Source organism: Fusicatenibacter saccharivorans, from assembly GCF_027667425.1.
In the GTDB taxonomy this organism is placed as follows: Bacteria; Bacillota; Clostridia; order Lachnospirales; family Lachnospiraceae; genus Fusicatenibacter; species Fusicatenibacter saccharivorans.
In genome coordinates this window covers 1-88,938 of record NZ_JAQEGR010000017.1, presented here as the reverse complement: position 1 = coordinate 88,938, position 88,938 = coordinate 1, and the positions used below count along the sequence as shown (strand labels likewise).

85 protein-coding genes, 4 tRNA genes, 1 pseudogene and 2 other annotated features are annotated in these 88,938 nt (G+C 48.4%); of the genes and pseudogenes, 21 read left to right on the top strand and 69 right to left on the bottom strand.

Annotated features, from left to right (window positions below; translation table 11 throughout):
• Positions 1-53 precede the first annotated feature (53 nt).
• From PGS38_RS14870 to PGS38_RS14825, 10 genes and pseudogenes are all read right to left on the bottom strand, one after another.
• A complete protein-coding gene (locus PGS38_RS14870; RefSeq protein ID WP_119188577.1) occupies positions 54-575 on the bottom strand; it encodes a hypothetical protein in 522 nt (173 codons plus the stop codon).
• Positions 576-726: 151 nt separating this feature from the next.
• Positions 727-1,056, bottom strand: coding sequence for a DUF6664 family protein (locus PGS38_RS14865; RefSeq protein WP_270476394.1), 330 nt, complete (start codon positions 1,054-1,056; stop codon positions 727-729).
• Positions 1,057-1,083: 27 nt separating this feature from the next.
• A pseudogene (locus PGS38_RS14860) lies at positions 1,084-1,575 on the bottom strand (ParA family protein); the annotation flags it as partial.
• Between the two features lie 15 nt (positions 1,576-1,590).
• A complete protein-coding gene (locus tag PGS38_RS14855) occupies positions 1,591-1,755 on the bottom strand; it encodes a hypothetical protein (RefSeq protein ID WP_004612805.1) in 165 nt (54 codons plus the stop codon).
• Positions 1,742-2,209: a DUF6075 family protein gene (locus tag PGS38_RS14850; RefSeq protein WP_119188578.1), complete on the bottom strand. Its 468-nt coding sequence runs from the start codon at positions 2,207-2,209 to the stop codon at positions 1,742-1,744. The genes PGS38_RS14855 and PGS38_RS14850 overlap by 14 nt, the downstream gene beginning before the upstream one ends.
• A gap of 286 nt (positions 2,210-2,495) precedes the next feature.
• The gene (locus PGS38_RS14845; protein WP_119188579.1) at positions 2,496-4,175 is read right to left on the bottom strand and encodes a recombinase family protein; all 1,680 of its coding nucleotides are present in this window, start codon (positions 4,173-4,175) and stop codon (positions 2,496-2,498) included.
• Between the two features lie 113 nt (positions 4,176-4,288).
• The gene (locus PGS38_RS14840) at positions 4,289-4,483 is read right to left on the bottom strand and encodes a hypothetical protein (protein ID WP_003525812.1); all 195 of its coding nucleotides are present in this window, start codon (positions 4,481-4,483) and stop codon (positions 4,289-4,291) included.
• Positions 4,477-5,985: a MobQ family relaxase gene (gene mobQ / locus PGS38_RS14835; RefSeq protein ID WP_270476393.1), complete on the bottom strand. Its 1,509-nt coding sequence runs from the start codon at positions 5,983-5,985 to the stop codon at positions 4,477-4,479. Before mobQ ends, PGS38_RS14840 begins: the two co-directional genes overlap by 7 nt.
• 1 nt (position 5,986) lies before the next feature.
• Positions 5,987-6,301, bottom strand: a complete 315-nt coding sequence (locus tag PGS38_RS14830) for a DUF3847 domain-containing protein (protein ID WP_119188580.1) — start codon at positions 6,299-6,301, stop codon at positions 5,987-5,989.
• 347 nt (positions 6,302-6,648) lie between these two features.
• On the bottom strand, positions 6,649-7,953 hold the full coding sequence (locus tag PGS38_RS14825; RefSeq protein ID WP_442859838.1) for a DNA primase family protein: 1,305 nt from the start codon (positions 7,951-7,953) through the stop codon (positions 6,649-6,651).
• Between the two features lie 236 nt (positions 7,954-8,189).
• Between PGS38_RS14825 and PGS38_RS17585 the strand changes: the two genes are divergently transcribed.
• From PGS38_RS17585 to PGS38_RS14805, 6 genes are all read left to right on the top strand, one after another.
• A complete protein-coding gene (locus PGS38_RS17585; RefSeq protein ID WP_330426908.1) occupies positions 8,190-8,687 on the top strand; it encodes a hypothetical protein in 498 nt (165 codons plus the stop codon).
• A gap of 102 nt (positions 8,688-8,789) precedes the next feature.
• On the top strand, positions 8,790-9,305 hold the full coding sequence (locus PGS38_RS17580) for a DUF6076 domain-containing protein (RefSeq protein WP_330426909.1): 516 nt from the start codon (positions 8,790-8,792) through the stop codon (positions 9,303-9,305).
• Between the two features lie 27 nt (positions 9,306-9,332).
• A complete protein-coding gene (locus tag PGS38_RS17575) occupies positions 9,333-9,623 on the top strand; it encodes a hypothetical protein (protein ID WP_330426910.1) in 291 nt (96 codons plus the stop codon).
• An 8-nt stretch (positions 9,624-9,631) separates the two neighbouring features.
• Entirely contained in the window at positions 9,632-10,357 is a 726-nt protein-coding gene (locus PGS38_RS17570; protein ID WP_330426911.1) for a hypothetical protein, read from the top strand.
• Between the two features lie 166 nt (positions 10,358-10,523).
• A complete protein-coding gene (locus PGS38_RS14810) occupies positions 10,524-12,494 on the top strand; it encodes an AAA family ATPase (protein WP_270476392.1) in 1,971 nt (656 codons plus the stop codon).
• A 13-nt stretch (positions 12,495-12,507) separates the two neighbouring features.
• Positions 12,508-14,265, top strand: coding sequence for a UvrD-helicase domain-containing protein (locus PGS38_RS14805; RefSeq protein ID WP_270476391.1), 1,758 nt, complete (start codon positions 12,508-12,510; stop codon positions 14,263-14,265).
• A 55-nt stretch (positions 14,266-14,320) separates the two neighbouring features.
• Here PGS38_RS14805 and PGS38_RS14800 read toward each other — a convergent pair whose 3' ends face one another.
• From PGS38_RS14800 to PGS38_RS14680, 25 genes are all read right to left on the bottom strand, one after another.
• The gene (locus PGS38_RS14800) at positions 14,321-15,376 is read right to left on the bottom strand and encodes a restriction endonuclease subunit S (protein ID WP_119188582.1); all 1,056 of its coding nucleotides are present in this window, start codon (positions 15,374-15,376) and stop codon (positions 14,321-14,323) included.
• Positions 15,363-17,165, bottom strand: coding sequence for an HsdM family class I SAM-dependent methyltransferase (locus PGS38_RS14795; protein ID WP_119188583.1), 1,803 nt, complete (start codon positions 17,163-17,165; stop codon positions 15,363-15,365). The genes PGS38_RS14800 and PGS38_RS14795 overlap by 14 nt, the downstream gene beginning before the upstream one ends.
• Before the next feature lie 15 nt (positions 17,166-17,180).
• On the bottom strand, positions 17,181-18,848 hold the full coding sequence (gene rlmD, locus PGS38_RS14790) for a 23S rRNA (uracil(1939)-C(5))-methyltransferase RlmD (protein WP_119188584.1): 1,668 nt from the start codon (positions 18,846-18,848) through the stop codon (positions 17,181-17,183).
• An 84-nt stretch (positions 18,849-18,932) separates the two neighbouring features.
• Entirely contained in the window at positions 18,933-19,163 is a 231-nt protein-coding gene (locus PGS38_RS14785; protein ID WP_055227097.1) for a hypothetical protein, read from the bottom strand.
• A 280-nt stretch (positions 19,164-19,443) separates the two neighbouring features.
• On the bottom strand, positions 19,444-20,052 hold the full coding sequence (locus tag PGS38_RS14780; RefSeq protein ID WP_118595604.1) for a YdcF family protein: 609 nt from the start codon (positions 20,050-20,052) through the stop codon (positions 19,444-19,446).
• 6 nt (positions 20,053-20,058) lie between these two features.
• Positions 20,059-21,192, bottom strand: a complete 1,134-nt coding sequence (gene rffA / locus PGS38_RS14775; RefSeq protein WP_117760542.1) for a dTDP-4-amino-4,6-dideoxygalactose transaminase — start codon at positions 21,190-21,192, stop codon at positions 20,059-20,061.
• A 189-nt stretch (positions 21,193-21,381) separates the two neighbouring features.
• Positions 21,382-21,455 (bottom strand) — tRNA-Met (locus tag PGS38_RS14770).
• 33 nt (positions 21,456-21,488) lie between these two features.
• Positions 21,489-21,561 (bottom strand) — tRNA-Val (locus PGS38_RS14765).
• Between the two features lie 84 nt (positions 21,562-21,645).
• Positions 21,646-21,813, bottom strand: coding sequence for a hypothetical protein (locus tag PGS38_RS14760; RefSeq protein ID WP_158554991.1), 168 nt, complete (start codon positions 21,811-21,813; stop codon positions 21,646-21,648).
• 179 nt (positions 21,814-21,992) lie between these two features.
• The gene (purD, locus tag PGS38_RS14755) at positions 21,993-23,264 is read right to left on the bottom strand and encodes a phosphoribosylamine--glycine ligase (protein WP_118666978.1); all 1,272 of its coding nucleotides are present in this window, start codon (positions 23,262-23,264) and stop codon (positions 21,993-21,995) included.
• Positions 23,265-23,269: 5 nt separating this feature from the next.
• Positions 23,270-23,896, bottom strand: a complete 627-nt coding sequence (gene purN / locus PGS38_RS14750) for a phosphoribosylglycinamide formyltransferase (protein WP_022462015.1) — start codon at positions 23,894-23,896, stop codon at positions 23,270-23,272.
• Complete coding sequence (purM, locus tag PGS38_RS14745) at positions 23,890-24,915, bottom strand: phosphoribosylformylglycinamidine cyclo-ligase (RefSeq protein ID WP_055221253.1); 1,026 nt, start codon at positions 24,913-24,915, stop codon at positions 23,890-23,892. The genes purN and purM overlap by 7 nt, the downstream gene beginning before the upstream one ends.
• A 25-nt stretch (positions 24,916-24,940) precedes the next feature.
• Entirely contained in the window at positions 24,941-25,447 is a 507-nt protein-coding gene (gene purE, locus PGS38_RS14740; RefSeq protein WP_022462013.1) for a 5-(carboxyamino)imidazole ribonucleotide mutase, read from the bottom strand.
• Between the two features lie 122 nt (positions 25,448-25,569).
• Positions 25,570-27,591 (bottom strand): aminopeptidase, encoded by a 2,022-nt coding sequence (locus PGS38_RS14735; RefSeq protein WP_270476390.1) that lies wholly within the window; start codon positions 27,589-27,591, stop codon positions 25,570-25,572.
• Between the two features lie 67 nt (positions 27,592-27,658).
• Positions 27,659-28,270, bottom strand: coding sequence for an HD domain-containing protein (locus PGS38_RS14730; RefSeq protein ID WP_117760545.1), 612 nt, complete (start codon positions 28,268-28,270; stop codon positions 27,659-27,661).
• A gap of 66 nt (positions 28,271-28,336) precedes the next feature.
• The gene (locus PGS38_RS14725; RefSeq protein ID WP_173841566.1) at positions 28,337-28,654 is read right to left on the bottom strand and encodes a hypothetical protein; all 318 of its coding nucleotides are present in this window, start codon (positions 28,652-28,654) and stop codon (positions 28,337-28,339) included.
• Positions 28,635-29,111 (bottom strand): VanZ family protein, encoded by a 477-nt coding sequence (locus PGS38_RS14720; RefSeq protein ID WP_055221318.1) that lies wholly within the window; start codon positions 29,109-29,111, stop codon positions 28,635-28,637. The genes PGS38_RS14725 and PGS38_RS14720 overlap by 20 nt, the downstream gene beginning before the upstream one ends.
• A gap of 114 nt (positions 29,112-29,225) precedes the next feature.
• Positions 29,226-29,378, bottom strand: a complete 153-nt coding sequence (locus PGS38_RS14715; RefSeq protein WP_055221261.1) for a hypothetical protein — start codon at positions 29,376-29,378, stop codon at positions 29,226-29,228.
• Positions 29,379-29,411: 33 nt separating this feature from the next.
• Positions 29,412-30,089 (bottom strand): orotate phosphoribosyltransferase, encoded by a 678-nt coding sequence (gene pyrE, locus PGS38_RS14710; protein ID WP_117802627.1) that lies wholly within the window; start codon positions 30,087-30,089, stop codon positions 29,412-29,414.
• Between the two features lie 217 nt (positions 30,090-30,306).
• Positions 30,307-31,524, bottom strand: a complete 1,218-nt coding sequence (locus tag PGS38_RS14705; RefSeq protein WP_055227104.1) for an iron-containing alcohol dehydrogenase — start codon at positions 31,522-31,524, stop codon at positions 30,307-30,309.
• Positions 31,525-31,752: 228 nt separating this feature from the next.
• Positions 31,753-32,694, bottom strand: a complete 942-nt coding sequence (locus tag PGS38_RS14700; protein ID WP_118595601.1) for a C40 family peptidase — start codon at positions 32,692-32,694, stop codon at positions 31,753-31,755.
• Between the two features lie 247 nt (positions 32,695-32,941).
• Positions 32,942-33,844, bottom strand: coding sequence for a dihydroorotate dehydrogenase (locus tag PGS38_RS14695; protein WP_022462000.1), 903 nt, complete (start codon positions 33,842-33,844; stop codon positions 32,942-32,944).
• A 24-nt stretch (positions 33,845-33,868) separates the two neighbouring features.
• Entirely contained in the window at positions 33,869-34,639 is a 771-nt protein-coding gene (locus PGS38_RS14690; RefSeq protein WP_022461999.1) for a dihydroorotate dehydrogenase electron transfer subunit, read from the bottom strand.
• A gap of 107 nt (positions 34,640-34,746) precedes the next feature.
• Positions 34,747-35,676, bottom strand: a complete 930-nt coding sequence (pyrF, locus tag PGS38_RS14685) for an orotidine-5'-phosphate decarboxylase (protein WP_022461998.1) — start codon at positions 35,674-35,676, stop codon at positions 34,747-34,749.
• 37 nt (positions 35,677-35,713) lie between these two features.
• Positions 35,714-36,994: a dihydroorotase gene (locus tag PGS38_RS14680; RefSeq protein WP_117760549.1), complete on the bottom strand. Its 1,281-nt coding sequence runs from the start codon at positions 36,992-36,994 to the stop codon at positions 35,714-35,716.
• A 314-nt stretch (positions 36,995-37,308) separates the two neighbouring features.
• Here PGS38_RS14680 and PGS38_RS14675 point away from each other — a divergent pair, with 314 nt between their 5' ends.
• Positions 37,309-37,509, top strand: coding sequence for a cold-shock protein (locus tag PGS38_RS14675; protein ID WP_022461996.1), 201 nt, complete (start codon positions 37,309-37,311; stop codon positions 37,507-37,509).
• Positions 37,510-37,897: 388 nt separating this feature from the next.
• Here PGS38_RS14675 and PGS38_RS14670 read toward each other — a convergent pair whose 3' ends face one another.
• Positions 37,898-38,269, bottom strand: coding sequence for a hypothetical protein (locus PGS38_RS14670; protein WP_117509733.1), 372 nt, complete (start codon positions 38,267-38,269; stop codon positions 37,898-37,900).
• Positions 38,270-38,366: 97 nt separating this feature from the next.
• Positions 38,367-39,206 (bottom strand): DegV family protein, encoded by an 840-nt coding sequence (locus tag PGS38_RS14665; protein ID WP_119188597.1) that lies wholly within the window; start codon positions 39,204-39,206, stop codon positions 38,367-38,369.
• Between the two features lie 326 nt (positions 39,207-39,532).
• On the opposite strand from PGS38_RS14665, the gene PGS38_RS14660 reads away from it, so the two are divergent.
• The 3 genes from PGS38_RS14660 to PGS38_RS14650 are packed head-to-tail and all read left to right on the top strand — an operon-like array spanning position 39,533 to position 42,029.
• Positions 39,533-40,414 (top strand): magnesium transporter CorA family protein, encoded by an 882-nt coding sequence (locus PGS38_RS14660; protein WP_022461993.1) that lies wholly within the window; start codon positions 39,533-39,535, stop codon positions 40,412-40,414.
• Between the two features lie 6 nt (positions 40,415-40,420).
• On the top strand, positions 40,421-40,927 hold the full coding sequence (locus tag PGS38_RS14655; RefSeq protein WP_055221274.1) for a DUF5721 family protein: 507 nt from the start codon (positions 40,421-40,423) through the stop codon (positions 40,925-40,927).
• 34 nt (positions 40,928-40,961) lie between these two features.
• Positions 40,962-42,029 (top strand): ethanolamine utilization protein EutH, encoded by a 1,068-nt coding sequence (locus PGS38_RS14650; protein ID WP_119188587.1) that lies wholly within the window; start codon positions 40,962-40,964, stop codon positions 42,027-42,029.
• A gap of 88 nt (positions 42,030-42,117) precedes the next feature.
• On the opposite strand, the gene PGS38_RS14645 is transcribed toward PGS38_RS14650, so the two are convergent.
• Positions 42,118-44,097, bottom strand: coding sequence for an oleate hydratase (locus PGS38_RS14645; RefSeq protein ID WP_117509736.1), 1,980 nt, complete (start codon positions 44,095-44,097; stop codon positions 42,118-42,120).
• A 219-nt stretch (positions 44,098-44,316) separates the two neighbouring features.
• Positions 44,317-44,883 carry a TetR-like C-terminal domain-containing protein gene (locus tag PGS38_RS14640; RefSeq protein WP_022461989.1) on the bottom strand — a complete coding sequence of 189 codons (567 nt, stop codon included), beginning with the start codon at positions 44,881-44,883 and terminating at the stop codon, positions 44,317-44,319.
• 343 nt (positions 44,884-45,226) lie between these two features.
• Between PGS38_RS14640 and htpG the strand changes: the two genes are divergently transcribed.
• From htpG to PGS38_RS14620, 4 genes are all read left to right on the top strand, one after another.
• Positions 45,227-47,302, top strand: a complete 2,076-nt coding sequence (gene htpG, locus PGS38_RS14635; RefSeq protein ID WP_119188588.1) for a molecular chaperone HtpG — start codon at positions 45,227-45,229, stop codon at positions 47,300-47,302.
• 184 nt (positions 47,303-47,486) lie between these two features.
• A complete protein-coding gene (locus PGS38_RS14630; RefSeq protein ID WP_173816124.1) occupies positions 47,487-48,812 on the top strand; it encodes a Na+/H+ antiporter NhaC family protein in 1,326 nt (441 codons plus the stop codon).
• Positions 48,813-49,035: 223 nt separating this feature from the next.
• Positions 49,036-49,407 carry a CidA/LrgA family protein gene (locus PGS38_RS14625; RefSeq protein ID WP_117804340.1) on the top strand — a complete coding sequence of 124 codons (372 nt, stop codon included), beginning with the start codon at positions 49,036-49,038 and terminating at the stop codon, positions 49,405-49,407.
• Positions 49,404-50,096, top strand: coding sequence for an LrgB family protein (locus tag PGS38_RS14620; protein WP_119188589.1), 693 nt, complete (start codon positions 49,404-49,406; stop codon positions 50,094-50,096). The genes PGS38_RS14625 and PGS38_RS14620 overlap by 4 nt, the downstream gene beginning before the upstream one ends.
• A 125-nt stretch (positions 50,097-50,221) precedes the next feature.
• Here the strand turns inward: PGS38_RS14620 and PGS38_RS14615 are convergent, their stop codons facing one another.
• From PGS38_RS14615 to ilvB, 3 genes are read right to left on the bottom strand one after another with little or no spacing between them, the layout of a single operon-like run.
• Positions 50,222-50,428 carry a hypothetical protein gene (locus PGS38_RS14615; RefSeq protein WP_117804319.1) on the bottom strand — a complete coding sequence of 69 codons (207 nt, stop codon included), beginning with the start codon at positions 50,426-50,428 and terminating at the stop codon, positions 50,222-50,224.
• Between the two features lie 14 nt (positions 50,429-50,442).
• Positions 50,443-50,952, bottom strand: coding sequence for an acetolactate synthase small subunit (ilvN, locus tag PGS38_RS14610; protein ID WP_117509738.1), 510 nt, complete (start codon positions 50,950-50,952; stop codon positions 50,443-50,445).
• 12 nt (positions 50,953-50,964) lie between these two features.
• Entirely contained in the window at positions 50,965-52,683 is a 1,719-nt protein-coding gene (gene ilvB / locus PGS38_RS14605; RefSeq protein WP_117509739.1) for a biosynthetic-type acetolactate synthase large subunit, read from the bottom strand.
• A 71-nt stretch (positions 52,684-52,754) separates the two neighbouring features.
• Positions 52,755-53,030: a binding site (T-box leader), on the bottom strand.
• Positions 53,031-53,174: 144 nt separating this feature from the next.
• On the opposite strand from ilvB, the gene PGS38_RS14600 reads away from it, so the two are divergent.
• A complete protein-coding gene (locus PGS38_RS14600) occupies positions 53,175-54,296 on the top strand; it encodes a phosphotransferase enzyme family protein (protein WP_119188590.1) in 1,122 nt (373 codons plus the stop codon).
• A gap of 104 nt (positions 54,297-54,400) precedes the next feature.
• On the opposite strand, the gene PGS38_RS14595 is transcribed toward PGS38_RS14600, so the two are convergent.
• Positions 54,401-56,416 carry a beta-galactosidase gene (locus PGS38_RS14595; RefSeq protein ID WP_119188591.1) on the bottom strand — a complete coding sequence of 672 codons (2,016 nt, stop codon included), beginning with the start codon at positions 56,414-56,416 and terminating at the stop codon, positions 54,401-54,403.
• 161 nt (positions 56,417-56,577) lie between these two features.
• Between PGS38_RS14595 and PGS38_RS14590 the strand changes: the two genes are divergently transcribed.
• Entirely contained in the window at positions 56,578-57,399 is an 822-nt protein-coding gene (locus tag PGS38_RS14590) for an AraC family transcriptional regulator (RefSeq protein ID WP_055267489.1), read from the top strand.
• 79 nt (positions 57,400-57,478) lie between these two features.
• Here the strand turns inward: PGS38_RS14590 and PGS38_RS14585 are convergent, their stop codons facing one another.
• Genes PGS38_RS14585 through PGS38_RS14575 form a run of 3 tightly spaced genes read right to left on the bottom strand, consistent with a single transcriptional unit; the run spans position 57,479 to position 59,853 of the window.
• Positions 57,479-58,873, bottom strand: coding sequence for an NAD(P)/FAD-dependent oxidoreductase (locus tag PGS38_RS14585; protein WP_022463087.1), 1,395 nt, complete (start codon positions 58,871-58,873; stop codon positions 57,479-57,481).
• 24 nt (positions 58,874-58,897) lie between these two features.
• Positions 58,898-59,161, bottom strand: a complete 264-nt coding sequence (locus PGS38_RS14580; RefSeq protein ID WP_055221292.1) for a hypothetical protein — start codon at positions 59,159-59,161, stop codon at positions 58,898-58,900.
• 23 nt (positions 59,162-59,184) lie between these two features.
• The gene (locus PGS38_RS14575) at positions 59,185-59,853 is read right to left on the bottom strand and encodes an HAD family hydrolase (RefSeq protein WP_055221324.1); all 669 of its coding nucleotides are present in this window, start codon (positions 59,851-59,853) and stop codon (positions 59,185-59,187) included.
• 174 nt (positions 59,854-60,027) lie between these two features.
• Between PGS38_RS14575 and PGS38_RS14570 the strand changes: the two genes are divergently transcribed.
• The 3 genes from PGS38_RS14570 (at position 60,028) to pepF (ending at position 63,234) form a co-directional block, all read left to right on the top strand.
• Positions 60,028-60,849, top strand: a complete 822-nt coding sequence (locus PGS38_RS14570; RefSeq protein ID WP_055267485.1) for a Cof-type HAD-IIB family hydrolase — start codon at positions 60,028-60,030, stop codon at positions 60,847-60,849.
• A 143-nt stretch (positions 60,850-60,992) separates the two neighbouring features.
• Complete coding sequence (locus PGS38_RS14565; protein ID WP_118601413.1) at positions 60,993-61,349, top strand: hypothetical protein; 357 nt, start codon at positions 60,993-60,995, stop codon at positions 61,347-61,349.
• Between the two features lie 82 nt (positions 61,350-61,431).
• Positions 61,432-63,234, top strand: coding sequence for an oligoendopeptidase F (gene pepF / locus PGS38_RS14560; protein WP_173841574.1), 1,803 nt, complete (start codon positions 61,432-61,434; stop codon positions 63,232-63,234).
• Between the two features lie 97 nt (positions 63,235-63,331).
• Here the strand turns inward: pepF and pdxR are convergent, their stop codons facing one another.
• The 3 genes from pdxR to PGS38_RS14545 all read right to left on the bottom strand — a co-directional run bounded on the left by pdxR (position 63,332) and on the right by PGS38_RS14545 (position 67,138).
• Positions 63,332-64,738, bottom strand: coding sequence for a MocR-like pyridoxine biosynthesis transcription factor PdxR (pdxR, locus tag PGS38_RS14555; RefSeq protein ID WP_055267548.1), 1,407 nt, complete (start codon positions 64,736-64,738; stop codon positions 63,332-63,334).
• An 86-nt stretch (positions 64,739-64,824) separates the two neighbouring features.
• The gene (locus PGS38_RS14550) at positions 64,825-66,498 is read right to left on the bottom strand and encodes a glutamine--tRNA ligase/YqeY domain fusion protein (RefSeq protein ID WP_022463080.1); all 1,674 of its coding nucleotides are present in this window, start codon (positions 66,496-66,498) and stop codon (positions 64,825-64,827) included.
• Between the two features lie 151 nt (positions 66,499-66,649).
• On the bottom strand, positions 66,650-67,138 hold the full coding sequence (locus tag PGS38_RS14545) for an Lrp/AsnC family transcriptional regulator (protein WP_022463079.1): 489 nt from the start codon (positions 67,136-67,138) through the stop codon (positions 66,650-66,652).
• Between the two features lie 289 nt (positions 67,139-67,427).
• On the opposite strand from PGS38_RS14545, the gene PGS38_RS14540 reads away from it, so the two are divergent.
• Positions 67,428-68,840, top strand: coding sequence for an aspartate ammonia-lyase (locus PGS38_RS14540; RefSeq protein WP_118659415.1), 1,413 nt, complete (start codon positions 67,428-67,430; stop codon positions 68,838-68,840).
• Between the two features lie 113 nt (positions 68,841-68,953).
• Here PGS38_RS14540 and PGS38_RS14535 read toward each other — a convergent pair whose 3' ends face one another.
• The 15 genes from PGS38_RS14535 to mutY form a co-directional block, all read right to left on the bottom strand.
• Positions 68,954-70,126: an NAD(P)-dependent malic enzyme gene (locus PGS38_RS14535; RefSeq protein ID WP_055267479.1), complete on the bottom strand. Its 1,173-nt coding sequence runs from the start codon at positions 70,124-70,126 to the stop codon at positions 68,954-68,956.
• A gap of 347 nt (positions 70,127-70,473) precedes the next feature.
• Positions 70,474-71,862 (bottom strand): MATE family efflux transporter, encoded by a 1,389-nt coding sequence (locus PGS38_RS14530; protein ID WP_022463076.1) that lies wholly within the window; start codon positions 71,860-71,862, stop codon positions 70,474-70,476.
• A gap of 126 nt (positions 71,863-71,988) precedes the next feature.
• On the bottom strand, positions 71,989-72,192 hold the full coding sequence (locus PGS38_RS14525) for a hypothetical protein (RefSeq protein ID WP_055221304.1): 204 nt from the start codon (positions 72,190-72,192) through the stop codon (positions 71,989-71,991).
• Positions 72,193-72,209: 17 nt separating this feature from the next.
• Entirely contained in the window at positions 72,210-72,503 is a 294-nt protein-coding gene (locus PGS38_RS14520) for an AAA family ATPase (protein ID WP_022463075.1), read from the bottom strand.
• Positions 72,482-73,078 carry a chromate transporter gene (locus PGS38_RS14515; protein ID WP_022463074.1) on the bottom strand — a complete coding sequence of 199 codons (597 nt, stop codon included), beginning with the start codon at positions 73,076-73,078 and terminating at the stop codon, positions 72,482-72,484. The genes PGS38_RS14520 and PGS38_RS14515 overlap by 22 nt, the downstream gene beginning before the upstream one ends.
• Entirely contained in the window at positions 73,075-73,641 is a 567-nt protein-coding gene (locus tag PGS38_RS14510; RefSeq protein ID WP_117804329.1) for a chromate transporter, read from the bottom strand. The genes PGS38_RS14515 and PGS38_RS14510 overlap by 4 nt, the downstream gene beginning before the upstream one ends.
• Positions 73,642-73,725: 84 nt before the next feature.
• Positions 73,726-73,798 (bottom strand) — tRNA-Thr (locus PGS38_RS14505).
• Between the two features lie 170 nt (positions 73,799-73,968).
• A complete protein-coding gene (sigH, locus tag PGS38_RS14500) occupies positions 73,969-74,574 on the bottom strand; it encodes an RNA polymerase sporulation sigma factor SigH (protein WP_226906387.1) in 606 nt (201 codons plus the stop codon).
• 39 nt (positions 74,575-74,613) lie between these two features.
• The gene (gene rlmB / locus PGS38_RS14495) at positions 74,614-75,336 is read right to left on the bottom strand and encodes a 23S rRNA (guanosine(2251)-2'-O)-methyltransferase RlmB (RefSeq protein ID WP_055221331.1); all 723 of its coding nucleotides are present in this window, start codon (positions 75,334-75,336) and stop codon (positions 74,614-74,616) included.
• Between the two features lie 243 nt (positions 75,337-75,579).
• On the bottom strand, positions 75,580-75,939 hold the full coding sequence (locus PGS38_RS14490) for a Mini-ribonuclease 3 (RefSeq protein WP_055221333.1): 360 nt from the start codon (positions 75,937-75,939) through the stop codon (positions 75,580-75,582).
• A 107-nt stretch (positions 75,940-76,046) separates the two neighbouring features.
• Positions 76,047-76,730, bottom strand: coding sequence for a serine O-acetyltransferase EpsC (gene epsC, locus PGS38_RS14485; RefSeq protein WP_055227154.1), 684 nt, complete (start codon positions 76,728-76,730; stop codon positions 76,047-76,049).
• 102 nt (positions 76,731-76,832) lie between these two features.
• Positions 76,833-77,067 (bottom strand) — a binding site (T-box leader).
• A gap of 42 nt (positions 77,068-77,109) precedes the next feature.
• Entirely contained in the window at positions 77,110-79,737 is a 2,628-nt protein-coding gene (locus tag PGS38_RS14480) for a cation-translocating P-type ATPase (protein ID WP_118659440.1), read from the bottom strand.
• Positions 79,738-79,999: 262 nt separating this feature from the next.
• The gene (gene ispF / locus PGS38_RS14475; RefSeq protein WP_022463066.1) at positions 80,000-80,548 is read right to left on the bottom strand and encodes a 2-C-methyl-D-erythritol 2,4-cyclodiphosphate synthase; all 549 of its coding nucleotides are present in this window, start codon (positions 80,546-80,548) and stop codon (positions 80,000-80,002) included.
• A 26-nt stretch (positions 80,549-80,574) separates the two neighbouring features.
• A complete protein-coding gene (locus PGS38_RS14470; protein ID WP_055227139.1) occupies positions 80,575-81,591 on the bottom strand; it encodes a glycosyltransferase family 2 protein in 1,017 nt (338 codons plus the stop codon).
• 37 nt (positions 81,592-81,628) lie between these two features.
• On the bottom strand, positions 81,629-82,696 hold the full coding sequence (gene mutY, locus PGS38_RS14465; RefSeq protein ID WP_055267466.1) for an A/G-specific adenine glycosylase: 1,068 nt from the start codon (positions 82,694-82,696) through the stop codon (positions 81,629-81,631).
• A gap of 148 nt (positions 82,697-82,844) precedes the next feature.
• On the opposite strand from mutY, the gene PGS38_RS14460 reads away from it, so the two are divergent.
• Complete coding sequence (locus PGS38_RS14460) at positions 82,845-83,477, top strand: HAD family hydrolase (protein ID WP_226906388.1); 633 nt, start codon at positions 82,845-82,847, stop codon at positions 83,475-83,477.
• Positions 83,478-83,563: 86 nt separating this feature from the next.
• Here PGS38_RS14460 and PGS38_RS14455 read toward each other — a convergent pair whose 3' ends face one another.
• The 5 genes from PGS38_RS14455 to PGS38_RS14435 form a co-directional block, all read right to left on the bottom strand.
• Positions 83,564-85,987 carry a L,D-transpeptidase family protein gene (locus tag PGS38_RS14455; RefSeq protein WP_118595585.1) on the bottom strand — a complete coding sequence of 808 codons (2,424 nt, stop codon included), beginning with the start codon at positions 85,985-85,987 and terminating at the stop codon, positions 83,564-83,566.
• Positions 85,988-86,345: 358 nt separating this feature from the next.
• Entirely contained in the window at positions 86,346-86,792 is a 447-nt protein-coding gene (locus tag PGS38_RS14450; protein ID WP_022463061.1) for a threonine/serine exporter family protein, read from the bottom strand.
• A 41-nt stretch (positions 86,793-86,833) separates the two neighbouring features.
• Positions 86,834-87,595, bottom strand: coding sequence for a threonine/serine exporter family protein (locus tag PGS38_RS14445; RefSeq protein WP_055221312.1), 762 nt, complete (start codon positions 87,593-87,595; stop codon positions 86,834-86,836).
• Positions 87,596-87,985: 390 nt separating this feature from the next.
• Positions 87,986-88,585 carry a DUF4230 domain-containing protein gene (locus tag PGS38_RS14440; protein ID WP_055221314.1) on the bottom strand — a complete coding sequence of 200 codons (600 nt, stop codon included), beginning with the start codon at positions 88,583-88,585 and terminating at the stop codon, positions 87,986-87,988.
• Between the two features lie 203 nt (positions 88,586-88,788).
• A tRNA-Trp gene (locus tag PGS38_RS14435) sits at positions 88,789-88,859 on the bottom strand.
• Between the last annotated feature and the right edge of the window lie 79 nt (positions 88,860-88,938).

Here is an 88,938-nt window from a genome sequence, read left to right as displayed (position 1 = left end):
GGAGATGTCAGGAAGTTGACGGGTTATTCACCATTTACGCTCTGCTAATTCAATCAAAATGCACACTTAATATCTACCGTCATTCCACTATTACTTAAAGAATAGAGATACATTTGATGCACAACATCTAATTCATCAAGCAAATTTTCCCATTTACAATACAAATCCGCTGTAATGATAGAGTCAAATCCAAGCATTTTCTCTATACTGTAGTTACAAAAATCAGCAGACATGAAATAAGATAAACGCCCCTTCATAAAATGTTCTTCACATGAATGTAAAATCTTTTCATCAACAGTATCAGACTTAGATAATTGAATTTCTGATAAAGAAATAAAAGCCCCCTCAAACAGCATTAACAATCTTTCAATGCGTGAAAATAATGCATATAAATCAAATACAGAAACATCCACATCTGAAGTTATTGAAATTTTTCTGATTCCGCATTGTTCTACATCAATATGAAAAGCCTTGTCTTTTTCTATATCAAAGCCAACCGCATGTGGACCATCTAACATTTTTTTATCATCTCTGAAAATAGCTTCTAAAGATTTACATTTTGCAACTTGCTCCATAATATTTCTCCCTCGTACTTTGATTTACTATTCTGATTATACCATTCCATTATTAAAAAAGCTATTATGGCAAACAATATCATGCCCCTATACCTTTATTTATTTTATGTAAAAGACGGCATCAGCTCAACGCCAATGCCCCCATTCTCGGTTATAAAATTCCTGCCTTTTTGAGATACCCAACGCTGTCATAGCACCCTCTGAAATAGATTGCTTCCTGCTGCATATCGCTGAGCCTGTTCCGAAGCTTCAAAACTTCTATCAAAGCCTTACACTCCTGCTCGGATAAATCACTCGGCTTTTCCGTATCCAAAACTGCCATCACTTTGGGATACTCCTTGTAGAGTTCCTCTATCCTTTCCTCTGTGGAACGGTATTCTGGATTTTCTTTTAGCAGCTTTGCGATAACGGAGCTTAGATATTCAGCAAAGATGTTGCTATGCACATCAACAAAGGTTTCAAATCTGAAATTATCAAGCACACCTTTCACCTCCGACATTTACTAATCTAATTCCATAAGTCCATCTGCCGCATAATATTGTGGCTGTACCGGAATCAGAACGCTGTCCGCTGCACTCAACGCATTGATTGTCAGCATTCCCAATGATGGCATACAGTCAATCAAAATATAATCATATTCATCTTTCAACAGTTCCAGATACTCTTTCAGTACTTTTTCCCTATCTTCAACAGTAAATAAGGACATGTCCATTCCGGCAAGCAATTTATTGGACGGAATCAGATCCATCCCTTCTTCATGGTGCAAGACTGCTTCCTTTGGGTCAAACTCCAGTCCCATGATGATATTTTCCATCATACTCTTTAAAGTCACTTTGAGATTTTTGGGAAATCCCAGTCCCATTGTCAGATGTCCCTGTGGATCTGCATCTACCAGCACTACTTTTTTCCCATTCTTTGTCAGTCCGGCTCCCAGATTGATGGTTGTCGTTGTTTTGGCTACTCCGCCCTTCTGATTTGCAATAGCAATTACTTTACACATATACTTTCCTCCGATTTACTGTTTTTCTTCTACTTCTACATAAACACGAAAATATTTACTTGTTCCTTTATTTGCGTAAGCATCAGATACTTCCAGGACATCCAATTCCTTATGCTTTTCCAAAATACGGCGAAACCATTGAATGTCCTTTAAAGTACCCTGTAATCTAATTTTCAGCATATATATCCTCCCAGTCTTTGTAAAAGCAATACTCTGGATAACGGATTTTAATGGCTTCCCAGAAATACCGGGCATATCCACAGCAAAACAGATCTTCTACGGTATAACACTGACATTCTTTCAACTGATCTTCTTCTGCTTCGTAATCTCCGACGCTTGGTGTTCCATTACAATACAGGTTAAATGCCATACGGACAATTCGTAAACTTCCACTGGTCTGCCACCCTTCCTGCAGGCATTCCGTTTTTACACATCCAGTTTTAAAATTATAGATTTTATTCACATTATTTCTTGTGTCTCTGCCGATACCCAGGCAATAAACCAAAGCCCGATGGTAGACATCCTGATATCTGTATTTTTTCAGATATTCCTCATAAAATTTTTCGTGTTCCCTGCTCTTGAAAGTAATTGTGCGAGAATTGCTATTCTCTGCTCTTAACGCTGTGTTTGTCATTTTCATTTTCCTCCTGAATTTTTAATATTTTGGTATAAAAAAGACACTCCATTTCTGAAATGCCCTATAAAAAATAGGGACACCCGCTTTTAACAAGTATCCCTATAATCTATCAATGATCTGATAGCTCTCTATTCATTTTCATATTCAAGATTCTTTGTGTTCCCCGTCCCGAGGTCTAACGCAACAACAACGGTTACTTTCTTCACAAGGCTCTTTTCTTTGTGATTTTCACCTATTTTTCTGAAACTAAAAAACTCTACAAAGTGCGTAAATTCAAGGATTTCTACATATTCTTCCTTTGTAGCAACACCACAGTCTCAACTGTACTTTCTTTGTCCCAACTCATTTCATCGATCTCCTGACCGTTGTAGAACACTGGGAACTTGAATTTGATATGCCTCAAAAATCGTCCATCCGGCAGTTCATCCTCATAAATATCCACACGTTCCACGAAGCTGCTCAGAAACTCTTTCTTTTCAGCATCTGTAAATTTATCATACAGTTTATCAAAGTATAGCAGATATTGATACACATTGTCACTACCCAGCTTTTGCTGGCGAATGTTTTGAATCCGCACTTCCACCTGAGCGATAGAATCTTCAATCTCGTCAATCTGGTCATAAAAATGATACAGACGATCCTGCATATCCTGATACTTCCGGTCATAGTAGCGGTCTGTCACATCCAGACTATCCATCTGCTGTGCCAGTTTGTTTTTGGCCCCTAATACCTGGCGAAGCTGCTTGCGGAGATTTTCAATTTCCTGTTCCAACTCTCCGGTATCAATACGAGTGTTGATTTTCTTCCGAATAGCCGCTTCAAATTTCGGATTTTGTACCAGCTTTTTAATGACTTCTGCCACCGCTGCATTGACCTTATCTTCGCCCCATTGCTTTTTATATGTGCAGACATGCCCATCAACAGAGCGGCGATGCTTGCAAGTGTAGTAGAAATAGTCTTTGTATCGGGAGCCATCCTTTTTCTTCTTACGGTTGACATTGCCATACATACCGGCACCACAAATGGGGCAGCAGAGAATACCAGAAAGAAGATGTTCGTGCTCCAGGCTGTAGGTCTTTTCTCTCTTTACCCCAGTTCTTAATCGCCTGTCGTGTGCAGTGTTCCAGATTTCTTCTGACACAATCGCTTCATGAATACCATCATACAGCATATAGGAATCCTGCTTGACGATATGGTAAGCATTGCGTTTGCCGGGGATTTTCTCATTTTTCCGTCTGCCATAAGCAAGTTTTCCGCAATAAACCGGATTATCCAAAACGCCCTTGATGAATGACGCTGCAAACCCATTTAGCGTATTGTTCTGACGTTTTTTCTTTTGGTATCCCTGCTGGTTCAGCCATGCAGCAATTCCGTTGACACCCATCGTCGTGTTGATGTATTTGTCGAAAATCAAGCGGATAATCTCTGCTTCATCCTCAGCGATTTCCAGTTCTCCGTCTACCAGTTTATAGCCGTAAGGAGCAAATCCGCCGTTCCATTTTCCTTCACGGGCTTTTTGACGGCGGCCTTCCATGGTCTGCACCAGAATATTCTCTCGTTCAATCTCGGCAACAGCAGAAAGCACCGAAATCATCAGCTTTCCGCTGTCTTTGGAGCTGTCGATTCCATCTTCCACGCAGATCAAGTTCACACCGAAATCCTGCATCTTTTGCAGTGAGGTCAATACATCAGCGGCATTACGGCCAAAACGGGATAACTTGAATACCAGCACGAAAGAAACATGATCTTTTCCTTCTTCGATGTCCCGCAGCATTTGCAAAAATTCAGGACGTCCCTCTACACTTTTTCCGGATTTTCCTTCATCAGAGTATTCACCGACAATTACCATGTCCTGAAAGTCTGCATACTTGCGAAGTTTGTCTTTCTGGGCATCCAGACTGTATCCATCTACCTGCATGGAAGTAGAATCTCTCGTATAGATATAACACTCCTTTTTCTTCATTTTACGTTGCCTCCATCCTGCATCGTTATGTAAATTGTGCCACTGTCAGCGACACAATATTTTGGTTTTATGAATTACTAAAACATGTTATTTGTTATCCCAACTTCATTTTATCATGCTGTCTTGTCCGCAGTCAATGAACTTGTTGGAAACTTTTTGGGATTCATACCTGATGACCCCTGTGTACCTTGTTTTGTTGTATCATTCATATCATTTTCTTCTGTTTTGGGAAGATCCAACTCTCCGCCATATTTTTCAATCATTCTGGCCAAAAAGTCGGTGCATCTCTCAAAATCAGCATTTACCATAGGCGCTCCTCCTGTTTGTCCTGATGACGATCCGAATGCTGCTGTTCTCGTTCACGCTGCCCTTGTTTGCGCAACACTTCATCTACCAGGACCTGCAATTCCCGTAGTTTCTTGCTCTCTTTCCAAAGCAGGCTGGCCTGTGCTGATTGCTGGCGGTATTCCTGTTCCAATTGGCTCAGTTCATTCTTCCAAACATCTACTGGTGGTTCGCCGTCAGGCACAGCTTCTTTGAGCTTGCGTTTGGCCAAATAAAAACGTCGGAAGTCACTTTCATGCTCTTGCTTGAACTGCTCCCGACGTTTTTTGAATTTGAAAATATTTAGTTTTTCCTGGAGGGATTTTAGCTCCTCGTATGCTTCTGCATGGCGCAGCAATTCTTTTAGAGCTTTAATCCGCTCCTGTTTTTCTCTGGTGCCCTCTTGCAAAATGTGGCGAGCATCCTCCATTTTCTCCATCTCCTTGCGAAGATCTTCCACGGTAAACAATTTGTGTTCGGATAAATAATTCACGGTTTCATTCAACTGTTTCAAATTCCCGACACGAGCCTTTTGTCTGGCGTAAGCGGGAAGATGCAGGGTGCCTCGGTTGCGTTCGCCATAATAGTCCTGAATCAACCGAACCAAATCCTGACTGGTTTGCTGTTTTCCCAATTCCTCCCGAAGGACCTCAATCCACAGCTTTAAGTCAGCAATCCGCTGTTTGAGATTTTTCAAAATACGATTGGTTGCCTTGATCCAGCGGTTCAATTCACCTTTTTCGGTACGGATACCTTTTTGTTCCATCTGGCGTACCACAGGTCCTTCATGAACAGTAGGCAGAATATCCAGTGCTTGATCTTCATAAGAACGGTGGTCGATACGGCAAGACAAGCCCTTCTGCTCAAATTTTGCGTTTACCATATTGGCCCATTGTTCCCGCCACAATTCCAAAGTTTCCGGTTTTTCCCAATCGGTGGTGGCAATAGCATCAAACACATAGTTTCCATGTTCGTCTCTAATGCGCTCTCCATTCTCGTCCAGATGATAAACTCTGTGCTGTTTGGCTCCCCAGGTTCCATCAGGATTCAGAGGCCGGATTGGCACCATGACATGAAAATGTGGATTTTGTATTCCATCACGTTCCGGGTCATGAACACAAAAATCCACGGTCATCCCGTCTCCCACAAAATACTGGAGAAGAAACGCTCTGGCAACCTCCAGATTTTCCTCAAATGTCAATTCATTTTGCAGGGCAATATCGAAGGAATAAGCCAACTGTGCATCGTGACGGCGCTCTACTTCTTCCACTGCATTCCAGAGCGTCTGCCGGTCTGCATAAGCCATCGGAGCATGGGGCGGCAGCATAATCTCTGAATACATCACACCGCCCTTGCGGGTATAATCACTGGTTTCCCCATAATATTCGCTGTACAGTTTTTCGCCAGAACGATAGGCAGCACAGGCAACAGCTGATCGCCCTGCACTGCGTCCAATCTGGTCAACATGAAAATGAAAAAGCGCCATTTTATTTCCCTCCATTCTGCTGGGCACGATACCGATCAATGGCTTCCTGCACTACGTTATTTACATCCGCTTGTTGGGCCAATTTTTCAAAAATCTGATACTGTTCCACTTTGGTCAAATACTGCACCTCCGGCCAAAAGCTGAGGACAGCACCACCAATATTGCAAAGAATATGGGGTCGCTTTTTGGCCTCGCCCTTGACCAGATATTTTTCACGATTGACCGCTCGCTGAAGCTGATGGGTGTACTGCTCCAATTTTTTCTCTGCGCTGACTTTCTCGGCCAGCAGATCGTCTTTGGTTTTCTTGTTTGGCATAATTACTCGTTCCTTTCTTCAAACAGGCATAAAAAATACCGCTTGCTGGTGCAAACGGTTTACAGGGAAGATAGCCGCATCAAGCGGCGCAAGAGGGAACCCCTCTTGTACGGAATGAAATTCCGCAAAACTTCCGGGCTTAGTAGTACGGAAGTTAACCTCGCAGAGCGCACAATACCGCCATTGAGGAGCGGTATAGAAGTGCGCCCTTAGTTCCCCTAAGGGATTTGGCTGTGTTCTAACCAGCCCCTTTCGTTTTTAACCATAGAGCCTCGAAGTGCTGTACGTACCGTACGCCGTACACCGTACAGTACGTACAGCATCCCCATGTTCAAAGTGCAAATTTTTCAGAATGATGGTCTTACCAGCACCTCGATTCCAACAAATCCACGCACCCGTTTACCTCCGGCAAGATAAATATTGTTGGTTGCCTCCACATTGTACTTTTTCTCGTTTTGAGCTAATTCGGAGCTAAAACGATTTGCGGCAAGTGCGTGCAGAGCATTGTCCTCGCACCACATTTTGTATGCTTCATAGATTGCTTTGGAGCTGGATTCTGCATCAGCCTTAAAGCGGATGTACCCCTCAGATTGCAGGAAGTCCAAAATGTTATTATTGCTTCTGCGAATCAGCTCTACATTTTCTGCGCTTCGATTGCTTACTGTGAAACTGTAACCATTGGCAATCAGTCGGTGCAGCCCTTCCAGACACCAGAGGAAAATCCCCTCCAGCTCATCCAGCATTTTTTCAACCAGAAACGGATCGTCCTTCCGGCCAGCAGGGCGCTCTTTTGTGGTAAGAATCAGCTGCCGACGATAAAAACCATCCGAATGATCATACAGAGAAGTAAGTGAACCATTTCCAAAGCAGAGAAATCGCACATACAGCTGGCCTTGGTAACTTTGGATTCCCTTGCGCTCCAAATCCATTTTTGCCTCGGCAGTAACAATAGATTTGATATAGTTGGTTTTAGGCAAAGCGCTCATATCCATGTCGTCATCCACCATCAGAAGGCGATGTTCCAGATCGGCACGAGCAAACCGGTTTGTCTCTACTTTCTGAATATTTCCCACATTCATGGCGCTGTGAAACATGGCGTTGAGAATCAAACCAATACGGGATTTTCCCTCGCCGCCTCTGCCGATCAGCATAAGCATCTTCTGACCTTTGGTGGATGGAATCAGGCAGTAACCCAGATACTCCTGTAAAGTGAGGATATCGTCCTCCTCCAGCAGTTCTGAAAGAAATTGCAGCCAACGCAGAGGCTTTGGAGCAGCTGGATTGTAGCTAACCGACAACCGATTGTTACAGAAAACCTTTTTCGGTTCAAAATGGCCATCCAGAAAATAAATACCGTTGGCACAGTGGATGCGATCCAACTCCACTGGCAACGGCTCAGAATAGGCTTGAATTTTCAAGCTCTCCAGCAAAGAAGAAGCCCATTTAGAAAGATTAGTGGTTACGCAGCTTTGCACCATATCGATGATTTGACGTTTGACCAGCTCCTCACTTTCCACCGGGCCATCTACCGTAAATAAAGTTCCTCCAATACACCTCATGGGATGGGTTTTCAAAAATTCCTGGCAAAATAAAATTTCATTAATGTGCTTGCCGTCGAACCAGTCCAGCTTGTCCTGACAGCCATTGTCGATTTTTTTCATGACATCCGTCCTCCTTTTTGTGTTCATTTCCGTCTGTGTTTTTTGTGTTCCTGCGGTAGTGGCATATCCTCCTATACCTGCAATTTAGAGAGGGATTTTCTTTACCCTCTGCCATGGTTATGTTGGAATTTCAAAAAAACAGGCTAATGGAAGGACAGACCGATTTCAAAAAACAGGACAACGTGTTATAATAGACTTTAGAACAACAAAGTGAGGAGGGTATAAGGATGGACGTGGTACAACATCAGATACTGTCGCTGGATTTCTGGCAGGACACTGTGAGCTATGAGGGGAAAAACTTTCCGTCCGGTACCATCGGATGTGATGCTCTCAATATTCCCGCTGCTCTGATTAAACAGATTACGGAATTATGTGGGAGTTTGAATCTTTTTATGGGGGCTATGCAGCTTGGTATGGCCAATGCAGAATTGTTTATATCGGCCAGAGAAAGTGCTTTGCAAATTGTCCATAAACTAAAAGATATTCCTCCCTTTTCCTATCTGGATGAAAAGCGGATAACAGCACATATCCAGAAAGTGTTTTCGAATGAATATCTGGAAAATGCCATGGCGTATGCCAAATCTCTTGCTTCCGGAAATTTGATGAATGTTCTGGACCCTCAATATCAAAAGGCACTGACACTTCTGCGGGTTGTCCCTGTGCTGGCACATTTGGGCTATTCTCTGGAACAGTTCCAGGATACTATGCTCCAGTTTGCGGAGTAGCTCAATACCGCAGGACAGGAACGGTCGCCAAGCGGATATGCTGTTTCTTTTGGGGACTTTTTCTCCATTAATCCCAGCTTGTCGGAAGAGGATGGAAGTTGGATGTCCCTAACTAATGCTTCTGTGCAGTATGTACCTGCGATACAACCCGGCAGCGATACGCCGCAACTGGTCAAACGAATGCACTATGTGTCCTTTGTGGGGATGTTCCGATCTGATTTTTTTGAAGGGCTCTGTGTAGGCCATGCGCCGAAGAAATGCCCCATCTGCGGACGTTGGTTTTTGACCACCAATGCCCGGCATACCAAATACTGCGGTAATCTTGCCCCGGGAGATAAGCTCCATCGAACTTGCCGCCAGATTGGAAATCTGCAAGGGAGGTCACAGCGGGAACTTGCTGATGACCATCCTATCAAGCAGATTTATGAACGCCGCTGTAACACCATTAACCGGTATGTCAAGCGTGGGACTCTCGATGCTGACATTGCCAAACGTATGAAAAAACTGACCAAAGATAAAATGCTGCGGACATTGAGCAACGTGTCTTATGCCAAAGGGTGTTATGAATCGGAAATGGAACAGGAATCCCTGCGTCTGGAAGCGGAAATAAAGCTTTAACCAGACAGATTGAAAGGAGGTGCGCCGATGCCGGAATACAAATGGGACATGAAGGGATATGCCTCTAAATATGGATTTTATACCGGTGAAAACTTGTCTCGCATGGAAGCAGAGCGCACCTTACAGTTAGAACCGGAACCGCCTAAAGAATCTGATTTGAACAACTATATCATCCAGGCACAACAGCAGAAGGATTTACGTTATTTGTCCTTCTTTCTGCATCACTATGAAAGGATGCTTAATGGACGAATTTATAGCTTTTGGCGCAGCGACGCAATGAGCGATATGATCCAGAGCGCTTCCTTGACTATAAAATGACCTGTGTTGTGGCTGTGATTGAACGTTTTTCAGATTATGATCCCCGCACAGGAGCTGACTTTACAACCTATTTGTATCCTTTTATCACAGATGCTCTTCTTTATTGTCGCATGCTGGAAGAAAGCTGGTTTGTGGATTCTCTGGACCAATACAAAAAAATCCGAGGAATTGCATGGAAATACCGCACATCGGGAGAAAACGCAAAGAAAACCATCTCCGAATATGCGGCTGAAAAGAACTGCAAGCAGGAAACGGCTGCTGAATATCTGAATGCTGCAAAAGGGATTCGCAGCCGCCAGTCATTCTATGTTTCCCGACAAGATGAAGACAGCGAGGAAACCGGCGAAGATGTCAGTCGAGACGATTACTGGGACTATGCCGAAATCCTCTGGAATGGTATCAAAGCCGAAGCCATTCAAAAAGCCTTCGATGCTCTTGACTATCGAGAACAAACGTTACTGGAAAAACGCAACGCTATCTGTATGCGCTGCGGCAGAGTAAGTCCCATGAGCAGCCGTTCTTCCTTTGAGGAGCTTGCTACTCTGTTTGAAGGAAGCGGAACGTGCATATCGCAAGGCGCTGGACAAACTCACCACTATTTTGGTAGAAGAGGGTATTCTGCACGCTGTGCGTCTAAAATGCAAAAACATTACCAGAAAGAAAAAAGAAATCGCCACCGCAATCTATCTGTATCAGGTAGATTGCGATGGCGAATGGGGCGAAATATATTTTGACTTTGTGAACCGGACAACGGAAATCCAAAAACTTGCAGAATGGGATCGAATGATAAGTCAAGTATTCGCTAAAAAAGCAATCATATACCTAACACGTCATGTGGACCCTATGAACGTAAAACAAGCATACATTGTCTTTTAGCTATACAGTGCAAGGAGGTTTATCATGCTTTTATCAAAAATTACAATAAATAATTTCCGATTAATTGTTAATGCCGAACTGGATGTTCATCGAAATATCACCTTAATTGTTGGCCGCAACAATACGGCAAAAACATCATGTATGAGCATTTTAGAGAAGGTGGTTAAAAATAGGGTTTTATCATACGACGATTATCCTTTGCAGAGGCGAAAATATGCATTTATACTGTTGGCTCAATTTATGAGAAAAAAGATAACGTATGAACAGCTATGCAAAAGATTACCGTTAACATCAATAGAGTTCCTCATCGATTACTCTTTAGATGATGCGGAAGATAATTTGGGAGCACTTTCCCCATTTATTATTGATGTAGATGTTGATACAACAACTGCATTAGTTAAAGCTGAATACTCATTGAAAATGGATGAAGAATCGTTGCGCAACTGTTTCCATACCTGTTTTTATAAAGATGGGGCATTTGCCTTAGATCCTCAAGAAACAAAAGAGGTGTGTTCTGCAAATTTCTCAAAAATGTTTGAATTGGTTATATATGCTATTAATCCCAAGAACAAAGCAGATGTACAAATAAAAACACAAAAAGAATTGGCAGATCTTTTTCCATTCTATCCAATACCAGCAGAGCGTGTATTAGGGGAAGCCACAGAGCAAAATTATAATTCTTTAGGAACGCTGATTAGTAGCTATTTTAGTGTCGATATAAAAAATTTAGACCCCAAAATAGCAGCAGATGTATTAAAGTTACGTGAAACTGTTGAGGAAGCAAACAAATCCATTCAAAGGGAAAGCAGTAATCTTCTCAGCTCGATTGTTGGAAAAGCTATTGGCTTTGGTTATCCGAACGGAGAGGAATTGCAGCTTGGAGTCAACACTAAACTACAAATTGATAATCAGATAAAAGACCAAACAGAATTAACCTATACGGCTCCACTTGCCGGCGAAGCTCTTCCAAGCTCACATAATGGCCTTGGCTACAAAAATCTTATAAAGATGGAATTTTTACTTGCTGATTTTTCAGAAAAAATTAAGCAAGATCACACAGCATGTATTCCATTACTATTTATCGAAGAGCCGGAATCACACATGCATCCCCAAATGCAGCACACGTTCGCAGGATATTTACAAACATTCTTATCAAAAATATCGGATGTACATATTCAAACCTTTCTGACTTCGCATTCGGCACATATTGCTAATACTATGGATTTTTCCAACATCCGGTATGCACAAAAGACAAAAAGAGGCGTTGTTTATAAGGATTTAGGCGCTTTTGGTGCAGAAGATTCCGAAAATATGGATTTTATCAAGAAGTATCTAACGTTGAGCCGTTGCGACCTGTTTTTTGCTGATAAGGTTATTTTTGTGGAAGGCGCATCGGAACGTTTGCTTGTCCCGGACATGATAGAAAAATGTGATAAATTAGGACTATTTGCGCCCATAACATATAAGCTTCCAGCTCAATATTATGCATTAATTGAAATCGGCGGGGCATATGCATATAAATTTATACCATTTGTTCGCTTTTTGGGGATTCCCTGCTTGATTATTACTGATATTGATGCAATGAAAGATGGGAGAACTAAATCTGTTGTGAGCAAAGGGAAAACCACATCAAATTCAACAATTAAATGGTGGGTTAGACAAGTAAAGGGGTTACCAAGTGCTGACAAAAGCAAGATAAAATTAGAAGATATTATAAATCTAACAGCTGACGAGAAAACGATAGATAAATGCCATATAGAATTTCAGGTTGCTGAAAATGGACTATGCGGAAGATCCTTAGAAGAAGCCATCAAAAACGTGAATAGAGCTTTTTATGGGTTAGCTGATCCTGTTACAGAGAAAAAATTGGAATTTACAGAAAAAAGTAAAACAGATTTTGCGCTCAGATTGATTTGTGATTACCCTGATTATTCTATTCCCAAGTATCTTAAAGATGGTTTGGTATGGCTCAATAAGCAAAAAGTCCTTGTGTAAGGGGGGGAAACGTATGTCAAAGGAAGCTCAAAAATCAAACTTTGAGTTAGCACAAGAGGAAGCTAATAAAATAGACCTACAGATTATCGATACCCTTCAAAAGGGATATAATTTTCGTGTTGAAGCTGGGGCCGGGTCAGGCAAAACCTATTCACTTAATAAGGTTATTGAGTGGATACAAGTAAATAAATGGAAGCAGTACCGCAAAAAGAACCAGCATGTAGTATGTATTACTTATACAAATGCCGCAGTGGATGTTATCTCCGGACGACTGACAAATGATTCTTTTATTATTCCGTCAACAATTCACTCTTTTGCATGGAATGCAATTAAGCAATACCAGAGTACCCTCATCAAAATTATAAGTGAAGATGAGACATTGCGGTCAACCGAAGGAGATTTTTTTGCAATTAGAAAAGTAGAATACACATTAGGACATCGATATAATGAAAATGGTATCATGTATCTTTACCATGATGATGTCATTCGATTGTTTGCTGCTCTTTTAGATAATGCAAAATTTCGCCGCGTTTTTAGTGATAAATATCCATTAATTCTAATAGACGAATATCAAGATTCATTAAAACCAATTATTGACCGATTTTTGGAATACTTTATATCACTCAATTCTGGTCCTCAATTTGGATTTTTTGGAGATTCATGGCAAACCATTTATCAATCAAATAAGGCATGCGGCTTAATACAGCACGAAAATATTGTTGAAATAAAAAAGGGGGCGAATTTCCGTTCTGCACCTAAAATTGTAGATCTATTAAACTTTATTAGGCCGGAGCTTCCTCAGCGCTCTGCCATTGACAACTTTGCTGGAGAAGTCACAGTTATTACATGTGATGATTATATAGGAGAGCGAAGAACGGACCGAAATTTCAAGGGTGATTTGCCTTCGCCTGAATTAAAAGAAAGACTTAATGGTCTAATGGAGCATATTAAACACAGCTGCATTCCTGCCAGTGAAAATGTAAAGACATTAATGATTACACATCGAGTTCTCGCTGCCCAACAGGGATATAATAAACTTTTAGATATCTTAAAGGATGGTCTTAGAGATAAGGAAGATCCATTTCTGCTATTTTTTATGGAACAGCTTGAACCAATATATCAAGCTTTAGAGACCAATGATATGCAGTTACTGTTTGACACGCTGAAACTAAAGCGTTATCCTATCACCAAAAAAGCTGAAAAAGTTAAATGGAAAAATCTACAAGAAGCTTTGAAAATAGCACGCAAAAAAAACAGTGTAGATGTTCTCCGAACAGTATTTGAATCAAAGTTGATTCCGATTCCGGCAAAAATTGACGGGTATTATGATCTATATCTAAATGCACCAGAAACAATGTATTCGGGAGCCGATGTGACAATTAAGGATTTTTTGGACATAGAATACGAACAGTTTTTGGCAGCAATCAATTATTTTCATCCGGAAGCAGACTTTTCTACGGAGCATGGCGTTAAAGGCGAGGAATACGATAATGTGATTTTTGTTATAAGTAAAGGATGGAATCAGTATCAGTTTGAAACTTACGCCCCTATGATTAAAAACGGATATCCACAGGATAAAGAGGCAGCATACATAAGGAATCGCAATTTGTTCTATGTATGTTGTTCCAGGCCTAAAAAACGGCTTTATTTTTTCATTTCTGTCCCTGTTGATCGAGTTTTTAGAAAATTCCTTGCAGAAATGGTTGGAGAAGATAATATCCTTACGTATTCAGAATTTCTAAATTCTCAGAATCACAGCAAAACTGAATAGCGTTTGATATAAGGCCCGCCGCCCAATAGGACGACGGGCCTTATATCACTGTTGCTCAGAATATTGTCTGCATAGCAGTCAAATCAATCTCTGCATCCTTCATGACAGAACGCATGTGTTCTTCCATATATGCCCAATCAGGTATATATGTTCCATCCATCTGTTTCACTGCTGGCAACTTAACTTTTAATTTGAGCATTTCAGCCCGTGTCATTTTTCTAATAAAATCATACCTGCCATTTAATATCGACTTGATAACCGAGTTCAAAAACAATCCCTCGTTTCTTGTCCATTCGTGTGTTTTGGCGTACATCCCCTGCACGTGTGGATAACCGATAAAATCTTTCTCCTGATAGAAAAAGGAATCCGTGCTTTTCGCTGCGGTGTCAGTAAATGTAATAGTCCCAGCCTTTTCTGTACAATCTAAATTGGAATATCCACCAACGCCATTATTAAATCCTGTGTTTACAACAACTGGGTTCGTACCATCGTCTTCAAAAAGTTCAATATTGATTTTCTTGTAAGCCTTGGTTGGATGAATATCAAATAAATCTCCAATAGTAAATTCCTTCCATTCAGAAGTATTCACCTCATGTTTTTCGTTATCGGCTTTCATTAAACTTGCAAGGTTTACCTCAGATTCTTTCACGATCTCTGACATGTATTCATCCATGTATGCCCAGTCCGGTTCACCGTTTATGTCAACAGGAAGCATAATTTCATCCGCAACCATAACATCTTGCTTCCACTTATCAACATAGTTGTAGCGTGCACTGATGGCTTTAATCAGAGGTGCTATAAACAATGCAATATTACGATTCATATTAAATTTCGGATATAGCACGTTGACATCGTCCGAAGCAAGAAACGGCTCATCTTGATAAAACGTTTCTCCAACACTACCATTATAGCAAACGGTAATCGTATTTGCCGGGTGCATATTCTCTGTATTACCCACCAATGAAGTGCAACCATTGTTCATGGACGATGATCCGATAAAACGGATATCTCCCGATTTCATATGGGCTTTAGTAAGACGTGTGCCTTTGATAACATCAAAGATATTGCCTATAGCAAAAGGCTTCCACTCACTTATATCAATTTTCGTCATCACCGTCACCACCTTTCTGCATAGAAACGGTCACGGTCTCATCATCAATACTTACTTGGCTCGAATACAGCGCTGTGGTCATCAGTTTCTCGCCAAATGTTTTCACATCGATCCTCTTTTGGAACATCAGATAGTCCATTGCTGTCTTGCGGAAGTCTTCCTCGAAAATCTCGAACGGCTTCTGTGGTACCTGATATGATAAATGCTCGGCAGGATTAACCCATTGACACGTATCATCACCGGACTGCTTTTCCATGACTTCAACCCAATGTGCCTCGATAGCTGCCCACTTTCCGTAAATATCATGCCGCCCTTTGTTTTTAACTGTTGCAAGTCCATCAGACTCCATATAGCAAGCAAAGAATTCCTTTCCTTCTTGCCCAACGCCAGCTTCAAATACAAAAATGCTTGTAGTGATACCAACGCCAAAGAACAAGTCTTCAGGCAATTTAATGACTTTTCGCAGACGATGATTCTTCAGAATACGCTTCATCTGGGCCTTGCTTGCCTTTTCTAACTTCTTATCAGGCAAGATAAATGCACATTGCGTGTGAGCAGGAACATTATCCAGCACATTTTCAACAATTTTCATGCACCCATATTTGTTCTCGTACGGCGGGTTCATCAAAACTTTCGTGATAGGCTTCGATTTCATCCACTTGCAGGCAGGATCAGTACGGGCATCCATCTGCTCAAGGTTGGTTTTGCCGTCTTTATGAATCAGCATGTTTGCGCACGCCAATGCATAAATTTCGCGGTCAAACTCAATTCCATAAAGATGGTTTGACTTAATTTCGGCAGCTGCATCTGCCTGCATACCTCCGGCCTCTCGGATCATATTTGCCATAGCCTTTACAAGGAAGCCACCTGAACCGCAAGTCGCGTCCAATATATAGTCATCTTTATTCACATCAAGAATCTTATACATAAAGTCGGTGATATGCTCAGGCGTAAATACCTGACCAGCCTCAGACTTCTTCTTGTAACGATTGAATTCGTTAAAGAAGATGCCCATTACGTCTTCACCACGCCATTCATTTGAGTTGACACACTCGGAGATCTCAACAACCCAGTCGATAAAATCATTGATTGCCTGCTGATTGTCCGTTGTATTCATTTTAATGTCGGAATATTCTTCCAACAGAATATCAATTTTAGCATTTTGCTTTCGGCTATCTTCGAGCGATTTGGACAGCGTCGAATGAATTGCTGTATGGAATGTCGCATACCCCATATCTTTTAGACGCTGCAATCCAGCACCATAACGTTCAGCTACTAAAGCGCATGCAGTAAATATCATACGATGATACAGGTTTTTAATACCAAATTCAAAATGTAGCCCATTATTGATCTTTGCGGTTAATTCATAGATTCGCTCTTTATCAATACTATCCACGGTATACAGAGACAGATAATAGCTAACACTCTGCAACTTGGTGGGTGTCTTTACTTCCTCTTCACCTTTGAAAACACGAATATCTTCTCCGTTATATAGAATTCCTACAACCTTCTTATATTGTGTTTGCATAATGCGCACGTTTTTCAGAACTTCATCAACTTGCGCTTGTCCAAGAGTAATACGAGTTGCTTTCGTTTCCAGAACAACTGCAACCTCATTTTTATTATTCGGCAGATACCAACCATCTGGTTTATCAGCTACTCCTGGGAACCCAAGCTGATTGAATGTGGTAAGCTGCCCCACACCAGCACGCGCAATTTCACTATCAACCAAACCAAGAGCTTCACGAGCTAAGTCGCGAACAGCATCTTCTGTCATACTCTTTGCCATATTCATCAACCTCCCTCAAATCGTTTGAAAATGTTTCAGTGCATCCATAATAGCCGCTTCCTTTTCTGGCGGACACTTTGGCACTTTCGGATTTTCAGATTTGGACAGGTTATAATTCTGGCCAACCTCTAATCCGCACTTGCGTTTAATCTGTGAGATATACAGGCTGGATACTTTCAAATGGTGCGTATCCCAGATATATGCCTTAATTTCCTCATAGGTAGCTTTGGTCTCGGCAGCAGTAGCGTCCAGCTCATCCAGGTCCAGGTCGATCTCTATGGTGTCATCTGGCTTTTGTTGGGACAAAAGAACAACCGTCTCCACATGCACCGTTCCCGGAAACATATCAACACAGCAGACTTTTTCTACACGGTATCCATATTTTGCAAACTCTACCAGATCCCGCGCAAGAGAAGTCGGCTTGCAGGAGATGTAAAGCATTTTTTCACACCTATATAAATCAACTATCTTCGGCAGAGCCTTCGGATGGATTCCTTCGCGCGGTGGATCAAGAACGATGAAGTCCGGTTTTTCTTCGATTTCATCGATCACCTTCAGCACGTCTCCGGCGAGGAAACTGCAGTTGGTAAGGCCGTTTGCCTCTGCGTTCTCTTTTGCAGCTGTAACAGCTTCTTCCACGATTTCCACGCCGATCACTTCTTTTGCGACCGGTGCAAGGATCTGGGCGATGGTTCCGGTTCCGCTGTAGAGGTCGAAGATCGTGCGGTCTTTCGTCTCGCCGACGAACTCGCGGGCGGTGCTGTAGAGAACTTCCGCGCCACGGGAATTGGTCTGGAAGAAGGAGAACGGGGTGATCTTGAATTTCAGTCCGAGGAGTTCTTCATAGAAGTAGTCCTGTCCGTAGAGCACTTTTGTCTCATCGCTCTTTACAACATCTGCCAGGGAATCATTTATGATATGGAGTAATCCGACAACCTTTCCTTCCAGCGGCAGACCAAGCACTTCCTGCACGAGCGGCATCAGATCCCACTCTTCCTGGCTTGTGGTGACGAGATTTACCAGGATTTCTCCGGTATTCTCGGCTCTTCGCACCAGCAGGTGGCGCAGGTAACCCTCGTGGCTTATCTTGTGGTAGTAACTTGCGTTCCGCTCTTTAAAGTACGCCAGCACGCAGGTCAGAATCTTTGTGAAATCCTCATGTACGATTTTGCAGTCGCACGCGGTCAGGACATCGTAGGTGCTTCCCTTTTTATGAAGTCCGAGAGACAACGGGCCGTCCTTGTATTCATCGCCGAAGGAAAACTCCATTTTATTCCGGTATGCAAACTCCTTCGGACTTCCCTTGATTCCAAGGAACGGATAATCGGCCTCCCCCGCCTCATTGACCTGGCCGGCCTCCACGAGGGCATCGTCGAGCAGTTTTTTCACCTGACCGGCCTTCATTGCAAGCTGATCCTCATAACTCATCGTCTGGTACATGCATCCGCCGCAGGACGGGAAAATACTGCAGACCGGATCGCGCTTTTCCATCGGGGATTTTTCTGTTACTTCGAGCAGGCGGCCCTCCATGCGGTTCTTTCTTTTTTTGTTGATCTGAAAGCGGATCTTCTGTCCCGGAATTGCATTTTTCACGGTAACCGTCTCGCCCTCCACATGTACACGTCCTTTATTCGGGAAATCGATTCTTTCCACGACTCCCTCGTAAATTTCTCCTTTTTTCATTCTCTTCTCCTTCTACGTCAAACTGATTTCCGGACAGAAAAACTCCGGTACCACGTTCCGGCACCGGAGTTTCTTTTTTCCATCCTACTTATCTTCGTCTTCATCCTCGAAGTAATCGTCGAAATCGTCATCGAAATCATCTTCGAAGTCTTCCAGATAATCCGGAGTTACAAACCGGTATACTGCGTATGCGATTCCTGCAACTGCCGCTACCGCTCCGACAATGGCAAGGACCCATAAAATCACGTTTTTCGGTTTTTCGCTCTCACGTTCTCTCTGTTTTAAAAGCTCTAATACTTCATCAATCTTATTCATACTGTCCACCAACCTTTGCTTTAGATTAGAAACTTAACTTAACGATAGTATACCATACGAGCCGCAATTTTACCACAATTTCCGCTCTTTTTTATAAATCTTTTCGTTTCAACTTACAGTCGGTATTTTCACGGAGTCTGACATGTCGAGAATAGTTCGACTGTGACTTTCCTCATGTCAGTGGAGGATACCGATTTCTCTCCGCCTACCACTGCCGTTATGTTTCTTTTAACAATTCATCTCACCGCTTTAAAAGCGGGGGACTTCTTGTCTACTGGTGTTAAAATTCAGAATCCGCCGGCAGTTCCCGCAGAATCTTGTGGAACTGACCGCCGCAGCGCTCCATTTCTCCTAACACCTGGTCGATCCATTCACCCTTTGTATGCCAGTTTTCTCTGGTGAACTCAATATCCGAAGGACAGACAAAAAACTCTGTCTCCGGGTAGACAAGCTGGTAATACAGAATACACCGTCTCGCATGGAGATTCCGGCAGCAGAGGATCGCTTTTTTTACCTCGATGCCCGCCGCATCTGTCACTTCCCGTGACCGCAGTGCATTTTCATACGTATACGTCGCCTGGTCTTCGCGCAGAATCGCTTTCTCCGGCACGCCGTTTTTCTGCAGTACCGTCCGCAGAAACTCCCACTCGGTTTCATAGTTCCCGCCGTACTGCTCCGCAAGATCCTGTACACCGGCGAAATGCCCGAGCACAGTACTGTATCTTCCCGACGGAAGCACATACGGCGCAAATCCTTCTTTCCAGAGTTCTGCCGCGTGCGCCGCCATCTGCGGATATCCGTTTCCCGGCACAAAAATCACATCGGCTTTCTGCGGCTCATCCTTCACGAAAATATAGTCCGTAAAGTAGTTTAAAAACTTCTCATACATGAAATGTTACCACTCTTTAAAGTCCATGAGGCACTCTACGACATATGCCATATCCTGTTCAGACAGGCTGTAGAACATCGGCAGACGCATCAGGCGCTCGCTCTCTTTTGTTGTGTATTTGTCCTCTCCGTGGAAAACACCGAACTTCTGTCCGGCCGGGGAGGTATGGAGCGGAACGTAATGGAAGACACACATCACACCGCGCTCTTTCATATAGTTGATCAGTTTTGTACGCACTTCCAGATTTCTTGCCTTGATGAAGTACATATGTGCATTATGTACACAGCCTTCCGGCACAACCGGCTGCTCGATCTTTCCGGCCTCAGCCAGCGGACGGAGCTGCTCATGGTAATAGTTGTAGATGGCCATCCGCTTTCTGTCGATTTTCTCATGTTCCTCGAGTTCTGCAAGCAGGTAAGCCGCATTCATATCACTCGGCAGATAGGAGGAGCCGTAGTCGATCCAAGTATATTTGTCGATCTGTCCGCGGAAAAACTTGCTGCGGTTCGTTCCCTTTTCACGAAGGATCTCTGCTTTTTCCAGATAATTCTCATCCTGGAACAGCAGCGCGCCGCCCTCTCCCATCGTATAGTTTTTCGTCTCATGGAAGCTGTAGCAGCCAAAATCGCCGATCGTTCCAAGGGCTTTTCCCTTGTAGTACGCGCTCACACCCTGTGCCGCATCCTCTACAACCTTCAGGTTATGGCGTTTTGCAATATCCATGATGGTATCCATTTCACAGGCAACGCCCGCATAGTGAACCGGAACAATCGCTTTTGTTTTTTCGGTGATGGCATCCTCAATCTTGGTCTCGTCGATGTTCATCGTATCCGGACGGATATCCACGTAGACGATTTTTGCTCCGCGCAGAACAAAGGCATCTGCAGTGGAAACAAACGTGTAGGACGGCATGATCACTTCGTCGCCCGGCCGAATCTCAGACAGGTAAGCTGCCATTTCCAGTGCATGGGTGCAGGATGTCGTAAGCATCGCATGTTTTACGTTGAAATTGTCCTGCATCCAGGCAGAACATTTCTTCGTAAAAGGACCGTCGCCGCACAGCTTGTTGTTTTCCTCTGCCGCCTGGCGGATGTATTCCAGTTCTGTTCCAATAAAAGGTGGTTTATTAAACTCTATCATTGTTTTTTCCTTATCTTTCTTCTATCCATTACTGTTTTATTTACTTTCAGAGCCCAAAACAAGCTCTTAGGTAGTCTTATTTTCTCACAAATCCCTGTGGATTTCAAGACACGATTTTGACATGACAGCCATATCATCATACTGTCCATAAAGCCAAAAGAACCCTTGATTTCTCAAGGGTTCCATAAGTAGCGAGAGGGGGATTCGAACCCTCGACACCGCGGGTATGAACCGCGTGCTCTAGCCAACTGAGCTATCTCGCCATATTCATTTTCAACACCGTTTTTCATAAAATATGGGGCCTATAGGGCTCGAACCTATGACCCTCTGCTTGTAAGGCAGATGCTCTCCCAGCTGAGCTAAGACCCCACATCAGTGTTTTGTCTGTCGGCTTTTTATCTGTATCACCAACCGACTTCGTTAGTATAGCATTCCACCCGCCAAATGTCAACACTAATTTTCAAATTTTTTCGATTTTTTCAACTTTTTCTCCCGCCACTCTTTCAGGTACTGCTCCTGTTCCAGATCTTCCCGTTCTTTCTCCCATCCTGCCGCCCGGCAGAGCGTCCATGCAAGCAGAAGAAATACGGCAAAAATCCCCGCCAGACAAACGATTCCCATCTTTTCCGACCGCCTTTCCTGTTCTGATTCTGCTAAAAAGCAAAGGATCTCCTTACTATTGTATCCGGAACGGCGGCGCTTTATTCCCTTTTCTGAATAAAAAGACAAAGCCGCCAGATTTCCCTTTCACCGGGATTCTGGCGGCTCCATTTTACTCAAAATTAAAATTCACATTCACGTTACGCTTCGTCAATCGCTTTTCCAATATCATGGCGGTAATATTTATTGTCAAAGTCAACCCATTCAACAGCCTTATATGCATTCGCACGTGCCTCTTTCAGGGTATCGCCAAGTGCTGTCACGCCGAGTACACGGCCTCCGTTCGTCACGATCTCGCCGTCCTTGAACTTCGTTCCGGCGTGGAAGCAGTAGTAGCCCTCATGCTCTTTGAATGTCGCAAGCCCACGGATCGGGAATCCCTTCTCGTAGGAAACCGGGTAACCGTTCGAAGCCAGTACAACGCAGACACACGCATTGTCTGCAAACTGCAGATCAATCTGGTCAAGCGTTCCATCGATGCAGGCTTCAAATACATCGATGATATCTGTTTTCATACGAGGAAGCACAACCTGTGCCTCCGGATCGCCAAAGCGGGCATTGTACTCCAGCACCTTCGGTCCATCCGGTGTCAGCATCAGTCCGAAGAAGATCACGCCTTTAAACGGTCTTCCCTCTGCTGCCATCGCATCTACTGTCGGCTGATAAATATATTTCTTACAGAAATCATCCACCTCTTTTGTGTAGAACGGGCTCGGAGAGAAGTTTCCCATGCCGCCGGTGTTAAGACCGGTATCGCCGTCTCCTGCTCTCTTGTGATCCTGCGCAGAACTCATCGTCTTGATCGTCTTTCCATCGACAAAAGAGAGCACGGAAACTTCGCGTCCCGTCATAAATTCCTCGATGACCATCTCATTTCCGGCACTGCCGAATTTCTTGTCGAGCATGATCGTCTTAACGCCCTCTTTTGCTTCCTCTAAGGTGTTGCAGATCAGAACGCCTTTTCCAAGCGCCAGACCGTCGGCTTTCAGCACGATCGGGAATTTTGCAGTCTCGAGATATTTCTCTGCCGCTTCTGGATCGGAGAATGTCTCGTATGCCGCCGTCGGGATATGGTATTTTTTCATCAGGTCTTTGGAGAACGCTTTCGATCCTTCCAGGATTGCCGCATTCTTTCTTGGTCCGAATACGCGCAGTCCCTCTGCCTCAAACGCATCGACAACACCGCCGACCAGCGGATCATCCATGCCGATGACGGTCAGGTCAATCTCTTTTTCTTTCGCAAAAGCAACGAGCTTGTCAAACTCCATCGCTGCAATATCGACACACTCTGCGTACTCCGCAATTCCTGCGTTTCCAGGAGCGCAGTAAATCTTGTCTACCTTCGGGCTCTGCGCCACCTTCCAGGCAATCGCATGCTCTCTTCCGCCGCTTCCTACAATCAGTACTTTCATCGCTCTTACTCCTTTATCTTTACGTGTCCGTCTTCTACCGTTACTTTTCCGTTTGCAATCAGATCAATCGCACGCGGCATGATGACCCACTCGGCCTCTTCCATGACGCGCTGCTGCAGTGCCTTCGGTGTATCGCCCTCGTGCACTTCGACTGCCTTCTGCAGAATAATCGGGCCGGTGTCTGTTCCGCCGTCCACAAAATGAACCGTCGCTCCCGTCACTTTGACGCCGCGGGATAATACGCCCTCGTGCACTTTCAGTCCGTAATAGCCCGTTCCGCAGAACGACGGAATGAGGGACGGATGAATGTTGATGATCTTATTCGGATAAGCATCCACAATGCTCTGCGGGATCACAACCAGGCATCCTGCGAGCACAACGAGATCGACGTTGTACGACTGCAGTTTCGCCAGCAGTGCCTCGTTGAATGCTTCTCTCGATGCAAAGGTCTTCGGGGAAAGGCATACCGCATCAATCTCCTTCTTTTTCGCACGCTCCAGCGCATACGCTCCTGCATTGTTGCTGATGACAACAGAAACCTCCGCGTTTGTGATGGTTCCCTCGTCAATCGCATCCAGAATCGCCTGCAGGTTCGTGCCGCCGCCGGAGACGAGAACTGCTAATCTTAGCATAACTGTACTCCTTTTTCTCCGTTTTCAATATGTCCGATCACATACGGAGTATCGCCGGTGGAACGGATGGCTTTCATGGCTGCATCTACATCCTCCGGATCAACGGCCAGTACCATTCCGATACCCATGTTGAAGGTGTTGTACATCATCTGCTCGTCAATATTGCCCTTCTTTGCCATCAGATCGAAGATCGGCGGTACGGTGTAGCTGTCTTTCTGTACAACGGCTACGGTGTTGTCTTTGAGCATACGCGGAATGTTCTCGTAGAAGCCGCCTCCGGTGATGTGGCTGCACGCTTTTACGGTTACGCCGGCATCTTTGATCGCACGGAGTGCTTTTACATAGATCCGGGTCGGTGCAAGCAGGGTCTCGCCGAGGGTTGCGCCGAGCTCATCATAGTATGTATTCAAAGAATCTTTTGTCATATCAAAGACCTTGCGGACAAGAGAAAATCCATTGCTGTGAACGCCTGTGGAAGCCATTCCGATCAGCACGTCTCCGGCTGCCAGATTTTCGCCGGTAATCATATCTTTCTTGTCGCAGACACCGACAGCAAAGCCTGCCAGATCGTACTCATCCTCCGGCATCAGGCCCGGATGCTCTGCGGTCTCGCCGCCGATCAGTGCCGCGTCGGACTGCAGACAGCCTTCTGCAACGCCTTTTACGATCGAAGCGATTTTCTCCGGATAGTTCTTTCCGCATGCGATGTAGTCCAGGAAGAACAGCGGTTCTCCGCCGGCACATGCGATATCATTCACACACATGGCAACAGCATCGATGCCGATGGTGTCGTGTTTATCAAGAATCATGGCGAGCTTCACCTTGGTTCCGCATCCGTCTGTACCGGAAAGCAGCACCGGCTCTTCCATTTCTTTGATTTTTGCCAGGGAAAAAGCGCCGGAAAAACCGCCAAGGCCGCCTAATACCTCCGGGCGCATGGTTTTCTTTACATGCTCTTTCATTAATTCTACTGATTTGTATCCAGCTTCAATATCTACTCCTGCGTTCTTGTAATCCATGGTGAACCTCCCTTGTCCTTTGTTTTTATTTACTGTAGTTACGGTATCCTGTTTCCTGCAGTTTTGCGTCTTTTGCCTCAACCTGCTCTTTCATTTCCTGTGTATATGCTTTCAGTTTTGCAAGCAGTTCCGGATCGGAAGTTGCAAGAATCTTTGCTGCCAGGATTCCGGCATTGGCACCGCCATTGATGGCAACGGTTGCTACCGGAATGCCGCTCGGCATCTGTACGATGGAGTACAGGGAATCACGACCTCCAAGCGATGTGGTATGCATCGGAATTCCGATGACCGGCATTGGGAAAATAGCTGCGCACATACCCGGCAGATGAGCTGCCATACCTGCGCCTGCAATGATAACCTTGAAGCCTTTCTCCTCTGCGGTTTTTGCATATTCGAAAAATACATCCGGCTCGCGGTGTGCGGAGATGATTTTCATCTCGTACTCAATTCCAAATTTTTCCAGCATGTCGGCTGCTTTGCTCATTACCGGCATATCAGAGTCGCTGCCCATCACAATTCCTACTTTAGCCATGTTGTTCTCCTTTTCTGATTAACTGTTCTAAGCGTTATTCATTAGTTATGCTTATATTTATGTTTTAATCATTCAGTTCTGCTTATAATATACTAAGCAGGCGCAGAAATGTCAACCCATAATCAGCCAAAAGGTTCATTTAATTCTTCCGTTCCCGGCAGGACGAAGCGTCCGTCCTCAATGAGAGGGATCGTCGTTCCGTCTGCTTTTTCGACCGCAACCGACTGCAGTTCGCGGTACGGAATCGTGATGTCCGTGTGGCATCCGAAGTATGCTTTCGACGGATCTTCTTTCCGTTTTGCCGAAACCTCGTTCTCGCGCGCGATTACTTCTTTTCCGTCCGGGTTGTACATCGGGCTGTCCTCCGCCCAGGCGTAGCAGGTGTCGCCTATCGCAAAATGCGGGCCCATCTTCTCTGCGATCAGGATCGGCAGTTTTCCGGCGATGCCGTACTGCTCTGCCATCACGTACGCCATCGTGTTCGTTCCGATGGCAAACTCACCGATCGGCAGCGTCCTGTGGTGATACAGCAGGTTTTCTTCTATATAAGTACGATTGTCCTCTTCTTTTTCGAAGTTTGCGCAGTCATACGCGGTGATCATGCCGTCGGTCAGCGTCAGGCAGAGATCGCGGTAATACAGCTCGTTCAGGTAGACTCCCGTCACATGGAGCACGCCTGTCGTGCCGGTAAGGCTCGGGGAAGTAAAGACCTCTCCGACCGGAATATTGCAGTCGGCAACACAGTTCTCGAAATTCGTCTCTTTCGCAGGATCGTTCAGATGATGCAGCATCACGCGCAGATCCGTTCTGTTCTCTCCTTTTCCAAGCACATGCACGGAAACACCCTCGTCGAGCGCATCGATCAGGTACTGCTGGATGCGCTGGTATTTTTCGTAATCGAGCGTGTTGATCTTTACGATCTCACAAAAAATTTTTTCGTAGCGCGGATCGATCTCCGGCATCGGGTAGGCGATGATCGTGTAGCCGTACTCGTCATCCTTGATATAGCGGTTTACAATCTGGCCCGCCTCGTTCTGGAAACCGACACGGAGCTTTTGCTGGCGCTCATTTAAGTGCAGTGCCTGTTTTTTATTTACTGGCTCAAACGGAACTTCGCCGAAGGTTTCCACCACGGCAGGGCCGGCATAGCCGTCCGCCAGTTCTTTGTACTCGTCGTATTTCACCTGCATCGCGCGGAGCCGTCTCTTCACGAGATCCTCGTTGAGATACAGCGCCTCATCGTTCCGGTGATCGTAGTCATACTGCTTATTCGCAGACGCACCGGCAACCCACGTTCTCCGCGCGCCGCTGGAAATCACCGGCTCGAGTCCCATCTCGCGGAACTGTAATATTGCCGCACGGATCATGCGCTCAAAACCGATGTGGAAGCGGATGCTGACTGTCTTCTTTTTCGACAGATCTTTTCGCGCCACGAGAAAGCACTTGCGGAAGCCTTCTGTGTAGGTGCGTGCCATCGCGTCGATTTCTTCCTGGCTGAACGTATTTAAAAAGCGGGCTGTACCCTTCTCATTTTCGGTGATATATTCGCCGTACTGGTACAGATACCGCAGATCCGTCAGATCAGATTCCATCACAATATCCTTCACAAAGTGCAGCGACGGGTCGACGATTTCGCGCACCTGGTATTCCTGGCGCTCCTCGGCGTAATCGCTCACATACCAGTAAATGCTCTCTTTTACATACTGCGCGGACGGCAGCGTCTTCTCCTCGAACATCGCATACAACTCGAGATACAGCTCCATCGCCGCAGTCAGCTCCAGCAGGCGGTCCTCATAGACCCAGACAACAGCATTTCCCAGCTCCCGGTACAGGCAGCAGAGGCTCCTTCCATGCGTTTCACCAAGTGCCCGCACGGCAAACGCCGGGTTTCCGTAGGAGGTCTCATACCACTCCCCGATCACATCTTCATACGGCTCGCGGTTAAAAACAGCCAGCTCTTCCTCGGATGCTGTTTTTAGATATCCTTCTGCGATTCTGCTCCGGATCTGGTCCATTTTGCAGAGGTACTGTGCCATCTGTGCAAAAAAATCGCGGTACGGCTGCGGAACGCTTTTTTCCGCCGGAATCTGGCGGATCCGCTCAATTGCAAGCGCATACCGCTCGTTTAATAATTCATCCGTCATAAAAAAATCCCTTTCTGTTTCTCTTTAACTGTTACGAGGGGCAGATCTGCCCCTCATTCTTCTTAACTTATTCCTGTTTTTCTTCCCGGTCGTCAATAATTTTTCCATCCCGGATACTCTGTTCGAGAATCTCTTCCATATAACTCCAGATCTCCTCGGAGCCGGTCGCCGTCTTCTCGTTTCGTTTTAACGGCTGGGAAATCCGCACATTGTGGCTGGTCCAGTCTTTTCCATCGTTCTCATGATTTAAAAGCAGCGGCTGGAAATTGTCCATCACATGGGCAAAGCGCGCTTCCGGTGTCTCATACGCTTCGAACTCGAGCCAGAGATCCATCAGCATTTTTCCCTGATCCTCCGGCAGCAGGCCGTAGATGCGCTCGGCCGCTTTGTGTTCTCTCTCGTCTTTTGTTTTGTTTGCCTCCGCGTCGTACGCATACGTGTCGCCTGCATCAATCTCCACGAGGTCGTGGATCAGCAGCATGAGCATCGTTCTGCCGATGTCGATTTTCTCATTCGAATATTCCTGCAGCAGAAATGCCATCACCGCCATGTGCCATGCGTGCTCCGCGTCGTCCTCCTGGCGCGAATAGCCGCGGATGTGCGTCTGGCGCAGGATCTGTTTTTCTTTATCAATCTCCAGAATAAAATTCAGCTGTTTTTCAAAACGTTCGCGATCCATCTTTTTCCCCTTTTCTTTTATATGTACTCCCGGAGTCTTTCTGTGCTTGATTTTACGAGAGTACATTTATCTCACACCGATCAGAAACAGTGCCAGCCATGCGACCAGCATGCCGCCACTCGTAATCGAGCCGAGAACCGACATTCTGTGGCTGACCTGTTCTTCTTTAAAGCTCTTCATTCCCACATAGAAGCCGTATCCCGACAGAAGGAATGAGAACAGTCCCGCTGCTCCGAGAAAAATGCCTCCGTTTCCGCGGAATGCAAACGATACGCCCGAAGCCAGCAGAAACAGAAAGACCGAAGCACCTGCCATATAGAGAGCTTCCTTTCCGCCTTCCGACGGCTTCCGGACAAAATTGTAATTATACTTCTTCCTCGCCATATTTCCATCTCCTGAATTTATTGCAGATCAGGAATGCGCCGCAGCCGATCATGGCTCCAAGCGTATTCAGCATCAGATCATCTACATCAAAGCAGCCCACCTTCGTGATGAGCTGAATCGTCTCCACGCAGAGGCTGAACATAAAACCAAGAAGCGATACTTTCCAGAAACTCTCCATTTTTTTGTGCATCACCGGAACGATAAAGCCGAACGGCAGAAAACCGATCACATTGCCCGCCAGATTTAAAAATGCGGCAAGGAATCCCACCTTTTCGCGGTAAATCCAGAACCGTCTGATTTCCTGAAACGGCACCAGATTGTAACGGTAATCCAGTTCAAAAAAGTTTCTTCTCCCGTATTCTTCTGCAAAAAACAGAAAATAAACGAGCGCAAGAAGATACACCAGAAATAAAATCCGTCCCACAACGCGGATTCTGGCTTTCGTCTCCTGCTTCATCTTCGTTTCCCCTTTCTGCGTTGTTCTCCCCTCTGCTATCAGAAACGCCGGCATACCTCATCGGCGCACGCGCTTCCGAAATATCCCGGCATTTTTTCTTTTTAAAAGGCGCTTTTAGAACATGATTTCCCCGCGTCGTTTCAGCAGGCCTGCCCCGCTTACGATCATCAGAACACCGGTTGCCACGCCAACAACAACCAGTACGGCGCCCATAGCGATATTTCCGCCGCCGACACGTCCCATGGTTTTATAAATCTTTTCATTCATAGCGCAAAACTCCCTTTCCCGGTGTACCGCATCTTATTTCACGCCGTACTCCTCATAATATGCATCAATGGCAGCCTTCATCTTGTCATCGATCTGAATTTTGCCCTGGCATGGACGGTTGTACAGATACGTGATAACGTCCTCCATGGTTACAATGGCATTTGCCGGGAAGCCATAGGTTTCCTGGATTTCCTCGAGTGCGCTCTTATCGCCTTTTCCGCGCTCCATGCGGTTTAAGGATACCATCAGTCCTTTGATCTCCACATTGCCCTGTGCCTGGATGATCGGGAAGGTCTCCTCGATGGATTTTCCGGAAGTGGTTACATCCTCAATAATGACAACGCGGTCACCGTCTTTGATCTTGCTTCCAAGCAGCAGTCCTGCATCTCCACCGTGGTCTTTGGCTTCCTTCCGGTTGGAGCAGTAGCGTACTTCTACACCGTAGAGATCATGAATCGCAATTGCTGTTACAACACTGAGCGGAATTCCTTTGTATGCCGGTCCGAACAGAACGTCAAAATCCAGCCCGTAGTTGTCATGGATTGCTTTTGCGTAATACTCGCCGAGACGTTTTAACTGACTGCCGGTTACGTAAGCGCCTGCATTCATAAAGAACGGGGATTTTCTTCCGCTTTTCAGGGTGAACTCTCCAAATTTTAATACCTGGCTCTCGACCATGAATTCAATGAACTCTTTCTTATACTGTTCCATCTTATTTTCCTCCATATTTTCAGGGGAAGGCATCGGTTCTCGCATGCCGCCCGTTTTTACTTCTATTCTGTTCTATACTACCATAAATGCCTCTGTTTTTCCAGTCCAGACACAGGATTTCGCATAAAAAACATAAAATCCACACAAATAAATTTCATTCTCTGACGCAAAAAATCCCTCCGCCCAGAGAACGGAGGGATTTTGATATGTTTTCTTTTTAGAAATCTACTTCTGTATCATAGTAGCAGCATTTCAGCAGTTTTTCCATCTCTTCAACAGATGGCTGTCTCGGGTTGGATCCGGTGCAGGCATCGGCGATGGCATTTACAGCGATGTCGTGCAGTCTCTCCAGGAATACGTCTTCCGGAACGAAGCCCTGCTCGGTTGGATAGCTGTCTTTTCCGTAGTTCTTGATGCAGTGCGGAATGTTCAGTTTGTCGTTCATGCCGCGCAGATAGTCAATGAGGAGTTTTACTTTCTCTTCCGTTGTCTCGCCGCCAAGTTTCATCTCGTCAGCGATCACTGCATAACGTTTTGCTGCAGTCTCGTCTTTTGCGTTGAACGCGATAACCTTCGGCAGGTACATAGCGTTTGCTGCGCCGTGGATCAGGTGAGCGCCGTAATCAGCGAATGCTGCGCCTGTTTTATGTGCCATGGAGTGAACAATGCCAAGAAGTGCATTGGAGAATGCCATACCAGCGAGGCACTGTGCGTTGTGCATGCTGTCACGTTTTGCCATATCTCCGTTGTAGGAATCTACCAGGTCTGCCTGAATCATCTTGATTGCATACAGTGCCAGCGGATCGGTGAAGTCACAGTTCGCGGTGGAAACGTATGCCTCGATTGCATGGGTCATAGCGTCCATACCGGTGTGAGCAACTAACTTTTGCGGCATCGTCTCTGCCAGATCCGGATCTACGATTGCAACGTCCGGCGTGATTTCGAAGTCTGCCAGCGGGTATTTGATACCTTTTTCATAGTCTGTGATAACTGCGAACGCGGTTACCTCGGTTGCTGTTCCGGATGTAGAAGAAATTGCACAGAAATGAGCTTTTCTGCGGAGTTTCGGCATTCCGAATACCTTGCACATTTCTTCGAAGGTGATGTCTGGATACTCGTATTTGATCCACATTGCTTTTGCTGCGTCGATCGGAGATCCGCCGCCCATTGCTACGATCCAGTCCGGCTGGAACTCTTCCATCGCTTTTGCTCCGCGCATAACAGTCTCGACTGACGGGTCAGACTCGATTCCCTCAAAAAGCTGTACTTCCATGCCGGCTTCTTTCAGGTAGTCTACTGCGCGATCCAGGAAACCGAAACGTTTCATGGAGCCGCCGCCTACACAGACGATTGCACGTTTTCCTTCGAATGTTTTCAGTGCCTCTAAAGCACCCTTTCCGTGGTATAAATCTCTTGGTAATGTAAATCTTGCCATTGTTCAGAACCCCTTTCTTGTTTTGCTTCTGATGGACAGCTCCGGCAGATCAGATCAGCAGAATTTCTGTTTTTCCTACTCTCTGTTTGAGCCGCCTTTTGTCTTTTGTTTTCGACTTTGTTATTATTATAACAAACTTTTTCAGGGATTTCCAATACAAAAATGATATTTCCTGATGTCAATTATATATGTCTTATTTACTCCCGTGCCGCCCGCAATGCCTGTTTTTCACGGTACATCGCTCTTTTCCTCCAGCTTTCCGCTTCCAGATATTTCACGAAAAACACTCCCAACCACTTTCAACGCCTCCGCCAGATCCTCCCGAAAATCCTCATCCCCTCTCCGCAGACTATTCACCCTGCACCCAAACACCCTCTCATGCCCCGTACAGTGCAGATACCTGCCGTCCCCCAGATACATCCCCACATGCCCCCTCCAGAACAGCAGATCCCCGGCCTTCGCCCGTTCCTCCACCAGACACATCTCCTCCCCTTCTCTCCAGATCGCTTTCATCGGATACCCTTCCCTGATATCCGCATCCCGCCAAATCAAAACCCCATTCATCAAATACACCATAAACACCACACCCGAACAGTCAATCCCATCCGCCGCCTTCCCGCCCCACCGGTACTGGCATCCAAGATACCCCTTCGCACACTCCACAACCTTCCTCCGAAACTTCTCTTCCGACCACCCCTCCGGAATCCCCTGCTCCACAAAAAACCTCTCTTCCGATTTTCCCCACAAAAACCGATCCGAATCCAGTCTTTTTCTTAATGCCACCTCCGGCACAAACCCACTGATCCCATTCGCCAGTTTCACCCTGCAATACCCATTCTCCGTCTCCTCCATTTTCTCCACAAAACACCCCCGTCCCAGCGTCTCCAACATCCGCGACTGCACCCGCGCTCCCCTCATCACATCCGCAAACCCGCGTGTCACCACATACGTATTCCCTGCCTTTTCCCTCTCCTCCATCCACTCCCGGCTTTTCTCTTCAATCAAATTCCTCTCCATCCACCCCCGATACCCATAATGCGTCCAAACCTCAATCCACTCCCCCTCATCTTCCCACATCACGCTCCATCCAAAAAACACCTCATCCACCACATCCACCCCATTCTCCTCATACAAAAACGCCCGCTTCACTTTAATGATCCCATACTTCATCTCACATACCACCTTCCATTTTCTATATACTATGCACCCACCACAACACTCTCACGCCGATCCGCCCCCGGCGGATCCAGACCTACTTCGTTTCAGCTCCACACAACCAGATCTCACTGGAATTTGCGCCTGCGGTGTGGCGGGCATAGAAAAAGAGGGCGGAACTGTGCCCATTCTGAGCCACAGTTCCGCCCTCTTTTTCTCGCCCGCCGCACCGCAGATGCGAAGCCGCTCGAGGCCGTCCGTCTTATCTCACCGCCCCGATCAGCGAATTAATATCGTCAACCTTATGCCTTCTCATATACTCTTCGATACCGCGAACCGTTTCAACAGTCGCATACGGATTAAAGAAATTCGCCGTCCCAATCGAAACCGCCGTAGCCCCCGCCAGAATAAACTCCAGCGCATCCTCCGCCGACGCAATACCGCCCATACCAATAATCGGCACTTTCACTGCCTGCGCCACCTGATACACCATCCGCACCGCAATCGGCTTCACCGCCGGCCCCGACATACCGCCAGTCTTATTCGCAATCGCAAACTTCTGCCGTTCAATATCAATCTTCATCCCAGTAAGCGTATTGATCAGCGACAGCACATCCGCCCCGCCGGCTTCCGCAGCCCGCGCCATCTCCGTAATATCCGTCACATTCGGGCTCAATTTCATAATAATCGGCTGCTTCGCATATTTTTTAACTTCTCTGGTGATCGCCTCCACCGCCTTCGGATCCTGTCCAAACGCAATACCGCCCTCCTTCACATTCGGGCACGAAATATTAATCTCCAGCAGATCCACCGGCTCCGAAGTCAATCGCTCCACAACCTCACAGTAATCCTCCGTCGTCCGTCCACACACATTCACCACAATCTTCGTGTCAAACTGTTTCAAAAACGGAATATCCCTCTCACAGAACACATCAATACCAGGATTCTGCAGTCCGATCGCATTCAGCATTCCGCCGTAAACCTCCGCAATACGCGGCGTCGGATTCCCCGGCCACGGCACATTCGCAACACCCTTCGTCACAACCGCGCCAAGCTCCTTCAAATCCACAAACTCACTGTACTCCGCGCCGGAGCCAAACGTACCAGATGCCGTCATAACCGGATTCTTCAGTTCCACACCCGCCAGATTCACACTTGTCTTCATCGCTTTTTCTCCTCCTCGCGTCACTTACAGCTCAATTTCCGTACTTAAAAAGACCGGTCCGTCCTTGCAGATCCGCTTGTTGTGCACATGTGAATGACCATCCACCTCAGTCGACTGGCAGACACACGCAAGACATGCGCCAACGCCGCACGCCATCTTCTCTTCCATCGAAATCCAGCATGGAATTCCCTTTTCCAGACCGTACGCCTTAATCGCACGCAGCATCGGAGCCGGACCGCAGGCAAAAATTACATCTGCTTCCAGATGATCCTCGCGCACCGCATCCATCACATTGCCCTTCACACCGGCACTTCCGTCCTCCGTTGCAATATGAAGATCGCCTGCCGCAGCAAACTCCTCATTTAAGAACAACTCATCGCGGTAACCACAGCAGATGATCGTGTCCGTTCCAAGATCCTTCGCCGTCTGCAGCATCGGCGGAACACCGATACCGCCGCCCATCAGCATCACACGTTTTCCCTTACCTTCCTCGATCGGGAATCCATTTCCAAGCGGTCCTAAAATATCAACCTCATCCCCCGCTTTCAGATGCGAAAACTCCTCCGTTCCTGCACCTGCCACACGGTAGACAATCCGAAGTCTTCCTCCCTCTCGGTCGATCTCACAAAGAGAAATCGGACGCGGCAGAAGACGGCTGCCGTCCTTCGAAAACAGAGAAATAAACTGGCCGGCCTTCGCCTCTTTCGCAATCACTTTCGTGGAAATCCACATGCTGTAAATTCCTTTTGCAATGCACTCCTGACTTTCCACAGTACAGCATTCCTTGATTTTCATAAGCTGAACACTCCTTTTATTTTCTTGAATCGGCGAAAAGCCCAAAATATCCTCCGGCGGACATAACGTCTACCCGGCAGACCTTCTGAGCTTTTCACCCTGTATTCTTATTTTGCAGCAGCAAGCGCCCCGCTGATATCCTCAACCATATCCTTTACAGCTGCTCTCGAAGCATCCGCAAAGTTCTCAGTGCCAAACTCGGCATATTTTTCCTGTTTGTAAGCAGCGATAATACCTCTCGAAGAGTTTACGATTGCACCCAGTCCGTCCTCATTGAAGAAGTGAACGAGGTCTTTTCCTTTTCCGCCCTGTGCACCGTAGCCCGGTACCAGGATGTAGGATTTCGGCATTACCTTACGCAGCACCTTGCCCATCTCCGGGTACGTAGCGCCGACAACAGCTCCCACATAGCTGTAATCATCGCCCATGTGCTCCTCGCCCCACGCGGCAACCTGCTCGCCGACCCACTCATACAGCGGACGTCCGTCGATGATGCGGTCCTGGAACTCGCCGCTGGACGGGTTCGAGGTTTTTACCAGAACAAAGATACCTTTTTTCTCCTCTTTGCAGACCTTGATGAACGGTTTTACGCCGTCAGATCCAAGATACGGATTGACAGTTGCAAAATCCTCATGGAATCCGGCGTAGGATTTGCTTCCCACTTGCACGTGGCCGAGGTGGCCGACTGCATACGCCTCAGAAGTAGAACCGATATCGCCTCGTTTGATATCGCCGATGACAACGAGACCCTTTTCCTGGCAGTAGGAAACGGTCTTCTCATACGCTGCCATTCCCGGAACGCCGAACTGCTCATACATGGCAACCTGCGGTTTTACAGCCGGAATCAGATCGTATGTTGCGTCGACAATCGCTTTATTGAACTGCCAAACGGCCTCTGCAGCTCCTTCAAGTGTCTCGCCGTACTCGGCAAATGCCTTTTTCTGTACGTGCTCCGGCACATAGTTCAGCATCGGGTCCAGACCTACGACGATCGGTGCATTTGTTTTTTTAATGTTTGCAATCAGTTTGTTAATCATCTGCTTACTCTCCCTCTTCTTTCTTTTCTTATAGAAATTACTCAGCTTCGTATACAATCTTGCCGCCGCATACGGTAGCCATAACTTTTCCTTTGACTTTCTTGCCGCCGAACGGAGTGTTTTTGCCCTTGGAAACAAACTCCTTCGGATCGATCACATACTCTGCTTCCGGATCGATGACAACCACATCGGCGTCCATGCCAGGTGCAAGAGAACCTTTCTTGTCCAGGTGCAGGATTTTTGCCGGATTGTAGCTCATCTTCTCCGCCATCTGCATTGGGGTGATGACCTCGGTATCCACAAGTTCGGTGATGGTAAGAGCCACGCTCGTCTCCAGTCCGACGATGCCGAACGGAGCTTTCTTGAAGGACTCCTGTTTCTCGGTCAGCGCATGCGGTGCATGATCGGTGCTGATGACATCGAAGACATCGTCTTTCAGACCCTGGCGCAGTGCCTCGAGATCCTCTTTCGTACGGAGCGGCGGATTCATCTTGTAGTTGGTGTCGCCCTTTACGATGTCGTCGCTGCAGAGGGTAAAGTGATGCGGGCAGACCTCGGCGGAAATCGAAACGCCGGCCTTTCTCGCCTCACGCACCATATCCACGCTCTCTTTGGTCGAGCAGTGGCACAGATGCAGGTGTGCACCTGTCTCTGCGGCAAGTACGATATCTCTTGCAACAATCGTGTTCTCTACGGAGTTTGTGATGCCCGGCAGATGCCACTCTCTCGAGTTTGCATCCTCATTCATGCAGCCGCCGTTTACGAGGTTCTTGTCCTCGCAGTGAGCCAGCACCGGAATGTTTTTCTCTGCGGCAATCTCCATGGCCTCTTTGTAGAGCAGCGCGTTCATAACGGATTTTCCGTCCTCGCTGATCGCCGGGATGCCGGCTTTTACCATGCCTTCGATATCGGCGAGCTCTTCACCCTTCTGTCCTACTGTGATGGCGCCTGCCTGCAGTACATTAATCGGAGAAAAACGGTCTGCTTTGATCGTTACATAGTTGACTCGGTCCGGGCTGTCGATGACCGGTTTTGTATTCGGCATCGCTACCAGCGTTGTCACGCCTCCTTTTGCTGCTGCTTTCGAACCGCTTTCAATATCTTCTTTATATGTCTGCCCCGGGTCGCGGAGATGTACATGCATATCGATGATGCCAGGCATTACATAGCAGCCTTTTGCATCTATTACCTGCGCATCTTTTACGCGGATTCCTTTTTCAACCCGTGTAATAACACCGTTTTCGATCAGAACATCACTGATTTCGTCTTTTTGGGTGGCCGGGTCGATGACCTGTCCATTTTTGATTAAGATACTCATCTTACGTTCTCTGATCCTTTCTTTTCTTCTGGCCGTCGTCCGACCATTTATTCCTTTTTATAATACACGAAATCTTTCCTGAAATAAAGAGTTTTTTCTTGACTTTTTTGATTTGCAAGATTATAATAGTCTCAATCGAGAAGATGTTGAGATGTAATACGTGGTCACTAGCTATTAGAGATTATATTAGCATTCACCTTCAATATAATCTGTAATAGCTAGTGAATTTTTTTACCAAAAGTTCACTCGCTTATGGGGGAACATATGCATTCCCACATCATGCTTATTTTTTAATTTTATGGAGGTAACTCACAATGAACAAGGGAACAGTGAAATGGTTTAACGCAGAGAAGGGCTATGGCTTCATCACAGGCGAAGACGGAAACGATGTATTCGTACATTTCTCCGCTATCCAGGGTGAAGGATTCAAAACTCTTGACGAAGGTCAGGCGGTTACTTACGATCTTACCGAGGGTGCTCGCGGAATGCAGGCTTCCAACGTTGTTAAATGCTAATTAACCATAAGCGAAAGGCCGGAGGATGTATGTCCTCCGGTTTTTTAATTTACGCGGACAACGAGCCAAAGTCCGTGCCTGCACGAGACCTTGGCGACTGCCGCGATAACTTGAGAAACTCGCGGAGCGTGTTTCTCATAGTTTTTTCTATAGCAAGACCCGAAAATAATGCAAAAAAGGCAGTGCTGCAGAGCGCGAATTGCAAGGAACAGATTTGAAGGCGTACCGGGGTACGACGAAAATCTGTGACGCAGTAATTCACGCTCTGCGGTGCTGAATTTTTTGCATTATTTTCGGGGATTGCTATAAATCTCTATAACAAAAGCGCTTATCACTCCGGGATTTTCCCGTCTGTGGTAAGCGCTTTTACTTTCTTTAACAATTCTGCTTATTCCGCTGTACTTTCGCTGATGGAATCTGCTGTGCTGTCACTTGCCGTATCTGCTGTGCTGTCCGAAGATGTATCGGAAGCATCAGAGCTGTCGCTGGTGTCATCTGCACTGCTGTCGCTGGATGTGTTGGTCTCGCTCAGATAATTCTGAATATCCGTCACGTTCATCGTTGTGGTTTCTGTCGTGCGGTTCGCCTTTTTCTCTGCTACCGAGTTCTGGTAAACAGCAACGGAGAACCAGCCGATCAGGGTAGCCAGAACAACGACGAAAGCGGTAACTTCCAGTCTCGTGATCCATCTTTCACGTCTCATGATTTTCTCACGGTTCGCTTTTTCCTTTTTATAGCGGTCAACTTTTTCCTGACTCATGGTTCTACTTCTCCTTTGATTTCTAAAAAGTGCTCGGCGGCACTTTCAAACATGTTGAAAATTATACTACATTTTCAACAAAAAGGGAAGAGAAAAGTTATAATGCAATGATAATTCCGCCGTCATTTGCATACATACTGCTGACGCCCTGGGTATCGAGTACGAAGACATCCTGTACCGCAAGGCGCTCCAGAAGGGCTTCTTTTACCATCTCGGCGCGCTCCGGGCAGTTGCAATGAGAGATGGCAAGCGTTTTGTTTTCTACATGCTGTGCGTCATTTACAATGGCATCGACCATTTTCATCAGTGCTTTGTTGATGCCGCGCGCCTGATCGAGCTGTACGATATCGCCCTCCGGTGTGGCTCCCATAACCGGTTTGATCTTAAGCGCGGATGCAACAAGTGCTTTTGTTTTGGAAAGGCGGCCGTTTTTCCGCAGAGTTTCGAGATTTTCCAGCACGAAATAGGTGTTCTGTGTGCTGATATAGAGTTCTACTGTCTCTACGACGCGCTCAAAGCTCATGCCGGCTTCCTCGCACTCCACGATTTTTTTCACAATCAGGGTCTCTCCTATCGATGCGCTTCTGGAATTGAATACGTGAATCTTCAGATCCTCGTTCTCCTCCTGCGCCAGGTTTGCACCGAGCACTGCGCTGTTATAGGAACCGCTGAGCTGTGCGGAAAGTGTGACCGCGTAGCACCGTTCTGCTCCGTTCAGAAAAGATTTCCGGAAATAATCCGGCGACGGGCAGGCGGATTTCGGGCACTCCGGACATTCCGCTACTCTCTTTAAAAAATATTTCTGGTCGAATGTCTCGTCATCCAGAATGGATTCTCCGCCGACTTCCAGGGTCAGCGGTGCAATTTCAATATTTCCTCTTTTTTTCATATCTGCTGTCAGTTCACAGCAGCTGTCTGCAACAATGTGAAAACTCATATATTTTGTCCCTCCAAACTTGATTCCGCTTTTTCTCACTGCGGACGTTTCGTATTTCCAATCACCGCTCTTTTTCAAACCTTCCTGAACTAGGGACGAATTCGACACAGTGAATTTTTTGATATTTTGTCATGTAGTTTTGATAACTACATTTTATCATAACACACTTAGTGCTCCATTGCAAAAAGTTTTTTCCCAATAAAAGTTTTTCCGTTAAAAGTTTTTTCCTTTTCTTGTCGCACTCCCCTTTTTGCGGTATACTACGGTCATACGGCTTTTTTGTTTATGGATATTTTTCCATTGCTTATTTTCAGGAGGTGGTACGTATGGAATGGACTTTTTCGGATTCGGTCCGGCTTTCCCTGCTTTCGTTTTCGGAAGCTTCCAAAGCCTGCGCGGCGCTGCCCGGATTTTCTCTTTTCCGGCGCAGTCTGCAGCCGGAGCGCATCGAATACTGCCGCGCAGAGCTGCTGCCTGACTGCCTGGTCGGATCGCTTGCCGTCCCGGACAAGACGCATCCGCTTCACCTTGCATTCTCGCTTGCGTTTTATCTCGACCGGGGGCAGCTTATTCTGGCAGCCGACGAACAGACACTTCCGGCTTTGCAGAGCCTCCTCTTCCCGGAAGAACCGCTCGATACTTCCGATGTCTTCCACCTGTTTTTCTCGTTTCTGGAATCGCTGATCCAGGAGGATATGCTCTATCTGCAGAATTTTGAGAAGCGCCTCGCGACAATCGAGGAGTCTCTTCTCGACACTCTGCCAAAAGAGCTGCAGCGGACCCTGATCACGATCCGTCGGGAGCTGCTCGTGTTCCATGCCTATTACCAGCAGCTTCTCGACATGTGCGAAATACTCTCCGAGGACGAAAATCACTTTCTTCCCCCGGAATGCGCCCGTCAGTTTTCGCGCCTTGGAAACCGCGTGGACCGTTTGTACGACCACACCCAGATGCTGCGGGAGTACGCCCTGCAGATCCGCGAGATGCAGCAGGCGCAGATCGACCTGCGTCAGAACGATACGATGCGGATTCTGACGGTCGTCTCGACGATCTTTTTCCCGCTTTCCCTGATCGCCGGCTGGTACGGCATGAATTTTACGCATATGCCTGAGCTTTCTGCCCCGTATGCGTACTTCATCCTGATCGGCGTCTGTATTCTCATTGTTGCTGTTGAAATTTGGTATTTTAAAAAGAAAGGCTGGTTTTAACTACGGATGATTATCCTGCAGATTACACAGTTAAAGAATTTTATGAACACCCTGCTCCGTCTCGAGACATTTGACCGCTTTCCCGTCTCTGAGGCGTCGATCACAACGTTTACGACGTTCTCCATCGACGGCAGTCTTCACACGGACTTTTTCGATCCCGACGACGCGCAGCTCTTAAAAGAAAAAGGGCGGACACGGCTTCTCTGGAAAGATGTGAAATCGTTCTGCTATTCCGTCATCAAAGGAAAACGGACACCCCTGCAGTTCAAATTTGTGTTTCAGCTTCCGCAGGCGGCGTGCGAAAAAATGATCGCGGACCATGCGCTGCCGCTGGAAATAGAGAACGTGTTTGGATGCTTTCTGAATTTTCAGTATAAGGACGGAAAACTCTTACTTACCACCGGAACTTCCCTCAAAATCTTTACGATGGACAAGTCGCTCGACCGCGTCTTCGATGAGGAAGTCCGTCAGTTTCTGCTGAAAAATGAAATTGCATTTGAAGAACAGATATAAAGACAAAATACTTATTTAGAAAGGTTCTCTTTTTATGAATCAGATTATTATGTGGATCATGGCAGTCGGCGCGGTACTCGGCGGTGTCGACCGGATCGCTGGCAATCGCTTCGGATTTGGAAAACGGTTTGAGGAGGGCTTTACGCTGCTTGGACCGACGGCACTTTCCATGTCGGGCATCATCTGCCTCACCCCGCTGCTCTCCCGCTTTCTCCGTTTCGCCCTCGTTCCCATCTGGAACTTTTTTGGGCTGGATGCGGGACTTCTCGCCGGCATTCTCGCCATTGACATGGGCGGCTACCAGCTCGCCGGAGAGCTTTCGGCATCGCAGGAGATGGTGCGCTACGCAGGACTTGTGATTGCGGCGACGCTTGGCTGTACCATCACCTTTACGATTCCGGTCGGCATGGGAATGCTGAAAAGCGGCGACCGCCTCTTTTTCTCCCGCGGCATGCTGATCGGCACGGGCACGCTTCCCGTCACGATGATCGTCGGCGGACTGCTCTCAGGGCTCTCTTTTCTGCAGATCGTACTTCAGTCGCTCCCGGTGCTCCTCTTCTGCTTTCTGCTGATGTTCGGCATCTGGCGTTTTCCGGAGCAGACCGTGCGCGCGTTCACGGTATTTGCAGATGTGATCCGGCTTCTGACGACGATCGGCCTCATCGCGGGCGCGTTCTGCTATATGACCGGCTTTTCGCTGCTCCCGGACCTTGCGCCGCTGGAGGACGCGATGACGGTCGTCTCGTCCATCGGCATTGTACTGCTTGGCAGCCTTCCGACGGCGGAGCTTTTACAGCGGGTGCTCAAAAAGCCGCTCTCTTTTATTGGAAGAAAAACCGGCATGAACGACAGCAGTGCCGCCGGGCTTCTGATGGGCATTGTCAGCCCTGTTCCGGCGATCACAATGATGGAAAAAATGGACGAGCGCGGAAAGATTGTAAACGCAGCTTTCCTCGTCTCCGCCGCATCGACCATCGCCGCACATATGGGATTTACGTTCGGCACCGATCCTGATTTTGTCGTGCCGCTTCTCGTTGCAAAGCTCGCTGGAGGCATCGCCGCCGTCTGTGCCGCACTGTTTTTCACGAAGAAATCTGCTTAATTGTTTGAGAGCATACATAGCAACGCAATAAGACCTGCGCCGTTTGAAAGCGCAGGTCTTATTGCATTTCTTACTTATTTTCTATTTCTTATTTCACCATATCCTCTTTAATAATTCCATGCTCTTTTAAGAGATCTCCAACTACATTTCCATCTACCAGTTTCAGCAGAGGTTTTTTCAGCAGGTTGAGCGGTCCAGGAAGCTCGATTTCCAGCGGGGATTTTCCATCCATCAGTTTCACGGAGCTGTCCAGCAGGTCGCGGATATCGTAAACGCTGCCCCATACTTCCGGCACGCCGCGGTCTACGCCGAGGAGTCCGTAAACAGCTTCCATTGCGGTACGAACGGAATACTCTGTCGTGAAGATGGTATCTCTTGGTGTCTCAGCGAACTGTCCGAGGAATGCGAAGTTGACGCAGCCATCCGGGATGACATCCGGGCGGTCGCCCTTTCTTCTTGGCATAAAGAATGCGGTGATGTACGGCATCATGGTCGGTACGCAGACAGCGCTGTTCTCTGCCAGCTCCGGAATCTGGTCAACCGGCACGCCGAGGTGGTACAGCCACTCTTCGGTGATCTCTTTACCAGTGCACTCTTTCATCGGTTTCTTCACATAGTCGCCAGGTACATCGGTGAACAGGCTGTAAACCCATACGCATACCTTATCTTTATCCTGCTCTTTGAACTGTCCCTGACGGTTAATGGTCCAGCTTAAAAGCCACTTGGAATCCTGGCAGCTTACGATACCGCCGGTAACAACCTTTCCGGTTCTCGGATCACGTTTGCAGATATTGGTGATATACGGAATGATCTTATTGTCGAGAGTGGTAATTGTTGCGGATTCCCAGTTTGTCTTTGCAATATCGGAACAGAATTTCTCCGGATGTCCAAAGGACGGATCCTGTTTTGCAATGTTTTTCCACAGGCTCCAGCAGCCGCTCGTGCGGACCTCTGCATCACCGTTCGGTGCATGGTTCTGATCGCCGTAGATCGTGCCTTCGGTGCAGCTTCCGTTGGTAACGAAGACGAGGTCATTCTCCGTGAGAACGATGCCTTTCTCGACGCCGTTTACTTTGCACTCGATGGCTTTTGCTACTTTCTTTCCATCGTTGATTTCAAAGATAACGTTGGTTACTTCGGTATTGAACTGGAAGTCTACACCGGCATCCTCGAGGTATTTCTTCATCGGAAGAATCAGGGATTCATACTGGTTGTACTTCGTGAATTTCAGTGCGGAGAAGTCCGGCAGTCCGCCGATGTGGTGAATGAACCGCTGGAAGTACAGCTTCATCTCCAGTGCACTATGCCAGTTTTCGAATGCGAACATCGTTCTCCAGTACAGCCAGAAGGTGGAATTGAAGACTTCATCATCGAAAACATCCTCGATCGTCTTGTCGTACAGATCCTCGTCTCTTGTCATAAAGAGTTTCATGATCTCCATGCAGCCTTTCTGGCTCAGGTTGAACTTGCCGTCGGTATGGGCATCCTCGCCGCGGTTCTTCGTTGCACGGCACAGGGAGTAGTTCGGGTCTTTTTTGTTCAGCCAGTAATACTCATCAAGAACGGATACACCAGGTGTCTCAATTGACGGGATGCTGTGGAACAGATCCCACAGGCACTCGAAGTGGTTTTCCATCTCACGGCCGCCTCTCATGATGTAGCCGCGGGTCGGATCGTAGATACCGTCGCAGGCACCGCCGGCGATGTCCATGGCTTCCAGAATGTGGATGTGATCGCCTTTCATCTGGCCGTCTCTTACGAGGAAACACGCTGCTGCGAGGGCTGCGAGGCCGCTTCCTACGAGGTATGCGCTCTTCTCATCGACGCCTTCCGGTTTTTCCGGTCTTGCGAAGGCTTCGTAGTTTCCGTTGGTGTAATAAATGCCTTTGCTGTTTTTCTTATCTTTTCCGCGCTCGGTGTTGCGGTAATCATTCTTTGGTTCTGATGTTACAGTGGTTGTCTCCGCTGCTTTTTTTGCTTCACTCTTGTTTTTTGCCTGCAGCACTGCTGCTCCAGCTCCGATGACTGCTGCTGATGCGATTCCGAATTTTAATCCTTTTTTTGACATAGACGTTCATCCTTTCTTTTCTAAATACGACTGCCGGAATGTTTTTTCGAATTTCCGGTTCGTATAGGTTATGCTGCTTTCTTTGTTTTACAAGTTTCCATTTGTGTTGCCATTGTCTGTTGACAATTTGAATCTTACTTCATTTTTCCCCGCTTTTCCATTTACAAAACAGGGCGGATGATTAAATTTTTATCATCCGCCCTGTTTTGTAAAGTGTAACTATATTTTATTTCTTTTTTCAAAATTTCGGATGGAATTGACGACATTTCCTTCCATCGTGCGGTGCATTTTTTCCGCAATCATATGGTAATCCACTTTCATTCCGTCTTTGATCCAGTCGAGCATGACACCGGTAAAGCTATACTTATAGAAATCTGCGATAAAACTCTGATCCGCCTCGGAGATGCCGGTTCCCTTTGCTTTTTCCTGCACGACACCGTACAGCAGATCGTGCGTCAGATGAAAGAGATATGTTTCGATCTGCTCCCGGCTTACAGAGTGATAGACATTCATAATAAATGGTTTATTCTCGAGCACTGCCTCAAAAATCTGCTGCAGGCCTTCCTGCCATGTCTCATACGTTTTCTTCCCCTGCAGCGCCTGCGTCGCATCCTCCAGGCACGACCATTCGACAAGATCGTAGATATCCTTAAAATGATAATAAAACGCCATCCGGCTGATGCCGCAGTCTGTCGTCAGATCGTTGATCGTAATTTTGTCCAGCGGCTTTTTCAAAAGCAGCTTTTTTAACGACGCTTCCAGCGCCGCCTTTGTCGCATTTGTCATGTATTTCCTCCATTTTTCTTTTATGTACCCTCGGAATCTTTCTGTTCGAAACGCTTCTATGCTTTTTCATTGTAGCATATCCATTCTCCAGAAACAACTGCGCAGCCCTTCTGATCAGACTTTACAAAAAGTTTAGAAAGTACCGTAATACCAGTAAATTCAATACTTTCCGTCGTTCTGTTAGCACTCTTTTTTCTCGAGTGCTAATTTCCCCTTGACTTTTCCCTGTGCCAGTATTACTATAACTATCAGAGCAGTAAAAAAGCTGCAGACATCTAAAAAAGCATGATATTCCCGCTTTGCTGGATCAAAATATTTTTATAAGAAAAGGAGTGTGTTTCTCATGAGTGCGAAACATGGAAATCTTTCAATCAACAGCGACAATATTTTCCCGATTATCAAAAAATGGATGTATTCCGACCACGATATCTTCGTCCGCGAGCTCGTTTCCAACGGCTGCGATGCCATCACCAAACTGAAAAAACTGGACGGCATGGGTGAATATGCACTTCCGGATGACTACAAAGCAGCCATTCAGGTGATTGTAAACCCGGATGAGAAAACCTTAAAATTCATCGATAACGGTATCGGTATGACCACAGACGAAGTCGAAGAATATATTACCCAGATCGCCTTCTCCGGCGCTACCGAATTTCTGGAGAAATACAAAGACAAAACGAATTCAGATCAGATGATCGGCCACTTCGGTCTTGGTTTCTACTCTGCTTTCATGGTAGCAGATGAAGTTCACATCGATTCTCTTTCCTATAAAGAAGGATCCACCCCGGTACACTGGACCTGTGACGGAAGCACCGAGTACGATATGTCCGAGGGCAGCAAGACAACTGTTGGTACCGAAATCACTCTGTTCCTGAACGAGGACTGCCTGGAATTCGCAAACGAATACCGTGTCCGCGAAGTTCTGGAAAAATACTGCTCCTTCATGCCGGTTGAAATTTTCCTGTCCAAAGCAAATGCGCCGCAGGAATACGAGACCATCGATGAAAGCGAATTAAAAGACGACGACGTTGTCGTAGAGCACATCCACGAGGACGCAAAATACGAAGAGAAAGAAAAAGAAGACGGAACGAAAGAGCAGGTTGAAGTTTCCCCGGCCAAAGAGAAAGTAAAAATCAACAAACGCCCGGTTTCCATCAGTGATATCCACCCGCTGTGGACCAAACATCCAAACGAGTGCAGCGATGAGGATTATAAAGAATTCTACCGCAAAGTCTTCAACGACTACCGCGAGCCGCTGTTCTGGATCCACCTGAACATGGACTATCCGTTCAACCTCAAAGGTATCCTCTACTTCCCGCGTATCAACACCGAGTACGATTCCATCGAGGGAACCATCAAGCTGTACAACAACCAGGTATTTATTGCCGACAACATCAAAGAAGTCATTCCGGAATACCTGATGCTCTTAAAAGGCGTCATCGACTGCCCGGATCTGCCGCTGAACGTATCCCGAAGCGCACTGCAGAACGACGGATTTGTCAAGAAGATCTCCGAGTACATCTCCAAGAAATTCGCTGACAAGCTCTCCGGCATGTGCAAAACCGACCGTGAGAATTACGAGAAATACTGGGATGATATCAACCCATTCATCAAATACGGATGCATCAAGGACGAGAAATTCTCCAAGAAGATGATGGACTATATTCTGTTCAAGAACATCGACGGAAAATATCTGACTCTTGAGGACTGCATCAACGAGAATAAGAAAGAAGAAGCTCCTGCAGAGAACACCGAAGAGAAGGCTGAAACTACGGAGAATACCGAAAATACGGAAAACGCTGACGAGAAGAAAGAGCCGGAAAAAACGACTGTTTACTACGTCACCGACGAAGTTCAGCAGAGCCAGTACATCAACATGTTCCGCAGCCAGGGCATGGATGCTGTCATCCTGAAACACAACATCGACTCCGCTTTCATCACCCATGCAGAGCGTTACAACGAGCATGTAACCTTCCAGCGCATCGATGCAGATCTGACCAACGATATGAAAGACGAGTCCGGTGAGGATCTGACCGACGCTACAAATGCTCTGACCGATCTCTTCCGCAAAGTCCTCGACAAGAAAGACCTGACCGTCAAAGTTGAGAACCTGAAAGACGAAAATGTATCCTCCATGGTAACGCTTTCCGAGGAGAGCCGCCGGATGCAGGATATGATGAAGATGTATGGCATGACCGGCATGGATCCGTCCATGTTCGGCGGACAGGAAACCCTGATCCTGAATGCAAAACATCCGCTCGTTCAGTACATTCTGAAGAATGGCGAGAACGACAACACATCCCTGTTCTGCGAGCAGCTGTATGATCTGGCAATGATCAGCCACAAACCGCTCTCTCCGGACGAGATGACAAAATTCGTAAGCAGAAGCAATCAGATTATGATGCTCCTTGCAAAATGATAAAGCACAGGCACAGCAAAACGCACCTCTTATAAAACACGCCGGATTTCTGGAATTTACCAGATGTCCGGCGTGTTTTTTCCTGCTTTTTTACTTTACGATTTCTGATCCAGATGATAGAATAATTCTATTCGCCCTATTGAAAAATAAGGAAAATCACACGAAAGGTCTGGTATTTATTTCTATGAAAAAAGGAAAGCCATCCGCCCTGCTCCCGATCGCCGTTTTTCTGGTGTTTTATCTGGGGCTCGGCATTTATTCCGAGTATATTTTAAAAATTCCGATGGGCTTCTACAACATCCCCATCGTCGTCGCGTTTCTGGCAGCGATCCTCGTCGCCTGTCTGCAGAACCGCAGTGTCCCGTTTGAAGAAAAGCTCGCCCTCATGGGACAGGGCATCGGGGACAAAAACATCATCACAATGCTGCTGATCTTCCTCGCCGCAGGCACGTTTGTCGGCGTTGTCGGAAGGAGCAGTGCAGAGAGCATTGCCTATTTCATGCTCTCCTGGATTCCGGCAAAGTATGCCGTCGCTGTGCTCTTTGTCGTTGCCTGCTTCGTCTCCACGGCCATGGGAACCTCCGTCGGAACGATCACGCTTCTCGTGCCGATCGCCGCTGCTGTTGCCGAGACCTCCGGCTTTTCGCTGGCGCTCTGCGTCGCCTCCGTCATGGGCGGATCCATGTTCGGCGACAACCTCTCCTTCATCTCCGACACGACAATCGCCGCCTGCAACGGACAGGGCTGCGAGATGAAAGACAAGTTCCGTGAAAACTTCTGGATCGCTCTCCCGGCTGCTCTTGCCGCGCTGGCGCTGATCCTTGTAATCTCCTTCCGACAGGCGCCGGGCACACCGGTCGTCCACGAATACCATCTGCTGCAGATGGTTCCGTACCTGCTCGTGCTGATCGGCGGCATCGCGGGCATTCAGGTGTTTGTCGTACTCCTTATCGGTATTGCTTCCGGTGCCGTTATCATGCTCGGTACGGGACAGACGACGCTCTTGGATATGCTCTCCAGCATGGGAAGCGGCACTTCGGGTATGTTTGAGACATGTATGGTTGCGATTCTTGTCGCTGCGATGTGCGCGCTGATCCGGGAAAACGGCGGCTTTACTGTCCTGCTTCGTGCCATTCACAAAATCTTCCGCGGAAAAAAGGGCGGCCAGCTCGGTGTCGGCATTCTCGTCGCGCTGCTCGACATTGCGACCGCAAACAACACCGTCGCGATCGTCATGGCAAACCCGATCGCAAAGCAGATGTCCGAGGACTACGGCATCACCCCACGGAAAACGGCATCGCTCCTCGATACCTTCTCCTGCATCTCACAGGGCATCCTGCCGTACGGCGCGCAGATGCTCGTGGCGATTTCCGCGGTGCATGAACTGGGATATGAGCTCTCCGCCTTTGAAATCATGGCAAACCTCTTCTATCCGGGCATGCTGCTTGTCAGTTCGCTGATCTTTATCTTCGTTCTGCCGGATCGGAAAAATGCCGAAAGCAATGCTTAAAAAGTTCCGTATCGGATCAACTCAAAAAATTATGTTAAAATGCCCACCGATTTCACTTTTTCGTTTGATTGGCGGGCATTTTTTTGCCTTTTTTGGCAAAAATAGCCAAAATTGCAGTAACATTTACGGTTGAAATTCTTTTACGCGGGTAGTATAATCGGGGTCGTGACATTGAGAAGAAGTGATGTTATGTGGGTTATGGGGAGAAAGGACAACAGAAAAAGTGAAATTATTAAGACAGTTCCTTGTAATTATGGCGGTTTCGTTCGTCGGAGAAATCCTGCACGCCGTGCTGCCGCTTCCGATTCCGGCAAGTATCTACGGCCTTGTGCTGATGCTGGCGCTTCTGATGACGGGGGCATTAAAACTTGATGCCGTCGAGGACGCAGGCAAGTTTATGATTGAGATCATGCCGGTCATGTTCATTCCGGCGGGCGTCGGCCTGATGGAATCCTGGGGTGAATTAAAAGCCGTTCTCGTTCCGGTTCTCGTGATTACGCTCGTCAGCACCATCGTCGTTATGATTGTGTCCGGACGCGTGACACAGGCGGTCATCCGGCTGGAAAAGAAACACAAAGGAGGGGACGCAAAATGACAAATATGCTCTGTGAATCTGCATTTTTCGGCGTTGTCATCAGCCTTCTGGCGTATGAGCTCGGCATACTGTTAAAGAAAAAATTTGGGCTTCCGATTTTCAATCCGCTGCTGATTTCCATTGCAGTCGTCATTGTATTCCTTGCTGTTTTCGATATCGATTATCAGAATTATAATGACGGTGCAAAATACTTGAGCTATCTGCTGACTCCTGCAACGGTCTGCCTTGCGATTCCGCTGTATGAGCAGATGGAGGCATTGAAAAAGAATATCAAAGCCATCCTCGCCGGTATTCTCTCCGGCGTGCTGACGAGCCTTACCGTGGTTCTCGCGCTGGCGCTGATCTTCAATCTGAATCATAAAATGTATGTAACACTGCTGCCGAAATCCATCACAACGGCCATCGGCATGGGTGTTTCGGAAGAACTCGGCGGTGCGGTGACGATCACGGTTGCCGTTATCATCATCACGGGTGTGCTGGGAAATATGCTGGCGGAGACGCTCTGCAAGCTGTTTCACATTGAGGAGCCGATTGCAAAGGGCATCAGTATCGGATCGGCCTCCCATGCGATCGGTACGGCGAAGGCCATGGAGATGGGCGATGTCGAGGGCGCGATGAGCAGCCTTTCGATTGCAGTTGCAGGTATTCTGACTGTGGTCGGAGCGTCGATTTATGCGATGTTTATCTAAAAACGAACACTGATAAAAAACAGAAAAAATCCGGGAATGGAAAGCAATGTAAAACTTTCCGTTCCCGGATTTTCTATCCCTGAAATTCTATAACTAAAAATTAAAATTCCGACTGCAGAAACTCTTCAATAAAAAGAAGCGCAGTAGCACTCCGGCCCTTCCGGGTCGATGCAGATATGCTCGAGCGTTCCGCTGTGCATCGAAAGCTCCATCGTCAGATCCTGCACAATCTGCTGCTTCGCCATCTGGCGGTGCTCATAGATGTACTGATACACACTTTTCTTATTAATCTTTTTAACGTAATTGTGGTAATACTCTTTTCGTTCACGCAAAAACGTCCTCTCTTTTACCGCTCCATCACATTGATCGACTCGATACCGACGCTTCCGCCGCGCACGACTTCGATCTTGCTGAATTCCTCTTTCATCAGCTTCACAACTGCATCGTTTTTCGTCGCCGTCTGGACAAACTCGAGCAGCAGGCTGTCTTTTCCGTAGTCGATGACCTTCGCCTTGAACGTCTCAGCGATCTGGAACAGCTCGACTTTGTCAGCTGCGCTGCAGTTGAATACCTTGATATACAGAATCTCTTTCATGCGCACAAACACGTCGGTGAAGTCGATGACTTTGATGACCTCGACCATGCGGTTCAGCTGTTTTTTGATCTGCTCAAACGTCTCATCGTCACTGACCGTGGCGATCGTCATACGCGATACGGTCGGGTCCTCGGTCGTTCCGACGGTCAGGCTGTCCAAGTTATAGCTTTTTGCGGAAAAAAGCCCGGAAATCTTGGAAAGGACACCAACCTGGTTTTCTACGTACAGTGAAATCCATCTTTTTTTCATTCCCTTATTCATCGCGCTCTCCTCCTAACAGTCCATAATCATATCTTCGAGCGTTCCGCCCGGCTTGATCATCGGGTAAACCATCTCCTCCGGATCGATGATAAATTCGATGATTGTCGGAGTCTTGGTGTTTTTCTTCGCCTCTTCAAACGCAGCCGCGATATCCTCTTTCTTCATGACACGGATTCCTTTTGCGCCGTAACTCTCAGCCAATTTGATAAAATTCGGCGTGTATTCCGGGTACTCTTCTCCGTCTGTTCTGCGGGAAAGTGCACCGGCGCGCAGGTTTGTCATGCTGTACCGTTTGCCGTAAAACAGCTTCTGCCACTGGCGTACCATGCCGAGGTATTCATTATTGAAGATACACAGGATGACCGGCAGCTCCTCGAGAACGGCAGTCGCCAGCTCCTGAATATTCATCTGCATACCGCCGTCACCGGAAATCGCGATGACCGGTTTGTCCGGGTTGCCGATTTTTGCTCCGATCGCGCCCGGAAGGCCGTATCCCATCGTTCCAAGGCCGCCGGACATGATGATCTGGCGGTTTTCGGTAATGTCGACGTACTGACTTGTCAGCATCTGGTGCTGTCCGACGTCGGTGACGATAATCGCATCGTCAAACTGCTCGTTGATCGCGTTGAAAATATCGAGCGGTCCCATCACGCCGTTCGGGCGCATCGTCAGCGGATGCTCGTTCTTCCAGGCATCAATCTGGGCAAGCCATTTCGATGTGGAGCATGGCTCTACGTACTCTGCTATCTTCGTGATCGCCTCTTTTGCATCGGCTACGATCGGAATATCGACGTGGATGTTTCGGGAGATCGAAGCTGTGTCGATGTCGATGTGGACAATCTGCGCGTGCGGGGCAAATTCATGCAGCTTTCCGGTGATACGGTCATTGAAACGTGTTCCGATCGAGAACAGCAGATCGCACTCGCTGACTGCCATATTCGCCGCATACGCGCCGTGCATGCCAAGGTTTCCGATGAACAGCGGGTGTTTCGTGGAGATCGCGCCGCGTCCCATAACGGTTGTGACAACCGGCACCTGTGTTTTCTCGACCACTTCGCGGAACACTTCCTGCGCATGTGCGATGTTGACGCCGCCTCCGGCAAGAAACAGCGGGCGTTTTGCTTTTGCGAGCATTTTCAGCGCACGTTTTAACTGGCCGATGTGTACGCTGGTGTTCGGTTTGTAGCCGCGGATGTTGACGTTCTTCGGATACTCTGCGCTGCCGAGCTCTGCCATGACATCTTTTGGAAGATCAATGAGCACCGGGCCCGGTTTTCCGGTGCGGGCGATGTAAAAGGCTTCTTTGATGATGCGTCCGAGATCTTCACGGTTTCTTACCGTCACGCCGTATTTCGTGATGCTGCGGGTGATGCCGACAATATCAACCTCCTGGAATGCATCGTTTCCGATGAGGTGGCGGGCTACCTGTCCGGTGAAGCAGACAAGCGGAACGCTGTCGTAGTTTGCCGTTGCAAGACCGGTGACCAGGTTGGTTGCACCAGGGCCGCTGGTAACGAGGCATACGCCGACTTTTCCTGTCGTTCTCGCATAGGCATCCGCCTCATGCACCAGCGCCTGCTCGTGGCGCGGCAGAACGATTTTGATTTCATCCTGTTTGTAAAGCTCATCGCTGATGTCAATGGTGCAGGCTCCCGGATAACCGAAGAGATACTCAACACCCTCCTCCTTCAGAGCCTTTACCAGAAGTTTGTTTCCTGTAATCTGTTTCATATGAAAACCTCCTGTTCTAAATTTGCTGCATAAAAAATCCCCGAACATAAAACACCTTTTCTGTGCCTTACGTTCAGGGAGAATGTTTCCATCCACGGTACCACCTGAATTCCAGAAGAATACACTTCTGCTCATTCCGTACAGGATTTAACTTTTTTCATCCGATACGGCATCCCGGTAACGTGGGAACTACGTTGGAGCCTACTTGGAAAACATTGCTGTCCGCTTTTTCTGTTCAGTCCACTGCTCGAGGGCTACTTCCGCAGGCACGCTCACGGAGATTCTCACCAGCCATCTCCTCTCTTTGCTTTGCGCCGCCAGGTACTCCTCCCTGTCACTGCATTTTAGGTTTTGTTTTTTCTTAAATTACTGTCTATTATAGTCAGAAATGCCGCTCGTTGTCAATCGTTTCGCGCCCTTTTCTTGACTTTTCGCCCTGCGTGTGCTTTACTTAATCAGGTTTGTCTAATTAAAATAAGGAGTTTATACCCATGATGATTACATACACACAGGAAGAACTCTCTTCCATTGTCCACGCATTTGCTTTCCCGGGAACGATTACAGACTGGACGCCGCACGGGAACGGCCATATCAACGATACGTTTCTGGTGCGCTCCACCGAAAACGGCGTCCTCCGCAAATCGATTCTGCAGCGCATGAACCGCACCGTTTTCCACAATCCAACGGAGCTGATGCAGAATATTGCACAGGTAACATCATTTCTGCGGAAAAAAATCACAGCCGCAGGAGGAGATCCATTCCACGAGACGCTGAACCTGATTCCGACGACAGACGATGCCTGGTTTTTCGTCGATGAGCGCGGAGAATTCTGGCGCGCATTTCTCTTTATTTCCGATGCGTCCTGCTATGATGCCGTGACAGATCCAAAGCTGTTTTACGAGACCGGTAATGCTTTCGGCCGCTTCCAGCAGATGCTCTCCGATTTTCCGTCCGCCTCTCTTTTCGAGACGATCCCGGATTTCCACAACACACCGCTCCGCTACCAGGCGCTTTTACAGGCGGCGCAGGCGGATCCGAAAGGACGGCTGAAAAACGTTTCGGATGAGATGGCGTTTTTCCTCGACCACGCAGACGATTACGGCGTAGCCGAGCGCATGAAGGCCTCGGGCGAGCTGCCGCTCCGCGTAACGCACAACGATACGAAGCTGAACAACATTATGATTGATGACAAAACCGGCGAGGGCATCTGCGTCATCGACCTAGACACAATCATGCCGGGACTGTCGATCTTTGACTTCGGCGATTCGATCCGCTTCGGCGCGAATACGGCCGCTGAGGACGAACAGGATGTCTCGAAGGTGTCTCTTTCCCTTCCTCTCTTTGAGAGCTATACAAAGGGCTTTCTCGCCGGCTGCGCAGGCTCTTTGACCCGCGCGGAAGTCGAAATGCTGCCGATGGGTGCAAAATTAATGACCCTCGAATGCGGCATCCGTTTTCTCGCCGATTACCTGATGGGCGATACCTACTTCAAAACCGCTTACCCGGAGCACAACCTCGTACGGGCGCGGACACAGATCGCGCTTGTAGCGGATATGGAGGAGAAATGGGGCGAGATGGAGAACATCGTCGCACGGGCTTCGTTTTCCCACTAAGCACCCGCATAAATTCACAGCATCAAAAAGACACAGCTGGAAGTATCTTTCTGCCTCCTGCTGTGTCTTTTTTGTTATCTTTCTACTATACAATATGTTTTATATTATGCTCTCGGAACGCTGACAATCCGCAGATCGTATTTCTTCAGCATCTCACCGCCCTGTACTTTCTCGCCGGTCAGGATATCTTCTTTTCCGTCGAAGACTGCCGGAAGCGGAATCTCCTCATCTTTGAAGTTGATGATAAAGTACAGATCCTCGCCGTCTGCCTGGCGTTTTGTGATCTCGAGTGCTGTTGCTTCTCCAATCACCGGCTGGATGGCTGCGCTGTCTGCTGCCATAGCAAGAACTTTTGCAAGGCCGCTCTCAGAAAGGTCGGTTCCGACATAATATACGGTTCCTTTTCCGAACTGATTTTTTGCAACAGCAGTCATGCCTGCATAGAAATCGCTCTCATACTGTGCGATTTCTTCAGCTCCTTCGAGGTGCATCAGGTCACATACGAGACGGCACTCTTCCTCGGTTCCGTCTGCGAAACGGATCTTGTTTCTCTGCTCCGGTGCAAGAGCGTCGATCTCTTCTACCCATACGCCTGCCATTTTTCTGAGCGGTCCCGGGTATCCGCCGAGATGAACGTTGTCCGACTGTCCGACGATACCGCTCATGTAGGTGGTGATGAGGGTTCCGCCTGCCTGTACATAAGCCTCCAGGCTCTCTGCCACACCGTCTTTTACCATGTAGAGAACCGGTGCTGCAACGAGGTCATATTTGGAGAAGTCCGCGTCGATCGGGATCATATCGACAGCGATGTTCTTGTTATAGAAGTAATTGTACATCTGCTCGATCTGGTCTACGTAACGTAAATCGCGGTTCGGTCCGCTGGTGTACTCCAGTGCCCAGTAGTTTTCCCAGTCGAAGATGATGCCGACTTTTGCGTGGTTCTCGGAGCCCATCACACGGCTTCCGATTTTCTCCAGTTCTTTTCCGAGCTGGGTTACCTCACGGAAGACACGGGTATCTGCGGTTCCTGCGTGTGCGATAACAGCACCATGGAATTTCTCGCATCCGCCGACGCTTCTTCTCAGCTGGAAGAACTGAATCGTGTCTGCGCCGTGTGCAACGGTCTGATAGCTCTGTGCGCGCATCTGGCCCGGTTTCTTTAAGGAGTTGTACGGCTGCCAGTTCTGCTGGCTCGGAGTCTGCTCCATCAGCATGAACGGTGCGTCTTTGAGGCCGCGCATCAGGTCGTGGGTCATAGCTACGTGGCTCCATGGTGTATTGTAGCTCGGGTAGTTGTCCCAGGATACGATATCCATTTCTTTTGCCCACTTGAAGTAGTCGAGACCTTTGTACGTTCCCATCAGGTTTGTGGTGATCGGTGTTTCTTTGTCGTATTTGCGAATCGCGTCACGCTCCATTTTGTAGTTGTTCAGCATGCCGTCGGAGTTGAAACGCATGTAGTCGAGGGACATTCCTGCAAATGCAGTGCCGCTTCCCCATGGCATTCCGTCTCCCAGATCGTTCGGCGGTACAATCTCGTCCCAGTCGTAGATGGTGTGGCCCCAGAACTCCATGTTCCATGCCTTGTTGACTTCATCGAGTGTTTTGTATTTGTCTTTCAGCCATACGCGGAACGCTTTTGCACAGTTCTCGCAGTAGCACTCGCCGCCGTACTCATTGCTGATGTGCCAGCAGACGATGTTTTTGTTGTCGCCGTAACGCTCTGCCAGTTTTTCTGCCAGGCGTTTTGCATATTTCTGGAAAACCGGGCTGTTCGGGCAGGCATTGTGGCGATGACCGAATTTGTGATGGCGTCCTTCGAAATCGGTTCTTGCCACTTCCGGATAACGGTGTACCATCCATGCCGGGAGTGCGCCGGTGGATGTTGCCATGACGATCTGGACGTCCTCTTTTGTCAGGGTGTCTACGATCTCGTCGAGCTCTGTAAAGTCGTACTCATTCTCGGACGGCTGGATTTTTGCCCAGGAAAATACGTTGATCGTGGTGCTGTTGATGCCGGCCTGATGGAAAAGTTTCATATCCTCATCCCAGATCTCTTTTGGCCACTGGTTTGGGTTGTAGTCTCCTCCGTATAACATTTTTTTGAATTTTGGCTGCATTTTTTTGATTCCTCCTGTGTTTGGATATCTCGTTTTGATGGCTCTATTATATACTGGTCTTTGTGAGAAAAATATGATATGCTTGTCTAAAAAGTATGAATTTTCGAAACTCATTCTGGAATCTTATTTTAGACTTTTCTTTCAGAAAGGAACTGACTGTTATGCCTATTTTCTTTAAACCATCCGCCTCCGATTTTTCCCTCTCCGCTGACAGCATCGGCAACCGCTGGCTGCAGGAGCCCGTTGTGCGCCCGAACGGATTCCCCTTATATCACTGGATCCAGACGGAACGCGGCGAAGGGCTGCTGACCCTCGAAGGCCAGAAACTTTTGCTGAAACCAGGTGACGGTGTTCTGATTGCTCCGCATGTGCCGCATGAATACCGCGAAAACGACGGCAGCGGGATGTGGTTTACATCCTTTCTGACCTTTGACGGAAAGCTCTCCGATGATCTCTATAAAATCTGTGCCGTCTCGCCGTATCTTTTCGTTCCGGCCTCAGAGGGCGCGTGGTTTCAGGAATGGATTGACCGCATAATCGACTCACATTTTCTGAAAAATGACATCGACGATGCTGCGCTCTCCGTCGGATGCTTTGAGTTCCTGACACGCCTTTCCCAGCTCCGCACCGGCCTTTCCCGGACGGAGCATCCGCTGTATCTCCAGTATGTCCGCCCGGCAATGCAGGAAATCGAAAGTCATCTTTCCGACCCGCTCAATGTGGATGATCTCGCGGAACAGCTCCATATCACGCCGCAGTATCTGACACGCCTGTTCCAGCGTTTTGTCGGCAGCTCTGTCCGCTCGTACATCAGCGTTCTGCGCATCAGCCGCGCCAAGGAGCTTCTCATCAGCCGTCCCTACACTACGCTCGACGGCATCGCCGCCCTCTGCGGCTACCGCGATGTCAGCTACTTTATCTCGGTTTTCCGCCAGCAGACCGGGACAACGCCGAAGCAGTTCCGGAAGCTGTACGGCATATAATCTGAAACACCCCTCTTTCCGGCACAAAAAAAGATCCTCCGTCTCATTTCACAGACGAAGGATCTTTTTTCGTTCTCTCTTATTTCATGCTTTTCAGAATGCTTCTCGCAACCGACAGTCCGTTTGCGCTTGCCTGCTGGAGGCCGCGGGTTACGGATGCGCCGTCGCCGATGGCGCGGAGACCTTTGACGCTGGTGCAGAAGTCTTTGTCTACGACAACTTTGTTGGAATAGAATTTGACTTCTACGCCGTACAGCAGTGTCTCATCGCTGGCGATACCCGGTGTTACTTTGTCGAGGGCTTCGATCATCTCGGCAATGTCGACCATGATACGGTGCGGGAATACCAGGGAAAGGTCGCCCGGAACGGCATCTTTTAAGGTCGGGATCAGGTTATTGCGGCAGAGACGCTCTTCTGTCGTTCTTCTTCCGCGTTTGAAATCGCCGTACGTCTGAACGAGGATCTTGCCGTCGCAGAGCATGTTGGAAAGCTGTGCGATCTGTTTGCCGTACTCGATCGGGGTTTTAAATGGTTTCGTAAAGTTCTTGGATACCAGGAGGGCAAAGTTCGTGTTGTTTGTCTTGAACTCCTGGGATTTGTAGGCGTGACCGTTTACAACTGCCAGACCGTTTTCATAATACTCAGTTGCCACCTCACCGGACGGGTTCGTACAGAAGGTACGCACTTTGTCGTCAAAAGTCGGGGTATAGTAAACGAGTTTTGCCTCGTACAGGTTCTTGTTCAGGAACTCCATGACCTCGTCGCGGACTTCCACGCGGACACCGATATCGACGGTTCCGACCTCGGTCTCGATGCCGTGGCCGTTGCAGATATGTGAGAACCAGTCGGCTCCCTCGCGGCCTACTGCGGAGACAATCTCATCTGCCTCGTAAACCGTTCCGTCCTCAAGTGTTACAGCTGTCGCACGGCCGTCCTCGATCGTAATATCATTGACCATCGTGTTGAATTTCATTTCCACGCCGATCTCTTTTAAGTGATCCTCGAGGCGGCTGTAAATCTTGTAGCCCTCCTCAGTTCCGAGATGGCGGATTGGACATTCGATCAGCTTCAGGTTGGCGTTGATCGCTCTGCGGCGGATCTCACGGATCTCTTTTTCTTTATCGACACCGTAAACATTCTTGTCTGCGCCGAAATCCAGATAGATCTGGTCGGACTCATGGATCAGCTCAACCGTCTTTTCATATCCTAAAATCTCCGGCAGATTTCCACCGACATCCGGGGAAAGAGAAAGCTTTCCGTCGGAGAATGCGCCTGCTCCGGCAAATCCCGTTGTAATCGAGCACGGTTTGCAGTTCACGCATTTTTTCGTTTTTCTCTTTGGACACTGACGGCTCTCGATCGAACGTCCTTTTTCGATCATCAGCACCTTCAGATCCGGTTTTTCTTTCAGCAGTTCATAGGCACAGAAAATACCTGACGGGCCTGCGCCGATAATAATGACATCATATTTCATTCTTTTTTAATTTCCTCTCGTTTTTTATCCCATCACGATCAGATACTGGCCGTCCGGCAGGGCAAAGACTTCGCTCTGCTCTTCTAATTCTGCATCCGACATTTCTTCCACGTCCATGCCCTCTTCTTCCATGTAGGCGCGCACGTCGTCCAGATTGTCGGCAACGACTGCAAGGCAGTCCTCCAGAAAGGCCTCTGCCTCATCGTAATTTTCAGCCACCGGCTCGTCGAATAACTGGCCCTGATTCATTAAAAATGTGTTGATGCATTCTTCAGTATATTCTCCCATTCTGGTTTTCTCCTCTGTTCGTTTTATTTTTCCTGATTCTTTCTGTGAAAAAGCGTTAAGATTTCCTCCGGCCGGTCGAGCAGCTCCATCGCATGGTTGTCGATCAGCTCCTGGCGCGGGCGGAATCCCCACGTCACACCAACGGTAAACATGCCTGCGGCGTTTCCGGTCTGCATATCCGTATTGGTATCGCCAAAGTACAGGCACTCTTCCGGTCTGGCGCCGAGTGCGTCTGCAATCGCGAGCGCACCGATCGGAGACGGCTTTCTCGGGATTTCTGCGGTCTGCCCCTGAATCCGGTTGAAAAAGCCCGGTCCGTACACGCTCTCCACGACGTGGATGGCCGCCTCGTGCGGCTTGTTGGAACATACGGCAATCGGAACTTCTTCCCGCAGCGCGGTCAGGGTTTCCCGCATATTAGGATACGGTTTTACGTGATACAGCGGGTCCTCGTTGAACCACGCGCGGCCAAGGCGGATGCCCTCCTGCAGATAGTTGAGCTCTGCATCTCCGGCGTCTTTTAAAGCGCGCTCCACTGCCAGATCGAAACCGTCTCCGGCGTAAAAGTTGAAGGCTTCTACCGGGCGCGGCACAAGTCCAAAATGTTCCAGAACGCGGTTGACTGCGTGCGCAATCGACTCTACAGTGTCTGCGATGGTACCGTCCAGGTCAAAGATACAAGCTTTTATCATATTCTGACTTCCCTTCTTTGTCTCTTTTGTTCTTCGATTTTCTTTCTTCTCTCTCTTCTTGTCCGCAATCATTATATCCTGTATTTTTTCCCTGCGCAACCATATTTTCTTTTCCGGCACTTTATGCTAAAATGAAACTGTTTTTCAGATTCTTGGAAAGGAAAAAAAGAGAATATGAATCAGACTGTGAAAATATTTTTTACCGATATGGATGATACCCTGCTGAATTCCGAAAAGCAGGTGACAAAAGAAAACATGGATGCCATTTCAGAGGCACTTGCTGCCGGCCACAAAATTGTGTTCAACACCGGCCGCCCGCTCTCCGGCTTTCTGCCGATCTTAAAAGAGCTCGGACTAGACCGCGAAGGCTGCTATGCCATCGCATTCAACGGCGGACTGATTTACGACTGCGCGGCAAAGAAAACGCTGTACCGCCGCACGATTCCGCTCGAATATGCACGCGTGATCTTTGAAAAAACGCAGGAGGCAGGCCTCTACTGCCACACCTACTCCGACACCTCCCTTCTCTGCCGCCATGCAGGCGAGGAAACGCGCGTTTACACACAGGCAATCCACATTCCCGTCGTGGAAGATCCGCTTCTGCCGGAGCACCTCGCCGAGGAACCATGCAAGATGATCGTGATTGATCTCCACGACCGTGCAAAAATGGACGCTTACCGCGCTGCCATGGAGCCGTGGGCAAAAGGAAAAATTTCGATGTTCTACTCCAGCCCGCATTACCTCGAGCATGTCCCGGAACACGTTTCCAAGGGCCATGCCGTGAAAAAACTCTGCGAGCTTCTTCAGATTCCGCTTGCCAACACCGTGGCTGCCGGAGATCAGGAAAATGATATTTCGATGATCGAGGCCGCTGCCGTCGGTGCCGCCATGAAAAATGCGACCGATGCCGTAAAGGCGAGTGCCGATTATATCACGGAAAACGACTGCAATCACAGCGGCGTGGCGGAGATTCTTCGTAAGTTTATCCTTGCCTGATTCTGTTTCTGTGTCAGGAAACCTTCTTTTTCTTGTTTTCTTTGGCACTTTTTCCGAATTCTGTAAGATTTTACTTTCTTTTTTGTTGAAACTGTATTACAATAGTTTCAAAGGACGGCATTTGAAAGGAGACTTGAATCGAGATGTCACGGAAATCAAAACGTATTCTGCTTACTCTGGCTTCTGCCGCTGTCGGCGCAGCCTGCGGTGCGGCAGTCTATTTTATCCGGAAAGGAAAAGCAGATCTTGAAACAGATTTTGACGATTTTAAAGACGAATTTGAAGAGGAAGAGCCTGCTCCTGCTGAACGTACTTATACGACCCTTCCGAAAACGAAAGGTGCGGAGGATGCTGCACCGGATCTGGAATCTGGCGATGATGAAGCGGATTCTTGCGAGGAAGAAACAACAGAAGAAACTGCAGGCGCCGCAGAAGAAACACCGTCTGCTGCGGATCGTGAAGTTTCTCCGCAGGAAGAAAGCGAAGTAACCGCAGAATAAAACCCAAAAACAGAATATAGAAACATAAGGAAGTAATTCCTGGGGAGGGAAACCTCCCCTTTTTTATGGAAAGGAGATTGTTATGGAACTTGCAAAACGCGATGACGTTCCTGTAGAACTTACCTGGGACCTGTCTTTAATTTATCCAACCGAGGAGGCCATGCTGGCTGATGCGCAGAAAATGAAAGAATTAAGTCTTTCTATGGAAGCATCCTACAAAGGAAACCTCACCGATGCAGCCACGATCAACCACTGCCTCGACGATTACCAGGAGGTCTACCGTCTGATCACACTGACCGCCAACTACTGCGATCTCGCCGTTTCTGTCGACTATTACAACAGTGCAAACCAGACGCGCAACGACCGCATCAACAGCCTGATCTCTGAGATTTTCAGCCGTCTCACCTTTATCGAGAGCGAGCTTTCCGAACAGTCCGAGGATGTTTTGAACGAGGCCATGCAGCAGTCAGATACGAACCGCTGCTATCTCGCCGAGATTCTCCGCAACAAGGCACACCGCCTGAGCCCGGAAACCGAGCGTGCCATTTCCGCTCTGTCCCAGACCTTCTCGGCTCCGTACCAGATCTACAACATGGCAAAGCTTGCCGATATGAAATTTGATTCTTTCACCGTAAACGGAAAAGAATATCCGCTCGGCTACTCCCTGTTTGAGGATAATTACGAGTACGAAAAAGACACCGATATCCGCCGCAGTGCATTCTCCGCCTTTTCTGCAAAAATCAGACAGTACGAAAATGTAACGGCAGCTGCTTACAATGCCCAGCTGCAGACAGAAAAGACCATGGCCACGCTGCGCGGCTTCGATTCCGTCATCGATTCTCTGCTGTTCCCGCAGCAGGTCAGCCGTGAGCTGTACAACCGCCAGATCGATCTCATCACCACCCGCCTGGCTCCGCATATGCGCAAATATGCCCGCCTGCTGAAAAAGGTCCACAACCTTGACCGCATGACCTTCGCCGATCTGAAAATCGCCGTCGACCCGGAGTACGATCCGTCTGTCACGATCGAGGAATCAAAACAGTACATCGAAAAAGGTCTTGCCATTCTCGGTGATGATTACGTTTCCATGATTCAGGAGGCCTACAAAAAACGCTGGGTTGACTTTGCACAGAACCAGGGAAAATCCACCGGCGGCTTCTGTGCCAGCCCGTACGGAAAAGGTTCCTTTATTCTCTTAAGCTGGAATAACCGCATGGCAGATGTTTTCACGCTGGCGCATGAACTCGGCCACGCCGGCCATTTCCGTCTCTGCAACGGCGCACAGGCGATTCTCGATACCGAGGTTTCCTCTTATTTTGTCGAGGCGCCGTCTACCATGAACGAGCTTCTTATGGCTCATTATCTGCTGAAAACGACCCCGGACAAACGGTTCCGCCGCTGGGTTTTAAGCTGTATGATCAGCAACACATATTATCATAACTTCGTCACCCATCTGATGGAGGCTGCTTACCAGCGCGAGGTTTACAAGCTCATCGATGCCGGCGACAGCGTACAGGCTGAGACGTTAAGCAGCATTATGAAAGAGACCCTGCAGAAGTTCTGGGGCGATGATGTGGAAATTTCCGATGACGCAGCGCTCACCTGGATGCGCCAGCCGCATTACTATATGGGACTTTACTCCTACACCTACAGCGCCGGACTGACCGTTGCCACACAGGTCTGCAAGCGCATCGAAATCGAAGGCCAGACCGCTGTCGATGACTGGAAAAAGGTACTGACCGCCGGAAGCACGAAGACACCGGAAGAGCTGGCAAAAATGGCCGGCGTTGATATCTCGACGGATGCACCGCTTCTCGATACGATCGAGACGATTGGATCGATCATCGATGAGATCTGCGAGCTGACCGAAGAGCTGGGCTGCTGATCCTGTCCGCATTGTAACTCTCTATCAAACAGTAAAAACGGATTGTTCCGTCAGTTTTTGTTACTGGCGAAGCAATCCGTTTTTTTCATATCTTTTTTCACGCATTCCAGCACTTTTTCAGAATCGCAGCTGCCTCTGCAATCTCCTCCTCAGAAAGCCCGGCGTACCCAAGCAGCACTGTGCCGCCCTGTGCGGGATCTGCGGCAGCGCCGATGCAGTACCGTTCCAGCCCGTACACGCGCACACCATCCTCTTTTGCCCGCTGCACCGCCTCCGCTTCGGAGAGTCCTCTCGGCAGGTGGACCAGCACATGGACGCCCGCATTCTCGCCGGACACCGTGTACTCCCGCCCAAACTCCTTCAGAAGCCGGATCAGCAGGTCGTGTTTCCCTTTATACTGTGCACGCATCCGGTTCAGATGGCGCTCGAACGCGCCGCTCCGCATAAACTCTTCCAGAATCTTCTGGTCCGTCTTCGAAACTGTCGCGGAAAAGCATCTTCCGTTCTCCTCGTAGGCAGGCAGCAGCGTCTCCGGCAGCACCATGTAGCTGATGCGGATGGACGGCGCAATCGCCCGCGAAAACGTTCCAAGATAGATCACTTTTCCCTCTGTGTCATTGCCCTGCAGTGCCGGGATCGGGCGGCCCTTGTAGCGGAATTCACTGTCGTAATCATCCTCAATCAGATACCGCCCATTTTCCCTCGATGCCCACGCAAGGAGCTGCATCCGCCGCTTCATCGGCATGACCATGCCCATCGGGAACTGGTGCGACGGCATGATGTACGCCAGATCCGCCCCGCTTTTTTCCAGCTCCGCCGGCCGCATGCCCGCTTCGTCCATCGAAATCGTACACATCGCATAGCCAAGCTTCGCAAAACAGCGGTAGGCACTGATGTAGGTCGGATTTTCCATCGCCACTTTATGGCCACGCCCTAAGATCACCGAAAGCAGCATCAGCAGATAATCATTTCCCGCTCCGACGATGATCTGCTCCGTGCGGCAGTTCACGCCGCGTGCGTGGTGCAGATAGTCGCGGATTGCCTCCCGAAGACCGTGCTCGCCCTTCGCATCCCCGAGCTGGAACAGGCTGTCATCTGCGTCCAGCAGGACTTCTTTCGAGATCTTCTTCCAGCTGTTCTGCGGAAATCCGCCCGGCGCCGTACCGGTCACGGCAAAATCGTAGCGGAACGGCATCTGTTCCGCGGCATCATCCTCTTTTGTCTCCTCTTTCTTTTCATCGAGGCGGTACAGCCCCTCAATTTCACAGACAAAGTAGCCTTTGCACGGCACACTCTCCAGATACCCTTCGGATACCAGCTGCTCATACGCCAGATCCACGGTACTCCGGCTCACCGACAGATAGCCCGAAAGCGCCCGCGCCGACGGCAGCCGCTCCCCTGCACGGATCCGTCCGCCGCGGATTTCCTCGCGGATAAAACCGTAGATCTGCTCATAGAGCGGTGTCTTCCGATGCGGATCCAGCGAAATCGTCAATTCATTCATCTTCCCATCTCCCTGACAAAAAGAACAGCCGCTTGGGATGTCGGTTTCATCCAGGCGGCTGCTCTGTTCCATTTCAAAATTCTTATTTATTTCGCTGCCGGCAGCTTGAAAGAGCTCTTCAGGGATACGATACGGTTGAACACCAGCGCATCCTCTTTGGAATCTTTTGCGTCTACACAGAAGAATCCGTTTCTGACAAACTGGAAGCTGTCGTATGCTTTCGCATCTTTTAAAGACGGCTCCAGATAGCACTCTTTTAATACGGTCAGGGAATTCGGATTCAGGTTCATGGAACCATCCTCGTTGTAAACGCCCTTCTCCTCGTCGATCAGGTTTTCGTACAGACGGCACTCTGCTTTGACGGCGGTCTTTGCTGCTACCCAGTGGATCGTTCCTTTTACTTTTCTTCCGTCCGGGGAATTTCCTCCCTTGGACTCCGGATCGTACGTTCCATGGATTACGGTGATATTTCCGTTCTCGTCTTTCTCGCATCCGGTGCAGGTGACGAAGTATGCGTTCATCAGGCGGACTTCATTGCCTGGGAACATACGGAAGTATTTGCGGACCGGCTCCTCCATGAAGTCTTCGCGCTCGATGTACAGCTCTCTTCCGAACGGTACCTGACGGCTGCCAAGCTCCGGATTCTCGAGGTTATTCTGTACTTCCAGCATCTCAATCTGGTCTTCCGGGTAGTTGTCGATGACAAGTTTCACCGGATTTAAGACTGCCATGGTACGGGCTTTTTTCAGCTTCAGATCCTCGCGGATGCAGTACTCCAGCATCGCATAGTCAACGGAGCTGTTTGCTTTTGATACACCGCACAGATCTACGAATTTCTTGATGGACTCCGGTGTAAAGCCTCTGCGGCGGAGTGCTGCGATGGATACGAGACGCGGGTCATCCCAGCCGTCTACCACGCCGTCCTCTACCAGCTTTTTGATGTAACGTTTTCCGGTAACCACGTTAGTCAGATACAGCTTTGCAAACTCAATCTGGCGCGGCGGCATCGGATATTCCAGCTCGCGTACAACCCAGTCGTACAGCGGACGGTGGTCCTCAAACTCCAGCGTACAGATAGAATGGGTAATGCCTTCGATGGCGTCCTCGATCGGATGCGCGAAGTCGTACATCGGGTAGATGCACCAGGTATCGCCGGTTCTGTGGTGATGCATATGGGCTACACGGTAGATAACCGGGTCTCTCATGTTGATGTTCGGTGATGCCATATCGATTTTCGCACGGAGTACTTTGCTTCCGTCCTCGAATTCGCCGTTTTTCATGCGCTCGAACAGGTCCAGGTTTTCCTCCACGGAACGATTGCGGTACGGGCTCTCTTTTCCAGGCTCGGTTAAGGTTCCGCGGTACTCACGGATCTCCTCTGCGGACAGATCGCAGACGAATGCTTTTCCTTTTTTGATCAGTTTTACGGCTGCCTCATACATCTGTGGGAAATAATCGGATGCGTAGTACAGATGATCTTTCCAGTCTGCACCAAGCCACTGGATATCGGCTTTGATGGAATCAACAAACTCGGTTTTCTCTTTCGTCGGGTTTGTATCATCGAAACGCATGTGGAACTCTCCGTTGTACTCCTGTGATAAACCGTAGTTTAACAGGATGGATTTTGCATGTCCGATATGAAGATAGCCGTTTGGCTCCGGCGGGAATCGTGTGCATACATGGTCGTAAACGCCCTCTGCCAGATCTTTGTCAATCGCAAGCTCGATAAAATTTTTGGAAACAACTTCTTTTTCTTCCATAATAAGGTCAGGCCTCCCTCGAATCTTTTCGTTTGGAGCACTGTCCCGAAAAGGGCGCAAAATGCTCTGTGTATTCTATCACTATAACACAAAAGCATTCTCCTGCAAAGCATTTTTTTCGGTACACAAAGCCGCCGGAGCGGACCGGTGCCTATTCTTCTGCCTCGTGTGCGGTCACCTGGCGGTGCTCCACGGAGGTCGAGAACACGATCTGCGTCCGCGTCCGTCCAAAATGCTGCAGCTCGCCGATAAACTGGTCGAGCTCAATGGTGCTAACAAAAAGGCCCTCAATGAGCATGGAGTAATCACCGGTAACGCAATTACATTCCACGACATTGTGGACCTTTTCAATATAGGGATAAAATTCTTTTTTCTGAACCGGCTCAACCTCGAGGTTGATGAACGCTTTGATCGGATATCCCAAAAGCGCCGGATTTAATTTGACCTGATATCCTGTAATGTAGCCTTCCTTCTCCAGCCGCTCAATTCTGGCGGAAACTGCCGGGGAGGATAAAAATACGTGTTCCGCGATTTCTTTCAGCGGCATCCTGGCATTTTCCCGAAGGAGATTCAAGATTTTTGCATCGATGTGATCGAGCTCATGGCGCATCGCATCGTTCTTGCTTTTTTCATGTTTCATACGCTGCTCTCCTGTTTTTTCACTTTTATACTGTTCAGCATATCACGTTCGCCGTTTTTTGTCTACGAAAACGTGTCCTCGCGGAAACTGCTTTCGAAAAATAAGTAAAAGTGCCTCTTTCCCTTGGTATTTAAAATCAAATACAAAAATAAATAAGATTCCACAGTTCTTCGGCGGCGGTATTTACAAATTTCTGCCCTGGTGTTATTCTTCCGGTATCGAAAGGCAAAGCAAGAATTGTTTCAGACAATATACACAACTCAATGCGTGCAGAAAGAAGGAGATTATTATGAAGACAAGAATTGAAGCAGATTCCATTGGTTCCCTTGAAGTCCCATCCGACGCCTACTACGGGGTACAGTCCCTGCGGGCAAAACGGAATTTTCCCATCACGGGAACGTCGATCCACCCGGTCATGATCCAGAATCTGGCGAAAATTAAAAAGGCAGCTGCCATCTCCAACCGCGAAGCACAGAGACTGCCGGAGGAAAAAGCGGCTGCCATTATCTATGCCTGTGATGAAATCATTGCCGGCAAATTAAAAGACCAGTTCATCGTTGACGGCATCCAAGGCGGCGCCGGAACGAGTGCTAATATGAACGCAAACGAAGTCATCGCAAACCGCGCCATCGAAATCCTGGGCGGCACCAAGGGTGATTATACCATTGTCCACCCGAATGACCACGTCAACATGGCACAGTCCACAAACGACGTTATCCCAAGTGCAGGAAAACTGACCGTGCTCGATCTGCTCCCGGATCTTCTGCATGCGCTCGAGTCACTCCACGCAGCACTGCTCGATAAGTCCCAGGAATTTGACCACATTTTAAAGATGGGAAGAACCCAGCTTGAGGACGCTGTTCCGATGCGTCTCGGCCAGAGCTTCCACGCTTACGCAACGATGATCGAGCGTGATATCCGCCGGATCGAACGCGCCAGAAAAGAGCTGTTCACCCTGAACCTCGGCGGAACAGCCATCGGTACGACGATCAATGCTTCCGATTACTATCTCCACCACATCGTGCCGACCCTCGCTGCTGTGACAGGCTATCCGCTGATGCAGGCGGACGATCTGTTTGACGCGACGGAGAACCTCGACGGATTTGTGACGATCTCCAACACGTTAAAGACCTGCGCCGTCAACCTCTCCAAGATGTGCAACGACCTGCGCCTGCTGTCCAGCGGACCGCGAACCGGATTCGGCGAGATCAACCTGCCGCCGATGCAGAACGGATCCTCGATTATGCCGGGCAAGATCAACCCGGTGATCCCGGAGGTTGTGACACAGGTTGCCTTCCATGTCATCGGAAACGACACCACAATCACGATGGCGGCTGAGGCTGGCCAGATGGAGTTGAACGCGTTTGAGCCGGTTGTCTTCTACTCCCTGTTCTCTTCCATCACCTCGATGACAGGCGCTGTGAATACGCTTGTGAAGAACTGTATTCTCGGCATTACCGCAAATGAGAAACGGTGCGAGGATCTCGTTTCGAAGAGTGTCGGCATCACAACGGCGCTCTGCCCGTATATCGGATACCAGAAAGCGGCCTCGATTGCAAAGAAATCGCTGAAGACGGGCGAGAGTGTTACTTCTCTGGTTCTGAAAGACGAACTGCTGACACAGAAACAGCTCGACGACATTCTCGATCCGTACGCTCTGACCGGACCGGAACTGCCGGCAGAAGACGATCTGGCTGGCTGAATGTAACTGCTGCTTTCCTTCATAATTTCTTAACGATACGCAAAAAGGCTTCCCGGATTTCCTTGCTGTCCGGGAAGCCTTTTTCTGTCGTTTTCTTTTGTATCAAACTCTGTTTAAATTCTCGCTACGCCGCTCTTTCTTGCTGCCTCTGCAACGGCTGCTGCCACCGCATCTTTGACACGCGGATCAAAGGCGGCCGGCAGGATATAGTCTGCATTCAGTTCCTCGTCGCTTACCAGACCGGCAATTGCGTAAGCTGCTGCGACCTTCATTTCATCGTTGATATCAGATGCTCTCACATCGAGCGCTCCGCGGAAGATGCCCGGGAAGCAGAGTACGTTGTTGACCTGGTTCGGGTAATCGCTTCTTCCTGTGCTGACAACGGCTGCTCCTGCTGCTTTCGCCTCGTCCGGGAAAATCTCCGGCGTCGGATTTGCGCAGGCAAAGATGATCGGATCTTTTGCCATCGTACGTACCATATCGGGAGTGAGCGTACCCGGCGCAGAAACGCCAATAAAAATATCGGCTCCTTTGATTACCTCTGCAAGCGTGCCCTTCTCATGGTTGTAGTTTGTGATCTTCGCCATCTCCTCTTTGATCGGGTTGAGGCCGTCGCGTCCCTCGTAAATCGCACCTTTGCGGTCTGTCATGATGACGTTTTTGAGACCCATCGAAATCAGCAGGCGGATAATGGCGATTCCGGCTGCACCGGCTCCTGAGGTAACAATTTTGACTTCATCCAGTTTCTTTCCAACCAGTTTCAGCGCATTGATGACACCGGCCAGTGTGATCACGGCTGTTCCATGCTGATCATCGTGGAAAATCGGAATATCACAGCATTCCTTTAATTTCTTCTCGATCTCAAAACATCTCGGTGCGGAGATGTCCTCCAGGTTGACACCGCCGAAGCTTCCTGCGAGAAGACGCACGGTATTGACAATATCATCCACATCCTTGCTGCGCACGCAGAGCGGGATTGCATCGACACCACCGAATTCTTTAAACAGCACGCATTTTCCTTCCATGACCGGCATGCCGGCCTCCGGGCCGATATCTCCAAGTCCGAGAACTGCGGTTCCATCTGTAACAACAGCTACCGTGTTCCATCTTCTGGTCAGCTCGTAGCTCTTGTTGACATCTTTCTGAATTTCCAGGCACGGCGCCGCCACACCCGGTGTATAGGCAAGACTCAAGGCATCTTTTGTATCTACGGCCGCCCGGGAAGTGACCTCAAGCTTTCCGCGTAATTCATAGTGCATCTTTAATGATTCTTTTGCGTAATCCATCGCTTTTTTCCTCCATTTCATGTGTGACTGCGTCTCATTAATAATAGGAAGAGAGATTCACGCGTCACACGGGATGTCTGTTCGCTGCACCCCTATTATAACAAGCGTTCTCTAAATTTCAACCGGTGTTTTGATTAATGAAAAAATTTCCACTTTTCCACCAAAAACAGCTGCTTCATTTGCGAAATTTTATCAAAAATACTCTTTTTCTTTCTCTCAGCCGCAGTCCGATCCTGCCCGGAGGGCTTTTTTTGCTTTACAGTAAAATTCAACAAAGTTTTTTATAAAGCAAAAAATCTGCCCGCCTCCCATCCTTTTCAGACTGGAAAACAGACAGATTTTTTTCTTTACTCCGCCACAATATTCTGCAGCCAGACTCCTTTCTTGACAAGGACAAATCCAATCACGCACTTGATCAGGTCAACCGACATAACCATAAAGTAGATTGCGTAGATCGAAAGTCCGGTAAAACGGCTCAGGCAGAAAGCCACCGGCACACTGACAACCCAGATGAAGACGCTGTCGAACAGGAACGTGATGATCGTTTTTCCACCGGAGCGCAGGGTAAAGTAGCTTGCATGCAGGAATGCATTGACCGGCATGAACATGGCCACTTCCACGATGAAGATTGCCGCCATGTGGCGTACTTCGTCCGTCGTGTTGTAGAGGCGTGGGAAGATTGGAGCCACGAGCGCCATCAGCGCGCCGATCACAATGCAGAGTAATACGGAAAACGTGATCAGCTTCGTATCGGTATCCTTTGCCTCTTCCATCCTTCCGGCTCCGAGGAGCTGTCCGACGATGATGGCAACGGAATCGCCGAGTGCGATGAAAACGACGTTGAACAGGTTCGAGATCGTGTTGGAGATATTCATCGCGGCTACGACATTCAGTCCACGCACGGAGTAACACTGCATCAGGATCGCAACGCCGCCTGCCCAGAACGTTTCGTTCAGCATCAGCGGTGTTCCTTTGATAAGGATCTGTTTCGTCAAAGCCGCCGGAACACGGATCGTGCGGTACAGATGCTTCGTAAAACGATATTTTTCTTTGTTTCCGTGCGTGCGGATCAGCACGATCGCCATCTCCACGTAACGGGACAGCACCGTTGCAACTGCCGCGCCGACAACTCCGAGCTGCGGTGCGCCGAATTTTCCGTAGATTAAAATATAATTAAAAATCAGATTGACAAATACGGCTGTGATACCGGCCTTCATCGGAAGCATCGTCTCGCCGCATTCGCGCAGCGTGCTGGCATAAAGCTGCACAAACAGGAACGGCGGAAGTCCTACCAGCATGACCTTCATATAAGAAATGCCATAGGCTAATGTCGCATTCATGTCCTGGCTTCCCTGATCTCCTGTCAGGTAGAGACGAATCAGAGGCTCGTGCGCACCAAGGAAAATAGTGATTGCCGCTGCCGTCAGGATCACGCCGATCCAGAGCTTGAAGCGGAAGGTGTTTCGCACACCCTCGTCGTTGCCCTGTCCGAAATACTGCGCAGTGAAAATTCCTGCACCGGATACCCCTCCGAAAATGCAAAGGTTATAGATAAAAAGAAGCTGGTTGACAATTGCAACGCCGGACATCTGCTCGGTACCGACCTGTCCTACCATGATGTTGTCGAGAAGACTGACAAAGTTGGTGATACCGTTCTGAATCATAATCGGCATCGCAACGCCAAGTACCATCAGGTAAAACCGTTTGTTCCCAATAAATTTTCTGTGTTTCTGCATGGTTTCCCCCTTTTCTTGCTGTATAAAATAAATGACATAAATCGGAGCCTTTCTGGATTTCTCCAGGCAGGCCCCGAACAGTAATGCTTATTATACACGATTCATGTTTAGAAAGAAAGATCCTTTTTATCTTTTTTCTGGCTTTTTTTGACATCTTAATTTCAGAGCATCAAACAGCCTCAACGATAAGATAAGCATAACTCCCCATATTACCCATGCCGCAAAGCACCCAATTCCCTGATGGCGGATATCTACCATTATTCCAACAATAAAAGGAAGTGACATAAACATAATTACTGCCATTATAAAATCAAAAATAATGTATAACACTATGTTTACCTTCCCTATTAAGAATCTGCTGTTTGATATTCATCCTGTATTTTCTGATTTGCCGCCTGACCAATATTAAGCTTTTCAAACATTTCTTCTGTATCCAGACTTCTGCTGTAGTACGCAGTCATCATATCCGCTGTGATCGATTTTCCAAATCTTCTGGGGCGGCTGTTGCAGATAAACTTCGATGTTGTGTCAATCACACTGTTGGTGTATTCCAGCAATCCTGTTTTATCGATATATATTCTTGAGTTTAATACGTCCTGAAAAGCATTCACCTTTGAATTTAAAAAATCGTCCCACAGCATGCCGCAAATTTTTCCACCAGCGCCACTGCCACCTTCATCACCCCGGCCAGTACCATCACAAAGATTGGGTTCTTTTTGCCTTTCTGCAGCAGAATGAGGCTGATGATAAAGATCACGACAAGACTCCAGTTCGTCTGCGCCAGCCGGATCACGGTATCTCCTTCACTACTCCAAAACGCCGTGACCAGAATTGAAATCCCTGCGGAACCGATCATCGCCACAACCGCCGGGCGGAGGGAGTGGAGGATTCCCTGGAGCATTGCCATTTCGCGGTATTTTAAATATAGCTTCGCAAGCAGTGTGACGAGAATACACGACGGCAGAATACATCCAAACGTTGCCACGAGCGCTCCTGGGATGCCTGCGATTTTAATTCCGACGAAGGTTGCCGAATTGACTGCGATCGGCCCCGGTGTCATCTGAGAGATGGTGATAAGATCCGTAAACTCCGACATCGAAAGCCAGCCGTGTCCCTGCACCACCTGTCCCTGAATCAGCGGCATGGCCGCATAGCCTCCGCCGAAGCTGAGCAGGCCGATCTGGAAAAAGCTTAAAAATAGCTGAAAATAAATCATTTCGCACCCCTCCGTTTCGCCAGAATCGTCCGCACCGCACCGATGGCACCGCAGACCAGTACAATATAAATCACGTTGACCTTGAAAAAACAGGCTGCTGCAAACGCACAGACAAGAATCACCAGCGACAGCGGATCTTTTTCTTTCACAACCCCGGCTCCCATCTCATACGTCACGGATGCAATCACGGCTCCGACGCCTGCCTGCATTCCTTCGAGCATCTGGCTCACGAAAAAATTATCCCGGAACGCCTGATAGCAGACCGAAATCACAGAGATAATCAGAAACGGCGGAATAATCGTTCCAATAATCGAAACCAGCACACCAATCATCCCCGCCAGTTTATACCCGACAACAATCGCCCCATTCACCGCAATCGGCCCCGGCGATGACTGCGCAATCGCCACCAGATCGAGCATCTCATTCTCCTCTATCCAGTGGTACTCATCCACAAATTTCTTCTTCATCAGCGTCACAATCACATAACCGCCGCCGAACGTAAATGCACTCAGATACAGCGTGGAAAGGAACAGCTTCTGCAGTACCTTACGTTTTGACTCCATTCTTTTCACCTCGTTTTTTCCGATCTGTCTCCCGTTGTTTTTATATAATGAAAAAATCCCGGTTTCCCGGGATCTTTCATAGTAAGCTGATGACGGGAATCGAACCCGTGACCTCCGCCTTACCAAGGCGACGCTCTACCGACTGAGCCACATCAGCATTCGCAAGTTGTTTTGTTTTTTTGTTAGCTCCTTGCTACATTTGGTATTCTATCAAAACTATAGTGAATTGTCAACAGTTTTTTCTACAAATTTGAAAATTTTTATTTGTTCACAGATTTTCCTGCACTTTTGACAATTCACCGTAATTTTTTCGGTCGTTTTCCCATCTCACGAACAGACCTCCCGCACTTTACTGCGGATTCTCTGCAGTGCATTGTCGATTGCCTTCGGCTGCTTTCCAAGTTTTTCTGCAATCTGCGTATAATCGTACCCTTTCAGATACAATTCCAGCACCTGGTACTCAAATTTGCTGAGCCGTTCTTTGATCCGCTCATGCATGCCGATTACGTTTTCCCGGCTGATCATAATCTCCTCCGGTGTCTCCTCGTCCACCAGGCGCAGCTCTTGCTCGGAAACCGGTTCGCTTAACGAGACGAAGCTGTTCAGCGGCTGATGCTTCTGGCGCTGGGACGATGCCACTGCAGAATACATCTGACGGTCGATGCACAGGCCGGCGAAGGTGGCAAACGATGCCTCCTTCCCCGGTTTGTAGTCACGCACTGCCTTAAAAAGTCCGAGCATGCCCTCCTGGATCAGATCCTCGTGATCTCCGCCCACCAGGTACAGCGCCCTCGCCCTGGTCCGCACCAGCGATTTGTATTTGTCGATCAGATAATCGGTAATCTCGCGTTCTCCTGCCCGCAGACGCGCAATCAGCTCCTCATCCGTACAGGTATCGTAATCTTTCACCATCATATCTCTTGTATCCTTCATCTTTCTTCCGCCGGAGCGTAATGTGATTTTCCGCAATTTCTAGCAGCTTCTCTGTCTTACAATCTCATAAGCGAGCACGCCGGCTGCCACGGAAGCGTTCAGAGAGTCGATATCGCCTTTCATCGGAATTGTGGCTGTGAAGTCGCAGTTTTCTCTCACCAGACGGCTGACACCCTCTCCCTCATTTCCGATTACAAGGCCGATCGGTCCTTTGAGGTCGAGATCATACATTCTCTGTCCGTTCATGTCCGCGCATACAAACCAGATGCCCTTTTCCTTCAGCATTTCCATGGTCTGCACCAGATTCGTCACCTTTGCCACCGGTGTGTAATTTAATGCACCTGCCGACGTTTTGGCAACGGTTGCTGTCAGGCCGACTGCGCGGTGCTTCGGCACGATGACACCATGTGCGCCTGCCAGGTTTGCGGTACGGATGATCGCACCGAGGTTATGCGGATCCTCAATGCCGTCCAGCAGAAGGATAAATGGCGGCTCTCCTTTCTCCTCTGCGCGCGCGAGGATGTCCTCAACGGTTGCATAACTGTAGGAAGCCACCTGTGCAATGACACCCTGATGCTTTCCGGTGGTGGACAGCTCGTCAAGACGTTCTTTTTCTACATAATTGATGATGGTATCGTGTTTTTTCGCCTCACGGATGATCGTGCGGATCGGGCCGTCCTGGCTGCTTGCAAGGACGAACAGCTTGTCCACGGTCTTGCCGGAGCGGAACGCCTCGATGACAGCGTTTCTTCCCTCTACCATGCCGCCTGTAAACTCCTCATCCGCCTGCTGTACTTCCTGTTTTCTGTCTCTGTCACGGTAATCTCGTTTCCCCTTAAAGTCACGTTTTTTTCCGTCTCTTCTCTCAAAGTTTCTCTTGTCGTTTCTGTTGTTTTCTCTCATATCATTCCTGTTCCGCGGTCCCAAAAGCAGTGGGAACTTTTGCTTTTTCAAAAGCCCCACTGCCCTGCCGCTTCTTTTTTATTTTCTGAATCTTATCTGCTCTCACACTTCGCCAAGTCCTGCCCGGATCAGGTCGATCATCCGCTTGTAATCCCCTTTCAGGTACAGATACCCCATCACGGCCTCAAACCCGGTTGCCCGGCGGTAGTCGATCGTGGACGCATTTTTTGCCTTGGTATAGGATTTCGCATTTCTGCCTCTTTTATAAATCTGTTTTTCCTCTTCGGTAAACAGCGGCTCCAGAATTTCAATCATCGCCGACTGTTTCTCCGCCTTTACAAGCCCTGCCGCATGGCGGTGCAGCTTGTTGACCTGCATATTTGCTTTCCGCACCAGAATCGTGCGGATGACGATCTCATACGCAGCATCCCCGATGTAGGCCAGCGTAAGCGGCGAATACATGCGGATGTCATGCTGTTCCAGTCCGAATACCTCCGAAAGATAATCCTTCTCCCCGAAAACCGCCTCTGGAAAAAGCTCCTCGTTTTCTGTCTCTTTGCCCACTTCCGTCACTTCTGTTCTGTCCTTTCTTTTTTCCTCATCTGACGCAGCTCGCCCTCCAGCTCGAGCACACGGTTCGTAAGCTCCGTATTCTCCTGCTGCAGTACTTTGATATCCTCGAAAATCGGGTCCGGCAGATGAATGTGATCCATGCTTTTTCTCGGAATCCGCACATCATTCTGCTTCACAATGTGCCCCGGCACGCCGACGACGGTACAGTTCGGCGGAACCTCCTCGATCACAACCGATCCGGCTCCGATTTTGGAGTTTTCCCCGATCGTAAACGATCCGATGATCTTCGCACCGGCGCTGACCATAACATTGTCCTTCAGCGTCGGATGACGTTTCCCGGTCTCCTTACCATTACCGCCAAGCGTCACGCCCTGATACAGCGTCACGTTGTCTCCGATAATGGCTGTTTCTCCGATAATCACACCAGAACCATGATCAATAAACAATCCCTTTCCGATCGTCGCACCCGGATGGATTTCGATACCGGTTTTTCTCGCTGCCCGCTGTGAAATCCACCTGGCCAGAAAGTAATGGCCTTTCAGATATAGCTTGTGCGCCCGTCTGTACTTCAGCATAACACGAAATGAAGGATACAGCAAGACTTCCATGGGAGAATGTATCGCCGGATCCCGCTCCTGAATCACCTGAAATTCCTCTTTAAAATACGCGAAAAAACTCATCTTTCCTCTCCTTGCCTCCTGCCAGGACTTTTTCAGATTTTTATTTCTTACCACCTTTTTTGCCCGAAGGGCAATATTCAAAAACGGAGCTGTTTCATCTCCGATAAAGACGAAATAGCTCCGTGGTTCCACTTTACTTTAAGGGCACACCTGCCCTCTTCTTTTCTTCTGCATAACGTGCAGGACCCGTGCCGGACTACCCACTTTTTCCGCTTCACCCGGCCAGCTTCCGGACGCACTTCAAAAACCCTCGTTTCAGGCAGCTTCCAGCCCCATTTGTCTGCCATTCTCTGTGAAACAATTCTGATTTTCTACTTTTTCCGTTCCAAGCCTTTTTCTGTTTCCGTTTGTTCTAGTTTATGCAAATTTTTCTCGTTTGTCAAGCAAATTTCCGCCGGATCCACTTGCTGATTTCGACCGCCGGAATGACAAGCAGTCCAAGGCCGATCGCCACATCATATTCCAACGCGCTGATCCGCTCAAAACCGAACGCACTCGACAGTGCCGGGATGTAAATGACGGCGGATGTGAGGACAAATGAGAGTGCCATCGCGCCCCACAGATACTTGTTCTGATGCTTCATATGGAAAATAGAACCTTTCCGTGATCTCATATTGAAGGAATGGAAAATTTCCACCATAGAGAGTGTCAGAAACGCCATCGACATGCCGTCCGGGCTGTTGACGATTTCCCAGCGGCCGGCTTCCAGATAGTGGCCGATGAAGTAGGACGCCAGCGTCAGCACCGTAATCACGATGCCCTGAAACGCAACATCAAAGCCGAGGCCGTCCGCAAAAATACCGTCATCCGCATTTCTCGGCGGGCGTTTCATGATGTCTGCCTCACCGTCCTCCATACCGAGCGCCAGCGCCGGGAAGCAGTCCGTAATCAGGTTGATCCAGAGCAGATGCACCGGATTTAAAATCGTAAAGCCCATCAGCGTCGCGCAGAAAATCGACAGCACCTCGGCAAGGTTCGATGCCAGAAGGAACTGAATTGCCTTACGGATATTATCGTAGATTCGTCTTCCTTCCTCAACCGCTACGATGATCGTCGCAAAGTTGTCGTCCGCGAGCACCATATCTGCCACGTTTTTCGTCACATCCGTTCCCGTGATGCCCATTCCGATGCCGATATCCGCACGCTTGATCGACGGCGCATCGTTGACTCCGTCTCCTGTCATCGCGGTGATTCTGCCTTTCCGCTTCCACGCATCGACAATCCGCACTTTATGCTCCGGCTGAACGCGTGCGTAAACAGCATATTCCTCGATTCTCCGGTCAAGCTCCTCATCGCTTAACTGGTCAATCTCGGCTCCCGTTACCGCTTTCCAGCCCGCCTCCAGAATACCCAGCTCTTTTGCAATAGCAACCGCTGTGTCTTTGTGGTCACCCGTAATCATCACCGGACGGATGCCTGCCCCGCGGCATTCCCGGATCGCATCGACTACTTCCGGCCGCACCGGATCAATCATACCGCAAAGTCCTAAAAAGCAGAGATCCTGCTCCAGAAAGTCCGGCTCCTGGGAGGACGGCATCTGGTTCCACGCTCTTCCTGCTGCCGCCAGCACGCGGAGTGCCTGGTCTGCCATCGCCTTGTTCTGCGACAGGATTTCCTGCCGGAATGCTTCTGTCATCGGCTGTTTTCTGCCGTCACGCCAAACGGAGGTACACCGCTTCAGAATCTCATCCGGTGCGCCTTTTGTGCAGGAAAAATACGTTCCGTCGTTTGCGCGGTGGATCGTTGTCATGCGTTTCCGCATCGAATCAAACGGCGCTTCCCCGACACGCGGATACTGGACGGACAGGCTCTTCTTCGGGCATCCCTCTTTCTGCGCATCGTTGACCAACGCACATTCCGTCGGTTCTCCGACTGCCTCGCCGTTTTCGTCCGGCTCCGCATCGGAGCAGAGTGCCATGACGGATACGAGACGTTTTATATCACTTCCCTCATGTTTTACCACGGTCATCTTATTCTGGGTCAGCGTTCCTGTCTTATCCGAGCAGATCACCTGCGTACAGCCGAGCGTCTCGACAGCCGTCAGTTTCCGGATCACCGCATTCCGCTTTGACATTTTGGTCACACCGATGGAAAGCACGATTGTGACAACTGCTGCAAGTCCTTCCGGAATTGCCGCTACGGCAAGGCTGACGGCTACCATAAAGGTATTTAAGATGTTCTGCGGCGTCACGCCCTCTTTTAAAATGCCGACAACGAAAATCACGGCACAGATGGCGAGCACCATCACGCTTAAGATTTTGCTGAGCTGGTTCAGCCGCTTCTGCAGCGGTGTGCTCTCATCCGCCGACTGCGTCAGAACATGGGCGATTTTTCCCATCTCGGTTTTCATACCCGTTCCGGTGATAACAGCGCGGCCGCGGCCATAGACAACGGTGCTTCCCATATAGACCATGTTTTTCCGGTCCCCGAGCGGAACCTCGCTGGCTGCGCCGGCGTTCAGAACATCCGCTGTTTTATTGACCGGGACAGATTCTCCGGTCAGCGCTGCTTCCTCGATTTTCATGCTGGCGCTCTCTAAAATACGGCCATCCGCCGGAACAGCATCGCCCGCTTCGAGAATTACAATATCACCGGGTACGAGCTCCTCGCTCTTTTTCACTTCCATTTTCCCGCCGCGCATCACCTTCGACGTGGCTGCCGCGATCTCCTGCAGAGCTTCAATCGCTTTCTCTGCCTTGCTCTCCTGCAGAACACCGAGCACCGCATTAATGATGACAACGGTGAGAATAATGACCACATCAGCGTACGATTCGCCTTCATACGCCGATGTGATGCCGGAAATCAGCGCTGCGGCGAGCAGGATCAGGATCATCGGGTCTTTCAGCTCTTCGAAAAACCGCTGCAGATTGCTCTTCTTTTTTCCCGCCGCCAGCCGGTTAGGTCCGTGTTCGGAAAGCCGCCGCGCAGCTTCCGCCTCGGAAAGTCCCTGCTCCGTTGTCTGTAACTCATCAAGAATCTTCGAACTTTTTTCCAGATACTCTTTCATTTCCATCCGTCCTTTCTTCTGAAAACGCTTTTTGCGTTCCTGTGATAAGTTCCCACTGGTACACTGGTCTCTTTCTATATAGAAAAAGACCTATCCGCACCATATTTGTTGATACAGATAAGTCTTGTCATTTCATACAAAGCCAGAAGAAATGCTTTTTCTTCGGTTGTTGGCCTTATAGCGTCACGTATGCCGCCGACTACTCCCTTATTCTTCTTCCAGTCTACCACATCTTCCGGCCTTGTGCAATCGCATTTCTCTTTTATTCTTCTGCGTTCTTTGCGCATCCTGGGCAGCCGCTGCATCCGCCTGCGATCCGGTCGTCCGGCATCAGGTCGAGTGCCTTGGAAATGCAGCAGATCGCCTGTGCGGAAATTCCCTCTTTCTTTCCGGTAAAGCCAAGTCCTTCCTCGGTCGTTGCCTTGATATTGACCTGATCCTCTTCGAGATGAAGCGCCTCCGCCACATTTTTCACCATCGTGTCGATGTATGGCAGGAGCTTCGGCTTTTGTGCAATAACGGTTGCATCGATATTTTCAATCAGATACATCCGCTCCTCGAGCATCTCACCCACTTTTTTCAGCAGTTCGATGCTGTCTGCGCCCTCATACGCCGGATCATTGTCCGGAAAATGGCGTCCGATGTCCCGCAGTGCTGCAGCGCCGAGAAGCGCATCCATAATGGCATGGACCAGCACATCTGCATCGGAATGTCCCAGAAGGCCATATTCATACGGGATTTCCACACCGCCCAGAATCAGTTTCCGGTTTTCCACCAGTTTATGCACATCGTAACCCATTCCTACTCGCATTGTTCGTTCCTCCGCTTCGTTACTTTCTAGTTAAATCCATACAGCTTCTGCGCTACCTTGTAGGCATAGACTGCAATTTTCTGTCCCGGTTTTGATTTGCTGCTCATAACAGTTCCGAAAATGCCGTGGCGGATGCGGAAGTAATCGGCTGCATCCTCCTGCTTCAGGTATCTCCACAGATCGTTCTTTTTCTCGAGATTTTCTTCCGTTCCAGAGCGCATCATCATCACGGAAGAAACCGTCATAATAATGGTCAGATAGCTGATCATATATTTCCGCAGGTACTTCGACAGCCCTTTCTGTTCACCAAGGTAATCGATCATCAGCTTGTTGACACGGATCTGCTGGTCAATTCTGCCGATCATGACTTTCTCGTTAACCGACTGGTCGGCTCTTCCGATAAAGTAGCGGTAGAAATTGACATCGAGATAATACATCGTTTTGACGTACGGAAGCGGAATAAACGCAACCAGATTATCCACATAGAAGGTGTGCTCCGGCAGCTTCATGCCGCACTCTCTTAAAAGAGAAGTCCGGTAAATCAGCGAATGCATCAGCAGATAATGTGTTTTGCCGAGAGCTTTCGCCTCATCCCATCCGAAAAAGCGGCCTTCCGGCAGCGATTTCGCATAGCGCATCACACGTTTTCTCTTGGCGCCCTCTTTTTCATACACATAGTTACTGATCAGAAGGTCGAGTGTTTTCGGTCCGCGTACGACTTCTGCCAGAACATTTAAAATCTTCTGGTATGCCTCTGGGTTTACCCAGTCATCACTGTCCACAACCTTAAAGTACAGACCCGTCGCATTTTCCACACCCGTGTTGACTGCTCCGCCGTGGCCCTTGTTTTCCTGATGAATCGCTTTTACAATCGTCGGATATTTTTCCTGATAGCGGTCTGCAATCTCTGTGGTTCCGTCCTTGGAACCATCGTCCACGATCAGAATTTCTACTTCTTCTCCGCCGACCAGCAGCGAATCGATACATTTCTCCATATATGCTTCTGAATTATAGCATGGTACTGCAATTGATAAAATCTTCATCTTTTTTCTCCCTGCTCTTTTTTGCTCTTCTGCCGTTTCAGGCACGTTCCAGATCTGTATATTTTGCGTATTCCGCAAACGCAGACGGAATGGCATATCTTTCAGCCGCGGTTTTCGCATCCGCAAAAATCAATCCGGCTTTTTCTTCCCCTTCCTGCTCCACATCGTTTCCTGCAATTTTAATAGCGTATCCTGTGATATGCCACTCGACATGGGAAAAAATGTGCTTGTACGGCGGCAATGCCTGAATATGAAGCGGCGTCACGCCGAATTTTTCTGCCTCTTCAAGTGCTTCCTGTTCGGAGAGCACGCCATCGAAGTTCGGGAACTCGTAAAGTCCCGCCAGAAGTCCTTTTTTCGGCCGTTTCCGCACTGCTGTGTGCGTACCGTCCAGAAATAACAGAACGGTTCTGTCTTCGATTCTGCGCGGCTTTGCGCTCTTTTTAAACGGATATTCCGTCCAGGTCTGATGCTGTCCCGCCAGACACTGGTCAAAAAGCGGACAGACTTCACATTTTGGTGCGCCGTTCGGCAGACAGACCATTGCGCCGAGATCCATCATCGCCTGGTTGAAGGCTCCCGGATCTTCTGCCGGCATGATTTCGGTCAATTCCGCTTCCACGCGGTTTTTCACGGACTGCTTTAAAATGTCCTCACCGTCCTCCCGGAGGCGTGCCATCACACGAAGCACATTTCCGTCCACCGCCGGCACCGGAATGCAAAACGCGATCGATGCAACGGCTCCCGCTGTGTAATTTCCAATTCCCGGAAGTCCTTTTAAGGCTTCGTAATCTGCCGGAAATACACCGTCATACACTTCCATAATTTTCTGTGCGGCCTTCTGCATATTCCGCACACGGTTATAGTAACCAAGGCCTTCCCAGAGCTTCAAAAGCTTTTCCTCGGGACAGACCGCAAGTGCTGCGACATTGGGCAGTTCACGCATAAACCGCTCATAAAACGGCTTGACCGCCTCCACCCTCGTCTGCTGGAGCATAATCTCGGAAACCCAGATTTCATACGGGTTCTTTTTTTCTCTCCACGGCAGCACTCTTTTATTTTCGCCATACCATTTCAATAATGGCTTTGTGATTGTGTCCTGCATAGTAATCTCCTGTTAATATATCATTCTTATTTTGCCACATTTTCCTCCAAAATGCAAAATAAACATTGCGCTCTCACGTGTTTTTGATTAAAATTAATAAATACTTTAAAAGAATAACCAAAACCCTTAAGATATGGAGGAAAAACTCTTGATCGACAGTATTATTTTTGATGTGGACGGCACCCTGTGGGACTCCACAGACGTTGTTGCCGACGCATGGAATCAGATTATGGAAAAAGAAACTGATATGACACCAAACCTCACCGGAACCGTGTTAAAAGGCCTGTTCGGCCGCCTGCTCCCGGATATCGCCGCCGTCATTTTCCACGAATATCCAAAGGAGCGCCAGTTAGAACTGATCGAGGCATGCTGTGCCAAAGAGCATGAGGCACTTCTTGCGACACCGGCTCCTGTTTATCCGGGACTTGTCGATGCACTTTCTATTCTTTCCAGACATTACCCGCTTTATATCGTAAGCAACTGCCAGGCGGGCTATATCGAAGTTTTTCTGGAAGCCACAGGCCTCGGTCACTATTTCAAAGGCCATCTCTGTCCTGGCGATACCGGAAAGGCAAAGGCAGACAACATCCGTACAATCATCGAACAGAACCATCTGCAGCACGCGGTCTATGTCGGCGATACCGACGGCGACTACAAGGCGACACGCGAGGCCGGAATCCCGTTTGTCCATGCCGCATACGGTTTTGGTCAGACCGAAAACCCGGACTACACCATCACTTCCCCGATGGATCTTGTCACACTGTTCGTACCGGAAAATTAATTTTTAACAGTTTCTTTCTCATAAAAAATACGCATTCCTGTTTTGATAACGGAATGCGTATTTTTTATGTTCTATTTCTTCTTTTCTCAGCTCTCGCCCTTACCTGGGTAATCATCGTCACCCGTATGGTCTCCCTGATCCGGTGCGCTCGGCTCCTGGGTCGGTTCCGGTGTGGACGGGGTCTCCGTCGGTGCTACGGTCGGCTCCGGCGTAGACGGGATCTCGGTCGGTGCTGTGGTCGGTTCCGGCGTAGACGGGGTCGATGGAGTTGATGGGGTTGATGGAGTTGATGGGGTTGACGGAGTTGACGGCGTGTAATCATCGTACGTGTAGGATGGCGTTCTCGTCGGCGTTACTGTCGTGGTATTCGTCGTATCATCGACATTTTCGTCATCTGCTTCCGGTGCCTGTGTCACAGTAAGCGTGTCTTCACTTACCTCATAAGCTTCGGAATAATAAATGATAACCGGTGTTCCGTCATCGACATTGTCATATAATGCCTGTGCCACTGCAGTCGGAAGTGCAACAGATCCTGTCGTCGATCCTGCAGTCAGATACAGGTTTCCGCCGAAACTACTTCTCCAGGAAGCATCGTAGAAACCAATCTCTCCGTTGAACGGAATCCAGGAATCCACATCTCTTTCCCAGGAATAGCTGCCGTCTGCCTGAAGCTCTCCGTGCAGTTTTTTCTGGCTTTCTTTTGCTGCGGTTGTGTAGATACCCGGCTTCGTGTAGCTGCTCTGCTCCATCAGACCGGTTACACAGTCACCGTCGACAACCAGATTTCCATCTTTGTAGAGCCAGATATGCTGACGGCTGGCATCAACCTCAACATACGTCTTGCCGAATCCGTTGTTCTCTGTGGAAGCAGCAAACTCTCTCTGCGCATACTGCGGCTCTCTTGCGTCTGCTGCGTGAGCATCTACTTCTTCTGCGATCTTTGCTATCTCCTGCTCCTGATCCACTTTCCATCCGTAGCCTTCCTGGCTGATGGTCACGCCGCCTTCGATACCGGTTGCCGGGAAGGTGTGATCCTTGCCATCGGTATCAATCGCTGCCGCAAGATTTGCCACATATTCTTTTACTTTTTCATTCCACTGGTTTTCATCTTTGGAATAATTTCCATCCGCATCGACCGCCAGCCAGTCTTTCATGGTATTTCCGTCAAGAACCTGTGTTGTTCCATCCGGCATACTGTATGTGATACTTGCGCGTACCAGTTCATTTAACTGATCCTTCTGTGCATTCAGTGTTTCGTCATCTGCTGTTACCAAGGTTCCGTCGTAAACGCCTGCTTTTTCAAGATCCACTTCGGTATCCGCATTGATCAGCGCGTTTTCGATGCACTGTTTTGCAAGGGTAAGATCCATTCCCTCACCCATAACAGCATCCACAATCTCAAACTCATTGTTCTGGAAGGTGATGTAGGCGCTGGCCGGTGCATTCTCACCGTCTGCGGACTGGAATTCGTCAAATCCATCAATCACCGCATCCAGTTTTTCCTGACTGTACTGCATGGTGACCTGGGAATCTTTCTCTTTTCCGCCATTTCCCAGGAACCAGAGGAAACTGTTCTGTTTCTTTAACACGCTCTCCACGCTGCCGTCTCCGGCGTAGGTGTAGTCGATGTCTTTTCCGCTGACACTCTTCGTATCATTGTCTTTGAATTTTACATTTAAGGTATAGTTTGCAGCCTGCTCTTTGATTTTCGTTTCTGCCTCTTTGGCCGTCATATCCGAGCAGTCTACTCCGTTGATGGTTGTTCCGTTGAAAAAATAATTCTGGTAATGGAACATTTTGCTTCCATAGAAAAAGCCTCCCACAGCAATAACAGCAACGGCTGCAACGGCGATAACCGCACCGCCTTTTCCCTTTTTCTTCTGCGGTTTTGCGCCATGCGGAATGTACTCTTCGTCGTCATCCTCATAATCGTCGTAGTCATCATCCTCATCGTCTATTTCCGGCATTGGGATATGGCCTACCGTGTCGCTGACGAGGCGCTCCATTGCGGCTTCCACCTGATCACCAAGCACTTCTTTCTCCGAACCCTTGGTCTCTGTCTTCTCTTCTCCCAGCAGATCATCCTCATCTGCGAATGGATCGTTGATGATCAGATCATCATCCACCATCACTTCTTCCGGTTCCGATTCTGTTTTTGTCTCCGCCGGCGTCTCTTCGATTTCTTCTTCCTCTTCTGTAAATTCCGGAATCTCGATGTCCTGCGTCACAGGCTCCACTTTGGTCTGCTTCATTTTCTGCTTCGCTTCTTCGTCTTTTGCACGCTCAGTTGCCTCAAGGACACTTCGCAGATTACTTAAATTTGCAGTCTCATCCGGGATGTGATCTTCGCTTTTTGTTTCTTTGCTTTCAAATTCAATGGAGTCTTCGATGTCTGCCAGTTCTTCCTGGAATGTTTCACCGCTCTCCTTTTCCGCCAGGTCACGGTCAATCTCTTTTTGCAGGGCAGCCCAAAGTTTACCGTCCTTTAAATCATCATCTTCAAACTTCATATTTTTTGCTCCTCATAGTTCTGTGTCTGCACTTTACTTACTTCTCTTCTTTTTTCCTTGTTTCAACTCACAGTCGGTATTTTCACGGAGTCTGACATGTCGAAAATAGTTCGACTGTGACTTACCTCATGTCAGTGGAGGATACCGATTTCTCTCCGCCCGCCACTACCGTTATGTTTCTTTTAACAATTCATCCCACCGCTTTAGAAGCGGGGGACTTCTTGTCTACTGATGTTAAAAATGCCCCTATAGATTTCTTCTTTTGTCCAAGGGCACATACACTGTTAAGTATATCATAAAATTCGACAAAAAAAAGCAAAAAATTTGGTTTTGGCAAATTTCTCACTTTTTTCGTAAATCACCTATGGAATTCGTAAAAAAATACCTTCTGCAGCGCTTCTCCGAGGAAAATTCCAAGGGCAATTGCGCCTGCCGCGGTCGCTGTCTCTAAAAGATACGTTCCAACCATGTTTTCCGGCCCCATAACGATCGAGTAGACGATGCGGTACATACCGGCTCCCGGCACCATCGGAAGAATGCCCGGGATCACGAAAAGGATCACCGGCGCTTTGAAATGACGCGCCATTGCCTGGGAAACCAGGGCGACGGCAACGGCGGCAAGAAAGTTCTTCATCAGAATGCCGTCGTTGAATACTTCCACGATCAGATAGACCGCCCAGCCGATCATACCGACACCGGCCGTGTAGCATTCCAGCTTTTTTGGTGCGTTCAACAGTCTTGAAAATCCCCAGATTGCAACCCAGGCTCCAAGGGATTTCAGGATGATTTCACCTGCTATTCTCATATTTTTGCTTTAACCTCATCTTTTTTCTGTATCGGTTTTCTCTACCGCACCAGTGGACGGAGCAGCAGCATGCCAAGTCCCACGCCGATTGCGATGGCCGCAGCGGTTACAAACGCCTCAAGCATCCGTGCCGCACCGGAAATGTAGTCGCCGTGCAGGGTATCATACACCGCATTCGTGATCGCCACACCCGGTACGAGGGGCATGATCGATGCAATGATAATGACGTTCAGATCCATGGTCCCCGGCAGGTAATGAACACAGAGAATAGATGTGACCGCCAGCAAAAATGACCCGATACAGTTCACAAGAAACGACTGCATCCCGGCTTTTTTTCCTCCGTAAACACCGATTCCTGATATAAAACCTGCAAGTGCAGATGCCAGCACTTCGTAGAACCCGGCTCCGAACATGATTGCAAAGCCTGCGGTCGTCGCCATCATCGCGAGCAGATTTTTTTTAATTTCCGACTTGGCACGATAGATATCCCGCACCCGGTGGAACAGCGCATCCAGGTCGATATTTCCTTCGCAGAAATCGCGGGAAAGCTGATTGACCGCATGGATCCGGTTCAGATCCGTTGCACGGCTCTCTACGCTGCGCATAACAGTCATGGAATCCATCGCCGGGTCGTCGAGCGTTACCACAAAGCCGGTCGTCAGCGCCAGTACATCCGCAGTTTTCAGGCCGGACATGCGCAGCATCCGCAGCATGGTATCCTCCACCCGCCACGTCTCCGCCCCGCTTTCCAGCAGGATTTCTCCCGCCATGACCGCGGTGTCCAGCAGCAGTTTATAGTCCATAGTTTTTGTCCTCTCAAATGTAACTCATATTTCACACATGCCAAACGATTGTACCATGAAGCAGTGTTCACTTTCAAGTTAATTCTATGCAAATTCGGCGATATCCGGGCGTTGGGATGTTCCGATGTTCACCCGCGCCATTCACAAATCTTTTCAAAGTTTCTTCAAACTCCATTCACACTTTCCTCACATATGACAACTATACTAAACGTATCAAAACAAAGGGACAACAAATCATCTTCCTCTATCTTTCAACCGTTGTCCCAACCTAATATTCTTTCCAATTTATATAGATTTTTCTTTTTCATAATGCCGGTGTTTCTGCCAGAAGAAATACCGGCCCTCCTTTTTTTATCCCCCAAAAAGAAGTGCCGACATCCCGTCTATGTACTATTCTTCAAATTTTACAACCAATGTCTTGTCCCCGACCGTCTCGGACAGCATTCCGGTAATCAGTGTTTTCGCCTGTTCCTGTGCCATCGTTTCCAGGTCATCCATTTCTTTCGTCTGCTGCTCTACATCCTCCTTCGCACTCGCGATTGCATCCATCGCATCTTCCTTCCGCTCCCAGTTCAGAAGCGCTGCCTTCTCATCGTAATACTGGATGGAATCATTGTCGATGGAAATATCAAAAATCTCCACTGCCGGAAGTGTAACTGTTACTTCTGAATCCGTCACCTCCGTATTCGCCTTCGAGAGATCCACGCCCGCACGTACCTCTGCACGGTATGTCATATTAAACGCCTTCTGCGTCAGAAACGGAATCGACCCGTCCGAGTAATGAATCAGCCCGTTATAAATCATCTTCGCCGACGTCAGCTCCCCCGCCGCCTCCAGCTTGCTGTCAATAAACGTCCCCGTAATCTCCGGCTCCCGGTCCCGCCGCAACGACTGCGTCAGATAAACAACCATTCCAGCAAGGATTACTACGATCAGAAGATAAATGACAGCTTTTACCGTGCCGCGGCTTCCATTCTTTTCTCTGCTCACGTTACACCCACTCCCTTCTCATGTTTCATTTTTCATTATTTTTGAATATGTTCTGTGGCTCTATTGTACCTTATTTACACCATAAAAAACAGTCCTGCTTTACAAAAATATCTTAAAATTCTGTAAATCCTGTTCTGTTAGACTTTTCTTTTAAACAATACGAAAAAAGAGTGAAGATTTTGTATCTTCACTCTTTCCTAATACAGGGGATGAGAGAATCGAACTCCCACCAAAGGTTTTGGAGACCCCTATCATACCATTTGACCAATCCCCTACGCTAGATATACCTTCAAAACCGCATACACTTAACATCTATACATCATACCATACTTTCTTTCCGAACACAACCATTT

Excerpts from the sequence above, each read along its gene's own strand:
- rlmD (WP_119188584.1), bottom strand. The coding sequence starts at position 18,848 with ATGAAAAAAGGAGAAATTTACGAGGGAGTCGTGGAAAGAATCGATTTC.
- pyrE (WP_117802627.1), bottom strand. The coding sequence starts at position 30,089 with ATGGAACAGTATAAGAAAGAGTTCATTGAATTCATGGTCGAGAGCCAG.
- PGS38_RS14545 (WP_022463079.1), bottom strand. The coding sequence starts at position 67,138 with ATGAAACATGAAAAAAGCAAGAACGATGCGATGCGCCATGAGCTCGAT.
- PGS38_RS14665 (WP_119188597.1), bottom strand. The coding sequence starts at position 39,206 with ATGAGTTTTCACATTGTTGCAGACAGCTGCTGTGAACTGACAGCAGAT.
- PGS38_RS14705 (WP_055227104.1), bottom strand. The coding sequence starts at position 31,524 with ATGGCAAGATTTACATTACCAAGAGATTTATACCACGGAAAGGGTGCT.
- PGS38_RS14520 (WP_022463075.1), bottom strand. The coding sequence starts at position 72,503 with ATGCTGTGGGACGATTTTTTAAATTCAAAGGTGAATGCTTTTCAGGAC.
- PGS38_RS14780 (WP_118595604.1), bottom strand. The coding sequence starts at position 20,052 with ATGTATGAGAAGTTTTTAAACTACTTTACGGACTATATTTTCGTGAAG.
- PGS38_RS14535 (WP_055267479.1), bottom strand. The coding sequence starts at position 70,126 with ATGGATTACGCAAAAGAATCATTAAAGATGCACTATGAATTACGCGGA.
- PGS38_RS14870 (WP_119188577.1), bottom strand. The coding sequence starts at position 575 with ATGGAGCAAGTTGCAAAATGTAAATCTTTAGAAGCTATTTTCAGAGAT.
- PGS38_RS14670 (WP_117509733.1), bottom strand. The coding sequence starts at position 38,269 with ATGAGTCAGGAAAAAGTTGACCGCTATAAAAAGGAAAAAGCGAACCGT.
- PGS38_RS14580 (WP_055221292.1), bottom strand. The coding sequence starts at position 59,161 with ATGGGAGAATATACTGAAGAATGCATCAACACATTTTTAATGAATCAG.
- PGS38_RS17575 (WP_330426910.1), top strand. The coding sequence starts at position 9,333 with ATGCCGGAATACAAATGGGACATGAAGGGATATGCCTCTAAATATGGA.
- PGS38_RS14805 (WP_270476391.1), top strand. The coding sequence starts at position 12,508 with ATGTCAAAGGAAGCTCAAAAATCAAACTTTGAGTTAGCACAAGAGGAA.
- sigH (WP_226906387.1), bottom strand. The coding sequence starts at position 74,574 with ATGAAGGATACAAGAGATATGATGGTGAAAGATTACGATACCTGTACG.
- PGS38_RS17585 (WP_330426908.1), top strand. The coding sequence starts at position 8,190 with ATGGACGTGGTACAACATCAGATACTGTCGCTGGATTTCTGGCAGGAC.
- PGS38_RS14795 (WP_119188583.1), bottom strand. The coding sequence starts at position 17,165 with ATGGCAAAGAGTATGACAGAAGATGCTGTTCGCGACTTAGCTCGTGAA.
- purM (WP_055221253.1), bottom strand. The coding sequence starts at position 24,915 with ATGGATTACAAGAACGCAGGAGTAGATATTGAAGCTGGATACAAATCA.
- PGS38_RS14660 (WP_022461993.1), top strand. The coding sequence starts at position 39,533 with ATGGAATGGACTTTTTCGGATTCGGTCCGGCTTTCCCTGCTTTCGTTT.
- mutY (WP_055267466.1), bottom strand. The coding sequence starts at position 82,696 with ATGCAGGACACAATCACAAAGCCATTATTGAAATGGTATGGCGAAAAT.
- PGS38_RS14600 (WP_119188590.1), top strand. The coding sequence starts at position 53,175 with ATGATGATTACATACACACAGGAAGAACTCTCTTCCATTGTCCACGCA.
- PGS38_RS14725 (WP_173841566.1), bottom strand. The coding sequence starts at position 28,654 with ATGGCGAGGAAGAAGTATAATTACAATTTTGTCCGGAAGCCGTCGGAA.
- PGS38_RS14730 (WP_117760545.1), bottom strand. The coding sequence starts at position 28,270 with ATGGATCGCGAACGTTTTGAAAAACAGCTGAATTTTATTCTGGAGATT.
- PGS38_RS14655 (WP_055221274.1), top strand. The coding sequence starts at position 40,421 with ATGATTATCCTGCAGATTACACAGTTAAAGAATTTTATGAACACCCTG.
- pdxR (WP_055267548.1), bottom strand. The coding sequence starts at position 64,738 with ATGAATGAATTGACGATTTCGCTGGATCCGCATCGGAAGACACCGCTC.
- PGS38_RS14530 (WP_022463076.1), bottom strand. The coding sequence starts at position 71,862 with ATGCAGAAACACAGAAAATTTATTGGGAACAAACGGTTTTACCTGATG.
- PGS38_RS14550 (WP_022463080.1), bottom strand. The coding sequence starts at position 66,498 with ATGGAAGAAAAAGAAGTTGTTTCCAAAAATTTTATCGAGCTTGCGATT.
- PGS38_RS14680 (WP_117760549.1), bottom strand. The coding sequence starts at position 36,994 with ATGAGTATCTTAATCAAAAATGGACAGGTCATCGACCCGGCCACCCAA.
- PGS38_RS14850 (WP_119188578.1), bottom strand. The coding sequence starts at position 2,209 with ATGACAAACACAGCGTTAAGAGCAGAGAATAGCAATTCTCGCACAATT.
- rlmB (WP_055221331.1), bottom strand. The coding sequence starts at position 75,336 with ATGGTAGAGGGAAGAAACGCTGTCATCGAGGCGTTCCGCTCCGGCAAG.
- PGS38_RS14695 (WP_022462000.1), bottom strand. The coding sequence starts at position 33,844 with ATGAAGACAAGTGTGAATCTGGCGGGTGTGGAACTGAAGAATCCGGTT.
- PGS38_RS14650 (WP_119188587.1), top strand. The coding sequence starts at position 40,962 with ATGAATCAGATTATTATGTGGATCATGGCAGTCGGCGCGGTACTCGGC.
- PGS38_RS14540 (WP_118659415.1), top strand. The coding sequence starts at position 67,428 with ATGAAGACAAGAATTGAAGCAGATTCCATTGGTTCCCTTGAAGTCCCA.
- PGS38_RS14640 (WP_022461989.1), bottom strand. The coding sequence starts at position 44,883 with ATGACAAATGCGACAAAGGCGGCGCTGGAAGCGTCGTTAAAAAAGCTG.
- PGS38_RS14855 (WP_004612805.1), bottom strand. The coding sequence starts at position 1,755 with ATGCTGAAAATTAGATTACAGGGTACTTTAAAGGACATTCAATGGTTT.
- PGS38_RS14445 (WP_055221312.1), bottom strand. The coding sequence starts at position 87,595 with ATGGACTATAAACTGCTGCTGGACACCGCGGTCATGGCGGGAGAAATC.
- PGS38_RS14510 (WP_117804329.1), bottom strand. The coding sequence starts at position 73,641 with ATGGAGTCAAAACGTAAGGTACTGCAGAAGCTGTTCCTTTCCACGCTG.
- mobQ (WP_270476393.1), bottom strand. The coding sequence starts at position 5,985 with ATGGCGCTTTTTCATTTTCATGTTGACCAGATTGGACGCAGTGCAGGG.
- PGS38_RS14470 (WP_055227139.1), bottom strand. The coding sequence starts at position 81,591 with ATGAAGATTTTATCAATTGCAGTACCATGCTATAATTCAGAAGCATAT.
- purN (WP_022462015.1), bottom strand. The coding sequence starts at position 23,896 with ATGCTAAGATTAGCAGTTCTCGTCTCCGGCGGCGGCACGAACCTGCAG.
- PGS38_RS14645 (WP_117509736.1), bottom strand. The coding sequence starts at position 44,097 with ATGTCAAAAAAAGGATTAAAATTCGGAATCGCATCAGCAGCAGTCATC.
- PGS38_RS14515 (WP_022463074.1), bottom strand. The coding sequence starts at position 73,078 with ATGATTTATTTTCAGCTATTTTTAAGCTTTTTCCAGATCGGCCTGCTC.
- pepF (WP_173841574.1), top strand. The coding sequence starts at position 61,432 with ATGGAACTTGCAAAACGCGATGACGTTCCTGTAGAACTTACCTGGGAC.
- ilvB (WP_117509739.1), bottom strand. The coding sequence starts at position 52,683 with ATGAAACAGATTACAGGAAACAAACTTCTGGTAAAGGCTCTGAAGGAG.
- PGS38_RS17580 (WP_330426909.1), top strand. The coding sequence starts at position 8,790 with ATGTCCCTAACTAATGCTTCTGTGCAGTATGTACCTGCGATACAACCC.
- PGS38_RS14450 (WP_022463061.1), bottom strand. The coding sequence starts at position 86,792 with ATGAGAATAGCAGGTGAAATCATCCTGAAATCCCTTGGAGCCTGGGTT.
- PGS38_RS14830 (WP_119188580.1), bottom strand. The coding sequence starts at position 6,301 with ATGCCAAACAAGAAAACCAAAGACGATCTGCTGGCCGAGAAAGTCAGC.
- PGS38_RS14840 (WP_003525812.1), bottom strand. The coding sequence starts at position 4,483 with ATGGTAAATGCTGATTTTGAGAGATGCACCGACTTTTTGGCCAGAATG.
- PGS38_RS14585 (WP_022463087.1), bottom strand. The coding sequence starts at position 58,873 with ATGAAATATGATGTCATTATTATCGGCGCAGGCCCGTCAGGTATTTTC.
- PGS38_RS14455 (WP_118595585.1), bottom strand. The coding sequence starts at position 85,987 with ATGAAGTTTGAAGATGATGATTTAAAGGACGGTAAACTTTGGGCTGCC.
- PGS38_RS14700 (WP_118595601.1), bottom strand. The coding sequence starts at position 32,694 with ATGAAGTATGGGATCATTAAAGTGAAGCGGGCGTTTTTGTATGAGGAG.
- htpG (WP_119188588.1), top strand. The coding sequence starts at position 45,227 with ATGAGTGCGAAACATGGAAATCTTTCAATCAACAGCGACAATATTTTC.
- PGS38_RS14590 (WP_055267489.1), top strand. The coding sequence starts at position 56,578 with ATGCCTATTTTCTTTAAACCATCCGCCTCCGATTTTTCCCTCTCCGCT.
- PGS38_RS14715 (WP_055221261.1), bottom strand. The coding sequence starts at position 29,378 with ATGAATGAAAAGATTTATAAAACCATGGGACGTGTCGGCGGCGGAAAT.
- PGS38_RS14690 (WP_022461999.1), bottom strand. The coding sequence starts at position 34,639 with ATGAAAATCAAGGAATGCTGTACTGTGGAAAGTCAGGAGTGCATTGCA.
- PGS38_RS14800 (WP_119188582.1), bottom strand. The coding sequence starts at position 15,376 with ATGACGAAAATTGATATAAGTGAGTGGAAGCCTTTTGCTATAGGCAAT.
- PGS38_RS14630 (WP_173816124.1), top strand. The coding sequence starts at position 47,487 with ATGAAAAAAGGAAAGCCATCCGCCCTGCTCCCGATCGCCGTTTTTCTG.
- PGS38_RS14570 (WP_055267485.1), top strand. The coding sequence starts at position 60,028 with ATGAATCAGACTGTGAAAATATTTTTTACCGATATGGATGATACCCTG.
- purE (WP_022462013.1), bottom strand. The coding sequence starts at position 25,447 with ATGGCTAAAGTAGGAATTGTGATGGGCAGCGACTCTGATATGCCGGTA.
- PGS38_RS14595 (WP_119188591.1), bottom strand. The coding sequence starts at position 56,416 with ATGCAGCCAAAATTCAAAAAAATGTTATACGGAGGAGACTACAACCCA.
- PGS38_RS14735 (WP_270476390.1), bottom strand. The coding sequence starts at position 27,591 with ATGACGGATGAATTATTAAACGAGCGGTATGCGCTTGCAATTGAGCGG.
- PGS38_RS14575 (WP_055221324.1), bottom strand. The coding sequence starts at position 59,853 with ATGATAAAAGCTTGTATCTTTGACCTGGACGGTACCATCGCAGACACT.
- PGS38_RS14720 (WP_055221318.1), bottom strand. The coding sequence starts at position 29,111 with ATGAAGCAGGAGACGAAAGCCAGAATCCGCGTTGTGGGACGGATTTTA.
- PGS38_RS14760 (WP_158554991.1), bottom strand. The coding sequence starts at position 21,813 with ATGGGAATCGTTTGTCTGGCGGGGATTTTTGCCGTATTTCTTCTGCTT.
- rffA (WP_117760542.1), bottom strand. The coding sequence starts at position 21,192 with ATGATAGAGTTTAATAAACCACCTTTTATTGGAACAGAACTGGAATAC.
- ispF (WP_022463066.1), bottom strand. The coding sequence starts at position 80,548 with ATGCGAGTAGGAATGGGTTACGATGTGCATAAACTGGTGGAAAACCGG.
- PGS38_RS14565 (WP_118601413.1), top strand. The coding sequence starts at position 60,993 with ATGTCACGGAAATCAAAACGTATTCTGCTTACTCTGGCTTCTGCCGCT.
- PGS38_RS14845 (WP_119188579.1), bottom strand. The coding sequence starts at position 4,175 with ATGAAGAAAAAGGAGTGTTATATCTATACGAGAGATTCTACTTCCATG.
- PGS38_RS14810 (WP_270476392.1), top strand. The coding sequence starts at position 10,524 with ATGCTTTTATCAAAAATTACAATAAATAATTTCCGATTAATTGTTAAT.
- epsC (WP_055227154.1), bottom strand. The coding sequence starts at position 76,730 with ATGAGTTTTTTCGCGTATTTTAAAGAGGAATTTCAGGTGATTCAGGAG.
- PGS38_RS14675 (WP_022461996.1), top strand. The coding sequence starts at position 37,309 with ATGAACAAGGGAACAGTGAAATGGTTTAACGCAGAGAAGGGCTATGGC.
- pyrF (WP_022461998.1), bottom strand. The coding sequence starts at position 35,676 with ATGATTAACAAACTGATTGCAAACATTAAAAAAACAAATGCACCGATC.
- purD (WP_118666978.1), bottom strand. The coding sequence starts at position 23,264 with ATGAAAGTACTGATTGTAGGAAGCGGCGGAAGAGAGCATGCGATTGCC.
- PGS38_RS14490 (WP_055221333.1), bottom strand. The coding sequence starts at position 75,939 with ATGTATTCGCCGCTTACGCTGGCCTACATCGGGGATGCTGCGTATGAG.
- PGS38_RS14785 (WP_055227097.1), bottom strand. The coding sequence starts at position 19,163 with ATGAATAAGATTGATGAAGTATTAGAGCTTTTAAAACAGAGAGAACGT.
- PGS38_RS14480 (WP_118659440.1), bottom strand. The coding sequence starts at position 79,737 with ATGAAAGAGTATCTGGAAAAAAGTTCGAAGATTCTTGATGAGTTACAG.
- ilvN (WP_117509738.1), bottom strand. The coding sequence starts at position 50,952 with ATGAATAAGGGAATGAAAAAAAGATGGATTTCACTGTACGTAGAAAAC.
- PGS38_RS14620 (WP_119188589.1), top strand. The coding sequence starts at position 49,404 with ATGACAAATATGCTCTGTGAATCTGCATTTTTCGGCGTTGTCATCAGC.